Origin of the sequence: Mycolicibacterium boenickei (genome assembly GCF_010731295.1) — a bacterium.
Lineage (GTDB): Bacteria > Actinomycetota > Actinomycetes > Mycobacteriales > Mycobacteriaceae > Mycobacterium > Mycobacterium boenickei.
This window is the reverse complement of sequence record NZ_AP022579.1, coordinates 1,988,955-2,100,232: the sequence shown is the minus strand read 5'-3', so window position 1 is coordinate 2,100,232 and position 111,278 is coordinate 1,988,955. Positions and strand designations below refer to the sequence as shown.

Genomic DNA, 111,278 nt, shown 5'->3' with positions numbered 1-111,278 from the left:
ACAACCGATGCGTCGCCCGTCATCTGAGCCAACACCGCGACCAGAACACCAGGGTCCGCCTCCAGGAGATGGGCGCGCAGGACAGCGGGGTCTGGGGCACGATCCGCGAGTGACGAGGATTCAGTGGTAGCGGTCATGGCTTCGAGTATCGAAGGGCTTGGGCCCTGACCGCGCCTGTCCTGTCTACTGAGCGGGAGACGAACCACCGCAGCCGTCGGCCACATGCCTACCCTGCCGAGCATGCATTCCGACGACCTGGCCGCGATCATCGCCCGGACCCGCAGCCACAGCCTCGCCGATATCCCCCGCCGGTCGGCGCGCAGGCAACCAGACAAGGCAGCCATCATCGATGGCGACGTGGTCCTGAGCTTCGCCGAGTTCGATCGCCTGGTGGATCGTGCCGCTGCTGCGTTGCACGAGGAAGGGCTACATCCCGGCGACCGGGTCGCACTGCTGTCGCGCAACTGCTGGCAGTACGCGGTATTGGCGTTCGCCACTGCCCGCGCCGGGGTGGTGCTGGTGCCCATCAACTTCATGCTGAAGCCGGAGGAGATCTCCTACATCCTCGGGCACAGCCAGGCCGCGGGATTCATCGTCGAGGGTGACCTCGTGCCGGTGGCCGAACAGGCCCTGACCACCGGGACAGCGGTCCGCATTAAGGCAGCGATCGTCCCCGCCGGCCAATCCAGCCCCTCGGGCTGGACGGATTTCGCGGATTGGCTCGCCACCACCGCCGATGTTCCGGATTGCCGGATCGACGACGATCAACTGCTCCGCGTGATGTACACCAGCGGTACCGAATCGCGGCCCAAGGGCGTCATGCACAGCAGCCGCAGCTTGATGTGGCAGTACATCAGCACCATCGTGGCCGGCTCCATGTCGGGCGACGACGTGGAAATCCATTCACTGCCGCTGTATCACTGCGCGCAGTTGGACAACTTCCTCGCCACAGACATATACCTGGGCGCAACCAGCATCATCGTCCCACGGCCCGAGCCGGAACTGGTCCTGCGCACCATCGAGCGCTACGGCGTCACCAATTACTTTGCCCCGCCGACAGTATGGATCAGTCTGCTTCGGAGTCCGGTGTTCGACGAAGTGAACCTGTCGAGTCTGCGGAAGGGTTATTACGGCGCATCACCGATGCCGACCGAGGTTCTGCACGAGATGCGCCGGCGGCTGCCCGACCTCCGGCTCTGGAACTTCTACGGCCAGACCGAGATGGCCCCGCTGGCCTCTGCCCTCGGACCCGATGAGCAGGATGCTCACGCCGGGGCCGCGGGCCGACCCGTCGTCAATGTCGAAACCGTCATCCTCGACGACAACGATGTTCCGGTCGAGGCCGGCACGGTCGGTGAAATCGCCCATCGCAGCCCGCATTTGATGCTGGGCTACCTCGACGATGAAGACAAGACCGCGAAGGTCTTCGCCGGCGGCTGGTTCCATTCCGGCGATCTGGGCTTCTACGACGAGCACGGCCTGCTGCACGTGGTGGATCGCAAGAAGGACATGATCAAGACCGGCGGCGAGAACGTCGCAAGCCGTGAAGTCGAAGAAGTCCTGTACCGGCACAACGGCATCGAGGAAGTCGCCGTGTTCGGGGTCGCACACCCGGTCTGGGTGGAGGCGGTGGTCGCCGCTGTGGTGGCCCGGGCCGGAGCCACCCTCACCCAAGAGGACATCCTGCGTCACTGCCATGCGCATCTCGCCGGATTCAAGACCCCCAAACAGGTGTTCTTTGTCGAATCGCTCCCGAAGAACCCCAGCGGCAAACTGCTCAAACGCGACCTTCGCGAGCGGTTCGGCCTCGAATTCACCAGCAACTGAAGGGATCACTGTGTACACCGGCCGCATCGCGCGCTTCGACGAACCAGGCAAGCCATTTGAGATTCAGACGGTCTCCCTGCCCGAAGTCGGGCCAGGAGAGATACTGATCCGCGTCCTACGGGCGAACATCTGCGGGTCGGATGTGCACGCCTGGCACGGCACCTTCGCCACGCGCGGCCTGGGCGGGCAGCTGCCCACCGTGCTGGGCCACGAGATGGTCGGCGCCGTCGAAGTCCTTGGCGACGGAGTGTCCACCGATTCCAACGGCAAACCACTGACCGCGGGATCCCGAATAGTGTTCCCGTACTTCTACTCGTGCCACCGCTGTCGCAACTGCCTGGCGGGGCGGCGCAACGCCTGCCTGAACCTGAAGATGGCCATGCTGGGCCGCGCCGACGAACCTCCCTTTTTCGTCGGCGGCTACGGCGACTACTACCTGCTTCCGGCCGGTGCGGTGGTCTACACGGTGCCCGACACGGTGAGCGACGACATCGCCGCCGGCGCCAACTGCGCACTGTCACAGGTCATGTACGGCCTCGAACGGGTCGACCTGCAACTCGGCGAACATGTTGTGGTCCAGGGCGCAGGCGCCCTGGGTCTCTACGCGGTCGCGGTGGCCAAGGCGAGGGGTGCGGCCAACGTGATCGCCATCGACGGGGTTCCTGAACGGCTGGCGTTGGCAGAAGCTTTCGGTGCCGATTCGGTGATCGACCTCAACCAGATGTCCACCCCGAAAGATCGGGCGAAGGCCGTGCGCGCACTCACCGACGGCCACGGCGCCGACGTCGCGGTCGAGGTCGTCGGCCACCCGTCGGCGATCGACGAGGGGCTGCAGATGCTCGGGCAATTCGGCCGCTACGTCGAGATCGGAAACATCAACATCGGCAAGACGTTCGCATTCGACCCGTCACGGTTCGTCTTCACCAACAAGACGATGGTAGGCGTCTCGCTGTACGACCCCGTGGTGCTGTCCCGGGCGCTGGACTTCCTCGACCGACACCAACACCAGCTGCCATTCGATCGTCTTGCGACAGCGTCGTATTCGCTTGACGACATCAACGATGCCTTCGCCGCCGCCGACGGCAAACGCGATGTGCGCGCCAGCCTGATTCCCTGAACATTTCAACGAGAAACAAGGACGACCGTGCCCACTTTCGAACACGACAGACTGTTCATCGACGGCAGCTGGACCACTCCACGGGGGAACGACCGCGGTGACGTTGTCGAAGTCATCGACCCCGCTACCGAAGCCGTGATCGGCCACGTCCCCAACGGCGGCGCCGCCGATGTCGACGCTGCCGTCGCCGCGGCCCGGCGCGCGTTCGATCCGCTGATCTCCGTTGCCGAGCGCCGGGATCGAACGCAGCGCGTGATCGCCGCGATGGAGAAGCGGCTACCCGACATAGCCGAGCTCATCACAGCGGAGATGGGTGCCCCGGTACGCATTGCCCAGACGGTGCAAACCCAGGTGCCGCTCGCCGTGGCCAAGGGATTCGCCCAGGTGCTGGACACCTTCGAATTCGAGGAGCACATCGGCAATTCGCTGGTGCTCCGTGAACCCTACGGCGTCGTCGGGGCCATCACCCCGTGGAATTATCCGCTGTACCAGGTGGTCGCCAAGGTGCTGCCTGCCATCGCCGCCGGCTGCACCGTCGTGCTGAAACCCAGCAACGAAGCCCCGCTGTCGGTGTTCGCGTTCGTACAAGCCTGCGAGGATGCGGGCCTGCCGCCCGGAACGCTCAACCTGGTGTCCGGTCCCGGCCGGGTGATCGGCGAACACATCGCGGCACATCCGGACGTCGATTTCGTCTCGTTCACCGGATCGACCGGGGTCGGCGCCCGCGTCGGAGAACTGGCCGGGCGGTCGATCAAGAAGGTCGCCCTAGAACTCGGCGGCAAATCCGCCAACGTGATCCTCGATGGCGCCGACCTGGCCACCGCGGTCAAGGTGGGCGTCGGCAATGCGTTCCTCAACGGCGGACAGACGTGCATGGCCTGGACCAGGATGCTGGTGCCGCAGAGCCGCTACGGCGAAGCACTGGACCTGATCGAGTCCGCAGTGGCCCGTTACACCGTGGGAGATCCGCGCGACCCTGCGACCCGGATCGGACCGTCGGCTTCGCGGTCGCAGTTCGACACGGTTCGCGGATTCATCGAACGAGCCCGGCGTGACGGCGCCCGCTTGCTGACCGGAGGCGCCGAGCCGATCGCCGACGCCGGGTACTACGTGGCACCAACGGTTTTCGCGGACGTCGATCCAGACTCCGAACTCGGCCAGGAAGAGGTGTTCGGGCCGGTGCTCGCGGTCATCCCCTACGCCGATGCCGACGACGCGCTGCGCATCGCCAACGGCACGCCCTACGGACTTTCCGGCGCGGTCTGGGCCGCGACCGACGACGACGCGATCGCCTTCGCCCGGAAGGTGCAGACCGGACAGCTCGACATCAACGGCGGCGCCTACAACCCCACCGCGCCATTCGGTGGCTACAAGAAATCCGGGATCGGCCGCGAGCTGGGACGCTTCGGCTTCGAGGAATACCTGCAGACCAAATCCCTTCAACTCAAGGAGCAGGTGTGAGTTCACCGCTGGACATCCACACCGACGGATCGGTCCAGGTCTGGACGATCGATCTGCCCGACGTCGGTAACGCCATCACCGGCACAGACGTCATCGAGGCGTTCGAATCGGGTGTAGATACGGCTAACCGGGACAACACGATCCGCGCGGTCGTCCTGACCGGTGCCGGCAAGATCTTCTCTGCCGGCGGCAACGTCAAGGAAATGGCCGACCGCCAGGGAATGTTCGGACTGGATGCCATCGACCAGCGCCGGGCCTACATCGACGGCATCCAGCGAATCCCGCGTGTGCTGGGTCGCCTCGAGGTGCCGCTCATCGCCGCGGTCAACGGGGCGGCCATCGGCGCCGGCTGTGACCTCGCCATGATGTGCGACATCCGGATCGCCTCCGAACGTGCGTCTTTCGCCGAGAGCTTCGTTCAACTCGGGCTCATCCCGGGAGACGGTGGAACGTGGTTCCTGCCCCGCGCCATCGGGTATGCCCGCGCCGCCGAGCTGACGTTCACCGGTGAGCGCATCGATGCCACCACTGCCCTGGAGTGGGGACTCGTCAGCCGAGTGGTACCCCACGATGAGCTGTTGTCCGAGGCCCGCACACTCGCGGACCGGATCGCCGTCAACCCGCCACATGCGCTGCGGATGGCCAAGCGACTGCTTCAGGAATCGACCACAGGGACGCTGGAGTCCACGCTGTCGATGGCGGCGGCGATGCAGCCGCTGGCGCATCACGACACCGAGCACGAGCAGCGCATCTCGAAATGGCGGACGTCATGACGGCGTCGCTTCGCGGGGAGGTACGCGAATTCCTCTGCGAGCAAATGGCTTCAGGTGCGTTCACGCCGTCGGTGGATGCCTGGTTGTGTGGCTGGGATGAGAACTTCACCGCGGCACTGGCCGGACGTGGGTGGCTCGGCATGACCGTTCCGGTGCACTACGGCGGGCATGGCCGCTCCTTCCGCGAACGCTTCGTCGTCACAGAGGAACTGCTGGCCGCAGGCGCACCGGTAGCCGCCCACTGGATCGCCGACCGGCAGATCGTGCCCTCGCTGCTGAAGTACGGCACCGAGGCTCAGAAGTCGGAGTTCCTGCCCCGCATCGTGCGTGGCGAATGCTTCTTCGGAATCGGGATGAGCGAGCCGGATTCGGGCTCCGACCTCGCGAGCGTCCGGACCCGCGCCGTACGGGTCGACGGCGGCTGGTCGATCACCGGCACCAAGGTGTGGACCTCGGGGGCGCACCGCGCCCACGCGTTCATCGTGCTGGCCCGCAGCGAACCGATGGATCCCGCGCACCGGCACACCGGGCTGAGCCAGTTCATCGTCGACCTCCGCTCACCCGGCGTCGACGTCCGGCCCATCGTCTCGATGAACGGCGGCCACCATTTCAACGAGGTCGTACTCGACGAGGTGTTCGTCCCCGACACCATGGTCTTCGGCGAGATCGGCAACGGTTGGACCCAGGTGACCTCCGAGCTGGGCTTCGAGCGCAGTGGCCCGGAACGATTCCTGTCGACGTTTCCACTGCTCGCGGGATACGTCGATCACCCGGCCTGCGAGAACGATTCGCCCGACCCGGGTCTCGGCCGGTTGGTCGCGCGCATCGCCGCCCTGCATCACATGTCGACCGCGGTGGCCGACGCGCTGCAACGCGGCGAGAATCCCGACGTACCCGCGGCGGTCGTCAAGGTGCTCGGCACCACCGTCGAGGGTGACATCGCCGAATTCGCCGACCAGCGAACCGGAGACGACACCCTTGCGGACCCACGATGGACCGATCTGGTGGCCACCGCCATGGATCAGCGCCCCGGCTTCACGTTGCGCGGCGGAACCAACGAAGTGCTGCGCGGTGTCATCGCGCGGGGATTGGGCATGCGATGAACACGACCGAACTCGCCCCGGGGGCACCGGTCGCGGTAGACCCGGATCTGGCGGCCATGATGGACGGCGTCTTCTCCGACTACCGCGAGAACACGGTTCACACCCCGCCCGGTGGCCGCGTCGAGCACGACCGCGCGCTGTGGCAACGCCTCGACTCTCTCGGGCTCATCCGCCTGACGGGCGCGGAGGCCGCAGGCGGCAGCGGCGCGGGCTGGCCCGAGGCCGCTGAGTTGCTCACTGCCGCAGTGCGTCACGGCGTGCGTGCCCCCTTTGCCGAACACGACCTGCTGGCATGCTGGCTCTTGGAGGCCACCGGGCAGCCGCACGACGACGAGGTGCGGACGGTGTGTGTCCAGCCGCGCAATGGCAACACCGCCTCCGGGGTGCCCTGGGCCGGCGATGCCGACCGCATCGTCGTGCTGGCACCGGCCGGTGACGAATACCGGCTCACCGAGTTCGACCCGGCCGAACTCTCCCTCACAGCTGGGGTCAATCTGATCGGTGAACCACGGGACACTGTCACCCTCCAGCCCGCCACGGTGACCGGGCCCACGGTGCCTGCGGCGCTGGTGGACCAGCTGAGGCGCAAGTCGGCCATGGTGCGGGCGATCCAGGTGTGTGCCGCGCTCGACGGCGCCGTGACGATGTCCATCGAGCACGTGGCGTCGCGGGTGCAGTTCGGACGGCCGCTGGCCAAGTTTCAGGCCATCCAGAACCTGATCTCCGATGCTGCTGCTGAGGCTGCGTTGGCGCGCGCCGCGACCGAAGCCGCGCTCACCACGGCGATCGCAACCGGTTGGGAGTCAGCGCATCTGGACTTCCAGATCGCGACGGCACGATCGTGCGCGGGCCATGCCGCCTCTGTGGTGGTCCGCAATGCGCACCAGGTGCACGGCGCGATCGGCACGACCCGCGAGCACCGGCTGCACGAGTTCACCCGGGCCGCCCTGGCCTGGCGCTCGGAATTCGGCTCGGTGCGCTTCTGGGACACCCAGGTGGCCGCAGCCGCCGTTGCGGCTGGCGGACAACACCTCTGGGCGTTGATCACCGATGGTTGATGTGACGTTCCACTGAACGGTCATCGATGGTGTTACCGACGCCACATCCGAGTTGACTCCCAGACATGAGCAACGAGATCGCCCTGTCTGAGGTTCAGGAGTTCATCGCCGGGTTCTGGTACCACTACGACCAGGGCCACTTCGAGGAAGTGAACACCCGCATCGCCGAAGAGATGGAATACCTGAGCCGCTCAGATTCCGGCAGCTGCCCGTTCGAGCATCTGCTGGCCGCGGACCTGCACGGCGGCGCGCAGACCCGGGCCTGGCTCCGCGACCACCGCAACGAGAATCCTTATCCGTGCCGTCATCACGCCACCAACGTGTTCCGCACCGGTGTCGACGGTGATGTCACCAACGTCCGCTTCTACCTGTACGTCAACCAGATCACCAACAACGTTCCGTTCGCCGTTTCCAGCGGGGTCGTAGACGCCGGGATCCGGCGGTCCACTGATGGCCTGGTCTTCACCTCGATGACGGTGGTGCTCGACGCCGAGGACTCCGTCCCGTTCGCCGAGCACGCCGCCAAGACCACCGCCGGAGCCACTTCCGCGTGAGCGCCCGAGAGGTATTCGGTGGCGGTGTCGCAGTCATCACCGGGGCCGGCGCCGGAATCGGCGCCGGCCTGGCGCGGTACGCCAGCCGCCTGGGTATGACGGTGGTGCTGACCGACGTCAACGCCGGCGCCATCGCCGACTTACGCGACGAGATCCTGGCCGCGGGCGGGTCGGCGACGGACGTCGTCTGCGACGTACGCGACCCGGACGCCGTCCAAGCACTGGCCGATCAGGTCTACCGCGAGGTCGGCCCGGTGCGACTGTTGGTGAACAACGCCGGCATCGAGCAGTTCGGCTACCTGTGGGACACACCGGTGGCCAACTGGCAACGCGTCGTGGACATCAACATCAGCGGCGTCTTTCACGGGATCAGGGCGTTCCTGCCGAAGATGATGGCCACCGACGCACCGGCGTGGGTGTGGAACCTGTCCTCGATCGGCGGAGTGGCCGTGGTTCCCCTGCAGGCGCCTTACATCATGAGCAAACACGCCGTTCTCGCCCTGACCGAATGCCTGCATCTGGAGGTGCGGGCCGCCGGTCATGATCACCACCTGCACGTGCAGGCGGTGCTGCCCGGCGCCGTGGTGTCCGACATCTTCGAATCCGCCGGCGGCGTGGACGCCGGAGACACCGGCGCCGCCGAAGGGCAACGAGCCGCGATGCTCGACATCAAGGCCGAGGCGATGGATCCACTCGCCGCAGCCAAGGTGGTCTTCGACCAAGCCGCCGAAGGACGGTTCTATCTCCTCACCCAACCCGACTACGTCGGCTCGGCGATGGCGGAGCGCGCTCGTGTGCTGACCAACCAAGAGCCGCCTCACCTGCGTACCCAGCGCCGGTTCGACCCCGCCCAGAGTTGAAATGACCTATCCACCGCTAGATTCCGACGCCGCTGCGCGGGTGGCGGCATTCGGCGAGATCGCTCCCATGCGGGCTCGCGGTTTGGCCGCGGTACGCGCGGGCATCGAATCGGCCCCCCGTCCCGAGATGCGCCCGATGAAGAGCATCGAAGACCTGACGGCGCCGGGGCCGGCCGGGCCGATTCCGGTCCGGCTGTATCGCCCCACCGATCACGTGCGACCACCGGTGCTCGTCTATCTGCACGGCGGTGGCCTCGTAATGGGATCCAACCATTCGTTCGAGCCGCTGGCGCGCGAACTCGCCAGCGCCAGCGGTGCCGTCGTCGTGGCAGTCGAATATCGCTTGGCACCGGAATCGCCACCGCCCGCGCAATTCGATGATGCCTACGCGGTCACTGAATGGGTTGCCGCCCACGCGGACGACCTGGGCGTCGACGAGAACCGGCTGGCCGTGATCGGCGACAGTGCCGGCGGATCACTGGCCGCCGCAGTGGCATTGGCAGCCCGCGACCATGACGGCCCGCGCATCTGCGCTCAGGTTCTGTTGTATCCCGGCCTGGACCGCGACATGGGTGCCGCGTCGATCACCTCCATGCCGGACGCACCCCTGTTGCGCCACAACGACATCGTCTACATGCACGAACTGGTGGATCGCAGTGGCGGATCGCCGCGAGACCCGTACCAGGTGCCGGCCTACGCAAGCGATCTGAGCGGGTTGCCTGCGGCCATCGTCGTGACCGGCGAGTGCGACCCGATCCGAGATTGGGGCGAGCGCTACGCCGAAAGGCTGCGTGACGCAGGCGTGCAAACCACCGTAACGCGCTATCCCGGCATGTATCACGGCTTTCTGATGCGGTCAGATGCCACCGCACGTGGACGCTTGGCGCTGGCCGAAATCGGTGCGCTGCTTCGGGCCAAGTTCGCCCACCCCTTGGGCGACAACGAGTCTCCCGATCACCGGACGACGGCGGCTCCGCCGGGACGACCGCTGCCCACAATCGAGAACCACACCATCGAAGGAGATCACCATGCTGACCGATGAGCAGCGTCTTGAGTTGTCCGACATCCTGCGTCCCGTCGCTCCACCGCGCGAGCTGACTGACGTCTACACCGAAGATCAGAAGCGCAGGCTGCTCGACGTCGTGCACACGCAGGGTCCGTGGAAGCTCATCATCGCCCAGCACTTCGCCTCCGCCGATGAGTTGATGGCCACCATGAGCGGCGCTTTCCCCGAGGGATTCACTCCGTCGCTGGACCTGTTCCTCACCCCGACGTTCCGCGGTTACCTGGCCAACTATGGCACCGTCCTGTACCCCGAGCTACATGACTGCTTCTACAACGCCGGCTTCATCGATCAGGCCAAGAGTTACTGGAACGCCGAGTACGCCAAGCCGGAGATGATGCTGTTCAACATCAACGGCCCGTGCGCCAACCGCGACCCCGGTCACCTGGACTCCCCGAGCTTCCGCGGCGTCCGCCACGAGAACGCCCCGACCTGGCTGTGCAGCGTGATGGGTAAGTCCGGCCTGTTCACCGACTACTTGATCAAGATGGCTCAGGTGATCACCTGGTTCTCCCTTGACGAGGGTTCGGGCTTCACCTACTGGCCCGATGGCCCGCTCAAACCGCCCGCCCGCGTGCTGCCGCCGATCAACAACCGCGGTGTCGTGGTGCAGAACGAGATGATGGTGCACCGCGGGGAAGCCAATGGCCCATTGGAGCAACAGGTTCCGTCCGGTCTGGCCTTCGACACCGTGTTCACCGGGGACCCGGCGCACGGTGACCAGTGGCTGCTGAAGAATGGGGAGGACGTCATCGCTCGCCACCACACCGACGAATTGCGGTTCCTTGTGCACTGGTCCGCCGAGGTGTTCTCCGACTACGACGAACTCAAGAAGAACATGGACGGGTCCGACGACATCACGGTCGAACGGGCCATCGAAATGATGGTCGACGACCTCAAGGGCAAAGGCATCAAGCTCGACGTGCCAGGCGAACCGCTACACGACCCACAGTTCATCGGCGCTCTGAACGCCGCCTACGATCTCGGAGGTCCCAGCACCTACCCGGACGATGCTCCGATCTCCGCATTCCAATTCTCTTGAGTCCTAGGGGTAATCAATGGATCGCTTCTCAGATCGCCGCGTCATCGTCACCGGCGCGGGGTCGGGTATCGGCGCGGCCACGGTGGCCCGACTGCTCGACGAAGGTGCCACCGTTGTGGCGTACGACATCTCGGCCGACGGACTGACCGCAACAGCGGAGGCCGCCGAACTGGCCGGCAATGCCAAACGCCTCACCACCGGCGTCCTCGACATCTCCCGCGAAGAGGACGTGATCGCCGCGGTTGACGCGGCTGTGGCCGAGCTCGGCGGGCTTGAGGTTCTGGTCAATGTAGCTGCGATGCAGACCTGTTCGCACACGCACGAAACCACTCTGGACGAGTGGAACCGCACCCTGGCAGTGAATCTCACCGGTACGTTCCTGATGACCCGGCAGGCACTGCCTGCACTACTGCGGTCCGGCCGGGGCGTCGTCGTGAATTTCACGTCCACCGCCGCGACGTTCGCCCACCCGTACATGGCGGCATATGCAGCCAGCAAGGGCGGCATCCTCAGCTTCACCCACTCGCTGGCACTGGAGTACTCGAAACAGGGCCTGCGCGCGGTCAACATCCAGCCCGGCGGCGTGTCGACAGCGCTGGCCAACAGCACTCTGGACAAGATGCCCGAGGGATACGACCTCGGGCTCTGGGCCAAGCAGACCCCGCTGCTACATGGCACCGAAAGCGAAATCCTCGGCGACCCAGGCGCAGTAGCATCGGTCATTGCCATGGTCGCCTCCGATGATGGCGCGTTCATCACCGGCACCGAGATCCGTGTCGACGGCGGCGCACACGCCTGAGCACGGAAAGGAATGTCGGCATGGATTCAGCCGCCCTGAGAGTGATGCGCGATGAGCGGGACATCGAACGGGCGCTGAATCTCTTTGCCCGAGCCATGGACGCCAGAGACTGGGCGACGATGGCCGAGATCCTCTTTCCGGAAGCGGAAGGCGATTTCGGAACCGGACGCTTGGTGGGAGCCGCCGCGATCATCGACATGATTCGCGGTTTCCTCGACAACTGCGGGCCCACCCAGCATCTGCTGGGCAACATTGTCATCGACGTCGTCGACGACACCGCCACGAGCAAGGCCTACATCCGCGACGTTCATCTGAATTCAGCCGGCGACCCCTCGACGCGCTTCTACACGCTGGGCGACTACCACGACACCTGGCGACGGGACGTCGGCGGGCGGTGGCGGATCGCCGAACGAATCAAGGCCAACCGGGCGTACGTCGGAGCACTGGAGATCTTCGGCAGCTAGCCGATTCCGGCTCCTACTGCTGTGGGTCAGCCCTGCCGCGACACCACCGGCAGGGCTTCCACCACCATCTGCATCCCGACTCGCAGAGCGGAGCGCAGGCCGGCGAAGTCACCGTCGGCAACCCAGCGCAAGTACGCGTGCCGGCACACCTGAATCACCAGCTGTGCCGGCAGTTCTCGCGTATGCGGGTTGTTGCCGAGATCAAACCTGGCACCCAGGAACTCGGTAATCGGGCCGATGAGGTCCTGCCCCCAATCCAGCCAGCGCAGCCGGTACTGGGGATCGTTGACCACCAATGCCATGAACGTGCGGTCGAATTCGACGGTGCCGCGTTTCGGTACCTCGGTGCTGAACGCTTCGACAAGGATGTCGACGACATCACCGCCTGGACCGGCGTCCGCAAGCACCTCGACGCTCAGGGTGCCGAACCGGCGAAACAGCGGCAACACGACGTCCTCTTTCACCGGAAAATGGCGGTGAAAGGTGCGCGGCGCAATACCCGCGGCGGTACAGATCCGCTCTACGGTGACCGAAGTCGAACCCTCGGCAAGGAACAGATCGCGAGCGGCCACTGCGATTTCGAACCGAAGGTCTTCGGCGCGCCGCTCGGTCAGCGAGGTCGGCTTGTGCGCCACCTGCATGTGTTTCGTCCCCTCATCTGACCAGCATTTTCGATACTAGCGTTCGGCGACTGCCGGGCCGGTCCGCACGTTCACATTCCTCCCGGTCACCGGGAGACAACCCGTGACCTACGTCTCGCGCTGCTTACCATTCGTTGAGTTGGCAGATTCTGCCACATGTGCAGTTTCTGCCAACACTCCCTCACGCATTGACGCAACAACAGGAGGAACACATGGCAACGGACACCGAAGACCTCACCGCTGAAGGCGAGGAACTCAACTACGACGACTACACCCACGACTTCATGGGCAAAGTCGGTAATATCCAAGACTTCTCGCGCGATTTTCTTCTCGGCTTGGCCAAGGTGTTCGAAGACGTTCTGAACTTCGTCCCCTACGCCCATGTCCAGATCTACTCACAGAAGGTCGGCATCAACGCGGCCATGGACATTGCCGCCGAGGTCTCCCGGGCCGGCATGCGGCAGGTGATGCCGATGGGACGGTTCATCGCGCCTCCCGGTTGGGACTGGAAGAACGCCCAGTACCAAGCCATCCCGTTCGACGTGCAGACCGAAGACCTCACAAAGCCGGCGTTGATCCGCCTGATCAAGACCTATTGGGACCAGTACCTCAAGGGCCACAACTACTTCATCGACCAGTGGACAAAGATCATCCCTGAGGAAGAGGTCTGGCTCGGGCTACCCGACATGTACCAGCTCATCATCGACTACCAGTACCCGAAGCTGGCGAAGGTCTTCAAGATCGAACCCGTTCACGTCGTAGATTTCCTCAAGCTGGCGGTGCTGAGTATCGATGGGACTCTGGGATATGGCGGCGAGTACATCGTGTACAACCCCGATCACGTGGTGTTGAACATGCGCCGCTGCGAGGTGCTCCAGAAATACACTGATGAAGGCCTCTACCCACCTGCCCGCGCATGGATGAACTGCACCTTCGAGCAACGTATTTCGGCACCCTTCTTCCCGGGCTGCAAGCTTGCCATCAACCTGCCGCCCAAAGACTTCAAGTTCGCCGAAGGCGAGCCTTTCTGCGTGTGGACCTACACCAGAGGAGAAGAGAACCACGCGGCCGCGGCGGCCGCACCAGATCCTCGTGCCAGCGCGATGAAGAAGATTCCGATCATGCCCGTGTCATCCACGTAGGACGCCCTGCGCGACCCAGCCATCGGCGACCCGTTCGGTGGCTGGGTACACGACTGCCCGGTCAGCGAGAACGTCTGTGTCCACTGCGCCGAGCCCGGCTTAGCCTTCTCGTTGTCAGGTCCCGCGTAGTGAAGGAGTGGGCAGTGTTGCAGAGTCTCTCCCGTCCAGAGCCAGAGATGCGGACAACGAGAATCCAGGCTCGGCGAGGGGAACGGCGTGATCGGATCATCGCCTGTGCGACAGAGCTGGCCGTCCTGGGCTATGACGCCTGTCAGATCCGTTCAGTCACCGCCGCGGCGGGTGTGTCGGCCGGCACTGTGTACCAATACTTCCCGTCGAAGGATGAGCTGCTGCTCGCGTGCTTCTACGAATGGCTGTGGGATTTCGAGACGGAGTATGTCTGCGTCACCGATGAGCCGGATCCGTTTCGGCGACTGCTGCGGGTTGCCCTGACCCTCACCGACCGGCTGTGCTCATCGTCGCTGTTTGCCGAGGCCATGATCCGCCCCTATCTCTACGCCGACGGCACCGCCGCGACCCAGGCGGATCGGGTGCGACAGCAGGTGGTCCGAATCTTCGTCGGTTCCGCGTCAGAAGGTGAATCGCCCACCCGGGAGATCGGCGCCGCCGAAATACTGTCTGACGTCTGGATGTCCAACGTTGCCGCGTTCGCTCAGCGGCGCATCGCCGCGGCGGAGCTGTCAGAACGGCTCACCCGTACCGTCGGCCTGCTGAAGCGGTAGCCGGACGGATTCAGAAGTTCACGAAGTCTCGTCGACCACCTGCAGCGCACCCGAACGCACCGCGTCCACGATGGACCCGCCCAGGGTCGAGCAGGTCAGGAACAGGTCGCGGGCATCGGTACCGGCCAATCGCGCTGCGGTGCAACGCTCTTCACAACGATCCAGGGCAGCGCCGGTCCACTGGACGCTGGTCTGGCTCCAACTGCTCTTGCGCACCTCGACGCCGGCGCCGCATCGCGCGCACGTCACCGGCGCCATCGGCGCATCGTCGAGGCGGTTGTCCGGCCGGACAGCCATCGTCACCCCACCGGCCCAGAAGTAGCAGCGCGGGCAGCGAGATTGGCTTCCACTTCCCTCATCCAGGCCTCGTACGGTCTGGTTGTGTCCAGCTCGAATTCGAAGCGGTCCACCATGTCCGGAGTGACGTCGGCCGCGTCGACATAAAACTGCTCATACCAGCGCCTGAGTTGGTAGACCGGTCCGTCCTCCTCGACAAGCAGCGGGTTGTCGATCCGGGTCTTGTTACGCCAGATCTCGACATCTTGCTCGAATCCCATCTTGACGAACTCGCCGAGAGCGACAGCCGTCTCCATGGCGAGCTCCTCCGGCATGGCTGCGTTCTTCTCCACCACGATGCCGTACTGCAGCACAAACGAATTGGCGTCGATCGGGTAGTGGCAGTTGATCAGCACCGTGCGCTGGTCGAACTCCTCGTAGTGGTAGGTCAGATCATCGATCATGAACGAGGGTCCGTGGTAGGACGCCAATGAGGTGGTGCCGAGCAACTTGGCCCCTTCGGGGTCGCCGATGTCGGGCCGGCCGCCGCTCTTCATGTACTGGGTCGCGACATGACCTTCGAAGATGTTCTTGAAGTGGGTGGGAAGCGATCCGTGGATGTAGAAGAAGTGCGCCATGTCCACGACGTTGTCGATGATCTCGCGGCAGTTGGTATTGACGACGGTTGTGTACCAGTGCCAATCGGTCCACCCGTCGCTGGTGGCACCCTCGATGTGCGGAATGGTCACATCGGCGGGAGGGGCCTTGCGCTCGGGATCGTTCCAGACGAAGAGCATTCCGTCCTGCTGCAGAGTGGGCCAGGAAGCGGTACGGGCCAATCGCGGGGTGCGCTTGCTGTACGGCACCGATTTGCAGCGACCATCACCGCCCCACCGCCAATCGTGGAAAGGACAGGCGATCTCGTTGCCTTTCACCGTCCCTTGCGACAAGTCGCCGCCCATGTGCCGGCAATACCCGTCGAGCACGTTGAGTGCCCCGTCCTCGCTGCGGAACACCACCAGCTTCTGCCCGAACGCGTTGATCTGATGCGGCTTTCCATCACCGAAATCGCGGACCAACCCCAGGCAGTGCCAGCCGCGGGCGAACCTGGTCGGTACCGAACCGGCCTCGATCAACCGAATGTCATCGGTATCTGGGTGCGTCGTCATGGCCCCATTGAACTGCGCCGCAACAGAGGCGGGAAGGTCCGTGTTCCGCTCAACAGGAGGTTGGATTCTGGACTGTCGGCCGCGGCCATATCGTCGACGTCCGTGACCACCACCAGCCACAAGACGATCCCGGCCGGCCTCACCGTTGCCGACTCGGAAGTAGACCTCCTCGTCGTCGGATCCGGTACCGGACTCGCCGCCGCTCTGGCCGCACACGAGCTGGGCCTGTCGGTTCTCGTCGTCGAAAAGTCCTCCCATGTCGGCGGTTCGACGGCGAGGTCGGGTGGTGCGTTGTGGCTCCCGGCCAGCCAGGTGATCGAAGAATGCGGGGGTACCGACCCGTCGCGCCGAGCACACACGTATCTGGAAGCCGTCGTGGCGGACTCGGCACCTCAGCAGCGCTCCACCGCGTACCTCGACAACCTGCCCGCGACGGTCGACATGTTGCGTCGGACCACGCCGATGAAACTTTTCTGGGCCAAGGAATACTCCGACTACCACCCCGAGGCTCCCGGTGGATCCGCTGCCGGGCGCACCTGCGAATGCCGGCCGCTCGACACCTCGATTCTCGGTGAATACCTTCCTGACCTGCGCCCCGGAGTCATGGAAGTCAAGATTCCGATGCCGACCACCGGTGCCGATTACCGATGGCTGAACCTGATGAGTCGAGTGCCCCGCAAGGGATTGCCCACGGTGCTCAAACGGCTCGCGCAGGGTCTGGGCGGTCTGGCCCTCGGGAAGCGTTACGCCGCCGGCGGTCAGGCACTGGCGGCGGGTCTGTTCGCCGGGGCGATTCGTGCCAGGATCCCGATCTGGCTCGACACCTCGCTGACCGAACTGGTCACCGAGGGTGACCGCGTCACCGGAGCCATCGTGGAACACGGCGGAAAGCGGCTCGCCGTGACCGCCCGGCGCGGAGTCGTACTCGCCGCGGGCGGTTTCGATCACGACATGGACATGCGCCGCAAGTTCCAATCCGAATCTCTCGGAAGCAATCTCAGCCTCGGCGCCGAGTCGAACACCGGCGACGCCATCCGGTTGGGGCAGGATGCCGGAGCCGACATCGCCTTGATGGATCAGTCTTGGTGGTTCCCCGCAGTCGCCCCGCTGCCTGGGTCGGCTCCGGCGGTGATGCTCGCCGAGCGATCACTGCCCGGGTCGTTCATCGTCGACCACAACGGCCACCGGTTCGCCAATGAATCGGCCGACTACATGAGCTTCGGACAACGTGTTCTGGAACTGGAAGCCTCGGGTACGCCGGTGGAAAGCATGTGGATCGTCTTCGATCAGAAGTACCGCAACAGCTATGTCTTCGCCGCCGAGCTGTTTCCACGGATGCCGATTCCACAGACCTGGTACGACGCCGGAATCGCGGTCAAGGCGGACAGCTTCGACGACCTCGCGACCAAGATGCAGGTTCCGGTCGAGGATTTCGTGGCGACGGTGACGCGGTTCAACGAGAACGCCTTCGCTGGAGAGGATCCCGACTTCGAGCGGGGCCGCAGTGCCTACGACCGCTACTACGGCGACCCAACGGTCACGCCGAACCCGAACCTGCGGCCACTTGTGAAGGGCTCGTTCTACGCGGTGAAGATGGTGCTCAGCGACCTTGGTACGTGTGGCGGTCTACGCGCCGACGACCGTGCCCGGGTGCTTCGCGAAGACGGCACCGTCATCGACGGGCTGTATGCGATCGGCAACACGGCCGCCAACGCCTTCGGACACACCTATCCCGGCGCCGGGGCGACCATCGCACAGGGGCTGGTGTACGGCTACATCGCTGCTCGCGACGCGGCCGAAGAGTAAGCCGCGACGGGCGGAAGGTCAGTCTGAGCCTTCCATGTCCTCGGCGTGGGCCTTCCTCTCGATCTCGTACCAGTACGCCGGATCTGGCCACGGGATCTTGGCGCCTTCACCGACTTTCGGGAAGTTGGCCTCGGCCTCGTCGAGGTCCTTGATCAGCTGCAGGGTCAGTTCCCGCTCCGACGCGTAGTACCGTTCCGCCCAGCCCAACGCGACCTTGGCGTACGCCCATGACGGATCGACGCCGGCCCACCGGGCCTCTTTGGCTGCATCGCGTTGCATCTCGTCGACGTAGGCAAGATGCTCCTGGAGCATCTGCTTCAGCGTGGCCGGGTCGCTCAGGTGACCCATCGTGACCCGCATGAGCGCTGGATGCTTCAACGAGGGTGGGTCCGGCGGTGTCTCCCGCGCCCACCGGGTGACCGCGTCCAGTCCGGACTGGGTGATCTTGTAGAGACGGCGGTTTCGCGTGCCGGTGCCGTCCACCCGCGAGGTCAGGTAACCCATCTTTTCCAGCCTCTTCAGATCGGAGTAGATCTGGCTGTACGCCGGGCTTCCGTAGTAATAGCGCATGCTCCAGTGGAGCCACTTGCGGATGTCGTAGCCGGAGAGTTCCTGCTCGTAAGACAGCAACCCGAGCAGCGCCCAGCTGTTCGCGGCCAGCGCCGGCTTGGCTGTCGGCTCGGATTCTTCCATGGTGCAAGGGTAACAACCGAGGTCACGACACTTCTCCGGCCGAACCACTGACCGGGAGACGCCGTTGCCCACGGTGCATGTCTGGCCGACTCTTGGTGGACAGACCACACGAGGAACGGAGACCGATGAGCATCGAGTACGCCGCGACAGCTCACCCCACGCATCCGCGGCCAGGACCGCAGGACATGCGTGCGGTGCTCGGGCATTTCTGCACCGGTATCGCCGTCATCACCGGTCATGATGGGCAGCGACCACTCGGCTTCACCTGTCAATCACTCACCTCGGTGTCGCTGGATCCGCCGTATGTTTCGTTCTGCCCGTCCCGCTCCTCCTCGACATGGCCGCTGATCCGCGCTACCGGCCGAATGTGCATCAACATCCTTGCCGACCACCAGGCAGCGCTATGCGCGCAATTCGCCCGCAGCAGCGAGGACAAGTTCGCCGGAATCCCCTGGATCCCGGCGGCGAACGGAGCACCGCAACTGCACGACACGCTGGCCACCATCGAAGCCGACCTCGAACACGAGCACGACGCGGGCGACCACACCATCGTGGTTGCCCACGTCACAACGCTGCGAGCCCATGGCGGGCAACCTTTGCTGTTCTATCGCGGTGACTACGGTGGCTTCGCCGACCGGCGACTCGATCCCACAGCGGAGTGAAGGATTGTCTGTAAACAGCGAAACCCAGGTCCCACAAGCGTTGTACGAGTCGCTCACCGAATCTGTTCGTCGACTCGTCGATGCGACCATCCGCAGCCAGGCCCGGCTCGACGGCATCGCTTCTGCCAAGCAGAAGATCGACGCTGCGGCCGACGAACTGAGCCAGTCGTTGATGCCAGGTTCATTCGGCGTCCAACAGGCCGTCGACGGGCAGTCCCTCGCGTGGGGAAATGCCGTCATCGGGCTGCGCAACGCTCTGGCACCCCCATTGGTGGTCCACCACGACCCCGACGGGCGAGTCTGGGCCGATGTGACCCTCGGCGCGGCCTACGAGGGTCCCGCCGGTCATGTGCACGGTGGAATCTGTGCCCTTCTTCTCGACCACGTTCTCGGTGCCACCGCACATCAGCCAGGACGGCCCGCGGTGACCGGGACTCTCACCCTTCGCTACGAGGCCGGCACCCGGCTCGGTCCCGTTCACGCCGAGGCGTACATCGACCGGATAGAAGGAGTGAAGACCTTCGCCGTCGGCCACCTCTCCACCTCGGAAGGCGTCACGGTCCGCGCAGAAGGGGTCTTCATTCACCCTCGCCGACCTGCCCAATAGCCGGTGCGGCACTAGTATCGCCGGGGTGACCACGCCCGGCGGGCTGCAGCGCAGGCTCGGGACCACTGACGCCGTCGTGATCGGCCTGGGATCCATGGTGGGAGCGGGCATTTTCGCCGCCCTGGCCCCGGCCGCCGCCGCAGCGGGGGCGGGACTGCTGATCGGCCTCGCTCTCGCGGCCCTCGTCGCGTACTGCAACGCGACCTCGTCGGCGCGGCTGGCCGCTCGTTATCCGCAATCCGGCGGTACCTATGTATACGGCCGGGAACGGCTCGGCGAGTTCTGGGGATACACGGCCGGGTGGAGTTTCATCGTCGGCAAGACCGCGTCGTGTGCCGCGATGGCGCTGACGGTCGGGTTGTATGTGTGGCCGCAGGGAGCGCATGCCGTGGCGGTGGCCGCGGTGGTGGCTCTGACGGCGGTGAACTACGCCGGAATTCAGAAGTCGGCCTTGCTGACTCGCATCATCGTGGCGTGCGTGCTCGCGGTCCTGGCCGCGGTCGTGGTGATCATCGCCGGTTCCGGCGCGGCCGATCCCGCGCGCCTGGCGATCGGTGACGACGTCGGCGCCGGTGGGGTCCTGCAGGCCGCCGGCCTGTTGTTCTTCGCTTTCGCCGGGTACGCCCGGATCGCCACCCTGGGTGAGGAGGTCCGCGACCCGGCTCGCACCATCCCGCGAGCGATCCCGATTGCGCTGGGCATCGCGCTGGTGGTCTACGCGGTGGTCGCGGTCGCGGTGCTCTCGGTGCTCGGCGGTTCCGGATTGGCGTCGGCACCCGCGCCGCTGGCCGATGCGGTGGCGGCGGCCGGCGCGCCGGGGTGGCAACCGGTGGTGCGGGCCGGGGCCGCGGTGGCGGCGCTGGGCTCGCTGCTGGCCCTGATCCTCGGGGTGTCGCGCACCACGTTGGCGATGGCCCGCGACCACCATCTGCCGCACTGGCTGGCGGCAGTGCATCCCCGGTTCAACGTGCCGCACCGGGCCGAGGTGCTGGTAGGCGTCGTGGTGGCGGTATTGGCGGCGGTGGCCGATCTCCGTGGGGCCATAGGCTTTTCGTCGTTCGCGGTGCTGTTGTACTACGCCATCGCGAACGTCTCGGCATACACATTGGAGCCGCTCGTCCGTCGTCGCGTGATCCCGGCCGTCGGTCTCATCGGCTGCCTGGTGCTGGCGTTCTCGCTGCCCCTGACTTCGGTGCTCGCCGGACTGGCCGTCGTGGCGGTCGGCGCGGCGGTCTACGGGGTGAGGTCGTACACATAGCGGCTGGTCGGCACCGAGTCCAGATTCTGGTGGGCTCCGAAGCGCGTCACGCTCTCGATCATCAGGGTGAGACGCCGCCGCAGTTCGGCATCGTCACCTCCACTGCCGTAGAAGGCATGCATGTCGGTCATCGCCGCCATCGGAAAAAGTTCCTCGACCACCGCGTCGACCCGGTCCTGCCCGAAAACCGTTCGCAGGACCCGGTTCTGCACGTAGCCGAAGGTCGACTGGGTCTCGATCGCCACATCGGTGTGCAGCCCCTGCCAGATGCGCAACCACTCCGCGGCGTCCAGTTCCGCTGGGATACGCAGGAACCCGATCTGGGCGAGGGCCGCGGCGCGGACGCCGTCGGCGGTTTCCGGCGGTACGAGCGGTGTCCGCTCCTCGACTTCCCACCCCGCGCACCGCTCGGCCACCGCCGACAACAGCTCGGAGATGTCTGCAGGTTCCGTCTCGGTCCAGACGCTCACCACGGAGGTAACCGGGGCGGCGAACGTCGTGATGCGCAGCGTCGCCCGCGCGACGTCGTCGTCATCGACGTTGACCTGCAACCGGTTTGCGCCCGCAGCACGCATCGCCTCCCGGAACGCAGGCGTTCGCAGGGCGGCGCCGAGCCCGGGGCCCCACAGGGCATAGATGAATTTCATGCTGCTTCTCCCGATGCATTCAGGTCGAAATTAGAGTGAATTTCAGGGATGCTTCATGGCCGGCAGCTCGCCCTGCATGACTCCGCCCGCCTTCAGCCAGGCGCCGACGGTGCGCGGTGCATCCCGGTTGGGGTTGTAGACGTCTTCCTCACTGGAGAACAGGTTGTCCCCGGCGTAGACCAGGCGCGTGATGTTGGGGAATCCGAACTCCTTCCCCGGTTCGGTGGGGTGATCGAGGACGTTCAGGATCTCCATCACGATCGCGCCGTTTTCCTCGTCGAATGCCACCCAGGTGTGCGGGAAACGCATGTGTGGGAACGGCAGCATGGTGGCCGTGATCCACCGCCTGACCTCTTCGCGCCCTTCGAAGACGCCGTAGGCGTGCTCGATGTAGGTGACGTCCTCGGTGAACAGGTCGGCGAACGGAGCCCAGTCGCCTGTCTTCGAGCAGACCTCCACCGTCTTGGTGTAGTGGTCGAGTGCGCCGGACAACTCTTCGCGGGTGAATCTCGCCATGCCAAACCTCTCTCGCAGAACTAGAATGAATTTCAGTTTTTGGTCACGTTACAGCCCAACCTGACTGTGATCTAGGGTGAATTCGCCATCGAAAGGGAGAAGCAGCGTTGCCGAGGATCGGGGAACCACGCCCCGCCGCGGAGCCCAGTTCGGAGCTCCAGCAGGAGCGGCGTGAGGCGATCCTGCGCGCGGCGGGAGTGTTGGGCGCGCTGCGGCCGGCCGAGCAGGTTCAGATGCAGGAGGTCGCGAAATCGGCCGGGGTGGCGCTCGGCACGTTGTACCGGTATTTCCCATCCAAGACCCATCTCTTCCTCGCCGTGATGGCCGACCGGGTCGAAGGCATGCAGGAGGGCATCGATCGCCGGTCCACCCCGCCGGGGACGCCGGCCGACCGGGTTTTCGACGTCCTGACACGCGCCACCCGGACCATGTTGCGCCAACCGCATCTGAGCGCTGCCATGCTCAACGCCCTCAATGCCGCCGACGGGGCGGTGGTCGCCGAGGTGGGCCGGATCGATCGGTTGGTGCGCACGATGCTGCTGGACGCGTCAGGGGTGAAAGATCCAAGCCCCCAACAGGTCTCTCTGGTCCGCCTGGTTCAGCAGACCTGGCACGGCATCCTGCAGTCCAGTCTCAACGGGCGCATGTCCACCGCCGAGGCGCAACAAAGCCTCAAGACGGCGTGCACCCTGCTGCTGGCGCCGTTGTAATCGACATACCAGCTAGCCGGCGTCCTCAACCAAAACCGCTGCGGCAGTGCACATGTGCTCACGCACGGTGGCGGCGGCAGCAGCGGCGTCGCCGGATTCGATGGCATCGACGATGTCCAGATGCCGCTTGGCGTCCATGTTCTTGAGCGCCCGATCCACCCCGGCGTACATGATCGACATCCGGATACTGCCCTCCAGCGACGACCACACGTGCAGCAGGGTCTCGTTACCGCTCAGATGGCACATCGTGCGATGGAATTTGAGATCCGCCTCGATGCGATCCTCCAGATTCGAGGCCGCCCACCGCTCCATGTCGGCGACGGCGGCACGCAAGGCCGACACGGCGTCGCCGCGATCCTCCCGCGAGGCGAGTTCGCCGGCAGCCAAGGATTCCAGGGCACCCCGGACGTCGAACATGTCCTTGATTTCCTTGGCATCAAGATGCCGGACCGACAGGCGACCCCTGGCCCCCGCCGAGATCAACCCCTCCTGCTGCAGTTGCCGCATGGCCTCACGCAGCGTGCCTCGGCTGATCTGCAGAGCGTCGGACAGATCGGTCTCCACGAGGTGGGTGCCGGGCTGGAGCTGACCCGAGGTGATCGCACGGCGCAGCGCCGAGAGCGCCTGCTCGCGCAGGCTGGTTTTCTCAAGCCGCAGCAGCGACGGGGCCTCGACCGACATTGACTGCTCCTCGACTGTCAACATTTGTTTGTCAACACTGATCCTACAACCGCCCCAGGACCGATGCGACGATTCGCCGGGTGGACAGGCCGTAGCGGTCGTGCAAGGTCGGCAGTGCCCCTGCAGCCAGAAACTCGTCGGGCAACGCGATCGGCGTGACCTGCCGACTGACCCCTCGCCGGACCATCTCCGCGGCGACGGTTTCGAACAACCCCCCGACCACGGTGTGGTTCTCCAGCGTCAGCGCCAATCGATCCGAATCCAGTTCACGCAGCACCGTGTCGGCGTCGAACGGCTTGAGTGTCGGCGCGTGCACCACGGCGGCGTCGACCTTGTGACCGGCCAGTTCCTCGGCGGCCAGCAGGGCCCGCATCGTCATCAGTCCACTGGACACGAACACCACATCATTGCCGGGACGCACCACCTTGGCCTTGCCGAGTTCGAACGTGTAGCCGTACTCGTCGAGGACCGTCGGCACCTGCCCGCGCAACAGGCGCAGGTAGGTCGGCCCCGGATGCTCGGCAAGTTGCGGGACGGCCTGCTCGATGTCGACCGAATCGCACGGATCGACGATGGTCAGCCCCGGCATTCCCCGGAAGATCGCGACATCTTCAGTGGCCTGATGGGACGGACCGTAGCCCGTGGTCAGGCCGGGGAGCCCGCCGACGATATTGACGTTGAGACCCGGCTCGGCGATGTCGAGGCAGATGAAGTCGTAGGCCCGCCTCGCCGCGAACACCGAATACGTTGAGGCGAAAGGAATCAGGCCGGTCTCGGCCATCCCGGCCGCGGCGCCGAACAGCAGCTGCTCGGCCATGCCCATCTGGAAAAACCGTTCTGGGAAGGCTTGCGCGAAGATGTGCATGTCGGTGTACTTGCCGAGATCCGCCGTGAGCCCGACGATCCGGTCATCGGCTTGGGAGGCCTTCACGAGCGCGTGCCCGAAGGGAGCGGGCGTGGTCTTCTGTCCGGGATCGGCGAACGACGCGATCATCGCCGAGGTGCGCAGTTTGGTGCTCATGCTGAAGCCCCTTCAGTGAGTTGGTCGCGGCAGATCTGCCACTCATCGGCGTCGATGCGCATGAAGTGCGCCTTCTCGCGGGTTTCCAGTAGCGGCACTCCCCTGCCGACCTTGGTGTCACACAGGATGGCCGAGGGTCGGTCAGTGGCCGTGGAATCGAAGGCCCGCAACAGCGCATCGACGTCGTTGCCGTCAACCCGTTGCACGTGCCAGCCACACGCGGCCCACTTGTCGGCCACGGGTTCGGTGCGCAGCACACCCACGGTCGGGCCGTCGGCCTGCAGCGCGTTGATGTCGACCAACGCAATCAGGTTCCCGAGCCCGTGATGCGAGGCACCCATCGCGGCCTCCCACGTGGAACCCTCGTCGAGCTCGCCGTCGGAGAGGAAGTTGATCACCCGAGCCTGGTTGCCCTGGTGTCGCAAGCCGAGTGCCATCCCGACGGCCACCGTCAGACCGTGGCCCAGCGATCCGCCCGAGATCTCCATTCCCGGTGTGTAGCTGGCCATTCCGGACATCGGCAGTCGGGACTCGTCAGAGCCGTACGTGTCGAGTTCGGCGATATCGATGATGCCGGCCTCGGCCAGCGCCGCGTACAGGCCGATCGCATAGTGGCCCGTCGACAGCAGGAACCGGTCCCGACCGTCCCAGTGCGGATCGTCGGCGCGGTAGCGCAACTGGTCGGCATAGACGACGGCCAGCATGTCGGCCGCGCCGAGCGCCTGCCCGACGTAGCCCTGTCCCTGCGCCTCACCCATGTTCAGTACGTGGTGACGCATCCGGTAGGCAGCGTCACGCACCTTCGCCGCACGCATCAGGCGGCCAGGGCGTGGTCGGCGACGGCCTTCTCAGCGGCCTGACGTTCGGCTGGGCCCCAGGTCTCTCGGGTCACCAGGGCGGCCCACAGTCCGATCGCGGCGTACGCGGAGAAGAGCAGGGCAGGCCCCATCCAGCCCATCGCCTGGAACAGCAGCGTCGTGATGAACGGCGTGAAACCCGAGACCATGGCCGAAATCTGGTACGCCAGCGAGGCGCCCGATGCTCGCGTGTTGGCGGTGAACAGTTCTGGGAACCACGCGCCCTGCGCACCGGCGAGGGCGTTCTGACACACGCCGTAGGCGATCACGAATGTCGCGATGATCAGCAGCACCAGACCGGTGTTGACGAGCACGAACATCAGCACACCGAATGGGATGCCGAACGCGCACACCCACAGATAGACGGGCCGCCGGCCCACCCGGTCGGTCAGCCGAGCCCACGCCGCGGTCGCGAAGATCCCGAGTGCGGCAGCGATGCACAGCGCCACAAGGGTTTCGGTCGCGGTGGCCAGCTTCGCGGTCTTGAGGTAGGAGATCATGTAGGTGATCGAGACGGCATAGCCGGCGGTCTCGGCGATGCGAAGGCCGATGCCGCGCAGGATATTTCGCCAGTCGTTCTTGATCACCTCGACGATCGGCGCCTTGACGATCTTGCCCTCGCCCTTGACGTCTTCGAATACCGGCGACTCGGGCACCTTGGCCCGGATGATCAGCCCGACGGCGACCAGGACGATGCTGGCCAGGAACGGCAGCCGCCACGCCCAGTCACCCCCGATGTGCACGCTGCCCAGGAACACCAGGTTGGCCAGCAGCAGTCCCACCGGGAATCCGGCCTGCACGATGCCGGTATAGCGGCCCTTCTCCTTCCACGGTGCGTGTTCGTAGCTCATGAGGATGGCGCCGCCCCACTCCGCGCCGAAGGCCAGGCCCTGGATGATCCGCACCGTCACCAAGAGAACCGGGGCCAGGACGCCGACCGCGGCGTAGGTGGGCAGCAATCCGATGGCGAACGTGGCCAGACCCATGATGAGCAACGACGCCACCAGCACCGGCTTGCGGCCGAGCTTGTCACCGAGGTGGCCACCGATGATGCCGCCGAGCGGCCGGGCTGCGAAGCCCACGCCGAGGGTCGCGAACGCAGCCAGGGTGCCCGCGACGGGGCTGGAGTTCGGGAAGAACGCGTGGCCGAAGTAGAGCGCGGCGGCAGTCCCGAATCCGATGAAGTCATAGGTTTCGATCACCGCGCCGACGGCGGAGCCGACTGCGACCCGCTTGGCGTCCTTGGTGCCGAGTACGGGACCCCGCATTTTCAGAGCGTCATCGCTCATGGGCGTCATCCTTTCAAATCCCGTTCAAATCCGTGCCCACCTGGGGAAACCCAGTAACTGTTGACGGTCAACAGTGCGGTGGATGGTCTCAGTGTGAGCCCGAACACATGGCACTGTCAACAGTCAACAGAAATTTATTGCCGCCCGTTGACTGTTAACAGTCGACCAATGTACTGTGGGCACGGTCACAACGCCGTGAGGCTCAGGAGAAAGCAGCGCCGCATGCCAGATTCGTTCCACGCCCGGCTGGGCTGTTCGACGATCAGCTTCCGCCACCAACCGCTGCCCCAGGCCCTGGACACCATTGCCGGTCTGGGCTTCACCGAGATCGACCTGGGAGCGCTGCCCGGCGTCTGCGATCACGTGCCCTTCGTCCTCGACGAGGACGCCGTGCGCGAGGTAGCCGCCACCGTCACGGCATCAGGTATCCGGGTCCGCTCGATCAACGGCGACATCGGCGACCTGAACGTCGCGCTCGACGGCGCGGGCCGCGCCATCCGGAACCGGCACCTGGCCATGCTGGTCGAACTGACCGTGACCACCGGCGCCGAGGCCCTGGTGCTGCCGTGCGGCGCGCTCGACCACGAGCCGGTCGCCTCACTCGACGAGGATCTGACCACCGTGGCGAGCGAACTCGCGGTAGCCGCACAGGTTGCCGCCGCCCGCGGCGTCGAACTCTGGACCGAGTCCCTGCACTTCTTCCGCCTGTGCTCCGACATCGAACGTGCCCAGCTGCTGGCCGACCGCCTCGACGAAAACATCGGGATCGTCATGGATTTCAGCCACATCGTGGCCTCGGGCGGCGATCCCGCGGACTTCGTCGGCAGGTTCGGCCCACGTATCCGCCACGTACACATCCGGGACGCCGTCCCCGGCAACATCAATCTGTCGGTCGGCAACGGCGACGTCGATTTCGCGACCGGACTCAAAAACCTCGCCGATGCCGGCTATGCGGGCCATTTCTCGCTGGAACTCGAAACCCGCGACGTCACACACGACGAACGTCCCTCCGCCGCCGCCGCGGCCGGAAACCTCATCTCTTCTCTGATCTGACCCGAAAGGAACCACCACATGTCCGTCACCCGCACCGCGGTCGTCACCGGAGCCACGTCCGACAAGGGCATCGGCATGGCCGTCGCCCAGCGCTACGCCAAGGAAGGCTGGGCCATCGTCGTCCTCGACCTGGACGGCGAGAAGTCCGCCAAGGTCGCCGCCGAGATCGGCAACCAGTTCGGCATTCCCGCCTTCGGTCACGCCATCGACGTCACCTCCGAGGAGTCGGTCACCGCCGCCCACGACGCGGTCGCCGCCGAGGTCGCCTCAGGCAACCTGCCCGTCGTCGGCGCCCTGGCCAACATCGCCGGAATCACCTCACCGGTGCCGTTCCTCGACACCACGCTGGAGCTGTGGAACCGGGTCATGGCGGTCAACGCCACCGGAACCTACTTGGTCACAAAGGCTTTCCTGCCCGACATGATCGACGCCGGATGGGGCCGCATCGTCAACATGAGCTCGGTGTCCGCGCAGCGCGGCGGCGGAGTCTTCGGCAAGGTGCCTTACTCGTCGGCCAAGGCCGCGATCCTTGGCTTCACCAAGTCGCTGGCCCGCGAGATCGCCGACACCGGCGTCACGGTCAACGCCGTCACCCCGGGCGCGGTCGACACCAACATCCGCGTCGGCTCCACCGATGAGCAGGAAGCCAAGCTCGCCGCCGACATCCCGGTCGGGCGCACCGCCACCACCGACGAAATCGCCGCCGTCATGACGTTCCTGTCGAGCCAGGACGCCAGCTACCTCACCGGAACCACCGTTGACATCAACGGTGGTAGCCACATGCACTGACGGGACGCCGCCATGACACGTTTGTTCAACGATCCGGCCACCTTCACCGAAGACATGCTCGCCGGATTCCTCGATGCGAACGCGCAGTACGTCGCCGGGGTGCCCGGCGGTGTGGTGCGCGCCACCGAAACCCCTTCGGGGAAGGTCGCTGTGGTCGTCGGCGGCGGCTCGGGGCACTACCCCGCCTTCTGCGGTGTGGTCGGCCCCGGGTTCGCCGACGGAGCGGTCGTCGGCAACATCTTCACCTCACCTTCGACGCAGGAAGCCGCCTCTGTAGCGCGTGCCGCGCACGGGGATGCCGGCGTGCTGTTGATCACGGGCAATTACGCGGGTGACGTGATGAACTTCGGCCTGGCCGTGACGCAGTTGCAGTCCGAGGGCATCGACGCACGCTACCTCGCTGTGACCGACGACATCGCCAGCGCGTCGGTGGACGACATCGCGAAGAGGCGTGGCATCGCGGGCGACTTCACCGTATTCCGTTGCGCCAGTGCGGCCGCCGAAGAGGGCCGGGACATCGCCGACGTCGAGTCCGTGGCCCGCAAGTCCAACGACCGCACCCGCACGCTGGGCGTGGCATTCGACGGCTGCACCATGCCAGGAGCGGACCGGCCGCTGTTCACCGTCGACGCGGGCACGATGGACCTGGGTCTGGGCATCCACGGCGAGCCGGGCGTGTCCAGCCACATCATGCCCACCGCGGCCGAACTCGCCGAACTCCTCGTCACCGGCGTGCTCGCCGAGAAGCCCGCCGGTACCGGCAACCGAATCGCGGTGATCCTCAACGGACTCGGCCGCACCAAGTACGAAGAACTGTTCGTGGTGTGGAAAACCGTTGCGGCCCTCCTGACCGAGGCCGGCTACACCGTGGTGCAGCCCGAGGTCGGTGAACTCGTGACGAGCCTGGACATGGCCGGCTGCTCGCTGACGGTGATGTGGCTCGACGACGAACTCGAGCGGTTGTGGACCTCGCCCGCCGACACCCCGGCCTACCGCAAGGGCCGCATCACCACGACCGAGGCGAAGACTCGCGCTGTGGTGACGACACCGGCTACCACCCCGCAGATCGGCCAGGCCGATGCCGACGGAAAGACAGCGGCCCAACTCGTCGCCCAAGGTATTTCGGCCATTGCCGCGCAGATGGTCGCGGCCGAAGCCGAACTCGGCCGCATCGACGCGGTAGCCGGTGACGGCGACCACGGCCGCGGCATGGTCAAGGGCACGCGGGCCGCCGATACTGCGGCCGCTTCAGCGCTCGCCCAGGGCGGCGGCACCGAGACGGTGCTGACCGCGGCCGGCGACGCGTGGGCCGCCAAAGCGGGTGGAACCTCAGGCGTGCTGTGGGGTGCCGCACTGGCCGCGGCCGGTCGCCGGCTCGGCAATCTCGGTACCCCCGGCGACCGGGAGGTGACCGCCGCGCTCCGGGCCGGCCACGACGCGTTGACGTCGCTGGGCGGAGCCCAGCCCGGCGACAAGACCATGCTCGACGCGTTGGCACCCTTCGTGTCGGCGCTGTCATCCGCCGTCGAGAGCGGAACTGATTGGCGTACAGCCTGGTTGACAGCCACCGAAGTCGCCGAGAAGGCCGCCGCGGATACCGCCGAGCTTCGGCCCCGCGTGGGCCGGGCACGTCCGCTGGCCGAACGCAGCATCGGAACCCCCGACGCCGGAGCGATATCCCTGGCGATGTGTATCCACACCGTCGCCGACCTGATCGAGGAGCACACGAAATGACGTTGCGCATCGTCGTCGGAAGTGACGACGCCGGACTGCTGTATAAGGATGCCCTGCGCGCCGACCTGGAGGCCGACAATCGGGTCGAGTCCGTCGTCGACGTGGGAGTCCGTGCCGACGAGCACACCGCCTATCCGCACGTCGCCGTCGCCGCGGCCCGCATGGTCGCCGAGGGGAAGGCCGATCGGGCACTCCTGGTGTGCGGCACCGGACTCGGAGTGGCCATCAGCGCCAACAAGGTGCCCGGCATCCGTGCCGTCACCGCACACGACAGCTTCTCGGTGGAACGAGCCATCCTGTCCAACGACGCCCAGGTGCTGTGCTTCGGTCAGCGGGTCATCGGACTCGAGTTGGCCCGTCGGCTGGCCCGGGAATGGCTGGGCTACACGTTCGATCCGGCTTCGGCCTCCGCGGACAAAGTGGCCGCGATCTGTGGCTACGAGCCGCAGGATGCCTAGCGATTTCGGAACGCCTCGACCGCCGTCGGCAGGGTCGGAAAGATCCGGTCGGTGCCGACACGGTCGACAAAGCCCGCGGCCACCAGGTCGTCCCGCAGATCGGACTTGACCCGCGCCATCGCGAACACGATGCCCCGCGCGGTCAGCTCACGGCGCAGCTGCTCCATGGCGTCGACCGCGGTGAGATCCGGGTCTACCTGAGCCTCGGCATTGAGCACGAACCATTCGACCGGATAGTCGGCCTCCTCCACCGCGGCCAGCGCACGCTCCCGGAAATCCTCGGCGTTGGCGAAGAACAACGGGGCGTCGTAGCGGTAGACGACCAGCCCCGGGACCAGCTCCGCGTCGGGATAGTCGTCGACGTCGTGCATGCCCGCCACCCCGGGGACATAGCCGAGCACGCTGTCATGCGGCCGGGCGATCCGCCGCAGGGCGTCCACGAGTGAGAGGGCGATCGCCACCAGCACCCCGTAGAGCACTCCGAGGCCCAGCACCGCGACGGTGGTGGCCACCGCCAGGATCAGCTCACTGCGCCGGAAGCGGGCCAGCCGACGGAACTCCGCCACGTCGATCAGCCGCAGGGCGGCGTAGACCACGAGGGCCCCCAGGGCGGCCATCGGGAAATTCTCCAGCAGATCCCGCCCGGCCAGCATGACCACCAGGACCGTCGCCAGCATCACCAGCGAGTACAGCTGGGTGCGACTGCCCACGGTGTCGCCCAGCGCGGTGCGGCTGCCGCTGGAACTGACCGGAAAGCCCTGCGTGACACCGGTTGTCAGGTTGCACATACCCAACGCCCGCAGTTCGGCATTGGCGTCGATGGTCTCGCCCTTGCGCGCCGCGAAGGTGCGCGCCGTCAGGGCGTTGTCGGAGAACGCGACAACCGCGATGCCGACCGCCGGGATCACCAAACCCACCAGCTCCGTCATCGACACCGGCGGAAGGGCGGGTTTCGGCAATCCGGCCGGGATGCCGCCCACCACCCGAATCCCCTTGTCATCCAAGGAGAACAGCCACACCACCGCCGTGGCCGCCAGCACCGCGACCAGGGGCCCGGGGAACCGCGGGGAGAGCCGGTACAGCACCAGCAGCAGAACCAGCACCGTGAGCGACAACGCCAATGTCGGGACGTGCACCGATCCGATTCCGGAGACGAACGAGCGGATCTGGTCGATGAACTCGTCTCCGGTGACGTCGACGCCCGTGACCTTGCCGAGCTGGCCGCTGATCATGATGACGGCCACACCGGTCATGTAGCCGACCAGGACCGGGCGCGACAGCAGGTCGGCCAGGAAGCCCAGCCCACACAGCCCGGCCAGCAGACAGATCGCCCCCACCAGCAGGGCCAGCACCGCCGCCATCGTGGCGTAGCGGGCCGGGTCGCCGATGGCCAGCGGAGCCAGCGCCGTGGCCGTCATCAGCGCGGTGGTGGATTCGGGCCCGACCGACAGTTGCCGCGACGACCCCAGCAGCGCATACACGGCCATCGGGACCAGCGCGGCCCACAAGCCCGCGACCGGCGGCAGACCGGCCACCGTCGCGTAGGCCATCACCTGCGGCACCAAATACGCCGCGACCGTCACCCCGGCCAGGACATCGCCTCGCAACCAGGACCGCTGATAGCCGGTGAACTGCCCCAGCCCGGGGACCCATGTTTGGGGTGCGCGACCAACGCTCATGGTGTTCAGTCAACACTCGTGACCCTGCTCAGTTGGAAATATGTCGAGACCCGCACCGACGACGACTTCGTCGTCGCGCCCGGAGAACGGCTCAATTGGTCGAGCACCATCGGTATCGGGGCGCAGCACGTGGTGGCGATGTTCGGCGCCACGTTCCTGGTCCCGGTGCTCACCGGCTTTCCGCCCGCCACCACGCTGCTGTTCTCCGGCGTCGGCACGATCCTGTTCCTGATCATCACCGGGAACCGGCTGCCGAGTTACCTCGGGTCGAGTTTCTCGGTGATCGCGCCGGTGACTGCCGCGGTGGCCTCGCACGGAACCGGAAGTGCGCTCGGCGGTTTGATCGCCGTCGGGGTGCTGCTGATCCTCATCGGCGCCGTGGTGCACCTGGTCGGCACCCACTGGATCGACGTCGCGTTGCCGCCGATCGTGACCGGTGCGATCGTCGCCCTGATCGGCTTCAACCTCGCCCCGGCGGCCAAGTCCAACTTCGAGAAGGGGCCGCTGGTCGGTCTGGTGACCCTGGTGCTGCTGGTCACCACCCTGGCCTTCTTCAAGGGCCTGATCGGCAGGCTGGCGATCTTCGGCGCGGTGCTGATCGGCTACCTGCTGGCGCTCGTCCTCGGCGACGTCGACACCGCGGCGATCGCGGCAGCACCGTGGTTGGGACTCCCCGAGTTCCACACGCCGGAGTTCAATCTGGCTGTGCTGCCGCTGTTCCTGCCCGCGGTGATCGCACTGGTCGCCGAGAACATCGGGCACGTCAAGTCGGTGGGGCAGATGACCGGCACCGACCTCGACCCGATGATCGGCCGCGCTCTGGCAGCCGACGGGGTGGCCACCGTGCTGGCCGGTGCCGGCGGCGGTTCGGCCACCACCACCTACGCCGAGAACATCGGGGTGATGGCGGCCACCCGGGTCTACTCGACCGCGGCGTACTGGGTCGCCGCCGCGGTGGCGATCGCATTGTCGTTGTGCCCCAAGGTCGGAGCGGCGATCTCGGCGATTCCACCGGGCGTGCTGGGCGGAGCGACCATCGTGCTCTACGGCCTGGTCGGCATCCTGGGTGTGCGGATCTGGCTGACCAACCACGTGGACTTCTCCAGGCCGGTCAATCAGATGACGGCGGCGATCCCGCTGATCATCGGGATCGCCGACTTCACGTGGCAGCTCGGTTCTCTGACGTTCACCGGGATCGCGCTGGGCTCGATCGCCGCGCTGCTGGTCTTCCACGGTATGCGGTTGTTGGAGTACCTGGGGAACCTGGCGCAACCTACTCGCCGAGAGCGTTGACCACGCGGCCGAACACCGAGGGCAGCGCCGCCGACGCCGGGGTGATGCAGGCCCGGACGGGGCCGAAACCACTGCCGTGCAACAGGGCTGCGGTGAGCAACCGGTAGCGACGCGTCATCGCACGCCACTGGCGGTCGTAGTCGCCTGGCCGGTCGGCGCGCACACACCCGACGAGAAGTTCAGCCGCTCCGAACGCCAGACCCATCCCCTCCCCCGTCAGCGCATCGACGTAGCCGGCCGCGTCACCGACCAGCAACACCCGCCCCGCACTCCGGTTGCGCACCTTCTGCCGCAGCGGTCCTGCGGCCCGGTCATGGCCGTGCTCAAGGCCGTTGATCCGGTCGGCCAGCGTCGGGAACGCCGCCAGGTGCTCGTCGAATCCACCGCGCACCGAGGTCAGGATCGCCACGCCGACACAGTTCTCACCGACCGGCGTCACGTAGGCCTCGGCGTCGGGCCCCCAGTAAACCTCGACGCAATCGGACCACGGAGCGATCTGGACATGGCGCCGTATTCCCCAGCGGCGTCGCCTACCCTCGCCGCCGCTGAGGCCGAGTGAGCGCCGAATCGGCGAGTGCAGACCGTCGGCGGCAGCCAGGTAGCGGGCCCGAAAACCGGCCGCGCTCACCGATGTCGAGTCCTGGGACACCGGACCGACCTCACCGTGGACGACGCGGACCCCGGCCGAGGATGCCGCGTCGGACAGCGCGGCGTGCAGCACGGTACGACGCACCCCGCGGCCGGGCCCGTCGCGGAACCTGGCCTCGGCGGTGTGACTTCCGTCCAGGTAACGGATGCCGAAAAATGGCCGGTAGCCGCGCCCGTCTAGGTGCGCGCCCAGGCGCTGCAACTGCCGCACCGAGTGCGGCATCAGCCCCTCACCGCAGGCCTTGTCGATCGGGCCCTGCCGACGTTCCACCACCACGGTCTCCAGCCCGGCGCGCGCCGCGTGCACCGCGGTGGCCAGCCCGGCCGGGCCGCCACCTGCGACGAGCAGATCGATCACGTCAAGCCTTGCAGCGCTTCGTTTTCCACCCGGATCCGGGTCCGCAACAACGCCGCGTTGGCCACGGTGAACAGCACTGCGGTGACCCAGGCGCCGCCGGCCAACGGCAACGCGGCGCCCTCGGTGACCACCGCGACGTAGTTCGGGTGCGGCAGCACGCGGTACGGCCCGTCGGCCACGCGCGTGGCGCCGGGGACCACCACGACCCGGGTGTTCCACTGCTTGCCCAGCGTGGTGATGCACCACCAGCGCAGCGCCTGGGCGGCGAGTACGACGGCCACCATGATCCGGCCGAGGATCGGCGACGGCCTGCGCCGACGGGCCTCCAGCGCCGAGCCCACCAGCAGCGCGGTGTGCAACGCCACCATCACCGGATAGTGGCCGGCCCCGAACTCCTTGCCGCCCTGGGCGGTACTCCACCGCAGGTTGCGCTTGGACACCACCAGTTCGAGGACCCGCTCGGCGGCGACGAGGACGATCAGCGCGGTGAATCGCTTGGCCGTCATCAGCGCCAACGCAGCAGAACGAGTTCGGAGCAGAAGCCTGGGCCCATGGCCATCATCACCCCGGGGGTATCCGATTCCGGCCGCTTGCAGATGGTTTCGCGCAGCACGTGCAGCACCGAGGACGATGACAGGTTGCCGACGTCGGCCAGCGACTGCCAGGTCAGATCCAGTGCATCCTCAGGTAATCCGAGGGTTTCGATGATCGCCTCGATCACCTTCGGGCCGCCGGGATGGCTCACCCAGGCGGATACGTCGTCGACAGAAAGTCCGTGGTCGCCGAGGAACCCGGCGACGTCATCGCCGAGATAGCGGCCCACGAAGCTCGGGACTTCGGCGCTGAGCACGATCTCGAATCCATCGGAGCCGATGTCCCAGCCCATGGCGTGCAACGAGTCCGGGTAGAGGTGACTGCGCGAATCGAGCACATCGGGCCCGGTCGGGTCGAGCTGTCGGGCGCGTTGTTCGCCGACGGCCACCACCGCGGCGGCGCCGTCACCGAACAGCGCACCGGCCACCAGCGTCGGCATTGCAGGATTGTGTTTGCGGGTCAGCGAGCACAATTCGACCGACACCAGGACCGCCACCTTGTCGGGCGCGCCCCGCAGATAATCGTTGAGCCGCGCGATACCGGCGGCGCCGGCCACACAACCCAGCCCGAAGATCGGGATGCGGCGTACGTCGGGCCGCAGACCCAGGCGTCCGGCGATGCGGGCGTCCAGCGACGGGACCGCCGCGCCGGTGACCGTGGTCGTGACGATCAGATCGACGTCCTGGGGGCGCAGACCCGCCTCGTCCAGGGCCCCGGACAGTGCGGCACAGCCCAGTTCGGTTGCATGTTCGATGAACAGGCGGTTGCTCTCACCGAAGTCGTCGAGGCCGGCATATCGCTCGAGCGGCAGCACCAGATACCTGCTGTTTACTTTCGCGCTCTTGTGCAGGGCCCGCACCACGTCTTCGGCCTCGGCGTATCCCGGCAGGTCCAGCAGTGCACTGGTGACCTCGTCCTGGGTATACCGGTGTGGAGGCAGTACGGCATGAACGCCGGCAATCGTGCTGGGGCTGGGCATTCTGGCGACGTTAATTCCCATACCCGTAATACGGGGCCCTACCCTCGATGGTTCAACCGCGGTGGCGCTTGTCCCGGGCGGGCACACCGTTGGGCCCGTTGATCGAGTTGGCGTACGTGCCGACGGTGAACGCGATTGCCGATGCCATGATCCCGAGCGCACGCGGATCGACGTTGTCGATCGTGTCACGGCCGGTGTGATAGTTCGGATCGAAGGCCACCTTCGCCCGTCCGCCCCACAGCCGGGCCTGCACCTCTGTCTTGCGTTGCGACGACCCCGTGGTGGCGCCGCCGATCGGCACTCCGGCCTGCAAGAACGGGTGGTAATCGGTGTTCGCGCTGATCGGCAGGTCCGCGGGCCGGGCCCCGGCCAGGTTGAGGTAACCGGCCATGGTCCTCTCGATCCCGGCCGACCCCTCGGGCATGTGCTTGGGATCGGTGGCCTGGCCGGACTGGTCACCGTCATAGGTGAAGAAACCGGCGTTGGGCGAGCCGACCATGTCGAAGTTCAGATACAGCGCGAGATCGTCGAGCTGGTCCAGCGGCAGACCCTGCACATACTGTGTCGACCCGTCCAAACCCATTTCCTCGGCGCCCCAGAACGCGAACCGCACCGCGTTGTCGATCTTCGGCGAACTGCCCAGCTGCAGCGCGGTTTCCAGCACGGCGGCCACCCCGGAACCGTTGTCGTTGATGCCCGGGCCGCCCCCGATGCTGTCGAGGTGCGCGCCGACGAGCACCACGTCCGATGCCGAGCCGGTCTTGGTCTGCGCGGTGACGTTGCGGGATTTGACCATCTCGGCCTTCCCGTCCAGGGTCAGCCGGACCGGCGCGCTGGTGCGGCGCAGTGCGGCATCCGCGTTCTCGTCGATGACGCCGACGGGGACGGTGAGTTGCCGGTAATAGCCGGTGTTGAACAAGCCGCCCGGAGCCGGCTGCCTGCCGTTGTTGACCACCAGCAGGCCCACCGCGCCCTTGGCGAGCGCGGTGTTCTGTTTTGCGACAACCGAACACCCGGTGTCGTCGACGACGGCGATGGCGCCGGAGATGTCGACCGAACCGTAGTCGGTGGCCGCGCATCCGGACGGCTTGCCCGGGCGCAACGTCGGCGCGTTCAGCCCGCCGGGGGCCGTCGTCACCAGCATCGAGGCCTGGTCCACCTGGTAGGTGGTACCCGAAACCGTCAGCGCGGGGTTACCCCCGCGCATGGTGCCCATCCGCTCGAACTCGGGGGTCTGTACGTCGAAACCTTTGTCCCGCAGCACTTCTGCCACATAGTCGACGCTGGCGTCATACCCGGGGCTGCCGACCGCCCGGTTCCCGTCATGGCTGTCGGCGATCTCCTGGAGCTTGCGCAGGTGGGTGAACATGGCGTCGACGGTGATCCTGCCCGCCAGGTCCTGCGGATCGACGGCCTGGGGCGACGGCTGCGCCGAGCACCCCGCCAGCGCGGCTCCGAGCAATAGGACAGCGAGTCGACGCGCCGTCACTGCGCGGTGATCTGGTGGCGCGTGCGGTCTGAACGAACCGGTAAACCGTTGCGGCCCCGCTGATCTTGGGCGTACACCCCGACAGCAAATGCGACTCCCTCACCATGTATCTGCAACGCGTCCCGGTTCACGTGGTCAAGGGTATCGGTGTTCTTGTGATAGTTCGGGTCGAACGGCTGATCCGCCTCACCGGCCCACAGTTTGGCCTCCTCGGCGCTCATCTTGTCCTCGGCACCGGAGAACAGCCCACCGGCGGGAATGCCTGCCATGGTGAACCCGTCGTAGTCCGATCGGCCGTCAAAGCTGGTGTCGCGCGGCGTCTTTCCGGCATCTTCCAGGTATGCGGCCAGAGTGCGCTCGATTCCTGCCGAGCCCTCGGGGACCCGGGGACGGCCCTGCTCGTCCAGCGGCGCGGACTGGTCGCCGTCGTAGGTGAAGTACCCCGCGTTGGGCGAGCCGAGCATGTCGAAGTTCAGGTACATGGCAATGTCCTTGAGCGCTTCGGTGTCCAGGGATTCGACGTAGTTTGTCGATCCCAGCAAACCTTCTTCCTCGGCTCCCCAGAACCCGAACCGCACCGCGTTGGCCACCTGCGGTGAATCGCCCAGCTGCAAAGCGGTTTCCAGCACCGCGGCCACCCCGGAGCCGTTGTCGTTGATGCCGGGGCCTTCCGGGACGCTGTCGAGATGGGCTCCGACCATCACCACATCCGAGGTCGAGCCCGTCTTGGTCTGAGCGATGACATTGCGGGTGTGCTCGGTGCGCACGCCGGCGACGAGTTTGAGCGTGGTGGGCCCGGGTGCGTTGCGTAGCCGGGTGCCCTCGTCCTTGGTCACGCTGACCACCGGGATCTTGACGTCGGTGTCGCGGCCCAGGGTGCCGCCCATCTTCTCGTCGTTGTTGGTGTTGACGACGATCATCGCGACGGCCCCGCGTTCGGCGGCCACGGCCTGCTTGTCCGCGAACGGGCACGAACCGCGGTCGACCAGCACGACGGCGCCGGCAACCGGCAGGCCGTCGTAATCGGCGGCCTGGCACCCCGGGGTGTCCTCGACCTTGGCCGGCACCAGCGGTGCGGACAGCCCTTCCTGGGCGGTGCCGATGGTGAACTCCAGCGGCTTGGCGGTGACGGCCTGGCCGCCGACGGTGACCTGCGGGTCCTCGGCGAACGGCAGGCGCACCTCGAACTCCGGGGTTTCCACGTCAAATCCCTTATCGCGCAACGCGCCGGCCACGTAGTCCACACTCGCGTCGTACCCCGGGCTGCCCAGCGCCCGGGTGCCGTTGTTGGCGTTGGCGATGTCCTGGAGCTTGCTCAGATGACCCATCATCGCGTCGGCGGAGACCCGCTCACGTAACTCCTCGGCGAACTGCACCGCCGCCGGCGAGGATTCCCGGGACTGCTGCCCGTCGGTCTGTAGTTCGGTCTTTGCATCACAGCCGGCCAGCCCCACGGTCAGCGCCAGCGCGCCGAGTACCGCCCCCGTCGAAGTACGTCGCATTGCACCCACGGTAGCGGCTCGACCGAGGTGCCCGGCCATTAAATCGGTTGCCTGGGGATTTGCTGTGGTGGCATGGTGTTCCACGGCGCCGACAGGGAAGCAGGCCGAGCGGAGTACCGCAACGTTTCTGCGTGTTGCCGGCGGCGCCATGGCACAGGTAAAGGGCCTGAGGTTCGAATCCTCTCCTACAACCCCGATACCGTCGCCGGAATCGCGCATTCTGCGGCCTTGTGGCCCACATCCGCCGGTACGGGGGTGTGACGCCCCGCCACCGACTGCGTCCGGCGGCGGTATCCCTTTGCTGCACAGACACATACACCGGAAGGAGGACACGACATGGGTATCTTCACGTTCAACCGAATCACTGTTTCCGCAGGCCAGTGCGCACTGGAGTACCGGGACGGCACGCTGGGTCGTGTCCTGCCCCCGGGACGCCACCGCATTGATGTGGCGGCCTCGGTGGTGCGTGTCGAGATGCGCGAGCAGGTGCTGACGCTGGCGCCGCAGGAGGTGCTGACCTCGGATGCGGTGACGCTGCGCATCACCGTCGCCCTGCAGTTCAAGGTGAGCGACGCCGTGGCCTACGTCGAGGCAGCGGCCGACCCGATGGCATCGGTGTACCTTGCCGCGCAGATCGCCCTGCGCGACCTCGCCGCCGCGGTGACGGCCGGTGAGGTGATGCAGCGCGGCAACCGCATTGATGCCGACGCGATCGCCGCCGCGGCGCGAACCGCCGGGACCCGCACCGGCGTCGAGGTGATCGGGGCGTTCGTCAAGGACGTGATCGTCCCGGCCGAGATCCGCGCCGCGGCCCTGCAGCTGGCGACGGCGAAGGCCACCGGTGCGGCGAAGCTGGAAGCCGCCCGCGCCGAGACCGCAGCGCTGCGTGCGCTGGCCAACGCCGGCAAGCTGCTCGACGCCCACCCGGCGCTGGCTCAGCTGCAGCTGGTCCAGCGGGTGCCGTACGGGTCGAAGGTGGTCCTGGCCATGGGCGGTGTCGCGGATGTGGCGTCTGACCCGGAGTGATCCGGGTCAGGCGTCACGCCTGTTCAGCACCACCGCGGCGGCCACGAACGCCACCGCGACCCACACCAGGAAATAGAACAGCGAGCCCAGCTCGCCCCACGGCATGACATACGTCGGGAACAGCCAGTCCACGTGCAGGAACGTGAACATGTTGGCGAACGGCAACCAGGGCCCCGTCCGCGGGCCCGAGTTGGGCATGTTCCCCAGCAGTGGCTCGGCCACCAGCGGCCACAGCAGCAGCACCGCGACGGCACCGGCCGCGAAGCGCACGAGCGCACCGACGGCCACCCCGAGTACCGCGGCCAGCGCCGCGTACAACGCGAACCCGCCGGCCACCCGCCAGGTCGCCGGGTTGGCCATCGACAGCTGGGTTCCGACCACCGGGTCGGCCACCATCCGGGCCACCAGCACCGAGGCCAGCACCATCACCACCGCACACACCGAGGAGAAGGCCGCGCACACCACCGCTTTCGCGGTCAGCACCTGCGTGCGATTCGGCGTGGCCAGCAAGGTGGTGCGGATCAGCCCGCTGCGGTATTCGCCGGTCATCGTCATCGAAGACAGCACCATCAGCACCGGAACGCCGAACACCGCGACACCCAGGGCGGCCTTGGCCGGGGACAGCCCGCTGTAGTGATCCGCGGACATGCCCTGCAGCGCGGCCACGCCCAAGCTGAGCACCGCCACCCCGACCACCGACCACAGCGAGGAACGGGTCGTCGACAGTTTGATGCGCTCGGCGTCGAGCGCGGCCAGCGCGCTCATTTCTGGACCGCCCGGTAGTCGACCGCGTCGTCGGTGAGTTTCAGATATGCCTCCTCCAGCGAGCCCTGTCGCTGGCTCAGCTCATGCAAGGTGATGGCGTTGCGGGCGGCCAGGTCGCCGATCACCTCGATGGCCGCGCCGTGCACCGCTACCGCGTCACCATCGGCGGCGGCCTCCACCTCGAAACCGGCATCGGTGAGAACCTCGCGCAACGTCTCCAGTTGCGGGCTGCGCACCCGCACGGTGTCGGCGGAGGTACCGCTGACGAACTCGCTCACCGTGGTCGAGGTGATCAGCTTGCCCTGCCCGATCACCACCAAACGGTCTGCGGTGTTGGCCATCTCGGCCAGCAGGTGACTGGACACGAACACCGTGCGGCCCTCGGCAGCCAGGCTGCGCATGAGGGTGCGCACCCAATGGATGCCTTCGGGGTCCAGACCGTTGACCGGCTCGTCGAACAGCAGCACCGGCGGATCACCCAGCAGCGCGGCGGCGATCCCCAGCCGCTGGCTCATTCCGAGCGACAGCGTTCCGGCACTGCGCTCGGCGACCGACGTCAGCCCGACCATCTCGAGCACCTCGTCCACGCGGACCGACGGAATCCGGTTGGCCGCCGCGATCCAGCGCAGGTGGTTGCGGGCCGAGCGGTTCGGATGTGCCTGGCGCGCGTCGAGCAGGGCGCCGACGGTGCGTAGCGGATCGTGCAGTTCCCGGTATCGCTTGCCGTCGATGGTCGCGGTTCCGGTGGTGGGATGGTCCAGTCCGAGGATCAGCCGCATCGTGGTGGTCTTGCCCGCGCCGTTGGGTCCGAGAAATCCGGTCACCACGCCCGGTTCGACGGTGAACGTCAGATCGTCGACAGCTCGGTGCGATCCATAGAGTTTTGTCAGCCCGGTCAGTTCGATCATCACCGCCATCATTGCAGGCGGTGTTGTTCTGACTGCTCAGGTTCAGTTCAACTGAACATTCCCGTCACATCGGACTCGGTGCTGTAGAGCGTGTCGATGCCCGCGTGAACCGCGGCGCACAGCTTGTCCAACGCTGCCGCCTCTTCGTCGGCCTCCTTGTTCCACTCGCTGTACTGCTGACGGAACTGATCCGAGGCTGCGCCAGACCACGTACCGCCGATGTCGGCCATCAGCGCGGTCTCCTCTTCCAGGATCTGCTTGACCTTGGCGGCCTCGGCATCCAGCTCGGCGGCCAGCTGCCGCGTCCGCTCGAACTGGACGGCGATATCGCTGCTCATCCGGACCCTCCCGACTCAGATGTTCATCGACTGGGCCAGCGAGCCGGCCGCGTTACCGTCGGTCCCCTCGTACGCCGCGGTCGCTTGATCGAGAAGCTGCGACATCTCGACCTCTTCCCGACGCACGTCCGACGCTTGCGTGAGGTAGTTCGACAGGGCGGACTGAACAGCTGACCCCGACGTTCCCGTCCAGGTCGCGGCGAGCTCACCGGCGATCTCAGCCACGCGGCGCTCGTGCTGCGCGCGTTCCTGTGCGAGTTTCGACAGTTGGGCGGACTTCTTCCGAAGCTCGTCAGCGTTCAGCTCGAGGGCCATAGGCAGATTCTTACACGCCGCCATCAGCCCCGATGGCACGAATTCAGGCGCTCGGGCCCGCCTGCGCCACCACCAGATCGGCAACCGCCCGCATACCCGCGGCGTTGGGATGCAGCGGCGCGGGCCGGCCCGGCCAGGGCACACCGGGCCGCGTCGTCCACGGCCGGTCCGACCAGGCGTGATGGGTCAGGCTGGCCTGGGCGGCGCGCACCCAACCGCACTGCGTTCGAGCGGCGGCCTCGCCGGTGAGGCGTTCCAGCTCACCCGCGACGTGTCGTCCGAGCTCAGCGTCGTCCTCCGACAGCCCCGTGGCGGCGACGCCCGGCGGCGGCAGCAACGTCAGGTAGTCCACGAACAACACCTGGGCCCGCGGGGCGCGCTGCCGGATCTCCCGCCCCACGACCACCAGCGAGTCCGCCACCTCTGTCAGCGCCGCCTCCCGCGCATCGGGGTCCAGCAGGCCACGAAGGAACGGCCCCAGCAGCGGCACGCACCGGGTGAAGCGTGGCAGCGATGCCGCCATCAACTGGGGCACATAGCCGGCGTCGTTGCCGCCGATCGTGACCGTGACCAGCGCTTCAGAGCCGTCCAGCGCGTCGATCTGGGGTGGCGCACCGTTCTGGCGGTCACGCAACACATGTGCGGTGGTGGCCCCGGAGTACGTCACGTCGACCAGATCGAGCCCGAGACGGGCGGCCACCAGGTGCGGGTAGTTGCGGGCCGAGCGACCCGCCTGCCACGGTGCCCCCTCGGCCGACGGCTTGATACCCGGCCCGGCAGCCATCGAACTGCCCAGCGCGACATAGCGATTCATAACACCGCTCCCCCGCATCGAGCCTGCGCCCAGATCGTAATTTTGGTCATTTTCACGATCTCAGCGCAGACTCGGCACGCTCGCCACAGCCTCGGCGCGAAATCACAGCGCGGGGCTCGACGCCTGCGCCCAGAACCGCTTCGGGATACGCCCGGCCTGCCGGGCCAGATATCCGGCGGTGACGGCGGCCGACATCGCGGCGGCCATGGTCGGCGGGTCGGAAGCCCGGGTGACGGCGGTGGCGAGCAGCACTGCGTCACAACCCAGTTCCATCGCCATCGCGGCGTCAGAGGCCGTACCGATCCCGGCGTCCAGCACCACCGGCACGCCGGCCCGCTCGACGATCATCTCGATGTTGTGCGGGTTGGAAATGCCCAAACCCGTCCCGATCGGTGAACCCAGTGGCATGACCGCGGCACAGCCCGCATCCTCCAACCGGCGGGCCAGCACCGGGTCGTCGTTGGTGTAGGGCAGCACGATGAATCCGTCGTCGACCAATTGTTCTGCGGCCTTGACCAATTCGATGGCATCGGGCAACAGGGTGCGCTCGTCGGCGATGACTTCGAGCTTGATCATGTCGGTTCCCAGCGCCTCGCGGGCCAGCTGCGCGGTCAGCACGGCCTCGGCCGCGCCGCGACAGCCCGCGGTGTTGGGCAGGGCAGCGATGCCGAGCCGGTTGAGCAGGTCGAGCACCCCGGTGCCGGTCTCGGCGTCGACCCGTCGCATCGCCACCGTCGTCAGCTCTGTTCCCGAGGCCACCAAGGCTTCTTCCAGCACAGCCAGATTCGGTGCGCCGCCGGTCCCCATGATCAGCCGCGAGCCGAACTCCCGGCCGCCGATCTTCAAGACAGAATCAGCCACCCTGCACCGCCGTCACGACCTCCACCCGCGCGCCGTCGGACAGCGTGCGATCCCATTCCGAGCGGGGCAGCACCGTCCAGTCCAATGCCACGGCGATGCCCTTGTCCGGGAAGCCCCGGGTTTCCAGCAGCCCCTCGATGGTGGTCTGCTCGTCCACCTCGAGAGTCTCGTTGTTGACCGTGATGGTGATCATTTCGCTCCCACGCTCACCTCGAGTTCAGCCGCGATCCGCTCAGCGGTCCACGGTGCCAACAGAAATCCGTTCCGGCCGTGCCCGACGGCCACCAGCGTGCGCTCGTCGACGCGCTCGACGATCGGCAGCCCGTCGGGCGTCATCGGGCGCAGTCCCGCCGCGGTCTCGGCGAGCTCGTACTCACCCAGTGCCGGCATCACGGCGCAGGCGTCCTCCAGTAGGTCACGTACCCCGCTGACCACCGGCGCGGTGTCGCGGCCGTGCTCGTACTGGGTAGCGCCCACCACGACGCCGTCGGCGCGCGGCACCAGATACACCGGCCGGCCGTGCACGCGGGCCCGGATCACCCGCTGCGGCACCGGCATACAGCCCTTGCGCCAGCGCAGCCGCAGCACCTCGCCCTTGACCGGACGCACCGGCAGGCCGGGCAGGAGCTTCGGGGCGTCGATCCCGTTGGCGACGACGACGGCGGAAGCGTCGTTGATCTCGGCCAGATCCGCCACCGGCCGGGCCCACCGCACGGCCAGCTGTTCGCAGTGCGCGGCCAGCCCGTCGACCACGGCACGGTTGTCCACGGCGAGTTCGGTGGTGGCCCGGAACCCGTGCCGGATGCCTTGGGCCAGCAGGGGTTCCACGTCACGGGCGGCGGTGGTCAGCTCGACCGGCTGGCCCTGGGCGGACAACCATTCGGCGACGGTGTGCAGGTCGGCCACATCGGCCCGGTCGACAGCGACGACGAGCGACTCGCGCGCGGTGACCACCTCGGGCGCCAGTCCGTCGAGAAATCCCGAGTGCCACAGCTTCAGTGATTCCAGGCCGATCTGCAGTATCTGTTCCTCGCCCGGCCAGCCTTCGCTGTGCGGGGCCAGCATGCCGCCGGCCACCCACGACGCGCCGCGCTCGGGCGTGCAGTGCAGCCGCACGGTCCAGCCGTCGAGCGCCGCCCGCCGTGCGACGGACAGCCCGATGACACCGCCGCCGATGACGGCAAGTGTTCGCGCCATACCCGCTCCCTTCGCCGGCATGACCCGGATCAGGTGTGACGGTCAGGGCCGGTCCGGATGCCCACTCTCAGCCCCACGTCCCAGGGACTCCCGTATTGCCAGTCCAGGGTACTCGGGCGGCACCGGCTACCGTCGCGGTGTGGAATCACCCGTCGACCGTTTGCAGCGCGCCACCCTCTACCTGTGCACCGACGCCCGCCGCGAGCGTGGTGACCTGGCCGAATTCGCCGATGCCGCGCTGGCAGGCGGGGTGGATCTGATCCAGCTGCGGGACAAGGGCTCGGCCGGGGAGAAGCAGTTCGGCCCCATGGAGGCGCGCCAGGAGCTCGAGGCGCTGGAGATCCTGGCCGACGCGGCGCGGCGCCACGGTGCGTTGCTCGCGGTCAACGACCGGGCCGATATCGCCCTGGCGGCCGGGGCCGACGTGCTGCACCTCGGCCAGGACGATCTGCCGCTGGACGTCGCCCGCGGCATCATCGGCGAGCGTCCGGTGATCGGCCGCTCCACTCACGATGCCGGGCAGGCCGCGGCCGCCATCGACGAGCGGGTCGACTATTTCTGCGTCGGGCCGTGCTGGCCCACCCCCACCAAGCCCGGCCGGTCCGCCCCGGGTCTGGACCTGGTGCGCTCGACGGCCGCGCGGAATCCGGCCAAGCCGTGGTTCGCGATCGGCGGGATCGATCAGCAGCGGCTGCCCGAGGTACTGGCCGCCGGAGCCCGGCGCATCGTGGTGGTCCGCGCGATCACCGCCGCCGAGGATCCGCGGGCCGCGGCCGAAGCACTCAAGGCGACGGTCAGCGCGGCCTGAGCTCCAGCGGCAGCGTCGCCGTCACCGCGCGCAGCTGCTCCCAGCTCGCGGCGAACCCCGGATGCAGCGGCAACTCGGCCACCTCGTCCTCGGCCACCCAGCGCAATTCCGAACTCTCGCGGTTGGGGATGGTCTCCAGTGGTTCGGGCACGTCGGCGATCACGGTCGTGTAAGACCAGTGCGTGCCGCCGATCCCGGCCACCTCGGCCGTCACCACGGTGGTTCGCACGGTGAGCTGCTCGGCCGTCACTCCGGCTTCCTCGTGGGCTTCCCGGACCGCGGCCTGCTCGGCGGTTTCGTGACTGTCGCGGGCGCCGCCCGGCAACGCCCAGGTGCCGCCCTGATGACTCCACGGGGCGCGGTGTTGCAGCAGCACTGCGGCCGATCCGCCCGGCCACGGTGCCCGCAGCAGCAAGCCGGCCGCGCCGTGGCGACCCCAATAGCGGGCGCCGTTGTCGGAGAACACCCAGCCGTCACCGTCGCCACGCACCCGTACAGGATAAGGAACGTCGGCAGTTTCGGTGCGGCCCGATTTCTCCGCGAGCCTAAGCGCGGCGCTCTTAGAATTTTTTTATAGTGGTGGCACGCCCCGTTTTGCACCGAAACTAAATGAGGTCCGTGCGCAGGTGACTGTGGAGTTGGCACATCCCTCGACCGAACCGCTCGCGTCCCGGTCGCCGACCACTCCTGCCCATCCCCGCTGGTGGTTTCTGTGGACCACTCCCGGACGCATCCTGACCATCGGGCTGGTGTTGTCGACGCTCGTGCTCGCCAGTGCGTTCGCGACGTCCACCACGATCAACGACCGCCAGCAGGCGTTGACCACGGTGCTCGACCACACCGAACCGCTGGCGTTCGCGGCCGGCCAGCTCTACACCACGCTGTCGGTGGCCGACGCCGCCGCGGCCACGGCCTTCATCGCCGGTGCCGAACCCCGCGATGTGCGCCAGCGGTACGAGCAGGCCATCACCGACGCCTCGGTGGCGGTGACGCGGGCTTCGAGCGGGCTGACCGACGAGACCCTGGTGCAGCTGCTCGGCCGGATCAACGCGCGGCTCGCCGTCTACACCGGTCTGGTGGAAACCGCGCGCACCAACAACCGGGCGGGCAACCCCGTCGGTTCGTCATACCTGTCGGAGGCCTCGGCGCTGATGCAGTCGCAGATCCTGCCCGACGCACAACGCCTGTACGAGGAGACCTCCGCGCGGGTCGATGCCGAAACCACGGCCTCCACCCGGATCCCGGCCGCGGTGATGCTGGTGGTGCTGGCCACGTTGATGTTCGGCGCGTTCGCCAACCGCTGGCTGGCGCGGCGCACCCGGCGCCGGGTGAACATCGGGTTCGTGGCAGGCGGTATGGCCGTGCTGATCATGCTGATCTGGGTGACCACCGCGCTGGTGATCTCGACGTCGGACAGCCGCAGCGCCAAGGACACCGCGGCCGAGTCTCTCAAGACCGTGACGAACCTGGCCATCACCGCCCAGCAGGCCCGGGCCGACGAGACTCTGGCACTGATCCGGCGCGGCGACGAGAACCTGCGCAAGCAGTCCTACTACCAGCGCATCGAGGCCATGCAGCAGCAGCTCGCGCAGTATCTGGCCCGCGACACCGGCATCGACAAGAGCGACCTGACCGGTGCCGAAGACCTGCTCACCAAGTGGCGCACGGCCGACGACCGGATCAACGCCTACATCGCGGTGGGCAATTACCAGGCCGCGACGCAGGTGGCGCTGGGCACCGGCGAGGACGATTCCACGTCGGCATTCGACAAGCTCGACAGCGCCCTGTCCAAGGGCATCGAACAGAGCCGCAGCCAGTTGCGCAACGACATCGCCAACGCCCGCCGGGTGCTGTCCGGGGCGACCGTGGGTGCCGCGCTGCTCAGCGTGGCCGCGGCCCTGGCGGTGGCCCTCGGACTGTGGCCTCGACTCAGCGAGTACAGATGATGGGAACGATGAAGAAGGCGTTGGCAGTCGTGACCGCGGCCCTGGCGGTGGCCGGCTGCAGTCAGAGCGCACCGGCCCTGACGTTGCCGACGATGACGCTGGCGCCGCCCAGCCCGGCCGGCATGCAGGAACTCGCGCCGCAGCCGGTGCGGGTGCCGGAACCGGAGACCGACGAGTGCAACCGCACCGCGAGTCTGCGGCCGTTCAGCAATCAGGCCGACGCCGACGCCGCGGTGGCCAAGATCCGCGACCGCGGACGTCTGGTGGTGGGGCTGGACATCGGCAGCAATCTGTTCTCGTTCCGGGATCCGATCACCGGTCAGATCAACGGATTCGACGTGGACATCGCCGGGGAGGTCGCCCGCGACATCTTCGGCACGCCGTCACAGGTCGAGTACCGCATCCTGTCCTCGGCCGACCGCATCACCGCGCTGCAGAACAACCAGGTCGACATCGTGGTCAAGACCATGACGATCACGTGTGAGCGCCGCAAAGAGGTGAATTTCTCCACGGTGTATTTCATGGCCCACCAGCGCATCCTGGCCGCGCGTGACTCCAACATCTCGCAGGCCTCCGATCTCTCGGGCAAGCGGGTGTGCGTGGTGGACGGCACCACGTCGCTCAAACGGATCCAGCAGATCAGTCCGTCGCCGATCATCGTGTCGGTGGTGACGTGGGCCGACTGCCTGGTGGCACTGCAGCAGCGCCAGGCCGACGCGGTCAGCACCGACGATTCGATCCTGGCCGGGCTGGTGGCCCAGGATCCGTATCTGCACATCGTCGGCCCCAGCCTCAACGAGGAGCCCTACGGCATCGGGCTGAACCTGCAGAACACGCCGCTGGTCCGCGTCGTCAACGCGACGCTGGAACGCATCCGCCGCGACGGCACCTGGAACACGTTGTACCGCAAGTGGTTGACGGTCCTCGGCCCGGCTCCGTCGCCCCCGGTCGCGAGGTATGTCGACTGATGAAGAAACCCGACGACACCGATCTGCCGGAAACCCCGGACACCGCGGGCGGTCCCGGCACGCAGCCGGCGAGCCTGGAAGACCTCGACATGGACTCGCAGTCGACCATGCGGCCGATGGCGACCCAGGCGGTGTTCCGTCCGGAGTTCGACGATTCCGATGCCGGGCCGTTCGGCGGCGCGGACACCGAACCGCAGAACCTTGCCACGATCGCCACCCGGATGTTGTCTCCGATCCGCAGGCTGGGCGGCGGGCTGGTCGAGATCCCGCGGGTGCCCGAGCGGGATCCGTTGGCGGCGTTGATGACCAACCCGGTCGTGGCCGAGCAGAAGCGGTTCTGCTGGAACTGCGGCAAGCCGGTCGGCAGATCGTCCTCCGACGGGCACGCCCTGTCGGAGGGCTGGTGCCCGCACTGTGGCAGCGCGTACTCGTTCCTGCCGCAGCTGTCCCCGGGCGAGATCGTGGCCGACCAGTACGAGATCAAGGGCTGTATCGCCCACGGCGGATTGGGCTGGGTGTACCTGGCTTTCGATCACAACGTGAACGAGCGTCCCGTCGTGCTCAAAGGCCTGGTGCATTCCGGTGACGCGGAGGCCCAGGCGATCGCCATGGCCGAACGCCAGTTCCTGGCCGAGGTGACGCACCCGGGAATCGTCAAGATCTACAACTTCGTCGAGCACGATGACAAGCACGGCAATCCGGTCGGCTACATCGTGATGGAGTACGTCGGCGGGACATCGCTGAAACAGGCCAGGGGCACCAGGCTTCCGGTGGCCGAGGCGATCGGCTACATGCTCGAGATCCTGCCCGCACTCGGCTATCTGCATTCGATCGGGCTGGCCTACAACGACCTCAAGCCCGAGAACATCATGATCACCGAGGAACAGCTCAAGCTGATCGACCTCGGTGCGGTGTCACGGCTAAACTCGTACGGATACCTCTACGGCACACCGGGATTCCAGGCGCCCGAGATCGTGCGGACCGGGCCGACGGTGGCCACCGACATCTACACCGTGGGGCGCACGCTGGCCGCGCTGACCTTGAACCTGCGCACCCGCCGGGGCCGCTACGTCGACGGTCTGCCGTCGGAGGATCCGGTGCTCGACACCTACGACTCGTTCGGCCGGTTCCTGCGCCGCGCCATCGACCCCGACCCTCGGCGCCGGTTCACCAGCGCCGAGGAGATGTCCTCGCAGCTGCTCGGTGTGCTGCGTGAGGTGGTGGCCGCCGACACCGGGATCCCCCGCCCTGGTCTGTCGACCGTGTTCAGCCCGTCCCGGTCGACGTTCGGTGTCGATCTGTTGGTTGCGCACACCGACGTTTACGTTGACGGGCAGGTGCATTCGGAAAAGCTGACGGCGCAGGAGATCGTGCGGGCGCTGCCCGTGCCGCTGGTGGATCGCACCGATGTCGGGGCCCCGATGCTGGTCGCCAGTGTGCTCAGCCAGCCCGTGCACACCCTGGACCAGTTGCGCGCCGCGCGCCACGGGGCGATCGATTCCGAAGGCGTGGACCTTGCCGAGTCGGTGGAGTTGCCGTTGATGGAGGCGCGCGCACTGCTCGATCTGGGCGACGTCGCCAAGGCCACCCGCAAGCTCGACGACCTGGCCACCTGGGCCGGCTGGCGCTGGCAGATCGTCTGGTTCCGTGCCGTGGCCGAGATGCTCTCCGCTGACTACGACTCGGCGACAAAGCATTTCACCGAAGTACTGGATACCCTGCCCGGCGAGTTGGCACCCAAGCTGGCGCTGGCCGCGACGGCGGAGTTGGCCGGCACAGCCGACGAGCTGAAGTTCTACAACACGGTGTGGAGCACCGACAACGGCGTGATCTCGGCCGGTTTCGGATTGGCCCGTGCCGAGTCGGTCGCCGGCACCCGCGACAAAGCCGTCGAGACCCTCGACGAAGTTCCGGCCACCTCACGGCATTTCACCACCGCCCGGTTGACCAGCGCGGTCACGCTGCTGTCGGGCCGGTCCACCGGCGAGATCACCGAACAGAACATCCGCGATGCGGCGCGGCGGGTGGAGGCGCTGCCCGATTCGGAGCCACGGGTGCTGCAGATCAGGGCGCTGGTGCTGGGCACCGCGATGGACTGGCTGGCCGACAACTCGGCGAGCAGCAATCACATCCTTGGGTTCCCGTTCACCGAGCACGGCCTCAAGCTGGGCGTCGAGGCGTCACTGCGGGCACTGGCCCGCGTCGCCCCCACGCAGTCGCACCGCTACGCACTGATCGACCTGGCCAACAGTGTGCGGCCGATGAGCACCTTCTGATTCCCTTTCCTCGACTCGCTACCGAGTGTGCGATCAAGGCGTCGAATGTGTATGAACGGCGGCTTGTGGATAACCTCGAAACCACAATGACATTCGTCGACGCCGGCTCCCAGTCACCCAGGGAGAGTTGGCTGCGACTGCTGCTGGTCCGCGACGGGCTGCCCAGGCCCACCACTCAGATTCCCGTCATGGTCGACGGACTGCCTGTCGCGTACCTCGACATGGGGTGGGACGAGTGGATGGTCGCTGTCGAGTACGACGGAGACCAGCATCGGACCGACCGTTGGCAGTACGTCAAGGACATTCGCCGCCTGGAGATGCTCAAGGATCTCGGCTGGATCGTGATCCGCGTGGTAGCGGAAGACAGTTCGGCCGCCGTTCTTCGCCGGGTGCGGTCCGCCCTCGCCCAAAGACAATCCAGCGTGCGTCAGCGGCGACACATCAGCTGAATCTTCGCCACACGCGCACACTCTGCGCCCCACGCGCACAGTCAAAGGCTTCTGATTCAGACCAGGGCTGCGGCGGCCCGCGCGATCGCCAACTCCTCGTTGGTCGGCACCACCAGCACCGTGACCGCCGAGTCCGGTGTCGAGATCCGCCGGGTGTCACGCGACGGTGACGCGTTGAGCTCCTCGTCGATCGCGATCCCCAGCCCGGTCAACCCGGCCAGCGCATCGCGGCGCACCGCGGCATCGTTCTTCCCCACTCCCGCGGTGAAGCTGATGACATCGGCGCGGCCCAGCACCGCGAGGTAGGCCCCGACATACTTGCGCAGCCGGTGGATGTAGACGTCGTATGCCAATTGCGCGTTCGCATCACCGGATTCGATCCGGGCGTGCAACTTGCGGAAGTCGTTCTCGCCGCCGAGGCCACGCACACCGGACTGCCGGTTGAGCATGGTGTCGATGTCCTCGACCGCCATGCCTGCGGTGCGGGACAGGTACATGATGATGCCCGGGTCGACGTCGCCGCTGCGGGTGCCCATCACCAGGCCCTCCATCGGCGTCAGGCCCATCGAGGTGTCCACCGGGCGGCCTCCGGCGATCGCCGACGCCGACGCGCCGTTACCCAGGTGCAGCACAATCTGATTCAACGATTCGTAGGGCTGATCCAGGAAAGCCGCGGCCTGCTGGCTGACGTACTGGTGCGACGTGCCGTGGAATCCGTAGCGCCGGATGCCCCACCGCTCGGCCACCTCACGATCGATGGCGTAGGTCGCCGCGGCCTCGGGCAGATTGTGGAAGAAAGCGGTGTCGAACACCGCCACGTGCGGCAGATCCGGCAGCAGTTTGCGCGCCACTTCGATGCCGAGCAGCGCGGGTGGATTGTGCAGCGGGGCAAGCGGGGCCAGCTCTTGCACCTTGGCGATCAGCTCGCCGTCGATCAGGGTGGGCTGGTAGAAGGTCTTGCCGCCGTGCACCACCCGGTGCCCGACCGCCACCAGGCCCAGCGTGTCCAGGTGCAGACCCTGATCGGCCAGTTCGTCGAACGCCGCCCGCAGCGCGGCGTCATGGTCGGGCACCTGCGCCGAGCCGATCTGCTCGATGATGCCGTCGGCCAGGAACTCACCCGAATCCGGTTTGACCACCGCATATTTCAGTGACGAGGAGCCGGAGTTGACCACCAGGACCGTCATTTACACCCCTGCGCCTGAATCGCCGTGATCGCCACGGTGTTCACGATGTCCTCCACCAGCGCCCCTCTGGACAGATCGTTGACCGGCTTGTTGAGGCCCTGCAGCACCGGACCTATCGCGATCGCGCCTGCGCTCCGTTGCACGGCCTTGTAGGTGTTGTTGCCGGTGTTGAGATCGGGAAAGATCAGCACCGTGGCCCGCCCGGCCACGGCCGAATCGGGCATCTTGGTGGCGGCCACGGACGGCTCCACCGCGGCGTCGTACTGGATCGGCCCCTCGACCAACAGTTCGGGTTCCCGCTGCCGCACCAATTCGGTTGCGGCCCGGACCTTGTCGACGTCGGCGCCGGTGCCCGAGGTGCCCGTGGAGTAGGACAGCATGGCCACCCGCGGGTCGATACCGAACTGCGCGGCGGTGCGCGCCGAGGAGATCGCGATGTCGGCGAGTTGCTCCGAGGTCGGATCGGGCACGATCGCGCAGTCGCCGTACGCCAGCACCCGGTCGGCCAGACACATCAGGAAGATGCTCGACACCGTCGAGATCCCCGGCGCGGTGCGGATGATCTCGAAGGCCGGGCGCACGGTGTGCGCCGTGGTGTGGGCGGCGCCCGACACCATGCCGTCGACCATCTCGTTGTGCACCAGCATGGTGCCGAAGTACGAGACGTCGTGGATGATCTCGCGGGCCTGCTCGACCGTCACGCCCTTCTTGCGGCGCAACTCGGCATACTGCTCGGCGAACTGGTCGCACAATGCGCTGGTGCGCGGATCGAGAACCACGGCCGCGTCGATGTTCACCCCGAGTTCTGCTGCCCGGGAACGAATCTGGTTTTCCTCGCCGAGGATGGTCAGCTCGGCCACCTCGTGTTGCAGCAGCCGGCCCGCGGCCTTGAGGATGCGGTCATCGGTACCTTCCGGCAGCACGATGCGCTTGCGGTCGGAGCGGGCCTGGTCGAGCAGTTGGTAGGTGAACATCTGCGGCGTGGTGACCGCGGGAATCGGGATGCTCAGCTGTGCGAGCAGATCGTTGACGTCGACGTGTTTGTCCATCAGCGCGAGCGCGGTGTCGATCTTGCGCTGCGATTTCGCGGTGACCCTGCCTCGGGCGCCGGCGACCCGGCTCGCGGTCTCGAAGGTTCCGTACTCGGTGGCAACGATGGGCAGCCGCAGCCCCAACCCCTCCACGAGCGATGCGATGGCCGGATGCAGCTCGAGCCCGCCGTTGAGGATGATGCAGGACAGCGACGGAAATCCTTCCGCGGCATGGGCGCTCACCACGGCCAGCACCACGTCCGACCGGTCGCCCGGGGTCACCACGGCGACGCCCTCGGTCAGCCGTTCCAGCACGTGCTCGGCGGTCATGCCCGCCACCAGCACCCCCATCGCCTCGCGCGACATCAGCTCCGGGTCTCCGGCGATCAGGTTGCCGTCCACCGCCACCTGCAGTTCGGCCACCGACGGCGCCACCAGCAGCGGCTCTTCGGGCAGCACGTAGGCGGGCGGACCGAGCGGTTTGAGCGCCGCAGCCACGGCGGTCAGCTGCGCGGGGTCGCACCGGTTGGCCACCACCGCAGCGGCGTGCGCATGTTGGTGGTTCAACTCGGCCAGACACACCTCGACCACATGGGCGACCTCGTCGGGTGTGCGGTCGGCGGCTTTGACCGCGAGCACCACGGGTGCACCCAGGTTGACCGCGATCCGCGCATTCATACTCAGCTCGCTGGGGGTGGCGACATCGGTGTAGTCGCTGCCCACGATCAGCACGGCGTCGCACTGCTCGGCCACCCGGTGGAACCGGTCGACGATGTCGGCGATGGCGACGTCGGGGTCCTCGTGCACCTGCTGGTAGCTGACTCCGACGCAGTCGTCGTAGCTGAGTCCCGCGGTGGTGCCGGCCAGCAGCAGTTCGAGGATGTAGTCGCGATCCTCACCGAGGCGGGTGATGGGGCGGAACACCCCCACCCTGGGCACGGTCGCGGCAAGCCGATGCAGGATGCCCAGTGCAATCGTCGACTTGCCGGTGTCACCTTCGGGTGAGGCTATGTAGATCGCGGTCGCGATGTTTCCATCCGGCACCGCTCCAGCATTCCCTAGATCAACCCAGCGCCGCCACCGCCCCCGCAAATTCCGTGCAGAACCAGTCCACGTCACTGTCCGAGAACACCAACGGCGGGCGCACCTTGAGGACGTTGCCGTCGGACCCGCAGACCGAGATCAGCACCTTGCGGTCGCGCATCGCGTTGACCAGGTCGTGGGCCCCCGCGCGGTCGGGAGTCTTGAGCTCGGGGTCGGTCACCAGCTCGACACCGACGTAGAGCCCGGCGCCACGGACGTCGCCGATGCGTGGGTTCTCGGCGGCGATCCGGCTGATCTCGTCACGTAAGGCGGCGCCCACCCGAGCCGCGTTGTCCATCAGCTTCTCGTCCTCGATGACGTCGAGCACCGCGCCCGCGGCGGCCATCGACACCGGGTTACCGCCGAACGTGTTGAAGTACGGCACCTCGCGGGCGAACGCCCCGAGCACCTCACTGCGGGCGGCCATCGCGGCCACCGGCAACCCGTTGGCCATCGGCTTGCCCATGGTGACCAGGTCGGGCACGACGCCGTGGCGGGTGAAGCCCCACATCGCCTCCCCGGTGCGGCCGAACCCGGGCTGCACCTCGTCGGCGATGAACACCCCGCCCGCCGCGCGCACCGCCGCCACCGCGGGCGCCAGCACCGAGGGGTCGGGATAGATGCCGTCGGAGGAGAAGAAGGTGTCGACGACCAGGCAGCTCAGCCCGTGCCCGGCCGCCTTCAGGTCGTCGATCGCGGCGGCCACGTCGGCCAGGAACCGCTCCGCCACCTCGCCGTCCGCGCGGTAGCTGTCCGGCGCGGCCACGGTGCGCACATGTGGACCGATGATGGTGGCGCCGCCGATCGACGGTGAAATGGCCGTCACTGCTTCGGTATTGCCGTGGTAGGCGTCGCGGGTGACGATCACGCCGCGGGCCCCGGTGTGCATCTGGGCGACCCGCAGGGCCAGATCGTTGGCCTCCGAGCCGGTGCAGGCATACATCACCTGGTCCACTTCGCCGCCGAGCGTGGCCAACAACCGCTCCGAGTACGCCACGATGCCGTCGTGCAGGTACCGGGTGTGGGTGTTGAGCGTCTCGGCCTGGCGGGTGAGGGCGGCGACCACGCGTGGGTGGCAGTGCCCGACACTGACCACGTTGTTGTAGGCGTCGAGATAGCGTTCGCCGTCGGCGTCGAACAGGTGGCTGCCGCTGCCCCGGACCAGGTGCACCGGCCGTTCGTAGAACAGCCGGTACGCCGGGCCCAGCATGCGTTCACGGGCTGAGATCAACTCCGCGCTGTCGGGATCGGTCGGCACACCGCCCGAATAGCTGTTGGAGTCCATGATGTTGGAAAAACTCATACCCGCGGCCCCCGTTCAGCGTTCGTGCGCTTCCTCCAACACTGTGCGCCCCAGATCGGAATAGCGTTGCGGATCCCTGAATTTCAGGAACAGCGCCCACAGCACGCCACCGAGTCCGGCGATGCCGACAACATACGGGATCGAGGTGAAGATCCAGTCCGACGCGGCCGAACCCGCAGCAAACGATGCGTTCTTGGCGAGCAGGTAGATGACGTAGAGCATGCCCACCCCACCCAGCAGCGGCGCCAGGAACGTGGTGAACCAGTTCGCGGTCTCGGGATGGCGCTTCTGCACGTGGAAGAACGAGATCACCGAGAACGCCGCCAGGGCCTGAACGATCATGATGGCCGTGGTGCCCAGCAACGCCATGAGGCCGTAGAGCCCGGTGTAGGGGTCGCGCCCGGTGATGTCGAAGAACATCACCACCGCGGTCGCGAAACCGGTCTGCACGAATCCGGCGATGTGCGGTGAGCCGTGCACCGGGTGGGTGGCACCGATGGTCTTGCGCATGCCGGGGATGACGTTCTCCCGGCCGATGGCGTAGAGGTAGCGTGCGGCGCAGTTGTGGAAGGCCATGCCGCAGGCGAACGAGCCTGTCATCAACAGGATCTTGAACATGTCGACCGCCCACTCACCCAGATGCTGCTGCACCGGGGTGAAGAAGATGTCACCCGCCGTGGACGAATCCTGCGCCAGCGCAATCGCATTCTGCGGACCAGTACCGACGATCGCCAGCCAGGACACCAGAACGTAGAACGCGCCGATGCCGACGACCGACGAGATCACCGCAATCGGGATGATCTTCTTGGGGTTTCGCGACTCTTCGCCGTACATCGCGCTGGACTCGAAACCCACCCACGACCAGAACGCGAAGAACAGGCCGACGCCGGCCGATCCGGCGACGGTGATCATGCTGCCGTCGACACCGGCCACCTCACCGGAGAGGCTCTGGAAACCGTTGAGCGGGTTGAGCGATCCCAGCGACCAGCCCTGCGGGCCGCCACCGGTGAACACCACCGACAGCGCCATCATGGCCAGCATGATGATCTCGGTGATCAGGAACACCCCGAGCACCTTGGCCGCCAGATTGATGTCGAAATAGGTCAGCACGGCGTTCACCGCCAGCATCACGACCGCGAAGATCACCCACGGCACGTCGACGTTGAAGAACGACTTGAACAGGTCGTTGCCGAAGAACGAGAAGATGCCGATTAGGGAGGCCTCGAACACCATGTAGGCCAGCGCGGTGAGGAACCCCGCACCCAGGCCGACGACGCGCCCCAGGCCGTGCGAGATGTAGCCGTAGAAGGCACCGGTGGCGGTGATGTGCTTGCTCATCGCCGCATAGCCGATGGCGAACAGGGTCAGCACGATGGTGGCGACGAAGTATCCGGCGGGCGCGTAGGCACCGTTGCCGAAGCCGACCGCGATCGGCACGTTGCCGACCATGGCGGTGATGGGAGCGGCCGTGGCGACCGCCATGAACAGCACGCCGACCAGTCCCACGGCGTTGGGTTTGAGGCGTTGGATGGAGGCGCCGGACGGTGCCGGCGGATCGATGATCTCGCTCATTGCGGGTCCTCACTGACGGACGGTTTTCGGACCACTATTTGGTCTGATTGGTGGCGTCGACGACGGCTTTGTAGTGCGACGCAGCACATTGTTATCCCGCCCAGATCATCGGGCAACTCGAAAATCGTTGCGGCTCAGGACCTTTGTTGCCAACATGTTTCGAACCTGGGAATCGTGCAACGGCCAGGTTAATCGGTGGCTTTTGGTCTGCTCCGCGTGCTCGATTTGGTTCACACTCGGGATATGTCCCAGACCCCGGGCGGCCCTGTCGCCGAGGACGTGCGCAGGCGCATCCTGTCCATGCTGGCCGTGGGCACCCTGCGGCCGGGCTCGCGGCTGGGCACCGAGCGCGAGATGGCGGAGAGTTTCGCGGTGTCGCGGTCCACGCTGCGCAGCGCGCTGTTGCCGCTGAGCCAGGCCGGCGTGCTGGAGCGCCGGACCGGGCGCAACGGCGGCACGTTCGTTCGTGCCGACGTGGTGGAACGCAACGCTGCCGAGCTGGCCGGGCTTCCCGCCCGGTTACACAGCGGCGGTCACAGCAGCGCCACCCGGGTCCTGGCCACCGACCGCAGGCCGGCGACGCAGGTCGAGGCGCGGGCACTCGAAATCGATGATGGGACGGAGATTTTCACGGTCCGGCGGTTGCGCTTCGCCGACGGGGTGCCGCTGTCGGTGGATCTGGCCTGCTTCGTGGCCGAGCACATGGAGGACCTGCTGGAACAACCGCTCGGCGGTTCACTCTATGAGCTGGTGCGGGTGCGGTACGGGCTGACGCCAGCGGTCACCACCGAGACCATCGAAGTGGTGAGCGCCAGCCCCCGCGAGGCGCAATGGCTCGACATCGCCCACCGCAAACCGCTTTTGGCGATCACGCGCATCACCCGCGACACCGGTGGCGTGCCGTTCGAGTACGCCTACGACCTGTTCCGCGCCGACCGGGTCCGGCTCACCGCCACCAGCCACGGCAGTGTCGGGGCGGTGCAGCGGTCAGTGAGCAGTGCCTGACCGTGCCTTGCCCCGCGAGGGTGCGTGTCTGCTGGTCAACACGCCCATAATTGCCGGCATCACGCGCACCCTCGCAGAGCACGAGCGTGCGCACGGTGTCGGATAAATGCGGCGTGGCGAGGTGCAGACACGCACACTCGCGGTGCAGGAAAACGCGTCGCTAACCCAGCTTGCGGAGCCGGGGCTCCAGGTCCTTCTTGAACAGGTCGAGGAACCGGCGCTGGTCGTGCCCGGGTGCGTGGAACACCAGGTGGTTCAGGCCCCACTTGACGTACTGGCCGACCTTCTCGACCGCCTCGTCGGGATCCGACGCGACGATCCAGCGCTTGGCGACCTGCTCGATGGGCAGGGCGTCGGCGGCCTTCTCCATCTCGATCGGGTCGTCGATCGAGTGCTTCTGCTCCGGGGTCAGCGACAGCGGCGCCCAGAAGCGGGTGTTCTCCAAGGCCAGCTTGGGGTCGGGATCGTAGGAGATCTTGATCTCGATCATCCGATCGATGTCGTCGGCATTGCGCCCGGCGGCCTCCGCACCTTCCTTCACGGCGGGGATGAGCTTGTCCTTGTACAGCTCCTCGCCCTTGCCCGAGGTGCAGATGAACCCGTCACCCGCCCGGCCGGCGTACTTGGCCACCACCGGCCCACCGGCGGCGATGTAGACCGGGATGCCGCCCTCGGGCACGTCGTAGATCGAGGCGCCCTTGAGCTTGTAGTACTCCCCGTCGAAATCGACGCGGTCGCCCACCCACAGCTCGCGCATGAGCTTGACCGACTCGCGCAGCCGGGCGAAGCGCTCCTTGAACTCCGGCCACTCGCCGATGTACCCGGTGGCGATCTCGTTGAGCGCCTCACCGGTGCCCACCCCGAGGAAGATCCGGCCCGGGTACAGACACCCCATGGTCGCGAACGCCTGCGCGATCACCGCCGGGTTGTACCGGAACGTCGGCGTCAGCACCGACGTACCCAACACCAACCGCTCGGTGCGCTCGCCCACCGCCGTCATCCAGGCCAGCGAGAACGGCGCATGCCCGCCCTCGTGCCGCCAGGGCTGGAAATGGTCGCTGACCGTCGCGCTGTCCATCCCTGCCGCTTCGGCCAGCACCGCCAGCTCGACGAGTTCCCGGGGCGCGAACTGCTCCGCCGATGCCTTATATCCCAGTTTCAGTTCAGCCACGGGTTCGTTTCTACTCCTCCCCATAAACTCGCGACATGGCAGCAGCCCTGAGCGCGATCACCGAGCATGTGCACTTCGCCCAAACCGACTTGGTCAACTGGACGCTGGTGACCGACGGGGACCGGGTGATGCTGATCGACGCCGGGTTCCCGGGACAGCGCGAGGACGTCATCGGTTCGGTCCGCCAGCTCGGCTTCACCATCGACGACATCGCCGCCGTGCTTCTGACCCACGCCCACATCGACCACTTCGGAACCGCCATCTGGCTGGCGAAAACCCATGGCACACCGGTCTTTTGCCACGCCACCGAACTCGGGCACACCAAGCGTGAGTACCTCGAGCAGGCCGCTCCCGCCGATGTCGTGCGCAACATCTGGCAGCCCCGCTGGCTGAAGTGGGCGGCCACCATCACCGCCAAGGGCGGGATGAACCACGCCGGCATCCCGACCGCTCAGGCCCTGACCGGCACCGACGACCTCCCGGGCAAGCCCATCCCGGTGCCCACCCCCGGGCACACCGGCGGGCACTGCTCGTTCATCGTCGACGGGGTTCTGGTCAGCGGTGACGCCCTGGTCACCGGGCATCCGCTGCTGCGGACCACCGGGCCGACACTGCTCCCGGCGCTGTTCAACCACGACGAGGCAGGCTGCCTGTCCAGCCTGAAGACGCTGGCCGCCGTCGAGGCCGAGGTGATGCTGCCCGGGCACGGGCCTGTGTGGCGCGGCTCGATCACCGATGCCGCCTCCGCCGCGGCCGCCCGGCACGCTTAGTGCTGCAGGATCCGGTAGCCCAGTAGGAAGAACCCGGTCAGGCACAGGCCGCAGGCCAGCACGATCGTCGGCATCAGGACCATCTGGTCGAGTTCGTCGGGGTCGAACACTTCCTCGTCGTACACCGAGCCGAACAGCACCCGGGCAAACTTGGTCCGGCGAAATGCGTGCATCCGTCGTCGCGATTCCGCCGAATCCGCCCGGCGACCGATGAACAGCCGCAAAGCCACCCCGGCCGCGAACACCACCGCAGCCGCGGCCAGCAGCAACGATCCCACGATTACCTGCAGACTCGGCAAATACACCCCCAGCGGCGACGACAGCTCCGGGGGCCAGCCTAGCCGCTAACTGCCCCACCGCTGCGCGATCAGCTGGTGCGAGCGCAGCCGGTCCTCGTGCCGGTGCGTCACCGAGGTGATGACGAGTTCGTCGGCCCCGCTGACCCGCGCCAGGGCCTCCAGCCGCGCGGCCACCTGGTCGGGGTCACCGACGAATTGTGTTGCGGTACGGTCGCGGACCACGTCCAGCTGTTCGTCGGACAGCGGTTGGCAGTCGGCGGGATCGGGGTAGGGCGCGGCGCCGCCGCCGGCCCGGATCGAATACACCCAATGGCCATAGCTGGACGCCAGGTATCGCGCGGTGGCCTCATCGTCGGCCACCACCACGTCGGCCGATACCGCCACGTAGGGCTCGGACAGGTGCTCCGACGGGGTGAATCCGTTGCGGTACACCTCGATTGCCTCGAGCGCGGTGGCCGGGGTGATGTGGTAGCTCGCCACGAACGGCAGACCGCGGGCCGCGGCCACCCTGGCGCTCTGCCCCTTGCTGCTGCCGAACACCCACGGGGTCAGACCCGCGCCCGCGCCGGGAACGGCCGTGCCGACCGGGTACCGGCCGGTCAGCATGGCCAGGATGTCGTCGACCTGTTCGGCGAAATCCGGTGTGACGGCTTCGGGTTGCTGCAGCACCGCCATGCGGGACCGCAACCGCGGATCGCGCATCAGCGCGCTGATGTCATAGGGCGCCGGGATCACCACTCCGTCGACCTCGTGCCATTCCCGCGGCGGCCTGGGCTCACGGGGCTTGTCCCGCACCGCTTCCGCGCGCTTCTGCCCCGAGCGGCCCACGCCGAGATCGATCCGGTCGGGGTGGAACGCGGCCAGCGTGCCGAAGCTCTCCACCACGGCGACAGCGGTCGTGTGGCCGAGTTGCACCGCCGCGGTGCCCACCCTGATCCGTTCGGTGGCCGCGGCGATCTGCCCAACCAGCACCGCGGGCGACGAGCTGGCCACGGATACGAAGTGGTGCTCGGCGACCCAATACCGTTGGAAGCCCCATTGTTCGGCGTGCCGAGCCAGGTCGACGGTGTTGCGCAGTGCGGTCTGTGCGTCACTGCCCGCGCTGATCGGCGCCAGGTCGAGAATTGAGAGCGGAACGCTCATCTCAGCTCCTTCTCGAACGCGATCGGGAACACCGCCCCGCCTCCCTCAGGCGGCAGCGGCACGGTCAGCCGGGTGTATCCGGCAGAGTCATAGAGCGCCTCGGCCTCCGGCTGCAGGTGACCCGTCGTGAGGTAGACCCTCCGATACCCGCGGGCGGCGATCTCGGATTCGAGGTGGGCCAGCAGCACCCTGCCGTATCCACGTTTCCGGAAGCGACTGTCGGTCCAGATGCGCTTGAGTTCGGCGGTCTCGGCGTCGAACCGGGTGAAGGCGCCGCCGGTGACCGGCACACCGTCGAGCACACCGATGTATAGCCCGCCGGACGGCGGGGCGAACTCGTCGGCGGACTTTCCCCGCAGCCAGCCCATCATCTGGTCGACCGTTCCGCCGTAGCGGCCCGAGTACTCCACGGACAGCTCGGCCAGCAGCGGCTCGGCCAGCGGATCGTCGAGGTCGACAGAGACAAACTGCACACCACTCACGGAGGCTGACTTAACCACCGTTTGCATACCCACGGCGGGTTCAACGCACGGCCGTGGGCGGGATATGCCCACAGACTCAGCCTGATCGGAAACCTGCCGCGCCGGTCATTTTCTGGCGAGGTAGTAGTAATTCGACGGGTCCTGGTCGACCTCGGCGACCTCCACATCGGCGAATCCGGCATCGGCCAGCATCGACACGGCCAACTGCCTGCCCCACATCGTCCCAAGCCCGGCGCCACCCAGGCCCAGCGAGACCGACATGCAGTGCGTCAGCGACACGGCGTAGCGGTACGTGCTCATCGCCACCCCGATGTTGTCCTCCAGCCGGCTGGAGGCCTTGATGTCGGCCATCAGCAGCACCCCACCCGGCCGCAGCGCGCGATAGATGTTCGCCAGCACCCGAGCCGGCTGCGCCTGGTCATGGATCGCATCGAACGCCGTGATGAGGTCGTAGGCCGCGGTCACGTCGAGCTCCGCCAAGTCGGCGGGCAGGAATGCGACATTGGTCAGCCCGTGCCGGGCCGCCTCGGCGGCCCCGGTGGCAGTCGCCTCTTCGGAGAAGTCGACACCGGTGAACCGGCTGGCCGGATAGGCCCGGGCCATGAGGCCGATGGCGTATCCGCTGCCACAACCGAAGTCTGCGACGTCGATCCCGGCCTCGAGCCGCCGCGGGAGGTCCTCGACCAACGGCAGCACATCGCTGATCAGGGCGGCGTCGAATACCTCACCGCTGCGCTCGGCCATCACGGTGTGAAAGCGCGGATAGTCGCCGTAGCTCAAGCCGCCGCCGTCGCGGAAGCAGCCGAGGATCTTCTGTTCGACCTCGCACATCAGCGGGACGTACTGGGCCAGCCGCGCCAGGTTGCCCAGGCCGGACTCGCGCGTCAACGCGGCGGCGCGGTGGGCGGGCAACCGGTATGTCGAGGCATCCGCGTCGTAATCGACCACCCGCCCCGCAGCCATTCCGCCCAGCCATTCCCGGACATACCGCTCATCGAGACGGGCCGCCTCGGCGATCTCGGTGCTGGTGGCCGACGGCAGCTTCGCCATCGCATCGAACAGCCCGGTCTGGTGACCGATACTCAACAGAAGGGTCAACCCGGCGCTGTCGATCGCCGCGGTGATCCGGTCGAAGAAATCTTCTGCGGTTTCGGTAATTGCCTGCTGATCGGTGCCATTCGCCATCACGCCCGCCCAGACTACGCCGCTTCGCCGACCCCCTTCCGCCTAAAACTTGACACGTGTAAAGTTCGCCGCCATGGACAACATCAGGGGCAAGACCATCGCGATCACCGGCGCCGCGCGCGGCATCGGTTACGCCACCGCCAAGGCCCTGCTGGCCCGCGGCGCCCGGGTCGTGATCGGCGACCGTGACGTGGCACTGCAGGAATCGGCGGTCGTCGAGCTGACCAAGCTCGGCCCGGTGTCCGGCTACCCGCTCGACGTCACCGACCGCGAGTCGTTCGCGACGTTCCTGGACAAGGCCCGCACCGACGGCGGCGGCCACATCGACGTGCTGATCAACAACGCCGGCGTCATGCCCATCGGCCCGTTCCTGGAGCAGTCCGAGCAGTCCATCCGGTCGTCCATCGAGGTCAACGTGTACGGCGTGCTGACCGGTTGCCAGCTGGCACTGCCCGAGATGGTGAAGCGCCGCAGCGGGCACGTCATCAACATCGCGTCGCTGTCGGGACTGATCCCACTGCCTGGCCAGGTGGTCTACGTCGGCGCCAAGTACGCCGTGGTCGGCCTGACCACCGCGCTGGCCGACGAGATGGCCCCGCACGGGGTGGACGTCTCCGTGGTCATGCCGCCGTTCACCAACACCGACCTGATCGCAGGCACCAAGTCCAGCGGGGCGATCAAGCCGGTCGAGCCCGAGGACATTGCCGCGGCGATCATCAAGACGCTCAACAAGCCCAAGACCCATGTGTCGGTCCCGCCGCCGCTGCGCTTCACCGCGCAGGCCGCACAGATGCTGCCACCCAAGGGCCGTCGCTGGATGAACAAGAAGCTCGGCCTGGACAGCGTGTTCCTGGAGTTCGACGCCGCCAAGCGCAAGAGCTACGAGGACCGAGCCCAGTCAGCCCAGGGAGTCATCGACTCCGGCGGGACGCGCTAATCGCCCACAGTTCGGTCCGCGTTCGCATGGATCGCGTCGCGGCAGTAGGCCGCGAGGCCGGGGAGCCCGAATGATTCGTCGTACGTGGCGACGTACTTCGGGTCGCTCACGTACATGTCGCCGAGCTTGCGATGGACGGTCGGCGGGCAGTCGTAGAACCAGCGATGCACGTGGAGCCGGTGCTGCTCGGCTGCGTCCATCGCCGTTTCGGAGTCGGGCGCGAGCCCAGCGCGGAAAGCATCCGACAAGGCCTTCTCCACCGCCTCGCCTTCGCCCTTGATCTGGACCCAGTCGTCCTTGCCGTAGGACTTCGCCCGCCGCTGCGATTCCTTCCACTCTTCGGTGTCGCCCCACTTTTGCGCAGCCTCCGCCTGGTAGTCGTCGAAGCCGTCGCCGAAGAGTTCGCGCATGTCGTCGTCGGTCATGGGGGTATCGGTCATTACCTTCTCCAATGCCTGGTCGATTGCCTCGACGAGGTCCTTCAACTCGTCGAGCCGGGCCATGACGCGTTCGCGCTGACGAACCAGGTGGCTGATCTCGTCGCCCTCGTCCAGCAGGCTCGCGATCTCGTCGAGCGACAGCTCGAGCCGGCGGTAAACGATGATCTGGGACAGGCGTGTCAGGTCCGCCGACGTGTACACCCGATATCCCGAGGCGGCACGCCGACTCGGGTTCAACAACCCGATTGCGTCGTAGTGGTGAAGCGTCCGGACCGTGATACCGAAGCGCTCCGCGACTTCGCCCACGGTGAGTTCGTCCACCTGCATCTCCCGCGTCACATAGATCAGGCTGGTGCCTCACGTCGCGTGAGGGTCAAGTTTGTCGGGCGAGCTAGCCGAACTCGGGCAGTGGCCGACCGGCGCGGTAGCCCTCGATGACGTCGAGGGCGCCGGTCAATTCGTCATGGGTGAACTCGTAGCGTTCGACGCTGCCGACGAACACCACCCGCACGATCTCGCCGTCCTCGGCCGCATCCAGCCACATCGAGGTCACGGGCAGCCCGTCCTCCACGTGGGCTCCGGACGGCTCGTAAAACCACACCGCGTAATCGTCGTTGGACTGTTCCTCGTCGAACTCCCAGCCGCGCTGGGTGATTCGCTCGTCGAACTCGGCCAGGTCGGCCACTACGGCATCGGGGATGTCCGCCAACTGGTCGACGGATTCCGCCGACACCCGGTTCACACTCCGGACGGCCTGCCGCTTGCGGCGGCGGGCCTTCTTCGCGTCGGATCCCCGTGACACGCGCTAGCCCAGCGCCTGGTCCAGGTCGGCGATCAGGTCCTCGGTACCTTCCAGGCCGACCGAGATGCGGACCACGCCGTCGCCGAGGCCGATGGCCGCCCGGCCCTCCGGACCCATGGCCCGGTGGGTGGTGGTGGCCGGATGGGTGATCAGGGTCTTGGCATCGCCGAGGTTGTTGGAGATGTCGATGACCCGCAGCTTGTCGAGCACCTCGAAGGCGCGGTCCTTGCCGCCGTCGAGCTCGAAGGTGACCACGGTGCCGCCGCCGCGCATCTGATGCTTGGCCAGGTCGTACTGCGGATGAGATTCCAGGAACGGGTATTTCACCCAGTTCACCCCGGGCTTGGCCTCCAGGAACTCGGCCACCGAGTGTGCCGAGCGGTTCGAGTAGTCCACCCGAACCGCAAGCGTCTCAAGGCCTTTCAGCAACGTCCAGGCGTTGAAGGCACTGATCGCCGGACCGGTGTGGCGCATGAGCTTCTGCACCGGACCGTCGATGTACTCCTTGTCGCCGAGGATCGCCCCGCCCAGCACCCGGCCCTGGCCGTCGATGTGCTTGGTACCGGAGTACACCACCACGTCCGCTCCCAGCGGCATGCCCTGCTGAAGCAGCGGAGTGGCAAAGACGTTGTCCAGCACCACCTTCGCCCCGGCAGCATGCGCCAGCTCGGACACCGCGGCGATGTCCACCAGCGACTGCATCGGGTTGGACGGCGTCTCGAAGAACACCGCCTGGGTCGGAACCGACAGCGCCTCCTCCCACTGCGAGAGGTCGTCCCCGTCGACGAAGACCGTCTCCACGCCCCACCGCGGCAGGATCTCGCTACACACCACGAAGCACGACCCGAACAGGCTGCGGGCCGCCACCAAGCGGTCGCCTGCCCCCAACAGCGCACCCAACGCGGTGAACACGGCCGCCATACCGGTGGCGGTGGCGAAGCACGCGGGTGCGCCCTCGATCAGGCGCAGCCGCTCCTCGAACATCGAGATGGTCGGGTTGCCGTAGCGGGAGTAGACGAAGCGGTCGATCTCGCCGGTGAAGGCCTTCTCGGCCGCGGACGCGGACTCGTAGACGTACCCGGAGGTCAGGTACATCGCCTCGGCGGTTTCCTCGAACTCCGAGCGCAGCAGGCCGCCGCGCACACCGATGGTGGCCTGGCTGACGCCCTCGGGCAGCGCAGCCGGGATCCGGACAGATGGGATGTCGGTCATATCGTCTTCGGCCCTGCTACTCAACTCTGTGTCCAAGGCAGACCGACGGCTTTCCAGCCGGTACCGCCGCGGTGGCGGTTCTCGTCGAGATTGCCCTCGAATCCGTCGAGGATGTTGTACGACGGCCCGATGCCTGCCGCGGTGGCGGCCTCGGCAGCGCCGATCGAACGGTTACCGGAGCGACACAGGAAGACCACCGGCCGCTCACCAGGCGTCACTCCGGACGCCTGGAGATCTTCGACGAACCCATCGTTGTGGCTGCCGTCGTTCCGGTTCCATTCCACGTACACCACGTCACGCTCGAGGCTGGACAGGTCCGGCACACCGACGAAGCGCCATTCGGCGTCGGTCCGGCAGTCCACCAGCACGGCCTCAGAGTTCTCACTCAGAAGTTTCCAGGCTTCCTCGGGCGTGATGTCTCCCGCATAGCTCACGGGCGTGAGTCTCCCACACTCGAGCAGACACGCCACTCGCCGTCCTCACGCACGAATGCCGTCTCGGTGTCCACCTTGGTGTCAGGGGTATTGCCGAAGTGGTAGACCACCGTCGCGCTGGCCCGATCCCCCTCGACCTTGATCTCCTTCACGTCGTCCACGTATCTGGCGCCTTGCTTTGCCACCGAATCACGCTGGCGGGCAATGAAATCTGCCTCGGTTCCGCGCCGGGCGGTACAGGTGTAGCCGGAGAATTCACCGAAATTCTCCCGCTGCAGCGCATCGTTCTGGCCGACCGCGGCGAGGCTCACCTTCTGCTCCTCGCTGCGCCCGTCACTGCCGAAGACGTTGAGCAGGATGACAACGATCACCACGAGCACAATGACGGCCAACGCGCCCAGGAAGGGCGCCATCGTCGGCCGATCTTCGGTTTCGCCTGGTTCCTCAGCCATCCCGGCCTACCACAGCTTGCGCAGCGCGGTGCCGACCCGACGGGCGCGGTCCCGGGCGATGATCACGTCAGGAGCGGTGGCCAGCGCCACTCCGAGACGGCGCGGCGGTTCGGATTCACCGGGGCTGCCGAACAGCCGTACATCGCTTTCGGAGGTGGCCAGTGCCTCGGCCAGCACAGCGCTGATGTCGGCCGGCGGCTCGACGGCGTCGGCGCCGCCGTAGCTGACCTCGGCTGCCGCCGGGGAGATCATGATCGTGTCCACCGCCAGGCCCAGGATCGCCCGTGCGTGCATCTCGAATTCCGACAGCCGCTGCGACCGCAGTGTCACCAGCCCACTGTCGTGGGGCCGGATGCGCACGTCGGAGAAGTACACGTCATCGCCCTGAACCAGCAGCTCAACCCCGAAAACCCCGCGGCCGCCCAGCGAGTTGACGATCCGCGCGGAGATCGACTTCGCGGCGTCCAGCGCCGCAGGCGACAGCGCCTGCGGCTGCCAGGCCTCCAGCACGTCGGTCCCCACCTGACGGTGTCCGATCGGCTCACAGAACTGCACACCGGGGCCGCTGGGTCCGGCGGTGCGCACGGTCAGCATCGTGATCTCGTATTCGACCTCGACGACAGACTCGGCCAGCACCCGGTTGTGGGCGATGTGACCGGCCGTCGTCGCCCGCTGCCAGGCCGGCTCGACGTCATCGGCACGCAGCAGCACCGACTCTCCGTCACGCTGGGCCCCGACCACCGGCTTGACCAGCAACGGGAACCCGGCATGCTCGGCCACCGCTGTCAGCTCCTCGGCCGACCCGGCGAACCAGAACGGCACCGTAGGCAGGCCCAGCTCGTCCGACGCCAGCCGACGCAGGCCCTCGCGGTCCTGACTCAGCCGGATGCTGCGCGGAGCCGGCAGGACCTCGATGTCGCCGCGCTCGGCCACCGCGATCAACGCGTCGGCGGCGATGACACCGGATTCGGCCACCACGTAACGGGGCTTTTCCCGCTCGATCAGGGCGGCGAGCTCCTCGGCGTCGTTCATCTTGATCACCGCCGAGCGGTCCGCGACACCGTGCGCGGGCGCGTAGTACCGGTCGGCGGCCACGACGACGCCGCCCAGCCGCTGGAACGCCAGCGCCAGCTCACGGCTCAGATCACCCGAACCCAGCAGCAGGACCGTCGCTGCGGGTTCGGTGGGTTTGGCTTCGGCGGTTTTGACTTCGGCGGGCTGGACTGCTTCCTGCCCGTTGTCGGCCGGCTTGGCCTCGGCCGGAGCATCTTCGGCGCCGTCGACCTGATCGTCGGTCAGGTCATCGGTCTGCGCGTCCTCAATCGATTCACTCATCGCACGCACCAGCCTGCCAGATCGTCACCCGACTCGATGGTCGATATAGCACCAACGCCAACTCTCACCGGGTTCAGCCGATCGCATGACGGGATGACCCGACTGGTGAAAGTGCTTGGTGGCATGCTGATGCGGACTCGAGTCACAGCAACCGACGTGGCCGCACGTCAGGCACATCCGCAGATGCGCCCAGTTGTGCTCGCCGAGTTCTTCGCATTCCTGGCATTGCCCGGGGGTCAACGGCTGCGGATCGTCGACCGCCGCATCGAGGTGTTCGCAGGTACGAGGCGCCGGATTGTGCTCTCGCCGGCGTGTTCTCCTCAACATGTTGATCAAGGATAGGCACGGCACACGAAGGAGGAACGACAACGTGGGTGCCTCACTCCTGGCGGCGCTGGTCGCCGCGGTTCTGCTGGCCGCTGTGGCCCGCCGCTTCGACGTCTCGGCTCCGCTGGCGCTGGTGGTGGCCGGGCTGGCCGGCAGCGCGTTACCCGGCTTCCACGACGTACACCTGGATCCCGACCTGGTGCTCTTCGTGATCCTGCCGCCGCTGCTGTGGTCGGCGGGGTTGGAGAGCAGCTACGTGGCGCTGCGCCGCAACATCCGCCCCATCGGGTTCCTGGCCGTCGGGCTTCCGCTGGCCACGACGTTCGTCGTCGGCGTCGTCGCGTTCCACACCGTGCCCGAACTCACGATCGCCGCGGCGCTGACCCTGGGCGCGATCGTGGCCCCGCCCGACGCGGTGTCGGCCACCGCGGTCGGCCGCAGACTCGGCCTGCCCCGGCGCACCATGACGCTGCTCGGCGGGGAAAGCCTGCTCAACGACGCCACCGCCCTGACCGCCTACAAGGTGGCTCTCGGCGCCGCGATCGGCACCGCCGCCACCTGGAGCAGCGGGTTGGGCACGTTCGCCCTGGCCGCGGTCGGCGGCGTGGTGGTGGGCTGGGTGATCGGCATGGTCGTGCACTTCATCCGCACGCGGCTGGACGATCCACTGGTCGAGAGCGCGATCGGGCTGGTGGCACCGTTCTTCATCTACCTGCTGGCCGAGGAGATCCACGGCTCGGGCGTGATCGCCGTGGTCGTGGCCGCGCTGCTGCTGGGCCAGCGAGATGCCCAGGCCAGCTACGCCACGCGGCTGCAGGACAAGGCCGTGTGGAAGGCACTGCAGCTGATCCTGGAATCGTTCGCGTTCCTGTTGATCGGGCTGCAGCTGCCGAAGGTGATCAGCGAGCTGGCGGGGATCTCGGCGGCCACTCTGGCCATCTCGTCGGCCGCCGTGTTCACGACGGTGATCGCGGTCCGGATGGTGTGGGTATATGCCACCACGTATCTGCCGCGACTGTTGTCCAAACGGATCCGCGAACACGAACCCGAACCGTCACGGGCCCAGGTGTTCGTCGTCGCCTGGGCCGGCATGCGCGGCGTCGTGTCGCTGGCCGCGGCATTCGGTGTCCCGGCCACCACGCTGGCCGGCGATCCCTTCCCCGGCCGCCCGCAGTTGGTGTTCCTGACCTTCGTCGTCGTGGTGGGGACCCTGCTGCTGCACGGGCTCACGCTGCCGTGGTTCATCCGGGTCCTCGGGGCGCAGGGCGACGAGGCGCACAGCGACGCGATCGCCACGGCCGCCGCCCAGGACAAGGCCGCCCGGGCCGCCGCCGAGCGGCTCGACGAGTTGCTGGCCGAGCAATCGGCCACCACCGACGTGCCTCAGCGCGCCGCCGACGTGTTGCGGGCGTGGAACACCCGGCGGCGCAACGCCGCCTGGGAACGGCTGGGCCGCGGCGAGGACGACATCGGTGAGAGCCCGACGGCAGCCTTCCGCCGGCTGCGACTGGAAATGCTTGCCGCCGAACGAGACACGTTCATCGCCGAACGCGATGCCGGACACATCGACGACGAAGTGCTGCGTACTGTGCTGCATGGGCTCGATCTGGAAGAGGCGACACTGAACCGTGATTAGGCGTTTGACGTGGCTGGCCGTGCTGGTCGTGGTCGTCTCCGGTGGACTGCTGGGCCTGCTGAGCGGAAGCGACGCCGCCTCGCAATCGCCGGTGTCCGTTCCGGCCGATGCCGAATCGGCGCGGGCCGACGCCCTGCGGACCGAGTTCCCCGGCGGGGATCAGGTGCCGGCCATCCTGGTGGTGACCCGTACCGACGGCGGCGAGCTCACCATGACCGACGTCGACGCCACCGCCGATGCGCGCAACCGGATGACCGACGCGCCCGGCCCGCCGTTGGTGGTTTCCGACGACGGCAAGGCCGCGGTGGCCACCGTGCCGCTGAAGGCCGACCTGTCCGGTTTCGGGCTCAACGACGCCGTGAAGGAACTGCGCGCGACCGCGGCCGACGGCCTGCCCGCCGAACTGCGGGCCGAGATCACCGGTGGCCCGGCGTTCGGTGCCGACATCGCCAATTCCTTTGCCGGAGCTAACATCACACTGCTGGCGGTGACCGCGGCGGTGGTGGCGCTCCTGCTCATCATCACCTATCGCTCGCCGGTGCTATGGCTGGTGCCGCTGCTGGTGATCGCCTTTGCCGACCGCGTGGGCTCGGTCGTCGGGACCGCCGTGGCCTCCGGATCAGGCCTCAGCCCGGACGGCTCGACATCCGGCATCACGAGCGTGCTGGTTTTCGGCGCAGGCACCAACTACGCACTGCTGTTGATCTCGCGGTACCGCGAGGAGCTCGGACGGTACGAGCAGCACCGCGAAGCCCTGGTGGTTGCGGTGCGCGCCGCAGCACCGGCGATCGTGGCCAGTAATGCCACCGTCGTATTGGCCCTGCTGACACTGTTGTTCGCGTCCGCGCCCAGCAACCGCAGCCTCGGCGTGCAGGCCGCGTCCGGTCTGGTGGTCGCCGCGATCTTCGTCCTGGTCGTGTTGCCGCCACTGCTCGCCCTGTGCGGCAAGCGGCTGTTCTGGCCGTTCATCCCCAAGCTCGGCGCCACACCGTTGACCGAAACCGGTGTTTGGCACCGGATTGCGGACTCGGTGGCGCGCAAACCCGCCCGCGTCGCGGTGGCCTCGCTGGCCGGCCTGGCCGTGCTGTGCACCGCCCTGCTGGCCACACCGATCGGACTGACCCAGACTGAGCAGTTCCGGGTCAAGGCCGAATCGGTGACCGGCTACCAGACCTTGGCCGCTCATTTCCCGAGTGGCCTGACCGACCCCACCCGCGTCATCGCCTCCACCGCCAAGGCCGGCGCGGTACAGCGGGCGATCACCGACACACCCGGCGTCGTCTCCGCCGCTCCGGCGGGTCAGTCACCGACCGGCCTGACGCAGTGGTCGGTGGTGCTCAAGGCCGAACCTGCCTCCGGCGAAGCATTCGAAACCATTGACGCCCTCCGCGATTCGGTCCGATCCGCGGACTCGACCGCAGTCGTGGGCGGGGCCGACGCGCAGGCCAGGGATACCGCGGCGGCGGCCCAGCGCGACCGGCTCGTGGTGATCCCCGCGATCCTGGCGGTGGTACTTGCCGTGCTCTACCTGCTGCTGCGCTCAGTGCTCGCACCGCTGGTGCTCGTCGGCGTTACGGTGCTCAGCGCGCTGGCCGCGCTCGGCCTGGGCGGCTGGGCCAGTGTGCACGTATTCGGTTTCCCGGCGCTGGACAACAGCACCCCGCTGTTCGCGTTCCTGTTCCTGGTGGCCCTCGGCGTGGATTACACGATCTTCCTGGTGACGCGGGCCCGCGAGGAGACCCCGGAACACGGCACCCGGCAAGGCGTCGTGCGCGCGGTGTCGGCCACCGGAGCGGTGATCACGAGTGCCGGTGTGCTGCTGGCGGCGGTGTTCTGTGTGCTGGGCGTGCTGCCGCTGATCGTGCTGACCCAGCTCGGGATCATCGTCGGGCTGGGCATCCTGCTGGACACCTTCGTGGTGCGCACGGTGATCATCCCGGCACTGTTCACATTGATCGGCCCACGGATCTGGTGGCCGGGTTTGCGGGCTGAGCGCTAGCTTGGCAGCTGTGCAGGAATTGCGACTGCCCACGAAACTCGGCCGGATCCGCGTCGAGGTCCGGGGTGACGGCGAAACCATCTTGTTCTGGCCCAGCCTGCTGATGACCGGCCGAATGTGGACCGCACAGGCGCAGGAGTTCGAGCCCGATCATCGGGTGATCCTGGTCGACCCGCCTGGCCATGGAGACAGCGAAAAGCTCACCGCACCATTCAGTTTCGCCGACTGCGCCGATACCGTCGCCGACATACTCGACGGTGTGGGCGTCGAACGCGCCCACTTCGTCGGCAACTCGTGGGGCGGAATGATCGGCGGGACGTTCGCGGCCTCGTATCCGGACCGCATCGGCCGGGCCGTGCTGATGAACTGCACGGCGTCGGCAGCCGGGATGCGGCAGAAGGTCGAGTACGGCCTCCTGTTGCAGATGGCCAGAGCGCTCGGCGGCATCCGCGGCCCACTCACCAGGTCGGTGCTGTCGGCTTTTCTGGGCCCGACCACGTTTCGCACACGTCCAGAGGTGGTCGCCTTCGTGCGGGACGCGACGCACCGGGTCGACGTTGATTCCGCCGCGTGGGCGGTGAAGAGCGTGGTGCCGCGCCGCCCGGACCAGCGGGCGTTGCTCGCGCGGGTGAGCGCACCGGCACTCGTGGTCGCCGGCGACGAAGACGCGACGTTTCCGATCGAGGAGACCATCGCGATGGCCGACGCCATCCCCGCGGCCGAGGTGACCGTGCTCGACGGAGTCGCCCACCTGGCGGCGCTGGAGAACCCACGCCTTGTCAACACGTTGATCAGGGAGTTCTTCGCCCGCGGGTAGCGTCGTGGCATGAGTGCGCCGATTACGCTGCCGCCAGTACACATGCGGCGCAACGCCTTCGACCCGACACCCGAACTGGGTGCGATCCGCGCGGACGACGGCGTGCGCACCGTGATCAGCGCGCTCGGCAACCCGGTGTACCTGATCACCCGACACGAGGACGTCAAGGCGGTGTTGGGTGACCACGAGCGGTTTTCCAACAGCAGGCCGCCGGGTTTCACCCTGCCCGGGGCTCCTGAGATGTCCGACGAAGAGCTGGCCAGCGCTCGCGCAGGCAATCTGTTGGGCCTCGACCCGCCTGAACACCAGCGACTACGCCGCATGCTCACCGCGGAGTTCACCATCCGCCGGATGAAACGGCTCGAACCACGCATCGTCGAGATCATCGAAGCCCGACTCGATGCGATGGCCGCGGCCGGCCCGCCATCGGACCTGGTGGCCGATTTCGCGCTCCCCATTCCCTCATTGGTGATCTGTGAACTCCTCGGGGTGCCCTACGAGGACCGCGACGACTTCCAGCACCGCTCGACACTCCAGCTCGACCTGTCCCTGCCCATTGCGGAACGCCTTGCGCTGCAACGGCAGAGCCGTGACTACATGCGCGGCCTGGTCGGGCGGGCCCGCCAGAATCCGGGCGAGGACATCCTCGGGATGCTGATCCGCGACCACGGCGCGGAACTGAGCGACGACGAACTCGTCGGCATCGCCGGATTGCTGCTGCTCGCCGGACACGAGACCACGTCGAACATGCTGGGCCTCGGTGTCCTGGCGCTGCTGCGCCACCCCGAACAGTTGGCCGCGGTACGCGACGACCCGGACGCCGTCGGCCCGGCCGTCGAGGAACTCCTGCGCTGGCTGTCCATCGTGCAGAACGCCATCCCGCGCTTCACCACCACCGACGTCGAGGTGGCCGGCGTGCGGATTCCCGCGGGCGAGTTGGTCTTTGCCTCACTGCCCGCCGGCAACCGCGACCCCGCTTTCATCGACAGCCCTGACACGCTCGACGTCCGCCGAGGCGCACCCGGTCATCTGGCCTTCGGCCACGGCGTGCACCACTGCCTCGGCGCCCCACTGGCCCGCATGGAGATGCGGATCGCCTTCCCGGCGCTGCTGCGGCGGTTCCCTGCCCTGGCCCTCGCGGAACCGTTCGAAGCCGTGCAGTACCGGTCTTTTCACTTCATCTACGGGCTCAAATCGTTGGCGGTAACGTGGTGAGTGCCATGAAAGTAGAAGCAGATCAGGACGCCTGCATCGCATCGGGCAACTGCGTGATGATCTCCGACGTCATCTTCGACCAAGACGAGGACGGCGTGGTCGAAGTCCTCGTCGACGAGGTGCCCGACGATCAGATCGATCAAGCGCGCCAGGCCGTCAAGCTATGCCCCGCGTCGGCATTGAAACTCACCGGGGAGTGACGCGGGCGGTACCACCGCCCAGAAGCCGAACATACATTCGTTTCTGCCATGGGCTACCGACGCACCGAGATGAATCCGACGGGACTACTCGGAAGGCTCCCGCTCCCCGTGCAGGTCGATCACCCCAGCCCGGATCAGGATCAGGACACTGACGGCAAGCACCCACAGCGGGAAGGCCAGCACGATCCACATGCTGACATTGCCTGCGATCAGAAGCCCCACTGCGACAAGGTAGGTCGTGTACACGAGCGGGCGCGGCATCAAGCCCGTCTTCAGCCAGATCGTCGCCAGCGACATCATGAACACGGCGGCCATCCGGACGCCGTAAGTCTTGCTCAGCGCCATCAGCACCATCTGCCCGAATGTCGCGACGTGGCTGTAGGCGTCGGCGTCGGAAATCCCGGCCCGGCTGGCGATCAGCCCGGCACCGACGGCTGATGAAACGAACATCATCGCCAAGAACAGGATTCCGCTGCCGAGGAACACCGACGAGAAGAACCGGTCCTCGTAGCGGCCGAAGCCGTCACGCACCACCCCGATGAACCACAGGAACGCGATACCGGCGAACGGCATCAACACCGATGCCACGCGCAATCGCGTGGTCGCGCCGTCGATCCATTGCGAACCGGGCTCGGCCCCCTCGGGCAGCGCCGTGCGGATCAGGACCAGGGCCACCCCGAACAGCACGGCGAACAGTACGCCCGCCAAGGCAGCCGCCCGTGGCGTCGACAGACGGTGCAGGTGTTGTTGAACCACCGCGCCATCGTGACACGACTCAGGGTTGACCGGGCAGCAATCTGAGCATCAGGCCGTTGGCCTCGGCGAGCAGGTTCTCGTCGGGGTCACGCAGTTCGGCGTTCACAAATGCCTTGCGGCCCTCGGCCTCACGTACCCAGCCACGCGCGGTCAGCTCGGTGTCGATGGGCGTGACCTTGCGGTAGTCCACATGTAGGAACGCGGTGCGACTGATCGGCCGGCCGGCGGCATGGATCACCATGCCGAACACCGAATCGAACAGCAGCGGCAGCACACCACCGTGCACCGCATAGTTGCCGCCGACGTGGAACCGGCTGAACTCGACCTTCAATTCGACGCCGTCGGGCTCGAACTTCGCCACGGTGAACGGCGGCATCAGCAGACTGCCGACACCCGGCAGGGACGGCACCCGGTTGGCCGGGCCGACGCCCTCGGCCGCCTCATAGGGTCCGAGCAGCTTGACGAGCTCTTCGACTCGGTCAGCCGCGTCGTCCCAGGTGTCGCTGTCCGGGTTGGCCGACACGGCCAGATCCTGCGCCCGGCGCATCGCGGTCAGGAAACGCGCGAAACCCGGTCCGGGATCGGCCGATTCGAATACCGGGAATCCGCCGTGCTGTTCGAAGACCGATGGCCGCTCGTCCGTCACTTGGCGGCCAGGATGTCACGACGCACGATCGTCTGCTCGCGGCCCGGACCCACACCGATGCACGAAACATGCGCGCCGGCAAGCTCTTCCAGTCGCAGCACATAGTCCTGAGCCTTGGCGGGCAGATCCGAGAACTCACGGGCGGCGGAGATGTCCTCCCACCAACCGGGCAGCTCCTCGTAGATCGGCTCGGCGCGGGCGATGTCGGACTGCGTCATCGGCATCTCGTTGGTGCGCTTGCCGTCCACCTTGTAGCCGACGCACACCGGCACGGTCTCCAGGCTGGACAGGACGTCGAGCTTGGTCAGGAAGTAGTCGGTGATGCCGTTGACCCGCGTGGCGTACCGCGCGATCACCGCGTCGAACCAGCCACAGCGCCGGGCCCGGCCGGTGGTCACTCCGACCTCACCGCCGGTCTTGGCCAGATAGGCACCGTGCTCGTCGAACAGCTCGGTCGGGAACGGACCGGACCCGACACGAGTGGTGTAGGCCTTGAGGATTCCCAGCACCGTGGTGATCCGCGTCGGGCCGATCCCGGAGCCGACGGCGGCGCCGCCCGCGGTCGGGTTCGACGAGGTGACGAACGGATAGGTGCCGTGGTCGACGTCGAGCAGGGTGCCCTGCGACCCTTCCAGCAGCACGGTCTCGCCCTTTTCCAGCGCCTGGTTGAGCAGCAGCCGGGCATCGGCGATGCGGTGCTTGAAGCCTTCGGCCTGAGTCAGCAGGTTCTCAAGAACCTCGGCCGGTTCGAGCGCCTTGCGGTTGTAGATCTTGACCAGCACCTGGTTCTTGAATTCCAGTGCGCCCTCGATCTTTTCGGCCAGCAACTGCTCGTCGAGCACGTCGGCGACCCGGATGCCGATGCGGGCAATCTTGTCCTGGTAGCAGGGACCGATGCCGCGGCCGGTGGTGCCGATCTTCTTGCTGCCGGCGTATCGCTCGACCACCTTGTCGATGGCGACGTGATACGGCATGAGCAGGTGGGCGTCGGCGGAGATCAGCAGGCCCGAGGTGTCGACGCCGCGGTCTTCCAGGCCCTGGAGCTCGGTGAGCAGCACACCCGGATCGACCACCACGCCGTTGCCGATGACGTTGGTGACCCCTGGTGTCAGGATGCCCGAAGGGATCAGGTGCAGTGCGAAGTTCTCTCCGGTGGGCAGTACGACGGTATGACCGGCGTTGTTACCCCCCTGGTAGCGAACCACCCACTGCACGCGTCCACCGAGCAGATCGGTGGCTTTACCTTTGCCCTCGTCACCCCATTGGGCGCCGATGAGGACGATTGCCGGCATGGCGTAATCTCCCGCCTAATCTTCCGCACTAGTGTGATGCAGCCGGTAGGTCACCTTATCCCAGCTCACGCCAGGAACACATTTGTCTGACCGCAAGGAGCAGTTTTGACCACCTCAGACGGGGTTGCGGTGGTCGGCACTACGCCCGTTCCGCGCCCGCTCCGCAACCTGCCGAGGGTTGATGTCGAGGACCTCGGCACACCCCGCAGACTGGTCGTGACCGGCGGTGAAGCCGAGCTGGCAGCCGTGCTCAGCGCGTTGCTGCGCGCCGACCGGCTCGACATCGAGGTCGCTGCGGCCACCGGCAGCTGGTCGGCTCGCCGCGCCCTCAGGGCCCCCGCCCGGCGTGTCCCGCTGATCCGCGACGAGACGGGAACAGTGCTGGTCAGCGCGGCGCAATGGCGTGGACCCGAGGGGGGACCTCTCGAGGGTGAAGCCATCGTCGACGACATCGTGCTGTTCGACGGCGAGGCGCCGGGTGTCCGGGTCGAGCCGACGCTGAGCATGCCGGGACTGCGCGCGAGCGTGCTGTCGGACCGGGGCCGACCGCGCCGGTGGGTGGCCGGACGCGCCGCACAACTGGGCACTCCGGGTGCGCAGGTGATCCGCGACGGCGTGCCCGCGCCGCGGACCGTCCGGCGCTCGACGTTCTACCGGCACACCGAGGGTTGGCTGCGCGTCGGCTGAGCTGCGCCCAAGGGGCGGCTGAGCCCCGCCGGATTGCCGTAGCGTCGAATCGTGAACATCCGCCCGCTGCATCAGTCGGTCCGGCCGAGCCCGGTATTCCTGGCCGTCGTCGCGCTCGCCGCCGCGGGTGGGGTGGTGGCCTGGCTCGCGGCCGACAACGTCAAGCCGCTGTCCTACGTCGGCGTTTTCATCCTGGTCATCGCAGGCTGGCTGGTGTCGCTGTGCCTGCATGAATTCGGCCATGCCTTCACCGCGTGGCGGTTCGGGGACCACGACGTCGCGGTCCGCGGGTATCTGACGCTGAACCCGTTCAAGTACTCCCATCCGCTGCTGTCGCTGGGATTTCCGGTGCTCGTCATCGCCCTCGGCGGCATCGGGCTGCCCGGTGGGGCGGTCTATGTCCGCACGTCCTGGATGACGGCTCGGCAAAAAACCCTGGTCAGTCTGGCCGGCCCGGCGGCCAACCTGGTGCTGGCGGTCCTGCTGCTCGGCGTCACCCGAATCTTCTTCGACCCGACCCACAGCGTGTTCTGGTCCGGCTTGGCTTTCCTGGGGTTCCTGCAGGTCACCGCGGTAGTGCTGAACCTGCTTCCGGTCCCCGGGCTGGACGGCTACGGCGCACTGGAACCGCACCTGAGCCCCGACACCCAACGGGCGCTCGCGCCGGCCAAACAATGGGGCCTGTTCATCCTGCTGATCCTGCTGTTCACGCCGACGCTCAACCGCTGGTTCTTCTCGGTGGTGTTCTGGTTCGTCGACCTCTCCGGCGTGCCCAGCCAGCTGGTGTCGATCGGCAGCCAGCTGACCCGGTTCTGGTCCGCCTGGCTCTGACGCTTGCCACATATGCGTATTTCCGCATATATTTCGAGACATGGGTGCCGGCCACGATCACAGCCACAGCAGCGATACCCGCGTCAGCAGGATGATCATCGCCGCGGCGATCCTCAGTGCGTTCTTCGTCCTCGAGTTGGTCACCGCACTGCTGATCAACTCGATCGCCCTGCTCGCCGACGCCGGCCACATGCTCACCGACCTGGTCGCGATGTTCATGGGGTTGACCGCGGTACTGCTGGCCAAGCGCGGTAGCTCGTCGCCGGCCCGCACCTACGGTTGGCACCGCGCGGAGGTGTTCACCGCCGTGGCCAATGCCGCCCTCCTGCTGGGTGTGGCGGCCTTCATCCTGTACGAGGCGTTCGAACGGCTCGGCAACGCGCCTGAGGTTCCTGGCGTGCCGATGATCGTCGTCGCGCTTGCCGGATTGGCCGCCAACGCCGTCGTGGTGATGCTGCTGCGCTCGCAGTCCAAGGACAGCCTGGCGGTCAAGGGCGCGTACATGGAGGTCATGGCCGACACCGTCGGCAGCATCGGCGTCCTGATCGCCGGCATCGTCACCGTCACCACCGGCTGGCCCTACGCCGACGTGGTGGTCGCGGTCCTGGTCGCCCTGTGGGTGCTGCCCCGGGCCATCGCGCTGGCCCGCGCCGCGCTGCGGATCCTCAGCGAATCGTCGCCGCAGCACATCGACGTGAACGAGTTGCGGGCTGCGCTCGAATCGGTGGACGACGTGACCGAGGTGCACGACCTGCACGTGTGGACGCTCGTGCCCGGCAAGGACATGGTCACCGCGCACCTGACCAGCAGCGCCGACACCGCCCGGGTGCTCGACGACGCCCGCGCGGTGTTGAACGCGCGCGGGCTGGCACACGCCACCGTGCAGGTGGAGCCGCCCACCTCCGCCGAAGACTGCTCCTGCGAGGCGAAGGACTGAGTGAGGCTCAGGCCAGGCCGAGCTCGCCGCGCGCGGACGGATCGCAGTCGTCGAGCAGATCGAGGCACCGCTGGAACTCGTCGGTCTCGCCGATGTCGTCGGCGGCCCGGGCCAGCGCGGCCACACACCGCAGGAAGCCCTGATTCGGCTCATGAGCGAACGGCACCGGGCCGAAACCCTTCCAGCCGTTGCGGCGCAACTGATCGAGCCCGCGGTGATATCCGGTGCGGGCGTAGGCATATGCGGTGACGGCCTTGTCGTCCGCGAGCGCCTTCTCCGCCAGCACCGCCCAGGCGATCGACGCCGACGGGTGGGCAGCGGCCACCACGGCAGCCTTCTCCCCCGCAGCCAATTCGTCCTCGGCCTCAGGGTCCCCGGGAAGGAGCACCGGATCCGGCCCCAACAAATCACCCATCCGTGTCATGGGCCTATTGTGCACCGACCGATAAGCTCCACCGGTACCGACGTACGGGAGGACCGCAGCAGGGATGTCGAACCCAACGGGACCTGACGAGCAGGCTGGACCACCCACCGATCACAGTGATACGCCGACCGAGCAGGTCAAGCTACCGCGGATGTCAGACGTGACCGAGCCGGCGACCGAGATCATCGGCTCGGCCGACGAGGTCACCGAGGCGGTGGCGCGCAGCGAAGAGCGGCGTTTCACCGCGCCCTCCGGATTCGACGCCGGGTCGACCCAGAAGATCGACACCCCTCCCGACCCCGAGACCGAGGTCTTCGCACCGCCCGCCGAGGGTGACACCGTCGCCGCCGAGGTCCCGAAAGGTGCAGCCCCACAAGTCATCCCGCCGCGCGAGGAACAGGAACAGAAGCCTCAGCCCGCTGCCCGCCGGAGCTGGGGGTGGGTGGTCGCGGTCGTGCTGGTGATCGCGGCACTGGTGGCGATCGCGGTGCTCGGCACCGTCCTGCTGACCCGCAAGTCGTCGTCGGCCGCCTCCCAGGAGGACGACGTCCGCGAGACCATCCAGAACTTCGACTCGGCCATCCAGCGCGGCGACCTGTCCGCCCTGCGGTCGATGACCTGCGGCACCACCAGCGACAACTATGTCAAGTACGACCAGAAGGCCTGGGATGAGACCCACGCCCGGGTGGCCGCCGCCAAGCAGTACCCCGTGGTGGCGAGCATTGACCAGGTGGTCGTCAACGGCGACCACGCCGAAGCCAACGTCACCAGCTTCATGGCGTTCGCCCCGCAAACCCGCTCGACCCGCAGCTTCGACCTCCAGTTCCGCGACAATCAGTGGAAGATCTGCCAGGCGCCCACCGGTTAACCTGATCGGGTGACGCTGCGCGGACCCAGGCTCTGGTTGGCATTGTGTGCGCTCGGCGCGGTCGTCGTCGTCGGCCTGGCCGCCCTGCTGGTCCGGGATCCGGACTCCGTGCTCGACGTCCTACCCGGCAAACGCGTGGCCTTTCCCGAGCTCAACCGCGCCACACTCGATCCGGCCCAGGCACGCATCGTCGACGTGCTGCAGGCGCAGTACCGGGACCAGCCCGGTGGCAGCCATTTCTCCGAGGGCATCGAGGAGCCGTGGTGCGCCGACTTCGTCAGCTGGGTGCTCAACGAGGCGGGGCAGCCGCTGACCAACCCGAATTCGGGGAGCTGGCGGATCCCGGGCGTCTACACGTTGCAGGAGTACTACCAGTCCGCAGGCCGTTTCGCCGAAGCGAACGGTTTACCGGCCGCACACCGGTGACGTGGTGATGTACGCCGACGGCAGCCCACTCGGGTTGCACACGAATTTCGTTGTGGCCGCGGATGACAACGCGATCACCACGGTCGGCGGCAACGAGGAGGGCGGCATCCGCGTGCACACCCTCGACGACGCCGAGATCGCGGGCATCCTCGGGTACGGCCGGCTGCCCGGCTGAACCGCTAGGCGCCGGTGACGCTGCGCCCGGCGCTGTGCAGGTCGTTGCAGGCCTCGATGACGCGCTCTGACATCGACGCCTCGGCCTTCTTCAGGTAGCTGCGCGGGTCGTAGACCTTCTTGTTCCCGACCTCGCCGTCGATCTTGAGCACCCCGTCGTAGTTGGTGAACATGTGCGCGGCGAGCGGGCGCGTGAAGGCGTACTGGGTGTCGGTGTCGACGTTCATCTTCACCACGCCGTACTTGAGGGAATCCTCGATCTCGGACTTCAGCGAACCCGAGCCGCCGTGGAACACGAAGTCGAAAGGCTTTGCGTCACTGCCCAATCCGAGCTTGGCGGCGGCAACGCGCTGCCCCTCGGCCAGTACCTCGGGCTTGAGCACCACATTGCCGGGCTTGTACACGCCGTGCACGTTGCCGAACGTCGCGGCCAGCAGGTATGCCCCCTGCTCGCCGGCGCCCAGCGCGTCGATCGTCTTCTCGAAATCCTCCGAGGAGGTGTAGAGCTTCTCGTTGATCTCGGCCTCGACCCCGTCCTCTTCACCGCCGACGACACCGATCTCCACCTCGAGGACGATCTTGGCCGCTGCCGCGAGCTTCAGCAGTTCCTGGGCGATGGTCAGGTTCTCGTCGATCGGGACCGCCGAGCCGTCCCACATGTGCGACTGGAACAGCGGGTTGCGGCCCGCGGCGACCCGCTCGGCCGAGATGGCCAGCAGCGGCCGCACGTAGGTGTCCAGCTTGTCCTTCGGACAGTGGTCGGTGTGCAGGGCCACCGTGATCGGGTACTTGTCGGCGATCACATGGGCGAACTCGGCCAGCGCGACGGCGCCGGTCACCATTTCCTTGACCCCCAGCCCGGAGGCGAACTCGGCACCACCGGTCGAGAACTGGATGATCCCGTCACTACCTGCATCGGCAAAACCTTTGATGGCGGCATTGATCGTCTCCGACGACGTGCAGTTGATGGCCGGGAACGCGAACGAATGCTCCTTGGCCCGGCCCAGCATCTCGGCGTAGACCTCAGGCGTGGCGATCGGCATGGCTTGTCCTTCCATCTGGACGCGGGTTATCGCAGGTGAAGACCGGTGGTGGGGCCCAGGTACCCTAGGGAGTCGTGATCGACATCGCCCTCCCTGAGGCTACGACCAATCTGGCACTCATGCCGGATTTCATGGATCCGCTCCATCTCATCGGATCTTTCGGCACCTGGGCCCTGGTGGGCATCCTGGTCGTCGTCTTCGTCGAGTCCGGGGTGCTGTTCCCCGTCCTGCCGGGCGACTCGCTGCTGTTCGTCGCCGGCATGCTCGCGGCGGGCACCGCCGCTCAGGGAACCGCCGTGAACGCCAACTTCGCGCTCTGGCAGCTGCTGGTGTTCATCCCGCTCGCAGCGATCCTCGGCGGCCAGGTCGGCTACTTCATCGGCCGGTTCATCGGCGTCGAGATGTTCAAGCCCGACGCCCGGGTGCTGAAGCAGAAGTACCTCGACGAGGCCCACGCATTCTTCGAGCAGCGCGGCCCGTTCGCGATCGTCATCGCCCGCTTCGTGCCGATCGTGCGCACCCTGGCACCGATCGTCGCCGGCGCCGCCAAGATGCGCTATTCGGTGTTCACCACGTTCAACGTCCTTGGCGCGATCGTGTGGGGCGTCGGCCTCGTCCTGCTCGGCTATTGGCTGGGTCAGTTCGAGATCATCCAGAAGCTCCTCGAGCCGATCTTCATCCTGATCGTCGTGGCCTCGGTGGCCCCGATGTTCTTCGAGTGGCTCAAGCGCCGCCGCGCCGCCAAGAAGGCCGCTGCCGAGCAGGTGTAGCCGCGAGCTACCCGAGACCCAGCGCGGCGGCGAGTTCGCGTAGCGCCGGACACGGGTCGGCCGTGGGGTTCTCCCCGAGTGCCTGCACGACGACATGATCGGCGCCGGCATCCAGGTGCGCGGTGACCACCGCGGCTGCCTGCTCAACCGAACCCAGCCCGACGAGACGACGCGCCAGCCGGTCCGAGCCGCCGCGAACCAGGTCGGATTCGTCGAAACCCTGGCGCAGCCACGAGTTCCGGTAGTTGGGCAGCCCGCTGTAGACCTCGAGGTGCTGGTGCGCCCGGGCCAGTTGATCGGCGTCGTCACCGCCGATGGCGACGGCCTGCTCGGACACCACCCAGCGGTCCGGCCCCAGGATCTCGCGCGTCGTCGCGGTGTGCTCGGGCGTGACCAGATAAGGGTGTGCACCGTCGGCGTGTGTGCCGGACAGTTCGATCATCTTCGGTCCGAGTGCGGCCACCAGCCGGGGCGGGCGTCCGACCCCGGGTTCGATCTGCTCGGGCACCGCGGCCATGCGCTCCAGGTAGGTGCGCATCGTGGCCAGCGGCTTGGCGTACGTGCCGCCCAGGCCGCGCTCCACCAGAGGCCCGTGGCTGACACCCAACCCGAGTACGAACCGTCCCGGGTGGAGCGCGGTCAAGGTCCGGGCTCCGGATTCGGCCGCCGACGGCACCCGGACGTGGATGTTGGCGATGCCGGTACCCACCACGAGCCGCTCCGTGGCGGCCAGGAACGCCGCCGACTGGGTCAGCGCCTCTTTGCCGACCACCTCGGGCAGGAACAGCGAACCGAAGCCGAGCGCCTCGATCTCCCGCGCCACCTGCTGCGCGTCCGGCATCGACCAGGTGTCGCTGGCCCACCACACGCCGATTCGGCTCGGGAAATCGATCCTGGCTCGTGTCACTGACCGCTCCTCAATTCACTCGGTTCGTTGTGTTCGTGATGGATGCGTCCGCCGGTTTCGGTCAGCGGCTTGCCGCTGCCGCCCCAGCGTTGGGCGATGATCTCCGCTGCGATCGACACCGCCGTCTCCTCCGGTGTCCTGGCGCCCAGGTCCAACCCTATGGGGCTGGACAATCTGGCGAGTTCTGCCTCGGTCAGGCCGATCTCGCGCAGTCGGGCCATCCGGTCTTCATGTGTGCGCCGTGACCCCATGGCGCCGATGTAGCCGATCGCGGGCAGTCGCAACGCCACCTCGAGCAGTGGCACGTCGAACTTCGGGTCGTGCGTGAGCAGGCAGACGACGGTACGGCCGTCGATCGCACCTTCGGCGGCCTGCGCGGCCAGGTAGCGGTTGGGCCAGTCGACGACGACCTCGTCGGCGGTCGGGAACCGGGCAGCGGTGGCGAACACCGGGCGCGCGTCGCACACCGTGACCCGGTAGCCGAGCAGGGACCCCTGCCGCGCCACGGCGGCCGCGAAGTCGATCGCGCCGAACACCAGCATCCGGGGCCGCGGCGCGAAGCTCGCGACGAAGACGTCCATGCCCTCACCGCGCCGCTCGCCGTCCGGTCCGAACGTCAATACCCCGCTGCGGCCGGCGTCGAGCAGACCCCGGGCGTCGTCGGTGACCGCGCCGTCCGCGCGAGCGGAGCCGAGGGTGCCGGTCACCTCGTCGGGCCGGATCACCAGGCGCCGGCCGATCCAGGTGGGATCGGGATGCGCGATGACGGTCGCGGTCGCGGCGGGTTGATGGGCCTCGATGTCGCCGACGAGTGCTTCCAGCTCCGGGAAGGTCTGCCGCGACACGGGCTCTACGTACACGTCGAGCACACCGCCGCAGGTCAGTCCCACGGCGAAGGCGTCGTCGTCGCTGACTCCGTAACGCTGCAGCGCCGGTTTGCCCGCGGCGACCACCTCGCCGGCCAGTTCGTATACCGCGCCTTCGACGCAACCGCCCGAGACCGACCCGGTCACCGTGCCGTCGGGGGCCACCACCATCGAGGCCCCGGCGGGCCGCGGCGCGGAGCGGAACGTGCGCACCACGGTCGCCATGCCCGCCGTGCCACCGGCACGCCAGACCGCCAGCAGCTCGGCGAGCACATCTCTCACGATGCTTAACCTAGCCCTCGCTGAGCACCCGCTCAGTGCGGGGCCGCCGCCGGACTCACTCGGCCAGTGTGTGCGCGGCTTCCATCAACATCCAGCCCGAAATCTGGACCGACAGGTCACGTTCGGGGATCGCCGACGCGTTGACCGCGCCGTCGACGAACTGCGCTTGCTGCCCTTCTGCCCCCGGCACCTCGGCGGTCTGGTCCCAGAACGCCCCGAACAGCGGCAGCCCGTCGACCGACTGACGGTTGTCCCAGGCCGCCTGCGCGGATTTGAGCACGAGCGAGCGCGCCGTATCGCGCGCGGCATCGTCGTCGGCACTGTCCCCCGGAAGCGTGTTCGCCACCAGCGCCAGGTACCGCGCCGTGACCCCGTTGAACAGGCCGCCGTCGCCGCCACCTGCGCCCTTGATGACCCCGTCGGTGGACATTTCCTTGGCGACCGCAGCCACCAGGCGACGCACCCGTTCGGCGTGCCGGGTGTCCTCGGTACGCACCGCCAGTTCGACCTCCAGCCCCAGCACCACGCCCTGGCAGTAGGTGTACTGCGCGCGCACCATCGAGCCGGCCTTGATGCCGTCGAACACCAGGTGGGTTTCCGGATCGATCAGGGTGTCGTCGATCCAGTCGGCCATCTGCTGGGCGCGGCGCAACCGGTCGTCATACCGGGCCAGGAAGATCCCGGCCGGACCGTTGGCCGGGGCGTTGAAGAACTGGTCTTGCTTGCGCCACGGGATCCCGCCGCCGTCCTCGGGCACCCACGCATCGACGAACTGCGCGCAAAGCTTCTTGAGCGCACCGGATTTCTCGACGCCGACCAGCCGCCCGGCCCGTTCGAGGGCCAGCGCCAGCCAGGCCATGTCGTCGTAGTAGCTGTTGGTCCACGACAGGTTGTTGCGGATGTGGTGCGCCCGGATCTGCCGTTCGATACGGGTTTTCCGCTCGGGCCGCGGGTCACGCACCTGCGCGTCGACCAGGGTGTCCAGAAGGTGTGCCTGCCACCAGTAATGCCAGGTTCCGAACTGTCGGTACTTCTTGGTCGCCGGCCAGGCCACCACGCCGAGCTGGGTGCCCGGCAGACCCCAGAGCTTTTTCAGGTGCCGTTGGGTGATCGCAGCTTCGGCGCTGGCCGCACGGTTAGCCCATAGCTGATCCATGCAGACGATCCTGCCTTACCAGGCCTTCGAATTGTCGGCATGTCGAACAGTTTTCCGGCTCACCACCCGGCCGTCGTGCAAGACCAGTAGCCGTTCCGGATGGCCGGCCACCGCTTCTGCGGGGTTCGCCGCGGCGATCACCACCAGGTCAGCTCGGTTGCGGGGAGCCAAGCCGTAATCGGCGAGCCCGAGGGCGGCGGCTGCCGAATCGGTAACCAGTGACGCCGCATACCCGAGTTCCTCATCGGACATCAGGCCGCCTTCCAGGCCGATGATCGTGGCGCGTTCGAGCATGTCGCCGGTGCCGTATGACCACCAGGCGTCGCGGATGTTGTCCGAGCCGGCGAACACCAGCACGCCGTTGTCACGCAGCCGCAGAACCGGCGGCATGGTTCCGGCCGGGCCGTTGGTCATCACCGAAACCCCGGCAGTGGCCAGCGCCGTCGCCGTCCGGTCGACCGCGGCCTCGTCGACCTGCCCGAGGCAATACGCGTGACTGACGGTCACTTTGCCGCGCAGCCCAAGGGTTTTCGTCCGCTCGGCGATCGCATGGAGTTGCCGGACGCCGAGGTCGCCGCCGTCGTGCAGGTGGATGTCGATACCCGCCCCGTGCCGTTCGGCCAAACCGAACACCACGTCGAGCTGACCGTCGACATCCCCGTCGAACCCGGCGGGGTCGAGTCCGCCGATCAGATCGGCCCCTTCGGTCAGGGCCGCGTCGAGCAGATCGGGCACACCGGGGGCGGTGACGACGCCGCTCTGCGGGAATGCCACCAATTGGATACTCAGCTTGTCCCGCAGGGATTCCCGCACCTCCAGCAGCTGATGCAGGCCGTCGAGCTTCACATCGGGGTCGATGTCGACGTGCGACCGGACGTGCCCCGTGCCCAGCGACACCATGTGCTCGGCCAACGCGGTCGCGCGGGTCGTGACGGGAACCCCGATCCGGGCGCGCAATTCGCGTTCGTCGGCGATGCGGTCCCGCAGCGACCCTGAGGCGCGGTGCGGCCGCCACGGTGTCCCCCAGAAGGTCTTGTCCAAATGGCAGTGGCCGTCGACGAATGCGGGCAACACCAGGGCACCACCGCAGTCGACGACGTGCGGGCCGGGTGGTGTCGAAACCGCCTGCCGGTGATCGGTTATCGCGCTGACCTGTCCTTCGCGCAGCGTGACATCGTCCCGACGCCCGTCGGGCAGCACCACGTCGATGAGCGCGTCGATCTCCTGGCCGGTCATGACAGCTCCGAGGTGAGCGGTTGCGGTGGGTTCGCGAAAATGCCTCGGTTCCAGGGTAACCGGGCACCGAGCAGGCCGTCGACGCTGAACCGGCCCGCGCCGGTGACGATCAGCAGCAGCATCGGCGCCGCCAGGGCGAGCACCAGCTCGAATCCGCCCTTGGCGACGAACAACCCGTGCCCCGTGTGGGCGATCAGGAACGCGCCGACCATGGTGGCGAACAACAGAGCCGCCCAGACCGGTGTGGCCAGGCCGATGATCAACCCGATGCCGCCGACGAACTCGATGGTGGCCGCAAGCACTGCCGACGCCTCGGGGGCCGGGGCACCCATGGTCGCGAATCCCTGCTGGGTTGCGGCGATCCCGTTGGTGACGAACTTCTGCCAGCCGTGGGCCACGAAGATCACGCCCAGCCCTACGCGGGCCAACAGGATCAGGATGTTTCGGACGGTCATGCTAAAAGTGCTCCCTTTCTTGGGTTTTCATCGTGAGCGCAGGATGGCTGCCACCTGAACCTGGCCGAGTCGCTCGGCGTTGTCCAGCGCGGTGCGCCCGGACCCGTCGCGAATCGACTGATCCGCCCCCGCGTCAAGCAGCGCGCGCACCACGTGCTGGTACCTGACGGATCCGTCGCCGTACACGATGGCTTCGTGCAACGCCGTCCATTGCGGCTTGTTGACGTGGTTCACGTCGACGCCGGCGGCGATAAGTCTGCGCACCGTGCTGACATGTCCGTGCTCGCTCGCGGGAATCAGTGCGGTCCCGCCGTAGCGGTTGACGCTGCGCACGTCGGCCCCGTGCGACAGCGTCAGCTCGAGGATGTCATCGAGACCCTCGGCGCCGGCGTAGAGATAGGCAGAGTCCTGCAGGTCGTCCTTGGCATTGACGTCGGCACCGGCCTCGATCAACGCCCGCGCGGCGTCGGTGGCACCGTTCTTGGTGGCCGCGACAAGCGGCGTGCGTCCGCGTTCGTCGCGCACCTCGAGGTCGGCGCCGCGCCCGATCAGGTCGCGCACCTGGGCTACATCGTTGTTCGAGGCCGCCGTCAGCAGATCCGGACCAGGTACGGGCGCCACGGTGGTGGCGACAGTCGCGACGTCCGGGGACGTGCAACCTGCAGCGGTCGCCGCCATCACGGACAGCGCGGCAGCAGCGCAGCTGAGGACACGAAGGGAACCAGGCATGTTTCCAACCTGCCGGGCTTGATCCATAGTGTCCAAGACGCAGTTCTCATCACCGCGATAGGCAATGCCTATAGATTGAGCCGATGGAGCTGCGACACCTGCGCTACCTGCTGGCCGTCGCCGATCACGGCAACTTCACCAGGGCGGCCGAGGCCCTGCATGTGTCACAACCCACCCTGTCGCAGCAGATCAAACAGCTGGAACGGGAGGTCGGCACCACCCTCCTCGATCGCTCCGGGCGCTCGGTACGGCTGACCGACGCCGGCGAGGCCTACGCCCAGCACGGACGTCTGGCGTTGCAAGACCTCGATGCCGCCGAGCGGGCAGTCCATGACGTGCACGACCTGAGCCGCGGCCACCTTCGGATCGCGATGACGCCGACCATCACCGCCTACCTGATCGGCCCACTGGTGCGGCAGTTCCATGCCGCGCATCCCGGTGTCACCCTCACGGTCATCGAGACCACCCAGGATCTGCTCGAAGCGGACCTGCTCGCCGACCGCATCGACCTGGGCATCGCCTTCGCGGGCCACCACGCTGCGGGGGTGACTGCATCGGCGCTCTTCACCGAGACCCTCAGCCTCGTCGTGGGCGCCGCCCATCCCCTCCATCCGCGCGCCACCGCGTTCGCGATCGCGGATCTGCCCTCCCAACCCTTGGCCTTGCTCAGCCGAGATTTCGCGACGCGCAACTACATCGACGAGTTCTTCGCCGCCCAGAACGTCACGCCCCACATCGCGATCGAGGCGAACTCCATCAGCGCATTGATCGAATTCGTGCGCCTCGGCACGCTCGCCACGGTGTTGCCGGACGCGATCACGCAGGCACAGGCCGACCTTCACCCGATCCGGCCCGATCCCCCGCTGCCGTCACGCGACGTCGTGCTCCTGCACCGTTCGGCGGGGTATCAGTCCGCGGCCGCGCGAGCTTTCAGCGCGATCGCGGATCGCTACTCCAATCATCGGGAACCATAGACACCACCTATCGGTCCGATGGAAACTAAGTATTGGACGCTATAGCGATTCGCGCGCAAGGTAGTTGGCATGTACGACCTTGCCGAGGGCATCGCCCTGTTCCAGCGCGACACGTTTCCCGCGAAGGCCGACCTGTTCGCCCACCTCGCCACCACGCACCGCCCGCACACGCTGTTCATCGGTTGCTCCGATGCCCGCGTGGTCCCGGAGTTGATCACCGGCAGTGAACCGGGCGAGCTGTTCGTCATACGTACCGCGGGCAACCTGGTGCCGGCCTACCACCCAGCCGCGGACGGCATCGCCGCCAGCGTCGAATACGCCGTGTCGGCGCTGGGTGTGTCCCGCATCGTGGTGTGCGGTCATTCCGGCTGCGGCGCGATGACCGCGCTGGCCGAGAACCACGACCTGAGCGCCATGCCGACCACAGCCCAATGGCTGCGCCAAGCCGGCAACGATCGGCCGAATTCAACTCAACCCGTTGATACAGACAAGGTTTCACACCTTGTGCACGAGAACGTACGTGCACAGGTGGCGAACCTCGCCACCCATCCCGCCGTGGCCCGGGCCCTTGCCGCCCACGCCGTCACGCTGCACGGCTGGGTCTTCGACATCGCCAGCGGCGTGGTGTCCGCTGTCGACAACCCCTGATCCCTCCCAAAAACCCCACAAGGAAAGGACACCGAAAATGGTGCACGCCCAATTTGATCCGACCGCTCGACAGGCCCTGGCCACCGCAGCCGTGGAGGCCAAGACCCGCAAGGACCTCACCTGGCAGCAGATCGCGGATGCCGCCGAGCTCTCACCTGCCTTCGTGACCGCCGCTGTCCTCGGGCAGCACGCGCTGCCGGCCCAGTCAGCCATCGCGGTGGCCGCGCTGCTCGGCCTCGACGACGATGCCGCAATGCTGCTGCAGACCATTCCGACCCGTGGCTCGATCCCCGGCGGTGTCCCCACCGACCCGACGATCTACCGCTTCTACGAGATGCTCCAGGTCTATGGCACGACGCTGAAGGCATTGGTCCACGAACAGTTCGGTGACGGCATCATCAGCGCCATCAACTTCAAGCTCGATGTGCGCAAGGTCGCCGATCCCGAAGGCGGGGAGCGCGCCGTCATCACACTGGACGGCAAATACCTTCCCACCAAACCCTTTTGATCGATTCCGATAACCGAGGAGGCCCCATGGACTTCGCACAACGCACCATCGACATCGCACGCCAGAACGTCGCCGAGGGCGGCCGTCCGTTCGCGACGGTCATCGTCAAAGACGGCGAGATCCTGGCCGAGAGCCCGAACCTGGTTGCCCAGACCCACGATCCCACCGCACACGCGGAGATCCTCGCGATCCGCAAGGCATGCACCGAGCTCGGCACCGAACACCTGACCGGGGCCACGATCTATGTCCTGGCCCAGCCCTGCCCGATGTGCCTGGGCTCGCTCTACTACTGCTCGCCGGACGAAGTCGTGTTCCTGACCACCCGGGACGCCTACAAACCGCACTACGTCGACGATCGAAAGTACTTCGAGCTGAACACCTTCTACGACGAGTTCGCCAAGCCGTGGAATGAACGCCGGCTACCGATGCGCTACGAACCTCGCGACGCCGCGGTCGATGTCTACAAACTCTGGCAGGAGCGCAACGGCGGCGAACGCCGGGTGCCCGGAGCCCCGACCTCTACCAGGCCTGCGAAAAGTCCGCGTGACGAGTGATCCACGCATGCATGGCAATTCCCGCCGCGACTCCTGCGTTGATGCTGCGGGTCGACCCGAACTGAGCGATGGAGACCGTCACCGCCGCGCCGGCCTGTGCCTCCGGCGTGATGCCCGGGCCCTCCTGCCCGAAGATCAGCAGGCAGTCGCGCGGTAGTTCGGTCTGTTCCAGCCGCACGGCGCCGGGCACGTTGTCCACCGCGACGACGGTCAACCCGGCGTCGGCGGCGAACGCCAGCAGTTCGGCGGTGGTGTCGTGGTGACACAACCGCTGATAGCGGTCGGTGACCATGGCACCCCGCCGGTTCCACCTGCGCTTCCCCACGATGTGCACGGTGTCGACGGCGAAGGCATTGGCGGTGCGTACCACCGCACCGATGTTGGCGTCGTTGCCGAAGTTCTCGATCGCGATGTGCAGCCGATGCCGGCGCCGGTCGATATCGGCGATGATCGCTTCCCGGGTCCAATACCGGTAGGCGTCAACGACATTGCGGGTATCTCCGTCGCGCAGGAGCTCGGGGTCATACCGTGCGGCGTCGGCACCGGTGGGTAATGGCCCCTCCCACGGTCCCACGCCCGGGGACTCTCCCCACTCAGTGGGGCCGACGGCCTCAACCACGGGTGGTCCACAGGGCAGCGTGGGTGCCGATCACGGAAACCGAGGCATACAGCAAGGCCGCGGTCATCTCCCCCTGCGTACACAGCGAGGCCCGCACGTTGACGGCCTCACGCGAGGCCTCGGGCAGGATCAGCACCGACGAGCCGTACGCCGAGCAGGCACGGCTGAGCCCCGGCGGCGGCAGCGATGGGCCGGCCACCACCATCAGCGGACCGCCACGTGCCGCCGCATCGTCGGCATAACGCTTTGCCGCGCCATCGATTTCGAGACCCATCAGCATGTAGCCCTTGCCGTTGAAGGCGGTGGGGTCGCCCATCGCGGTCGGTGCCAGTTGTCCGCCGTCGGCGCTGAACGCGTCCACGCTGGTGGACTTGAGGGTGACCCCGGCATCGTCGACGCTGGTGGGCAGCACCCCGACCGGGAAGGCTGCCGGATAGGCGATCGTGGTGCCCGCGATCCGCTCGCGCGGCGAGTACACGTACACCCCGCGTACCTGACTCTGGTCCCGCTGCGGCCCCAAGCAGACTGTGCCGCTGAGCTTGTCGGGTGCCGACGCGGCCAGTGGCCGCAGGCCCAGGTTGGTGAGGCCGTCGCAGCCGTGCAGCGCGTCGGCCTCGATCGGATGCGCCAGGGCGCCGTACAGGCCGAACCGGATGTCCTCGGGTTTGGCGTGCGCATCGCCGGAAGCCGAGCCCTCGACGTCGATGAGTACGTGTTCGGAGTCGAACCGCAGATCCGACACCTTCAGGTTCCAGCCGAGGATGTCCAGCGATTCGCCGAGCTGGGCGGTCGACGCTTCAAAGGTGCGCGCCGGTTGATCGGATGAGCATCCCGCGGTGACGACGAGAAGTACCGCCATCACCGCCGCGATCAGCGCCCGCACTGCCACGTCAGTTCTGTTCTAAGTTCTCCCACGACCTTTTCCCACTGCTTTTGTCATGGCGCGCACCAGGTTTCGCGGAACCAGCCGGCCCCCGGTGGTGAGCACCTTGTACTGCAGGCCGGGCACGATGACCACCTTGCCTGCGGCCACGTCGGCCAGGCAGTCACGCACCACGTCCTCGACCTGCAGCCACAGGAACGACGGTGTGCCCGCCATGTCGATGCCCGCGCGGGCATGAAACTCGGTGTGGACGAAACCCGGGCACAGCGCGTGCACGCCGACCCCGGTGCCGCCCAGTCCATTGGCCAGCCCCTCGCTGAACGAGACGACCCAGGCCTTGGACGCCGAGTAGGTCGATCCGCGTCCGGGCACCAGCCCGGCGACGCTGGCCACGTTGATGATCGTGCCGGTGCCCGCGTCGATCATCGACGGCAACACGGCGTGCGTCAGCTCCATCACCGCGGTGACGTTGACATCCAATTGGGCCTGCAACTGGGCCAGCTCGGCGGTCCAGAATTCACCCGACGTGCCGAACCCGGCATTGTTCACCAGCACCTGCACGCCGGCCCGCAACCGATCGGCCACCTTCGCCCGGTCCGGAGCGCATGCCAGGTCGGCGGGAAGCACCTCGACGTCCACGCCTGCCTCGTCATGCAGTTCGGCAGCGAGTTGTTCCAACCGGGCGCCGTCGCGCGCCACGAGGACGAGGTCATAGCCGTCACGCGCGTACCGGCGGGCGAACCCTGCGCCCAGACCCGAGGTCGGTCCAGTGATCAGCGCAACGGGACGAGGCATGCCGACAGGTTACTGAACTGTTCCGTTGCGCCGGCTAGCGCTGGTAGTGCGGTGCGTGGCGCCCGTTGCGTGCCGGCGGCGGGGTCCGACGGACCGCGTCCGGGCGGCCCGGCTCCTGGCGCGGTTGCGTATAGCGGCTGATGTCACCACGTCCGGGTGCCGAGTCGGCCCGGCCCGGCGGCAACTCCCGGCGGCCGGCGGGGGTAGGCGCCAAGGGGCGGCTGGGCGAGCCCGCGCGACGCGCCAACGCCGCCTGGCTGCCCTGACCCGACTGCGGCGCCACACCGTTCTGCGGAACCGGCGGCAGCACCCGCAACAGGTCGTTGAACTGGCGCACGGTGCGCAGCCCCTCGTCCCATTGAGCACGGGTGCTCGTGACCGGCATGCTGACGAGCGTCCAGTTCTGCTCGTTCCACATGATCTCGGCGCAATCGGGCGCGGTGTGGGCGAATGTGACCATCCGGCGGTCGCAGGCACGGCGAGCGGCGTCGAGGTTGGTGGAGTACACCATCCGCGGGCCGATCGCGCCGAGGAGCCAGATATCGCTCTCCCGGGGTTCCTTGATGCCCTTGAGCCGCAGATCGACGACCACGTTCGTGCCGACCTTGCGGTGAAGTGCGATCACCGTCGCCACTTCTTCGATGTCAAAGATGAACACCGCCTCGCCACGGATCTGGCCGAGTACGACGTTCTTGGCCGTGACGTCACCGACGGTCGACATCACCCCGCGCTTCCAGCGCTTGAGGATCTCGTGCGACTCGTGCTCGTAATCGAAGCCATGCGACTTCGCCCACGACTTGCGGCGCCGTCCCAACCCACGTCGACGGTCGATGTCGACGTACAGCAGCACCGCCGCACCCACGAAACAGAGTGCGGACAGCGTGAACCAGAGCGGGACCATCGGGCATAGCCTACTTGTTGACAGCGGGAAAGCCCCAGCCTTGTGAGGTCACAACCCGGTTACTGGTGATCAGAGCGCTGTGACCGAGACTCTTCTAGGTACGTGACGATCGCGTTGGTCAGTCCCCGCCGGGCCACGTCGAGGTCGATGAAGCTGCCGAGTTGACGCTCGGAGGTGATGCCACGCATGGCGCCGGGGATGAACGCGGCGACCTCACGGACCCGCTCGGGGTCGACACCGAGGTCGGCGAAGGCCTGCTGACAGGTTTGTAGCCAGCCCCGCCCCCAGGACGACAGCTCCGCGGCGGTCTTCGGATAGAGCCGTTCGAGTTCGGCGGGATCCCGCGGCAGGGACGCACGCAGATTCTCGATCGCGCGTGAATCGCCTGCGGTCAGTCCGTCATAGAGCAGGTCGATGATGGCGGCGACGCGCTGGCGCAACGATGCAGCGCTGTCGTGGTGACTGAACATCCCGGCGCGACGCTCGGCGGTGCGCTGCAGCACGGCGGCCCAGAACCCGTCGATGTCGCCGAACTGGTACTTCACCGCACCCCAGGTGACGCCGATGTCCTTGGCGATCCGGTTGGCCGAGACCGCGCCAGGATCGCCGGTGGCCAGGGTCTTGCGGGCGGCTTCCAGCATGTTCTCGCGCGTGGCCTCACCGCGCCGGTTGGTGCGGCGCGCAACAACGTCGGCGTCGGTCATCTCCCAGAGGCTACCCCCTTTTTCACAGAACCCTCTTCCAAAGTTTCACAGAAGCTCCTACGATTCCCGTCATGGCCAAACCGCCGTTGTCGATGAAGCCGACAGGATGGTTCCAAGTCGCCTGGTCGGACCAGATCGACGTCGGAGCTGTCCATGCCATGAAGTACTTCGGCGAGGAGATGGTCGCCTGGCGCTCGGAGTCCGGGCAGGTAACCGTGATGAACGCCTTCTGCGAGCACCTGGGCGCCCACCTGGGGTTCGGCGGCCAGGTGGTCGGCGAGGTCATCCAGTGCCCGTTCCACGGCTGGCAGTGGAACGCCGAGGGCCGCAACGTGTGCATCCCGTACCAGGACCGGCCCAACCGCGGCCGCCGCATGCGCACCTACCCCGTCGCGGAACTCAACGAGGCCGTCTACATCTGGCACGACATCGAGGGGCGGGAGCCGTTCTTCGACGCACCGGACGTGTTCGCGTCGTTCGCCGACGGCAGCAGCGCCGCCGACTACTACCCCCAGCAGCGACTGTTCCGCGAAGGGCTCGAGCTGCATCCGCAATACGTCCTGGAGAACGGCGTCGATTTCGCGCACTTCAAGTTCGTGCACCAGACCCCGATCGTTCCGGTGTTCACCCGCCACGACTTCGCCGCACCGATCTCCTATGTCGACTTCACCATCACCTTCGAGGGCGACGATCAGCAGTCGATCGACGACGTGCGCAGCGGCGTCGAGGCGATCAACGGCGGCCTTGGCATCGCGGTGACCAAGAGCTGGGGAATGATCGACAACCGCACCATCTCCGCGGTGACCCCGGTCGACGAGTCCACCTCCGACGTGCGGTTCATGGTCTACATCGGCCGGACCCCAGGCAAGGACAGCCCCCGAGCAGCCCAGCGCGCCAACGAGTTCGGCGACGAGGTGATCCGCCAATTCACCCAGGACATCCACATCTGGTCACACCAGCGCTATTCCGACCCTCCGGCGCTGGCCACCGCCGAGTACGAGGGCTTCACCGCAATCCGCAAGTGGGCCATGCAGTTCTATCCGGACGGGCTGGGCGGCAGCGCAGCCGACCTGGCTTCCGGTGGCGGAGCCGCCAATCCAACATCAGGGAGAAAGGCCGATTTCATATGACCGAGAAGATCCGCGTATTTCAGGTCGCCACCGGCAATGTCGGCACCGAGATGATCAAGCGCATCGGCAAGCGGCCCGATCTCGAGCTCATCGGATTGCATTGCTATACACCGGAAAAGGTCGGCCGCGATGCCGGTGAGATCGCCGGCATCGATCCGATCGGAGTGACGGCCACCGGGTCGATCGACGAGATCATCGCGGCCAAGCCCGACGTGTTGACCTTCCACGGCGTGTTCCCCGACGAGGACCTCTACGTGAAAGTCCTCGAAGCCGGGATCAACATCGTCACCACGGCCGACTGGATCACCGGCTGGCACCGCGACACCAATCACCCGCATCCATCCGGAAAGCCGGTGTCACAGCTGTTGGCCGAGGCGTGCGAGAAGGGTGGGTCGACGTTCTACGGCACGGGCATGAACCCCGGGGTCAATCAGATCCTGGGTGTGGTGTGTTCGGCCGATGTGGCCGAGATCGAGAACGTCACCACCATCGAATCCGTCGACGTCTCATGCCATCACAGCAAGGACACCTGGATCGAGGTCGGCTACGGCATGCCCGTCGACGACCCGTCGATCCCGGGCAAGCTGCGCAAGTACACCGAGGTCTTCGCCGACAGCGTGCTGATGATGGCCGACTGTTTCGGACTGGAACTCGACGAGGTCAAGTTCAGCTACGAGCTCGGCGCCTGCACCAAGGACGTCGACCTCGGCTGGTACACGCTGCCCAAGGGATCGCTGGGCGGCAACTACATCAAGTACCAGGGCATGGTCGACGGTGTGCCGCGCGTCGAAACCCATCTGGAATGGCAGATGACCCCGCACACCGATCCGAGCTGGGATATCAAGGGCTGCTACATCACTCAGATCAAGGGCGATCCGTGCGTCTACAACAAGCACATGATCTTCCCGAAACCCGGTGTGGACCTATCCGATCCGGACTCGTTCGCCTCCATCGGCATGACCGTGACCGGGCTGCCCGCGCTCAACGCCATCGCCTCGGTCGTCAAGGCTCCGCCCGGGTTGCTGACGAGCGCCGACGTGCCGTTGCGCGGCTTCGCCGGCCGGTTTGCCCTCTGAACCGGGCCCGAATCCCTCAAAAATGGACAGCGGGTGCCGAGTGTGCGCTCAGGGCGGTCGATCGACTGTGCGGCCGCCCCTGACGCACAGTCACCGCCGTGCGTGCACACTCGCCTGCGCAATGACACAAAAAGTCCCGCCACACGTGTTGTGTGGCGGGACTTTTCGCTTGTGAATCAGCCCAGCACGAGGCTTTCGCCGTCCGCGCTGACGTTGACCGGCACCACGTCTCCGTCGTGCACCTCACCGGCCAGCAGCTTCTTGGCGAGTTGATCGCCGATGGCCTGCTGCACCAGGCGGCGCAGCGGGCGGGCACCGTACAGCGGGTCGAACCCACGGTCGCCCAGCCACTTCTTGGCCTCCAACGACACGTCCAGCGACAGCCTGCGCTGCGCCAGCCGCTTGTCGAGCTGCTGCAACTGGATGTCGACGATCGACACCAGCTCATCGGGCTTGAGTGCCTCGAAGATCAGCACGTCGTCGAGCCGGTTGATGAACTCCGGCTTGAACGCGGCCCGCACCGCCGCCATCACCTGCTCCGGAGTGCCGCCGGCACCCAGGTTGGAGGTCAGGATCAGGATCGTGTTGCGGAAGTCGACCGTGCGGCCCTGACCGTCGGTCAACCTGCCCTCGTCGAGCACCTGCAGCAGCACGTCGAACACGTCCGGGTGGGCCTTCTCGATCTCGTCGAACAGCACCACCGTGTACGGACGCCGACGCACGGCCTCAGTCAGCTGACCACCCTGGTCGTAGCCGATGTATCCCGGAGGCGCACCGACCAGGCGGGCCACCGAGTGCTTCTCGCCGTACTCGCTCATGTCGATGCGGACCATCGCCCGCTCATCGTCGAACAGGAACTCCGCCAACGCTTTTGCGAGCTCGGTCTTACCGACGCCGGTCGGGCCGAGGAACATGAACGAACCCGTCGGCCGGTTGGGATCGGCGACACCGGCGCGCGACCGGCGCACCGCGTCGGACACCGCGACCACGGCCTCGGTCTGGCCGATGACGCGCTTGCCCAGCTCCTCCTCCATGCGGAGCAGCTTGGCCGTCTCGCCTTCGAGCATGCGCCCGGCCGGGATGCCGGTCCACGCCTCGACCACATCGGCGATGTCGTCAGGGCCGACCTCCTCCTTGAGCATCACGTTCTCGCGAGCCTCGGCTACCGGCAGCGCGGCGTCGAGCTTCTTCTCGACCTCGGGGATCCGCCCGTAGCGCAGCTCGGCGGCCTTGGCCAGGTCGCCATCGCGTTCGGCCCGGTCGGCCTCACCGCGCAGTGTGTCGAGCTGCTCCTTGTACTCGCGGACGACGTCGATGGCGCTCTTTTCGTTCTGCCAACGAGTCGTCAGCTCCGCCAGCTTCTCCTTGTAGTCGGCCAGCTCACCGCGCAGCTTCTCCAACCGCTCCTTCGACGCGTCGTCCTCTTCTTTGGACAGCGCCATCTCCTCGATCTCGAGGCGACGGACCAACCGCTCGACCTCGTCGATCTCGACGGGCCGCGAGTCGATCTCCATGCGCAGCCGGGACGCGGCCTCGTCGACCAGGTCGATGGCCTTGTCCGGCAGGAACCGGCTGGTGATGTAGCGGTCACTCAACGTGGCCGCCGCGACCAGAGCGGAGTCCGTGATCCGCACACCGTGGTGCACCTCGTAGCGGTCCTTCAGGCCGCGGAGGATGCCGACGGTGTCTTCGACCGACGGCTCGCCGACCAGCACCTGCTGGAAACGACGCTCCAGGGCGGCGTCCTTCTCGATGTACTTGCGGTACTCCTCGAGGGTGGTCGCGCCGACCAGTCGCAGCTCACCGCGGGCCAGCATGGGCTTGATCATGTTGCCCGCGTCCATCGCGGACTCACCGGTGGCGCCGGCGCCGACGATGGTGTGCAACTCGTCGATGAACGTGATGACCTGGCCGGCCGAGTTCTTGATGTCGTCGAGGACGGCCTTGAGCCGTTCCTCGAATTCACCGCGGTACTTGGCACCCGCCACCATCGAGCCGAGGTCCAGGCTGATGACGGTCTTGTCCCGCAGGCTTTCCGGCACGTCGCCTTCGACGATGCGCTGGGCCAAGCCCTCGACGATCGCCGTCTTGCCGACGCCGGGCTCGCCGATGAGCACCGGGTTGTTCTTGGTGCGGCGGCTCAGCACCTGTACGACGCGGCGAATCTCGGTGTCGCGACCGATAACCGGGTCGAGCTTGCCTTCGCGGGCGCGGGCGGTCAGGTCGGTGGAGTACTTCTCCAGCGCCTGGTAGCTGCCCTCGGGATCCGGGCTGGTGACGCGGGCGCTGCCGCGCACCTTGACGAATGCCTCACGCAGCGCCTGCGGAGACGCGCCGTGATTGGTCAGCAGCTTGGCGACGTCCGAACTTCCGGTGGCCAGGCCGACCATCAGGTGCTCGGTGGAGACGTATTCGTCGTCCATCTCGGTCGCGAGGTTCTGCGCGGTGGTGATCGCGGTGATCGATTCCGGCGACAGCTGCGGCTGTGAACTGGAGCCACTCGCGCTCGGCAGGCGGCCGATGAGGCGCTCGGCCTCGGTGCGGATGGTTGCGGGCTCGACTCCGACCGCTTCCAGCAATGGTGCGGCGATGCCGTCGTTCTGCGTCAGCAACGCCATCAACAAATGGGCGGGGGTGATCTGTGGATTGCCTGCGGCGGTCGCCGCCTGCAACGCCGAGGTCAGCGCCGCCTGGGTCTTCGTGGTCGGGTTGAACGAGTCCACGACACCTCCCCTTCTATGTCTATCCACGGCCTTTTCGACTACGTGGAAAATGCTTGTCGCGTTGTACAACGTAGTCAAGGTTGAGTCTGTTCCGCTCAACTTTAAAAATTTTCGGCAGGCAGACTCGACCACGTGCACATCGCCGTCGTCGCCGCCTCCGCCCCCAGCCACATGTACCCACATCTGGCGGTGGTCCACGAACTGGTGCGACGCGGACATCGGGTGAGCTACCTGGTCGGCGGCCATCTGGCAGGCCTGGCGGCACCGACCGGAGCCGACGTCATCGCCTGCACCTCGGTGCTGGCGGGGGCACCCGGGGCGCCCGAGTCCTTCGACGAAGCCGACCCGGTGGCCGGCATGCGGATGTTCTTCGACGAGGCCGTACACGTCCTGCCCCAGGTGCACGGCGCCCTCGACACCGACCGGCCCGACCTGGTGCTCTACGACATCGGCGGCATGGCCGGACCCGTGGCCGCCGACTCCTGGGGCGTGCCCGCGGCGCAGTTGTCACCCAGCGAGGTGGCCTGGGAGGGCTATCACGACGACATGGCCGAGATCCTTGATCCGATCTTCAACAGTCCGGCCGGACGGGCCTATCGAGAAGCATTCGAGGCGTGGCTCGGCGATTCCCGGTCGGGATTGACCTTCGACGAGGTGACCGGCGCACCGCGCCGCTGCCTGGTGTTGATCCCCCGAGTGATGCAACGCAACGCCGAGCGCGTCGGCGACCGCTACCGGTTCGTCGGGCCGTGCATCGACCCTCGACGGGTCGATCCGGGCGACTGGACACCCCCGCCCGGCGACGGCCCGCTGGCACTGCTGGCCTTCGGCACCGCCTATACCGAACGAGCTGACGTGTACCGCAACGTGATCGAGGCTCTCGACGGGCAGGGTTGGCGCCTGGTGTTGGCGAAGGGCCGCGCCGACGTCGGTCCGGTCCCGTCGTGGGTTCAGGTACACCAGTCCGTTCCCCAGCCGGCCGTGCTGCAGCGGGCCGACTGCTTCATCACCCACGCCGGAATGGGCTCGTGCACCGAAGGTCTGTGGTTCGGCGTGCCGATGGTGGCGATGCCGCAGTCCGTCGACCAGCCGGCCAATGCCGCGCGTTTGGAGGCCATCGGAGCGGGCGGACACCTACCGGACCACCTGCCCGGCGTGACGGAAATTCGCGACGCGGTGCTCGGTGTCACCGCCGATCAACAGATCCGGCGCAACCTCGACGCCATCCGCGCGGACATCCGCGCGCACGGCGGACCGGAATATGCCGCCGACGCCGTCGAAGACATCGCCGCGGGTTGCTAGGTTTTTGCTCATGACGGAGAGCTGGGGTTCGGTTTTCGCCGAACTCATCCCGCTGGCCATGGTGGTGGCGCTGTCGCCGCTGTCGATCATCCCGGCGGTACTCGTGCTGCACACCCCCCGCCCGCGGCCGACGGGCCTGTCCTTCCTCGCCGGATGGTTCCTCGGCCTGGCCGCGCTCACCGCCATCTTCGTCGGCGTCTCCGGACTGTTCGGCCGGCTCGACGAGCCCCCGACGTGGGCGTCGTGGCTGCGCATCGTGGTCGGCGCCGCGTTGATCGCCTTCGGTGTGTACCGCTATCTGACCCGGGCCAAGTCAGAGCACAGCCCCAAGTGGATGGCCAGCCTGAGCAAGCTCACGCCGGTCCGGGCAGGTGCCGCGGGCCTGGCGCTGACCGTGGTGAACCCCAAAGTGCTGTTCATCTGCGTGGCAGCAGGTTTGGCGATCGGCAGCGCCGGGCTCGGTCAGCCAGGGGTTTGGGCGGCGGGGCTGTACTTCGTCGTGGCCGCCGGATCGACCGTGGCCTTGCCGATCCTGGCGTATGCGGTGTCCGGTGAGCGCTTGGACCCGGCGCTGGGCCGGCTGAAAGAATGGATGGAACGCAACCACGCGGTGTTGGTTGCGGCGATTCTCGTGGTGATCGGCCTCCTCGTGCTCTACAAGGGAATTCACGCCCTATAGGCGACGCATTCGGCGCAGATCGGGCTACGGTGTGCGCATGTCCGAATCCGGTTTCGGTGATTTCGAATTCGAGCGGAAGTTTTTTGTCCGCGAATTGCCCGCGGCGGCAGCGTCAGATCCCGCGCCTGCCCTCATCGTGCAGGCATATCTGTTCGCATCCGATGGATACGCGGTGCGCGTCCGGGTACAAGGCCCCGCACCCGCGGAATTGAATGCCACTCCCGCCCAGCTCGTAGCGACATTGGGCGAGGATTCGCTCGGGACCATGACCGCCAAAGGACCCGCCGTCGGCGGCACCCGCTACGAGGCCGAACGCGAGCTCGATCCATTGATCGCTGCGCAGATCGTGGGCCGATCCGAACATGTCATCGCGAAGGTTCGCTATTCGATGTGGCTGGGCGAAGACGGCTGGATCATCGACCAGTTCCTCGGCAGAAACGCACCGCTACTGCTCGCCGAAGTCGAGCGCGGCGGCCCCGTGGTCGACCTCGCCATTCCCGCATTCTGCGTTTCCGAGGTGTCCGAAGACGACCGGTTCCGCAATGAGCATCTGGCGCATCACCCATTCAGCGCCTGGGCCGACGAATACCGGGGTGAACTAGAGCGCCGCGGCCCCACCTTCGTGAATACGTTGGGGCGGAATCAATTCGAAGGCAGCTGAGGGCCGCGGCCCTGTGCGATCGCGTAGTGCATCGCGTTGTGAACCGAGTTGAGCATCGCCTGGTAAGCAGCGATCTGGCTGTTGGCTTTGTCGTAGATCTTGCGAGCGTGCCCCGTTGCCGGGCGGACATTCGTGCCCCGCTGCCGTTGATAGATCTCGATGACCCGCTCGCAGCGGATCGCCTCGTCGGCCAATTCGTCATAGGGCGCCTCGAACACACGATTGTTCGGCCATCGCGCCCAGAACGCTTCGGAGTGGGTGAACAGCCGCGCCCGTTCGGCATCCAGTCGTTCGCCTGCCTCTGACGGAATCATGGCCACGCCAATCGCTCCGGCGGCAAAGAGGGCAGACAGCACCAAACCGATTGTCAGAAAGGTGAGGAAGCTCTTGGGTTCATGAGAACCCGCAGCAAGCACATTGTCGAACATCGACTTACCGTCCACGGGAAGCAACGACATTCATCGCATTGACAACTGTGGTGATCCAGCTGCGGACGGCAGCAATTTGGGTATCAAAATCGCCGCCTCGGCCTCGCCGCGCAAGATCGCGCCGCTGCCCCAGGACAAAGACGATCCGCCAAGAACGCTCGGCCTCAGCTTCCAGCTCCGCGTACGGCGCCTGCCACAGCAACTGCGCGGGCCACCGGTTTCTGAACTGGGATGATTCGGCTACTAGCCGCGCTTCCAGCGCATCCAACTCCTTGGCTACGCTGCGGCCGGCCCAAATCTGCACCAGCACATAGGTTGCGCCCATCACACCAATGGCCGCCAACAGCCCGAGCCATTCCTCTGGTGTGCTCGGCAGCCGTCCACGGGCGACAAACTCCATTGCCGCTTCGTCCCCTCGCACGGCCACAGCCTAAACCGGGTCCGGCCACCTGGACTCACGCGTTGTATGGCCGGGCCTGCGGGCCCCTACCCTGAGCGATCGCGTAGTTCATGGCGCTACGGACGGTTGCGAGCATCTGCTGATACATGGCTTCCTCGCGTTCGAGCTGCTGACGGAACTCAGCGCGTAATTCCTTGGCCCGCTTCTTCTCCGTCAGCGCCGTTTTCACACTGAGCTTCAGCCTTTTGCCGCCGACACTTCTGATCAGCTCGTCGCACCTATCAGCTTCAGCTGCCAACTCACCGTACGGTGCCACCCAAAGCCGATCTCCCGGCCAGCGCGCCCAGAACGCTGAGGAGTGCGTATACAGGCGGGCGAGCTCGCGATACGAGGCCTTTCTGCTGTACCAATCGATCCCAAAGAAGAAGGCAGCACCGCCGATGATGGTTGCCAGTCCGATAAGCGCAAAAGGCACGGACCCCTCGATGAAGGAACCTACGTCGAAGGTAGCGCTCGACGTCACCACGAATCCCCCGCACCGGCAGCCTGCCGATCTCGCGCGGCGGCTGCGTTCAATGCCGCCACCACGCTGTCCAGCCACTGACGCACAGCGGCAACGTCTGTAGATGACTCCTCAGCACCGGATGCCTCCAACTGACGCTCCTCGAGCAGAAGAATCAACAGCCAACACCGTTGCGCCTCCTCGTCCAACTGGTCATAGGGCGCGCAGTTGAGTTGGCCAGCCGACCAGCGGGCACGGAACTCAGCCGACGCCTTCGCCAATTGCCGCTGGTAGGCCATCGGCCGATTCGTAGTGAACCACCAGCAAATCCAATACACGGCCGGGATGACCACTGCCGCCAAGAGGATTAAGAAGATCGCACGAGCCAATGCTTCTTGCGGAGTGTCCGGCCAACTTCGTCCCGACAGCGGGACAAACCCTCCCCCCAGAACCAGCATGTTCGCAGTCTAACCAGGCCACGTCGGCCCAGTACCCCATAGCCGCACCCCTAGCCGGCGGGCCCGATGCTCACCGCTCAAATTGCCGCGCTGAGGTCAGTGATCACGCTGTTAAGGTTGCGAAGCAATAGGGGAAGGGGGCCAATGAGCAAGCTGGAGCACGTCCAGAAGGTTGTCGAGATCGGCTTCGCAGGCAAGGGCTTTTGGGAGCATCTGGACGCCAAGGATTCGGAGGATCCGGCAAAAGCGAGCCTCGCCAAACTCGGCTTTGTGGCAGACGGCATAGGCGCAGCGCAGATGGTCGGCGAGTTTGGCGCGGACAAACTCTTCGGGGTGACCCCTACCAGCTTCAGCTCATACAGCTCGTCGGCAAAAAGGATTCAGGGCTTCGGTACACCCATCATCGGCGCGGCCCTTCTCGCCATCAATGGCATGCAGTTGATGTGCGGCGTCGGCGATCCGGAGACCGGTGATCGGTTCGCTAAGGGAGCAAACGGTTTCAAGGCGATCTCAGACACCTTGGAGCGTGCAATGCCCACCGAGCAGTGGCATGGCAGTGGATCGCAGGCCTACGCCGGTGAGAACGAACGGCAGCAGGAACGTGCAGTCGCGATGGGCAAAATCGATACGGAAGTAAAAGGCATCATTGCCGACGAGGCGCAGCAGATTGACAACACACGTACCGCCCTCGAAATCGTCGCGACGTCGCTGACCATCTGTATCCCGATTGCGATTGTCATTGGAAAAATCCCGCCGACGGGGCCGGCGCAACAGATGGCGTTCGAGCTCGGTGCAGTCGCGGGAGCGATGCCCATCGCTCTAGGGGCATTTGGGACCATGGAGGCGCTGACTCTGGCGAATGCACAGAAGTTCCAGCAAGCAGCCAACGCCTATCAACAAGTTGCTGCCGGCGCCAAGCCCAAGGGAGCTCCGCCAGCGTTCGTATCACCGCCAGGTGGAAATACGACTTCAACACCGTGGTCTCCGTCGGCCGGCTCGTCGACAGGGACTGGGGAAGGATCGATCAATGTCTGACGGCACGCTGGGCGTTACTACCGCCCATATTCAGGAACTGTCTGACGGTCAAGGCATAGCAAAGAAGTACATCGAGCTGACAGCCGAAGTCACCGACGGTGTCTGCGCCTCCATGTTGGTAAATCACGGTCCGGTCTGCGCTGTCAGCATCACCGCACTCGCGATGGCCGACAATGCACGCGCCGCCGCATGCGCAGCGATGGCTGCCGTATCGCAGGATATGTCGGAGAAACTGAAGGTCTCCGCAACACAGTACGACCAGACCGACACCCAAGCCGGAGCAGACATCGGCAAGGAGATGCACCCGAGGTGAGCTTGACCGACCAATTGTGGGCCTGTGGACCACGATGGGATATGACTAACACATGACGCCTCATGGTCCGGACGACTGGGACGACACCGACGCCGACGACAACGGCCTCGACGCGCTCGACTTCGACACCCCGGTGTTCGACGACGACGCCTCCGGACTCGACGCCCTGGACGACTACGGCACCGCCGAGGCCGTCGATCACGGAGTGGGTCTCGACGCGGTCCACGACTACACCAACCACGACGTCGAGGACGAGGACGACGGGTTCGGTGCCATCGACGCCGAGACACCCGCTGAAGACGAAGAACAGATCCCGGTCGTCCAGGCCGTCAATCCGCCTGGCACCGTCACCGTCACCGCCTATCTCAACGGCTCCGTCGCCCAGGTGGACTTGGACCCCAAGGTGACCACCCTGACCGAGGCCCAACTGGCCGACGAGATCCGCTTCGTGGCCGGCGTGGCCGCCAAACGTGCGACGGCGGTGGTGCACGTCGGAGTGGTGAACATGCTCGTCGAGCAGGGCATGGATTTCCGTGAGGCCCGGGATTTCGTGGGCACGAACATGCCGTTCGCCACCCCAGAACAGGCCGGTGAGGCCGAACTCGCGCTCATCGCACGGCATTCCGACCCGCAGCACTGAGCACCTACAGCTCAGGCAGTCCCAGCTCATCCGCGTCGGCAGTGAGGTAGCGGGTCACCGTCGGCGCGAGTAGGCGCACGACGTCCTCGCCGTCGAGTGTCGCCATCGGCGGCACGGCCATCACGTAGCGCAGCATCGCGGTACCGACCAGGCTCGACGCGGCGAGCATCGCCCGCAATCGGGCCTGCTCGCCACCACCGCCGAGCACTCCGGAAACCGCAGTGAGCACGTAGTCCTGCATGAACGATCGAAATGCCACGTGCGCATCGGAATTCGATGTTGCCGATTGGAGCATGACCCGCATGCTGGCCGCGGTGTCGGGTGACTCCCACATCTTCAGATAGACGCGGACCATGCGTTCGCCGATCCCCTCGGGCGGCCCTTCCAGCGCAGCCACGAGCACGTCCGGATCCAGGATCAGGCGCAGCGATTCCCGGAACAGGTCAGCCTTCGAGCCGAACAGATACAGCACCATCGACGCGTCGACGTGCGCGTCCGCAGCGATGGCCCGGAGCGTCGTCTTCTCGTACCCCTCGGCCGCAAAACGCGCCTTGGCGGCCGCCAGCACAGCGTCGCGGGACACCGGGTCACCCTGGCGTCGCCCGCGCCGGCTAGGTGTTTTACCTGGTGAAGCCATACACCGACACTATCATTTCAATGACTGTTGAAAACATTCGAACCGAGCGTTACCCTCACATCAACCGATTAATTCAACATTGGATGAAAAGAGGGAACGATGCTCTCGCCCCAGGCCACGACACCCGTCCACCACGCGGCACCCGAACACGAACCGCCGGCCGCCCTGCGCGCCGTGGGCGTAGTCGCCGTGCTGACCATCGCGATCGCGATCGTCGCCATCGCGTTCGCCCTGCCCGCCTCGCGTTCCAAGCCCAACGACATTCCGATCGGTGCCGCAGGACCCCAGGCCGCCACCAGCCAGGTGGCCGAGCGCCTGGAACAGCAGGCCCCGGGCGCCTTCGCGGTGACCTACTACCCCGGCGAGGCAGCCCTGCGTGAGGCGATCCTCAATCGAAACGTCTACGGCGGCATCGCTTTCGGACCAGAGGGCCCGACCTTGCTGACCGCCACCGGGGGCAGCCCCGCCGTCGCGCAACTGCTCACCCAGATCGGCACCGGCATCGCCGCGCACTCCGGCATGACCTTGCACACCGAAGACCTGGCCCCGCCGACCAGCCAGGATCCGCGCGGCACCGGCCTGGCCGCCTCCGCCCTGCCGATCACCCTGGCCGGGATCCTGCCCGCCGTCGCGCTCGTGCTGGTGTTGCGGCGTGAGGTGTGGACCCGGCTGGTCACCGCGATCGTGTTCTCCGCGGTGGCCGGGATCACCGTCGCGGCCCTGCTCCAGTACGTATTCGGTTCGATCGACTCGAACTTCTGGGGAGTGGCCGCCGGCCTGACATTGGGGATCGCCGCGGCCGGACTGACCGTTCTCGGACTGGGCTCACTCTTCGGCAAGGTGGGCCTCGGGCTGGGCGCCGCGCTGGCGCTGCTGCTGGGCAACCCGCTGTCGGGGTTGACGGCCGCGCCCGAGATGCTGCCCGCCGGCTGGGGCCAGCTCGGCCAATTGTTGCCACAGGGTGCCACCGCGACGCTGCTGCGATCCACCGCATACTTCGGCGGCGCGGGCGCGGACCTGGCGATCATCGTGCTCAGTTGCTGGGTGCTGGCCGGGCTGACGTTGGTGATCATCGCCGCTTTGCGGCGGCCGGGAAGTTCCGCGCCTATGATGCGACGTCGTGGGACTCGATGACCGTCAAGCACTGGAGACGCTCCAGAACGCTGTCGACCCCAAGCAGGGCTCCGCGACGCTGATCCGCGATTTCTACACCCAGTGGTTCGCCACCGACCTCTCGGCCCGCGATCTGTTCCCTCCCGACATGGACAGCCAGCGCGACGTCTTCGCCCGAGCCCTCACCTGGCTGTTCGGTGAGCTGATCGCGCAGCGCGCCGAGGAGCCGGTGGCGTTCCTGGCTCAGCTCGGGCGCGACCACCGCAAATACGGTGTGACGCAGAGCCATTACGACTCCATGCAGGAGGCGCTGTACAACGCGCTGCATCGCCATCTCGAGCCCGAATGGGATGACCGGCTGGCCGAGGCCACCCGCGATGCCGTGGCACTGATCATCGGGGTGATGCGCGGAGCGGCCGACGCCGAGGACTCCCCCGCCTACTGCGACGGCACAGTGATCGAGCACCACCGGGTCACCCGCGACGTCTCGGTGATCCGGCTGCAGCTCGACCAGGCGCTGTTCTACCACCCCGGCCAGTACGTGACCGTCCAGGTACCGCAGTGGCCGCGCCGGTGGCGGTACCTGAGCCCGGCGGTCCCCTCCGACCGGTCCGGGGGCATCGAGTTCCACATCCGATCTGTGCCCGGTGGCATGGTGAGCACCGCGATCGTCGCCGAGACCAAGATCGGGGACCGCTGGCGCATGTCCAGCCCGCACGGCGGGTTGCATGTCGACCGCGACGGCGAAGATGTGCTGATGGTCGCGGGCAGCACCGGCTTGGCGCCGCTGCGCAACATCATCATGGACATGACGTTGCACGGCGAGAATCCGCGCGTGCACCTGTTCTTCGGTGGCCGCTATCCGTGCGATCTGTACGACCTGAAAACGCTGTGGCACATCGCTTCGACGAATCCGTGGCTGTCGGTGACGCCGGTGTCGGAGTACAGCACGGACCCGCCTTGGGCCGGCCAGTATCCGAGCGTCCA

At 66.9% G+C, this 111,278-nt stretch carries 120 protein-coding genes and 2 pseudogenes (2 of these 122 cut by a window edge); 58 read left to right on the top strand and 64 right to left on the bottom strand.

Going from position 1 to position 111,278, the window contains the following annotated elements:
• Positions 1-137 carry the 5' portion of a flavin-containing monooxygenase gene (locus G6N57_RS09845; RefSeq protein WP_077740280.1) on the bottom strand. It extends 1,789 nt beyond the left edge of the window, so only the first 137 of its 1,926 coding nucleotides appear in the window; it begins with the start codon at positions 135-137; its stop codon lies off the left edge, out of view.
• Between the two features lie 103 nt (positions 138-240).
• Between G6N57_RS09845 and G6N57_RS09840 the strand changes: the two genes are divergently transcribed.
• From G6N57_RS09840 to G6N57_RS09785, 12 genes are all read left to right on the top strand, one after another.
• Entirely contained in the window at positions 241-1,827 is a 1,587-nt protein-coding gene (locus G6N57_RS09840; RefSeq protein ID WP_077740279.1) for an acyl-CoA synthetase, read from the top strand.
• A 10-nt stretch (positions 1,828-1,837) separates the two neighbouring features.
• On the top strand, positions 1,838-2,944 hold the full coding sequence (locus G6N57_RS09835; RefSeq protein WP_077740278.1) for a zinc-binding dehydrogenase: 1,107 nt from the start codon (positions 1,838-1,840) through the stop codon (positions 2,942-2,944).
• 27 nt (positions 2,945-2,971) lie between these two features.
• Entirely contained in the window at positions 2,972-4,405 is a 1,434-nt protein-coding gene (locus G6N57_RS09830; protein WP_077740277.1) for an aldehyde dehydrogenase family protein, read from the top strand.
• Positions 4,402-5,178 (top strand): crotonase/enoyl-CoA hydratase family protein, encoded by a 777-nt coding sequence (locus tag G6N57_RS09825; protein WP_077740276.1) that lies wholly within the window; start codon positions 4,402-4,404, stop codon positions 5,176-5,178. Before G6N57_RS09830 ends, G6N57_RS09825 begins: the two co-directional genes overlap by 4 nt.
• Positions 5,163-6,281, top strand: a complete 1,119-nt coding sequence (locus tag G6N57_RS09820) for an acyl-CoA dehydrogenase family protein (RefSeq protein ID WP_077740275.1) — start codon at positions 5,163-5,165, stop codon at positions 6,279-6,281. The genes G6N57_RS09825 and G6N57_RS09820 overlap by 16 nt, the downstream gene beginning before the upstream one ends.
• Complete coding sequence (locus tag G6N57_RS09815) at positions 6,278-7,339, top strand: acyl-CoA dehydrogenase family protein (protein ID WP_077740274.1); 1,062 nt, start codon at positions 6,278-6,280, stop codon at positions 7,337-7,339. The genes G6N57_RS09820 and G6N57_RS09815 overlap by 4 nt, the downstream gene beginning before the upstream one ends.
• A 65-nt stretch (positions 7,340-7,404) precedes the next feature.
• A complete protein-coding gene (locus G6N57_RS09810; protein WP_077740273.1) occupies positions 7,405-7,893 on the top strand; it encodes a nuclear transport factor 2 family protein in 489 nt (162 codons plus the stop codon).
• Positions 7,890-8,753, top strand: coding sequence for an SDR family oxidoreductase (locus G6N57_RS09805; RefSeq protein WP_077740272.1), 864 nt, complete (start codon positions 7,890-7,892; stop codon positions 8,751-8,753). Before G6N57_RS09810 ends, G6N57_RS09805 begins: the two co-directional genes overlap by 4 nt.
• Before the next feature lies 1 nt (position 8,754).
• On the top strand, positions 8,755-9,795 hold the full coding sequence (locus G6N57_RS09800) for an alpha/beta hydrolase (RefSeq protein ID WP_077740271.1): 1,041 nt from the start codon (positions 8,755-8,757) through the stop codon (positions 9,793-9,795).
• Positions 9,782-10,858: a hypothetical protein gene (locus tag G6N57_RS09795; RefSeq protein WP_077740270.1), complete on the top strand. Its 1,077-nt coding sequence runs from the start codon at positions 9,782-9,784 to the stop codon at positions 10,856-10,858. Before G6N57_RS09800 ends, G6N57_RS09795 begins: the two co-directional genes overlap by 14 nt.
• A gap of 16 nt (positions 10,859-10,874) precedes the next feature.
• A complete protein-coding gene (locus G6N57_RS09790; protein WP_077740269.1) occupies positions 10,875-11,657 on the top strand; it encodes an SDR family NAD(P)-dependent oxidoreductase in 783 nt (260 codons plus the stop codon).
• Positions 11,658-11,677: 20 nt separating this feature from the next.
• Entirely contained in the window at positions 11,678-12,121 is a 444-nt protein-coding gene (locus tag G6N57_RS09785; RefSeq protein ID WP_174814472.1) for a nuclear transport factor 2 family protein, read from the top strand.
• Between the two features lie 26 nt (positions 12,122-12,147).
• Here the strand turns inward: G6N57_RS09785 and G6N57_RS09780 are convergent, their stop codons facing one another.
• The gene (locus tag G6N57_RS09780) at positions 12,148-12,762 is read right to left on the bottom strand and encodes a TetR/AcrR family transcriptional regulator (protein WP_077740268.1); all 615 of its coding nucleotides are present in this window, start codon (positions 12,760-12,762) and stop codon (positions 12,148-12,150) included.
• Between the two features lie 212 nt (positions 12,763-12,974).
• On the opposite strand from G6N57_RS09780, the gene G6N57_RS09775 reads away from it, so the two are divergent.
• Together G6N57_RS09775 and G6N57_RS09770 are read left to right on the top strand one after the other, a co-directional pair.
• The gene (locus G6N57_RS09775) at positions 12,975-13,904 is read left to right on the top strand and encodes a hypothetical protein (RefSeq protein WP_036447374.1); all 930 of its coding nucleotides are present in this window, start codon (positions 12,975-12,977) and stop codon (positions 13,902-13,904) included.
• A gap of 176 nt (positions 13,905-14,080) precedes the next feature.
• Positions 14,081-14,647, top strand: a complete 567-nt coding sequence (locus tag G6N57_RS09770; protein ID WP_065457617.1) for a TetR/AcrR family transcriptional regulator — start codon at positions 14,081-14,083, stop codon at positions 14,645-14,647.
• An 18-nt stretch (positions 14,648-14,665) separates the two neighbouring features.
• Here the strand turns inward: G6N57_RS09770 and G6N57_RS09765 are convergent, their stop codons facing one another.
• Positions 14,666-14,944 carry a ferredoxin gene (locus G6N57_RS09765; RefSeq protein WP_077740267.1) on the bottom strand — a complete coding sequence of 93 codons (279 nt, stop codon included), beginning with the start codon at positions 14,942-14,944 and terminating at the stop codon, positions 14,666-14,668.
• Between the two features lie 2 nt (positions 14,945-14,946).
• Positions 14,947-16,092 (bottom strand): 3-ketosteroid-9-alpha-monooxygenase, oxygenase component, encoded by a 1,146-nt coding sequence (locus G6N57_RS09760; RefSeq protein WP_077740266.1) that lies wholly within the window; start codon positions 16,090-16,092, stop codon positions 14,947-14,949.
• A 102-nt stretch (positions 16,093-16,194) separates the two neighbouring features.
• Between G6N57_RS09760 and G6N57_RS09755 the strand changes: the two genes are divergently transcribed.
• Positions 16,195-17,898, top strand: coding sequence for a 3-ketosteroid-delta-1-dehydrogenase (locus G6N57_RS09755; protein WP_077740265.1), 1,704 nt, complete (start codon positions 16,195-16,197; stop codon positions 17,896-17,898).
• Between the two features lie 18 nt (positions 17,899-17,916).
• Here the strand turns inward: G6N57_RS09755 and G6N57_RS09750 are convergent, their stop codons facing one another.
• Positions 17,917-18,591 carry a PadR family transcriptional regulator gene (locus G6N57_RS09750; RefSeq protein WP_077740264.1) on the bottom strand — a complete coding sequence of 225 codons (675 nt, stop codon included), beginning with the start codon at positions 18,589-18,591 and terminating at the stop codon, positions 17,917-17,919.
• Positions 18,592-18,716: 125 nt separating this feature from the next.
• Between G6N57_RS09750 and G6N57_RS09745 the strand changes: the two genes are divergently transcribed.
• From G6N57_RS09745 to G6N57_RS09735, 3 genes are all read left to right on the top strand, one after another.
• The gene (locus G6N57_RS09745; RefSeq protein WP_077740263.1) at positions 18,717-19,253 is read left to right on the top strand and encodes a flavin reductase family protein; all 537 of its coding nucleotides are present in this window, start codon (positions 18,717-18,719) and stop codon (positions 19,251-19,253) included.
• Positions 19,254-19,257: 4 nt separating this feature from the next.
• Positions 19,258-19,860 (top strand): PaaI family thioesterase, encoded by a 603-nt coding sequence (locus G6N57_RS09740; protein WP_234815596.1) that lies wholly within the window; start codon positions 19,258-19,260, stop codon positions 19,858-19,860.
• Between the two features lie 94 nt (positions 19,861-19,954).
• On the top strand, positions 19,955-21,118 hold the full coding sequence (locus tag G6N57_RS09735) for an APC family permease (protein WP_234815601.1): 1,164 nt from the start codon (positions 19,955-19,957) through the stop codon (positions 21,116-21,118).
• Here the strand turns inward: G6N57_RS09735 and G6N57_RS09730 are convergent.
• Positions 21,094-21,765: a hypothetical protein gene (locus G6N57_RS09730; RefSeq protein WP_077740260.1), complete on the bottom strand. Its 672-nt coding sequence runs from the start codon at positions 21,763-21,765 to the stop codon at positions 21,094-21,096. The genes G6N57_RS09735 and G6N57_RS09730 overlap by 25 nt on opposite strands.
• A gap of 42 nt (positions 21,766-21,807) precedes the next feature.
• A complete protein-coding gene (locus G6N57_RS09725; protein WP_077740259.1) occupies positions 21,808-22,281 on the bottom strand; it encodes a nuclear transport factor 2 family protein in 474 nt (157 codons plus the stop codon).
• Positions 22,282-22,388: 107 nt separating this feature from the next.
• On the opposite strand from G6N57_RS09725, the gene G6N57_RS09720 reads away from it, so the two are divergent.
• Complete coding sequence (locus tag G6N57_RS09720; protein WP_174814471.1) at positions 22,389-22,991, top strand: TetR/AcrR family transcriptional regulator; 603 nt, start codon at positions 22,389-22,391, stop codon at positions 22,989-22,991.
• Between the two features lie 12 nt (positions 22,992-23,003).
• Here G6N57_RS09720 and G6N57_RS09715 read toward each other — a convergent pair whose 3' ends face one another.
• From G6N57_RS09715 to G6N57_RS09700, 4 genes are read right to left on the bottom strand one after another with little or no spacing between them, the layout of a single operon-like run.
• Positions 23,004-23,672, bottom strand: coding sequence for a GntR family transcriptional regulator (locus G6N57_RS09715; protein WP_065457611.1), 669 nt, complete (start codon positions 23,670-23,672; stop codon positions 23,004-23,006).
• Between the two features lie 43 nt (positions 23,673-23,715).
• Positions 23,716-24,693: a transketolase family protein gene (locus G6N57_RS09710; protein ID WP_036447363.1), complete on the bottom strand. Its 978-nt coding sequence runs from the start codon at positions 24,691-24,693 to the stop codon at positions 23,716-23,718.
• Positions 24,690-25,508, bottom strand: a complete 819-nt coding sequence (locus G6N57_RS09705; protein ID WP_077740258.1) for a transketolase — start codon at positions 25,506-25,508, stop codon at positions 24,690-24,692. The genes G6N57_RS09710 and G6N57_RS09705 overlap by 4 nt, the downstream gene beginning before the upstream one ends.
• Entirely contained in the window at positions 25,508-26,839 is a 1,332-nt protein-coding gene (locus tag G6N57_RS09700) for an MFS transporter (protein ID WP_077740257.1), read from the bottom strand. The genes G6N57_RS09705 and G6N57_RS09700 overlap by 1 nt, the downstream gene beginning before the upstream one ends.
• 222 nt (positions 26,840-27,061) lie before the next feature.
• On the opposite strand from G6N57_RS09700, the gene G6N57_RS09695 reads away from it, so the two are divergent.
• From G6N57_RS09695 to G6N57_RS09680, 4 genes are read left to right on the top strand one after another with little or no spacing between them, the layout of a single operon-like run.
• Complete coding sequence (locus G6N57_RS09695; RefSeq protein ID WP_077740256.1) at positions 27,062-27,892, top strand: sugar phosphate isomerase/epimerase family protein; 831 nt, start codon at positions 27,062-27,064, stop codon at positions 27,890-27,892.
• Positions 27,893-27,910: 18 nt separating this feature from the next.
• Positions 27,911-28,681, top strand: a complete 771-nt coding sequence (locus G6N57_RS09690) for an SDR family NAD(P)-dependent oxidoreductase (RefSeq protein ID WP_077740255.1) — start codon at positions 27,911-27,913, stop codon at positions 28,679-28,681.
• Between the two features lie 12 nt (positions 28,682-28,693).
• Positions 28,694-30,415, top strand: a complete 1,722-nt coding sequence (locus G6N57_RS09685; protein ID WP_077740254.1) for a dihydroxyacetone kinase family protein — start codon at positions 28,694-28,696, stop codon at positions 30,413-30,415.
• A complete protein-coding gene (locus G6N57_RS09680) occupies positions 30,412-30,873 on the top strand; it encodes a ribose-5-phosphate isomerase (protein WP_077740253.1) in 462 nt (153 codons plus the stop codon). Before G6N57_RS09685 ends, G6N57_RS09680 begins: the two co-directional genes overlap by 4 nt.
• Here G6N57_RS09680 and G6N57_RS09675 read toward each other — a convergent pair.
• Positions 30,870-32,552 (bottom strand): SulP family inorganic anion transporter, encoded by a 1,683-nt coding sequence (locus tag G6N57_RS09675; protein WP_077740252.1) that lies wholly within the window; start codon positions 32,550-32,552, stop codon positions 30,870-30,872. The genes G6N57_RS09680 and G6N57_RS09675 overlap by 4 nt on opposite strands.
• Positions 32,553-32,570: 18 nt before the next feature.
• Between G6N57_RS09675 and G6N57_RS09670 the strand changes: the two genes are divergently transcribed.
• Entirely contained in the window at positions 32,571-33,845 is a 1,275-nt protein-coding gene (locus tag G6N57_RS09670) for a uracil-xanthine permease family protein (RefSeq protein ID WP_077740251.1), read from the top strand.
• Here G6N57_RS09670 and G6N57_RS09665 read toward each other — a convergent pair.
• The 5 genes from G6N57_RS09665 to G6N57_RS09645 are packed head-to-tail and all read right to left on the bottom strand — an operon-like array spanning position 33,826 to position 39,415.
• Positions 33,826-34,851, bottom strand: coding sequence for an NAD(P)/FAD-dependent oxidoreductase (locus G6N57_RS09665; RefSeq protein ID WP_077740250.1), 1,026 nt, complete (start codon positions 34,849-34,851; stop codon positions 33,826-33,828). The two genes, G6N57_RS09670 and G6N57_RS09665, sit on opposite strands and share 20 nt — an antisense overlap.
• Positions 34,848-35,357, bottom strand: coding sequence for an isoprenylcysteine carboxyl methyltransferase family protein (locus tag G6N57_RS09660; RefSeq protein ID WP_077740249.1), 510 nt, complete (start codon positions 35,355-35,357; stop codon positions 34,848-34,850). The genes G6N57_RS09665 and G6N57_RS09660 overlap by 4 nt, the downstream gene beginning before the upstream one ends.
• A complete protein-coding gene (locus G6N57_RS09655) occupies positions 35,357-36,424 on the bottom strand; it encodes a type III polyketide synthase (RefSeq protein WP_234815595.1) in 1,068 nt (355 codons plus the stop codon). Before G6N57_RS09655 ends, G6N57_RS09660 begins: the two co-directional genes overlap by 1 nt.
• Positions 36,425-36,476: 52 nt before the next feature.
• Entirely contained in the window at positions 36,477-37,913 is a 1,437-nt protein-coding gene (locus G6N57_RS09650) for a M28 family peptidase (protein ID WP_077740247.1), read from the bottom strand.
• Positions 37,910-39,415: a M28 family metallopeptidase gene (locus G6N57_RS09645; protein WP_077740246.1), complete on the bottom strand. Its 1,506-nt coding sequence runs from the start codon at positions 39,413-39,415 to the stop codon at positions 37,910-37,912. Before G6N57_RS09645 ends, G6N57_RS09650 begins: the two co-directional genes overlap by 4 nt.
• A gap of 336 nt (positions 39,416-39,751) precedes the next feature.
• On the opposite strand from G6N57_RS09645, the gene G6N57_RS09640 reads away from it, so the two are divergent.
• Positions 39,752-40,441 (top strand): slipin family protein, encoded by a 690-nt coding sequence (locus G6N57_RS09640; RefSeq protein WP_077740245.1) that lies wholly within the window; start codon positions 39,752-39,754, stop codon positions 40,439-40,441.
• Positions 40,442-40,447: 6 nt separating this feature from the next.
• On the opposite strand, the gene G6N57_RS09635 is transcribed toward G6N57_RS09640, so the two are convergent.
• The 8 genes from G6N57_RS09635 to thiO all read right to left on the bottom strand — a co-directional run bounded on the left by G6N57_RS09635 (position 40,448) and on the right by thiO (position 45,639).
• Positions 40,448-41,206 (bottom strand): ABC transporter permease, encoded by a 759-nt coding sequence (locus tag G6N57_RS09635; protein WP_077740244.1) that lies wholly within the window; start codon positions 41,204-41,206, stop codon positions 40,448-40,450.
• Complete coding sequence (locus G6N57_RS09630; protein WP_077741872.1) at positions 41,203-42,114, bottom strand: ABC transporter ATP-binding protein; 912 nt, start codon at positions 42,112-42,114, stop codon at positions 41,203-41,205. The genes G6N57_RS09635 and G6N57_RS09630 overlap by 4 nt, the downstream gene beginning before the upstream one ends.
• A gap of 47 nt (positions 42,115-42,161) precedes the next feature.
• Entirely contained in the window at positions 42,162-42,452 is a 291-nt protein-coding gene (locus tag G6N57_RS09625) for a WXG100 family type VII secretion target (RefSeq protein ID WP_077740243.1), read from the bottom strand.
• Between the two features lie 15 nt (positions 42,453-42,467).
• Positions 42,468-42,767, bottom strand: a complete 300-nt coding sequence (locus G6N57_RS09620; protein ID WP_162563940.1) for a WXG100 family type VII secretion target — start codon at positions 42,765-42,767, stop codon at positions 42,468-42,470.
• Positions 42,768-42,810: 43 nt separating this feature from the next.
• A complete protein-coding gene (locus tag G6N57_RS09615) occupies positions 42,811-43,581 on the bottom strand; it encodes an SGNH/GDSL hydrolase family protein (protein WP_077740241.1) in 771 nt (256 codons plus the stop codon).
• 102 nt (positions 43,582-43,683) lie between these two features.
• Entirely contained in the window at positions 43,684-44,442 is a 759-nt protein-coding gene (gene thiG, locus G6N57_RS09610; RefSeq protein ID WP_075920483.1) for a thiazole synthase, read from the bottom strand.
• Positions 44,435-44,635, bottom strand: a complete 201-nt coding sequence (gene thiS / locus G6N57_RS09605; RefSeq protein ID WP_077740240.1) for a sulfur carrier protein ThiS — start codon at positions 44,633-44,635, stop codon at positions 44,435-44,437. The genes thiG and thiS overlap by 8 nt, the downstream gene beginning before the upstream one ends.
• A complete protein-coding gene (thiO, locus tag G6N57_RS09600; protein ID WP_077740239.1) occupies positions 44,632-45,639 on the bottom strand; it encodes a glycine oxidase ThiO in 1,008 nt (335 codons plus the stop codon). The genes thiS and thiO overlap by 4 nt, the downstream gene beginning before the upstream one ends.
• A gap of 139 nt (positions 45,640-45,778) precedes the next feature.
• Here thiO and thiE point away from each other — a divergent pair, with 139 nt between their 5' ends.
• A complete protein-coding gene (gene thiE / locus G6N57_RS09595) occupies positions 45,779-46,447 on the top strand; it encodes a thiamine phosphate synthase (RefSeq protein ID WP_077741871.1) in 669 nt (222 codons plus the stop codon).
• Here the strand turns inward: thiE and G6N57_RS09590 are convergent.
• Positions 46,434-46,937, bottom strand: coding sequence for an NUDIX hydrolase (locus G6N57_RS09590; protein WP_077740238.1), 504 nt, complete (start codon positions 46,935-46,937; stop codon positions 46,434-46,436). The two genes, thiE and G6N57_RS09590, sit on opposite strands and share 14 nt — an antisense overlap.
• A gap of 136 nt (positions 46,938-47,073) precedes the next feature.
• On the opposite strand from G6N57_RS09590, the gene glnX reads away from it, so the two are divergent.
• The 4 genes and pseudogenes from glnX to G6N57_RS09570 all read left to right on the top strand — a co-directional run.
• A complete protein-coding gene (gene glnX / locus G6N57_RS09585; protein WP_077740237.1) occupies positions 47,074-48,393 on the top strand; it encodes a protein kinase G-activating protein GlnX in 1,320 nt (439 codons plus the stop codon).
• Entirely contained in the window at positions 48,393-49,361 is a 969-nt protein-coding gene (locus G6N57_RS09580; protein ID WP_407665981.1) for a glutamate ABC transporter substrate-binding protein, read from the top strand. Before glnX ends, G6N57_RS09580 begins: the two co-directional genes overlap by 1 nt.
• Positions 49,361-51,637, top strand: coding sequence for a serine/threonine-protein kinase PknG (locus G6N57_RS09575; RefSeq protein WP_077740236.1), 2,277 nt, complete (start codon positions 49,361-49,363; stop codon positions 51,635-51,637). The genes G6N57_RS09580 and G6N57_RS09575 overlap by 1 nt, the downstream gene beginning before the upstream one ends.
• A gap of 95 nt (positions 51,638-51,732) precedes the next feature.
• Positions 51,733-52,086: pseudogene (locus G6N57_RS09570) on the top strand (DUF559 domain-containing protein); the annotation flags it as partial.
• A 56-nt stretch (positions 52,087-52,142) separates the two neighbouring features.
• Here the strand turns inward: G6N57_RS09570 and G6N57_RS09565 are convergent.
• From G6N57_RS09565 to G6N57_RS09550, 4 genes are read right to left on the bottom strand one after another with little or no spacing between them, the layout of a single operon-like run.
• Entirely contained in the window at positions 52,143-53,273 is a 1,131-nt protein-coding gene (locus tag G6N57_RS09565) for an acetate kinase (RefSeq protein ID WP_077740235.1), read from the bottom strand.
• Positions 53,270-55,348, bottom strand: coding sequence for a phosphate acetyltransferase (pta, locus tag G6N57_RS09560; RefSeq protein WP_077740234.1), 2,079 nt, complete (start codon positions 55,346-55,348; stop codon positions 53,270-53,272). The genes G6N57_RS09565 and pta overlap by 4 nt, the downstream gene beginning before the upstream one ends.
• A 19-nt stretch (positions 55,349-55,367) precedes the next feature.
• Positions 55,368-56,690 carry an aspartate aminotransferase family protein gene (locus G6N57_RS09555; RefSeq protein WP_077740233.1) on the bottom strand — a complete coding sequence of 441 codons (1,323 nt, stop codon included), beginning with the start codon at positions 56,688-56,690 and terminating at the stop codon, positions 55,368-55,370.
• Positions 56,691-56,705: 15 nt separating this feature from the next.
• Positions 56,706-58,262, bottom strand: a complete 1,557-nt coding sequence (locus tag G6N57_RS09550) for an APC family permease (RefSeq protein ID WP_077740232.1) — start codon at positions 58,260-58,262, stop codon at positions 56,706-56,708.
• 243 nt (positions 58,263-58,505) lie between these two features.
• On the opposite strand from G6N57_RS09550, the gene G6N57_RS09545 reads away from it, so the two are divergent.
• A complete protein-coding gene (locus tag G6N57_RS09545; protein WP_077740231.1) occupies positions 58,506-59,267 on the top strand; it encodes a GntR family transcriptional regulator in 762 nt (253 codons plus the stop codon).
• Positions 59,268-59,427: 160 nt separating this feature from the next.
• On the opposite strand, the gene fgd is transcribed toward G6N57_RS09545, so the two are convergent.
• On the bottom strand, positions 59,428-60,438 hold the full coding sequence (fgd, locus tag G6N57_RS09540; protein ID WP_077740230.1) for a glucose-6-phosphate dehydrogenase (coenzyme-F420): 1,011 nt from the start codon (positions 60,436-60,438) through the stop codon (positions 59,428-59,430).
• Positions 60,439-60,473: 35 nt separating this feature from the next.
• Between fgd and G6N57_RS09535 the strand changes: the two genes are divergently transcribed.
• On the top strand, positions 60,474-61,208 hold the full coding sequence (locus tag G6N57_RS09535) for an MBL fold metallo-hydrolase (protein WP_077740229.1): 735 nt from the start codon (positions 60,474-60,476) through the stop codon (positions 61,206-61,208).
• Here G6N57_RS09535 and G6N57_RS09530 read toward each other — a convergent pair.
• From G6N57_RS09530 to G6N57_RS09515, 4 genes are all read right to left on the bottom strand, one after another.
• Entirely contained in the window at positions 61,205-61,486 is a 282-nt protein-coding gene (locus tag G6N57_RS09530) for a hypothetical protein (protein WP_234815594.1), read from the bottom strand. The two genes, G6N57_RS09535 and G6N57_RS09530, sit on opposite strands and share 4 nt — an antisense overlap.
• A gap of 66 nt (positions 61,487-61,552) precedes the next feature.
• A complete protein-coding gene (locus G6N57_RS09525) occupies positions 61,553-62,650 on the bottom strand; it encodes an LLM class flavin-dependent oxidoreductase (protein WP_077740227.1) in 1,098 nt (365 codons plus the stop codon).
• Positions 62,647-63,159 carry a GNAT family N-acetyltransferase gene (locus G6N57_RS09520; RefSeq protein WP_077740226.1) on the bottom strand — a complete coding sequence of 171 codons (513 nt, stop codon included), beginning with the start codon at positions 63,157-63,159 and terminating at the stop codon, positions 62,647-62,649. The genes G6N57_RS09525 and G6N57_RS09520 overlap by 4 nt, the downstream gene beginning before the upstream one ends.
• A gap of 78 nt (positions 63,160-63,237) precedes the next feature.
• Positions 63,238-64,317, bottom strand: a complete 1,080-nt coding sequence (locus G6N57_RS09515) for a class I SAM-dependent methyltransferase (protein WP_077740225.1) — start codon at positions 64,315-64,317, stop codon at positions 63,238-63,240.
• A gap of 73 nt (positions 64,318-64,390) precedes the next feature.
• Between G6N57_RS09515 and G6N57_RS09510 the strand changes: the two genes are divergently transcribed.
• Positions 64,391-65,254 carry an SDR family oxidoreductase gene (locus G6N57_RS09510; protein ID WP_077740224.1) on the top strand — a complete coding sequence of 288 codons (864 nt, stop codon included), beginning with the start codon at positions 64,391-64,393 and terminating at the stop codon, positions 65,252-65,254.
• Here the strand turns inward: G6N57_RS09510 and G6N57_RS09505 are convergent.
• The 7 genes from G6N57_RS09505 to G6N57_RS09475 form a co-directional block, all read right to left on the bottom strand.
• On the bottom strand, positions 65,251-66,015 hold the full coding sequence (locus tag G6N57_RS09505; protein WP_077741869.1) for a MerR family transcriptional regulator: 765 nt from the start codon (positions 66,013-66,015) through the stop codon (positions 65,251-65,253). The two genes, G6N57_RS09510 and G6N57_RS09505, sit on opposite strands and share 4 nt — an antisense overlap.
• 70 nt (positions 66,016-66,085) lie before the next feature.
• On the bottom strand, positions 66,086-66,496 hold the full coding sequence (locus tag G6N57_RS09500) for a hypothetical protein (RefSeq protein WP_077740223.1): 411 nt from the start codon (positions 66,494-66,496) through the stop codon (positions 66,086-66,088).
• A gap of 3 nt (positions 66,497-66,499) precedes the next feature.
• Positions 66,500-67,708, bottom strand: coding sequence for an O-succinylhomoserine sulfhydrylase (locus tag G6N57_RS09495; protein ID WP_077740222.1), 1,209 nt, complete (start codon positions 67,706-67,708; stop codon positions 66,500-66,502).
• A 20-nt stretch (positions 67,709-67,728) separates the two neighbouring features.
• Positions 67,729-68,142: a rhodanese-like domain-containing protein gene (locus G6N57_RS09490; RefSeq protein WP_077740221.1), complete on the bottom strand. Its 414-nt coding sequence runs from the start codon at positions 68,140-68,142 to the stop codon at positions 67,729-67,731.
• Positions 68,139-68,594: an Rv0361 family membrane protein gene (locus G6N57_RS09485; RefSeq protein ID WP_077740220.1), complete on the bottom strand. Its 456-nt coding sequence runs from the start codon at positions 68,592-68,594 to the stop codon at positions 68,139-68,141. Before G6N57_RS09485 ends, G6N57_RS09490 begins: the two co-directional genes overlap by 4 nt.
• 6 nt (positions 68,595-68,600) lie before the next feature.
• Complete coding sequence (purT, locus tag G6N57_RS09480; protein WP_077741867.1) at positions 68,601-69,929, bottom strand: formate-dependent phosphoribosylglycinamide formyltransferase; 1,329 nt, start codon at positions 69,927-69,929, stop codon at positions 68,601-68,603.
• A 24-nt stretch (positions 69,930-69,953) separates the two neighbouring features.
• On the bottom strand, positions 69,954-70,256 hold the full coding sequence (locus G6N57_RS09475) for a UBP-type zinc finger domain-containing protein (RefSeq protein WP_077741868.1): 303 nt from the start codon (positions 70,254-70,256) through the stop codon (positions 69,954-69,956).
• A 43-nt stretch (positions 70,257-70,299) separates the two neighbouring features.
• On the opposite strand from G6N57_RS09475, the gene G6N57_RS09470 reads away from it, so the two are divergent.
• Genes G6N57_RS09470 through G6N57_RS09450 form a run of 5 tightly spaced genes read left to right on the top strand, consistent with a single transcriptional unit; the run spans position 70,300 to position 76,123 of the window.
• A complete protein-coding gene (locus G6N57_RS09470; RefSeq protein WP_097925800.1) occupies positions 70,300-71,892 on the top strand; it encodes a Na+/H+ antiporter in 1,593 nt (530 codons plus the stop codon).
• Positions 71,885-73,891 carry an MMPL family transporter gene (locus G6N57_RS09465; protein WP_077740219.1) on the top strand — a complete coding sequence of 669 codons (2,007 nt, stop codon included), beginning with the start codon at positions 71,885-71,887 and terminating at the stop codon, positions 73,889-73,891. Before G6N57_RS09470 ends, G6N57_RS09465 begins: the two co-directional genes overlap by 8 nt.
• A 10-nt stretch (positions 73,892-73,901) precedes the next feature.
• Positions 73,902-74,708, top strand: coding sequence for an alpha/beta fold hydrolase (locus G6N57_RS09460; RefSeq protein ID WP_097925815.1), 807 nt, complete (start codon positions 73,902-73,904; stop codon positions 74,706-74,708).
• A 9-nt stretch (positions 74,709-74,717) separates the two neighbouring features.
• The gene (locus G6N57_RS09455) at positions 74,718-75,923 is read left to right on the top strand and encodes a cytochrome P450 (protein WP_077740217.1); all 1,206 of its coding nucleotides are present in this window, start codon (positions 74,718-74,720) and stop codon (positions 75,921-75,923) included.
• Positions 75,924-75,928: 5 nt separating this feature from the next.
• Positions 75,929-76,123: a ferredoxin gene (locus G6N57_RS09450; protein WP_077740216.1), complete on the top strand. Its 195-nt coding sequence runs from the start codon at positions 75,929-75,931 to the stop codon at positions 76,121-76,123.
• A gap of 84 nt (positions 76,124-76,207) precedes the next feature.
• On the opposite strand, the gene G6N57_RS09445 is transcribed toward G6N57_RS09450, so the two are convergent.
• Genes G6N57_RS09445 through G6N57_RS09435 form a run of 3 tightly spaced genes read right to left on the bottom strand, consistent with a single transcriptional unit; the run spans position 76,208 to position 78,817 of the window.
• Entirely contained in the window at positions 76,208-76,855 is a 648-nt protein-coding gene (locus G6N57_RS09445; RefSeq protein WP_077741866.1) for a hypothetical protein, read from the bottom strand.
• Between the two features lie 43 nt (positions 76,856-76,898).
• Positions 76,899-77,525, bottom strand: a complete 627-nt coding sequence (locus G6N57_RS09440) for a PaaI family thioesterase (protein ID WP_077740215.1) — start codon at positions 77,523-77,525, stop codon at positions 76,899-76,901.
• Positions 77,522-78,817 carry an adenylosuccinate synthase gene (locus tag G6N57_RS09435; RefSeq protein WP_077740214.1) on the bottom strand — a complete coding sequence of 432 codons (1,296 nt, stop codon included), beginning with the start codon at positions 78,815-78,817 and terminating at the stop codon, positions 77,522-77,524. Before G6N57_RS09435 ends, G6N57_RS09440 begins: the two co-directional genes overlap by 4 nt.
• Before the next feature lie 105 nt (positions 78,818-78,922).
• Between G6N57_RS09435 and G6N57_RS09430 the strand changes: the two genes are divergently transcribed.
• From G6N57_RS09430 to G6N57_RS09420, 3 genes are read left to right on the top strand one after another with little or no spacing between them, the layout of a single operon-like run.
• Positions 78,923-79,504 carry a hypothetical protein gene (locus tag G6N57_RS09430; RefSeq protein ID WP_077740213.1) on the top strand — a complete coding sequence of 194 codons (582 nt, stop codon included), beginning with the start codon at positions 78,923-78,925 and terminating at the stop codon, positions 79,502-79,504.
• Positions 79,505-79,555: 51 nt separating this feature from the next.
• Entirely contained in the window at positions 79,556-80,335 is a 780-nt protein-coding gene (locus G6N57_RS09425; RefSeq protein WP_077740212.1) for a site-2 protease family protein, read from the top strand.
• 40 nt (positions 80,336-80,375) lie between these two features.
• On the top strand, positions 80,376-81,272 hold the full coding sequence (locus G6N57_RS09420; RefSeq protein ID WP_077740211.1) for a cation diffusion facilitator family transporter: 897 nt from the start codon (positions 80,376-80,378) through the stop codon (positions 81,270-81,272).
• A gap of 7 nt (positions 81,273-81,279) precedes the next feature.
• On the opposite strand, the gene G6N57_RS09415 is transcribed toward G6N57_RS09420, so the two are convergent.
• Complete coding sequence (locus tag G6N57_RS09415; RefSeq protein WP_043368170.1) at positions 81,280-81,696, bottom strand: DUF3151 domain-containing protein; 417 nt, start codon at positions 81,694-81,696, stop codon at positions 81,280-81,282.
• A gap of 64 nt (positions 81,697-81,760) precedes the next feature.
• On the opposite strand from G6N57_RS09415, the gene G6N57_RS09410 reads away from it, so the two are divergent.
• Together G6N57_RS09410 and G6N57_RS09405 are read left to right on the top strand one after the other, a co-directional pair.
• Positions 81,761-82,564: an Rv0361 family membrane protein gene (locus tag G6N57_RS09410; protein ID WP_077740210.1), complete on the top strand. Its 804-nt coding sequence runs from the start codon at positions 81,761-81,763 to the stop codon at positions 82,562-82,564.
• A gap of 9 nt (positions 82,565-82,573) precedes the next feature.
• Positions 82,574-83,165 (top strand): annotated as a pseudogene (locus tag G6N57_RS09405) (CHAP domain-containing protein).
• A 4-nt stretch (positions 83,166-83,169) separates the two neighbouring features.
• Here G6N57_RS09405 and fbaA read toward each other — a convergent pair.
• Positions 83,170-84,207, bottom strand: coding sequence for a class II fructose-bisphosphate aldolase (gene fbaA / locus G6N57_RS09400; protein ID WP_077741865.1), 1,038 nt, complete (start codon positions 84,205-84,207; stop codon positions 83,170-83,172).
• Between the two features lie 119 nt (positions 84,208-84,326).
• On the opposite strand from fbaA, the gene G6N57_RS09395 reads away from it, so the two are divergent.
• Complete coding sequence (locus G6N57_RS09395; protein ID WP_407665980.1) at positions 84,327-84,977, top strand: DedA family protein; 651 nt, start codon at positions 84,327-84,329, stop codon at positions 84,975-84,977.
• Positions 84,978-84,984: 7 nt separating this feature from the next.
• Here the strand turns inward: G6N57_RS09395 and G6N57_RS09390 are convergent, their stop codons facing one another.
• The 6 genes from G6N57_RS09390 to G6N57_RS09365 are packed head-to-tail and all read right to left on the bottom strand — an operon-like array spanning position 84,985 to position 90,608.
• A complete protein-coding gene (locus G6N57_RS09390) occupies positions 84,985-85,884 on the bottom strand; it encodes an LLM class F420-dependent oxidoreductase (RefSeq protein ID WP_097925797.1) in 900 nt (299 codons plus the stop codon).
• The gene (locus G6N57_RS09385) at positions 85,881-87,032 is read right to left on the bottom strand and encodes an XdhC family protein (protein ID WP_077740207.1); all 1,152 of its coding nucleotides are present in this window, start codon (positions 87,030-87,032) and stop codon (positions 85,881-85,883) included. Before G6N57_RS09385 ends, G6N57_RS09390 begins: the two co-directional genes overlap by 4 nt.
• A 55-nt stretch (positions 87,033-87,087) precedes the next feature.
• Positions 87,088-88,188: a glycoside hydrolase family 76 protein gene (locus G6N57_RS09380; protein ID WP_077740206.1), complete on the bottom strand. Its 1,101-nt coding sequence runs from the start codon at positions 88,186-88,188 to the stop codon at positions 87,088-87,090.
• 15 nt (positions 88,189-88,203) lie between these two features.
• Positions 88,204-89,424, bottom strand: a complete 1,221-nt coding sequence (locus G6N57_RS09375; RefSeq protein ID WP_077740205.1) for an amidohydrolase family protein — start codon at positions 89,422-89,424, stop codon at positions 88,204-88,206.
• On the bottom strand, positions 89,421-89,879 hold the full coding sequence (locus G6N57_RS09370; protein ID WP_077740204.1) for a DoxX family protein: 459 nt from the start codon (positions 89,877-89,879) through the stop codon (positions 89,421-89,423). Before G6N57_RS09370 ends, G6N57_RS09375 begins: the two co-directional genes overlap by 4 nt.
• Positions 89,880-89,906: 27 nt before the next feature.
• Positions 89,907-90,608: an ankyrin repeat domain-containing protein gene (locus tag G6N57_RS09365; RefSeq protein ID WP_097925814.1), complete on the bottom strand. Its 702-nt coding sequence runs from the start codon at positions 90,606-90,608 to the stop codon at positions 89,907-89,909.
• A gap of 83 nt (positions 90,609-90,691) precedes the next feature.
• On the opposite strand from G6N57_RS09365, the gene cynR reads away from it, so the two are divergent.
• From cynR to G6N57_RS09345, 4 genes are all read left to right on the top strand, one after another.
• Positions 90,692-91,582: a transcriptional regulator CynR gene (gene cynR, locus G6N57_RS09360; protein WP_077740202.1), complete on the top strand. Its 891-nt coding sequence runs from the start codon at positions 90,692-90,694 to the stop codon at positions 91,580-91,582.
• Positions 91,583-91,651: 69 nt separating this feature from the next.
• The gene (locus tag G6N57_RS09355) at positions 91,652-92,230 is read left to right on the top strand and encodes a carbonic anhydrase (RefSeq protein ID WP_077740201.1); all 579 of its coding nucleotides are present in this window, start codon (positions 91,652-91,654) and stop codon (positions 92,228-92,230) included.
• A 37-nt stretch (positions 92,231-92,267) separates the two neighbouring features.
• On the top strand, positions 92,268-92,738 hold the full coding sequence (gene cynS, locus G6N57_RS09350; protein ID WP_077740200.1) for a cyanase: 471 nt from the start codon (positions 92,268-92,270) through the stop codon (positions 92,736-92,738).
• Positions 92,739-92,764: 26 nt separating this feature from the next.
• Complete coding sequence (locus G6N57_RS09345) at positions 92,765-93,292, top strand: nucleoside deaminase (RefSeq protein ID WP_077740199.1); 528 nt, start codon at positions 92,765-92,767, stop codon at positions 93,290-93,292.
• Here G6N57_RS09345 and G6N57_RS09340 read toward each other — a convergent pair.
• Genes G6N57_RS09340 through G6N57_RS09320 form a run of 5 tightly spaced genes read right to left on the bottom strand, consistent with a single transcriptional unit; the run spans position 93,258 to position 97,194 of the window.
• A complete protein-coding gene (locus tag G6N57_RS09340; RefSeq protein WP_077740198.1) occupies positions 93,258-93,911 on the bottom strand; it encodes a TrmH family RNA methyltransferase in 654 nt (217 codons plus the stop codon). The genes G6N57_RS09345 and G6N57_RS09340 overlap by 35 nt on opposite strands.
• A complete protein-coding gene (locus G6N57_RS09335) occupies positions 93,904-94,794 on the bottom strand; it encodes a hypothetical protein (RefSeq protein WP_077741864.1) in 891 nt (296 codons plus the stop codon). Before G6N57_RS09335 ends, G6N57_RS09340 begins: the two co-directional genes overlap by 8 nt.
• Positions 94,795-94,812: 18 nt before the next feature.
• On the bottom strand, positions 94,813-95,589 hold the full coding sequence (locus G6N57_RS09330) for an SDR family NAD(P)-dependent oxidoreductase (RefSeq protein WP_077740197.1): 777 nt from the start codon (positions 95,587-95,589) through the stop codon (positions 94,813-94,815).
• Positions 95,590-95,623: 34 nt separating this feature from the next.
• Positions 95,624-96,490 (bottom strand): trehalose monomycolate transport factor TtfA, encoded by an 867-nt coding sequence (ttfA, locus tag G6N57_RS09325; RefSeq protein WP_065462403.1) that lies wholly within the window; start codon positions 96,488-96,490, stop codon positions 95,624-95,626.
• A gap of 59 nt (positions 96,491-96,549) precedes the next feature.
• On the bottom strand, positions 96,550-97,194 hold the full coding sequence (locus G6N57_RS09320) for a TetR/AcrR family transcriptional regulator (RefSeq protein WP_077740196.1): 645 nt from the start codon (positions 97,192-97,194) through the stop codon (positions 96,550-96,552).
• Positions 97,195-97,265: 71 nt separating this feature from the next.
• Between G6N57_RS09320 and G6N57_RS09315 the strand changes: the two genes are divergently transcribed.
• Both G6N57_RS09315 and G6N57_RS09310 read left to right on the top strand, forming a co-directional pair.
• Entirely contained in the window at positions 97,266-98,324 is a 1,059-nt protein-coding gene (locus tag G6N57_RS09315) for an aromatic ring-hydroxylating dioxygenase subunit alpha (protein ID WP_077740195.1), read from the top strand.
• Complete coding sequence (locus G6N57_RS09310) at positions 98,321-99,400, top strand: NAD(P)H-dependent amine dehydrogenase family protein (protein ID WP_077740194.1); 1,080 nt, start codon at positions 98,321-98,323, stop codon at positions 99,398-99,400. Before G6N57_RS09315 ends, G6N57_RS09310 begins: the two co-directional genes overlap by 4 nt.
• 176 nt (positions 99,401-99,576) lie before the next feature.
• Here G6N57_RS09310 and clpB read toward each other — a convergent pair whose 3' ends face one another.
• On the bottom strand, positions 99,577-102,123 hold the full coding sequence (gene clpB, locus G6N57_RS09305; RefSeq protein ID WP_077740193.1) for an ATP-dependent chaperone ClpB: 2,547 nt from the start codon (positions 102,121-102,123) through the stop codon (positions 99,577-99,579).
• A gap of 132 nt (positions 102,124-102,255) precedes the next feature.
• On the opposite strand from clpB, the gene G6N57_RS09300 reads away from it, so the two are divergent.
• From G6N57_RS09300 to G6N57_RS09290, 3 genes are read left to right on the top strand one after another with little or no spacing between them, the layout of a single operon-like run.
• Positions 102,256-103,425: a macrolide family glycosyltransferase gene (locus G6N57_RS09300; protein ID WP_234815591.1), complete on the top strand. Its 1,170-nt coding sequence runs from the start codon at positions 102,256-102,258 to the stop codon at positions 103,423-103,425.
• Positions 103,426-103,435: 10 nt separating this feature from the next.
• A complete protein-coding gene (locus G6N57_RS09295) occupies positions 103,436-104,104 on the top strand; it encodes a GAP family protein (protein ID WP_077740192.1) in 669 nt (222 codons plus the stop codon).
• 37 nt (positions 104,105-104,141) lie between these two features.
• Positions 104,142-104,765: a CYTH domain-containing protein gene (locus G6N57_RS09290; RefSeq protein WP_077740191.1), complete on the top strand. Its 624-nt coding sequence runs from the start codon at positions 104,142-104,144 to the stop codon at positions 104,763-104,765.
• On the opposite strand, the gene G6N57_RS09285 is transcribed toward G6N57_RS09290, so the two are convergent.
• The 4 genes from G6N57_RS09285 to G6N57_RS09270 are packed head-to-tail and all read right to left on the bottom strand — an operon-like array spanning position 104,747 to position 106,553.
• Positions 104,747-105,193 carry a hypothetical protein gene (locus G6N57_RS09285; RefSeq protein ID WP_133118298.1) on the bottom strand — a complete coding sequence of 149 codons (447 nt, stop codon included), beginning with the start codon at positions 105,191-105,193 and terminating at the stop codon, positions 104,747-104,749. The genes G6N57_RS09290 and G6N57_RS09285 overlap by 19 nt on opposite strands.
• 4 nt (positions 105,194-105,197) lie before the next feature.
• Positions 105,198-105,614 (bottom strand): hypothetical protein, encoded by a 417-nt coding sequence (locus tag G6N57_RS09280; protein ID WP_133118297.1) that lies wholly within the window; start codon positions 105,612-105,614, stop codon positions 105,198-105,200.
• 34 nt (positions 105,615-105,648) lie between these two features.
• A complete protein-coding gene (locus tag G6N57_RS09275; protein ID WP_133118296.1) occupies positions 105,649-106,116 on the bottom strand; it encodes a hypothetical protein in 468 nt (155 codons plus the stop codon).
• Entirely contained in the window at positions 106,113-106,553 is a 441-nt protein-coding gene (locus tag G6N57_RS09270) for a hypothetical protein (RefSeq protein ID WP_133118295.1), read from the bottom strand. Before G6N57_RS09270 ends, G6N57_RS09275 begins: the two co-directional genes overlap by 4 nt.
• A gap of 144 nt (positions 106,554-106,697) precedes the next feature.
• Here G6N57_RS09270 and G6N57_RS09265 point away from each other — a divergent pair, with 144 nt between their 5' ends.
• The 3 genes from G6N57_RS09265 to G6N57_RS09255 are packed head-to-tail and all read left to right on the top strand — an operon-like array spanning position 106,698 to position 108,541.
• Positions 106,698-107,588 (top strand): EspA/EspE family type VII secretion system effector, encoded by an 891-nt coding sequence (locus G6N57_RS09265; protein WP_162563939.1) that lies wholly within the window; start codon positions 106,698-106,700, stop codon positions 107,586-107,588.
• Positions 107,581-107,901 carry a type VII secretion target gene (locus tag G6N57_RS09260; RefSeq protein ID WP_162563938.1) on the top strand — a complete coding sequence of 107 codons (321 nt, stop codon included), beginning with the start codon at positions 107,581-107,583 and terminating at the stop codon, positions 107,899-107,901. The genes G6N57_RS09265 and G6N57_RS09260 overlap by 8 nt, the downstream gene beginning before the upstream one ends.
• A gap of 52 nt (positions 107,902-107,953) precedes the next feature.
• Positions 107,954-108,541 (top strand): hypothetical protein, encoded by a 588-nt coding sequence (locus tag G6N57_RS09255; protein WP_097925795.1) that lies wholly within the window; start codon positions 107,954-107,956, stop codon positions 108,539-108,541.
• A gap of 4 nt (positions 108,542-108,545) precedes the next feature.
• Here the strand turns inward: G6N57_RS09255 and G6N57_RS09250 are convergent, their stop codons facing one another.
• Positions 108,546-109,178, bottom strand: a complete 633-nt coding sequence (locus G6N57_RS09250; protein WP_077740185.1) for a TetR/AcrR family transcriptional regulator — start codon at positions 109,176-109,178, stop codon at positions 108,546-108,548.
• Positions 109,179-109,277: 99 nt separating this feature from the next.
• Here G6N57_RS09250 and G6N57_RS09245 point away from each other — a divergent pair, with 99 nt between their 5' ends.
• Positions 109,278-110,312 carry an ABC transporter permease gene (locus G6N57_RS09245; protein WP_077740184.1) on the top strand — a complete coding sequence of 345 codons (1,035 nt, stop codon included), beginning with the start codon at positions 109,278-109,280 and terminating at the stop codon, positions 110,310-110,312.
• A protein-coding gene (locus tag G6N57_RS09240) for an FAD-binding oxidoreductase (RefSeq protein ID WP_077740183.1) crosses the window boundary here: on the top strand, positions 110,299-111,278 show its 5' portion. 187 nt of this gene lie beyond the right edge of the window; the window shows 980 of its 1,167 coding nt (coding positions 1-980); it begins with the start codon at positions 110,299-110,301; the stop codon falls past the right edge of the window. The genes G6N57_RS09245 and G6N57_RS09240 overlap by 14 nt, the downstream gene beginning before the upstream one ends.

Excerpts from the sequence above, each read along its gene's own strand:
- fbaA (WP_077741865.1), bottom strand. The coding sequence starts at position 84,207 with ATGCCGATCGCCACGCCTGAGGTCTACGCCGAGATGCTGGGCCGGGCC.
- G6N57_RS09270 (WP_133118295.1), bottom strand. The coding sequence starts at position 106,553 with ATGCTGGTTCTGGGGGGAGGGTTTGTCCCGCTGTCGGGACGAAGTTGG.
- G6N57_RS09495 (WP_077740222.1), bottom strand. The coding sequence starts at position 67,708 with ATGACCGACATCCCATCTGTCCGGATCCCGGCTGCGCTGCCCGAGGGC.
- G6N57_RS09635 (WP_077740244.1), bottom strand. The coding sequence starts at position 41,206 with ATGAGCGCGCTGGCCGCGCTCGACGCCGAGCGCATCAAACTGTCGACG.
- G6N57_RS09535 (WP_077740229.1), top strand. The coding sequence starts at position 60,474 with ATGGCAGCAGCCCTGAGCGCGATCACCGAGCATGTGCACTTCGCCCAA.
- G6N57_RS09760 (WP_077740266.1), bottom strand. The coding sequence starts at position 16,092 with ATGACGACGCACCCAGATACCGATGACATTCGGTTGATCGAGGCCGGT.
- G6N57_RS09765 (WP_077740267.1), bottom strand. The coding sequence starts at position 14,944 with ATGGCTGTCCGGCCGGACAACCGCCTCGACGATGCGCCGATGGCGCCG.
- G6N57_RS09710 (WP_036447363.1), bottom strand. The coding sequence starts at position 24,693 with ATGAGCACCAAACTGCGCACCTCGGCGATGATCGCGTCGTTCGCCGAT.
- G6N57_RS09310 (WP_077740194.1), top strand. The coding sequence starts at position 98,321 with ATGACCGAGAAGATCCGCGTATTTCAGGTCGCCACCGGCAATGTCGGC.
- G6N57_RS09680 (WP_077740253.1), top strand. The coding sequence starts at position 30,412 with ATGACGTTGCGCATCGTCGTCGGAAGTGACGACGCCGGACTGCTGTAT.
- G6N57_RS09550 (WP_077740232.1), bottom strand. The coding sequence starts at position 58,262 with ATGAGCGAGATCATCGATCCGCCGGCACCGTCCGGCGCCTCCATCCAA.
- G6N57_RS09245 (WP_077740184.1), top strand. The coding sequence starts at position 109,278 with ATGCTCTCGCCCCAGGCCACGACACCCGTCCACCACGCGGCACCCGAA.
- G6N57_RS09420 (WP_077740211.1), top strand. The coding sequence starts at position 80,376 with ATGGGTGCCGGCCACGATCACAGCCACAGCAGCGATACCCGCGTCAGC.
- G6N57_RS09795 (WP_077740270.1), top strand. The coding sequence starts at position 9,782 with ATGCTGACCGATGAGCAGCGTCTTGAGTTGTCCGACATCCTGCGTCCC.
- G6N57_RS09655 (WP_234815595.1), bottom strand. The coding sequence starts at position 36,424 with ATGCCCAGCCCCAGCACGATTGCCGGCGTTCATGCCGTACTGCCTCCA.
- G6N57_RS09675 (WP_077740252.1), bottom strand. The coding sequence starts at position 32,552 with ATGAGCGTTGGTCGCGCACCCCAAACATGGGTCCCCGGGCTGGGGCAG.
- G6N57_RS09695 (WP_077740256.1), top strand. The coding sequence starts at position 27,062 with ATGCCAGATTCGTTCCACGCCCGGCTGGGCTGTTCGACGATCAGCTTC.
- G6N57_RS09375 (WP_077740205.1), bottom strand. The coding sequence starts at position 89,424 with ATGACCGGCCAGGAGATCGACGCGCTCATCGACGTGGTGCTGCCCGAC.
- G6N57_RS09415 (WP_043368170.1), bottom strand. The coding sequence starts at position 81,696 with ATGACACGGATGGGTGATTTGTTGGGGCCGGATCCGGTGCTCCTTCCC.
- G6N57_RS09545 (WP_077740231.1), top strand. The coding sequence starts at position 58,506 with ATGTCCCAGACCCCGGGCGGCCCTGTCGCCGAGGACGTGCGCAGGCGC.
- G6N57_RS09715 (WP_065457611.1), bottom strand. The coding sequence starts at position 23,672 with ATGTCGGTCGAGGCCCCGTCGCTGCTGCGGCTTGAGAAAACCAGCCTG.
- thiS (WP_077740240.1), bottom strand. The coding sequence starts at position 44,635 with ATGATCACCATCACGGTCAACAACGAGACTCTCGAGGTGGACGAGCAG.
- cynR (WP_077740202.1), top strand. The coding sequence starts at position 90,692 with ATGGAGCTGCGACACCTGCGCTACCTGCTGGCCGTCGCCGATCACGGC.
- cynS (WP_077740200.1), top strand. The coding sequence starts at position 92,268 with ATGGTGCACGCCCAATTTGATCCGACCGCTCGACAGGCCCTGGCCACC.
- G6N57_RS09780 (WP_077740268.1), bottom strand. The coding sequence starts at position 12,762 with ATGCAGGTGGCGCACAAGCCGACCTCGCTGACCGAGCGGCGCGCCGAA.
- G6N57_RS09330 (WP_077740197.1), bottom strand. The coding sequence starts at position 95,589 with ATGCCTCGTCCCGTTGCGCTGATCACTGGACCGACCTCGGGTCTGGGC.
- G6N57_RS09355 (WP_077740201.1), top strand. The coding sequence starts at position 91,652 with ATGTACGACCTTGCCGAGGGCATCGCCCTGTTCCAGCGCGACACGTTT.
- G6N57_RS09315 (WP_077740195.1), top strand. The coding sequence starts at position 97,266 with ATGGCCAAACCGCCGTTGTCGATGAAGCCGACAGGATGGTTCCAAGTC.
- G6N57_RS09785 (WP_174814472.1), top strand. The coding sequence starts at position 11,678 with ATGGATTCAGCCGCCCTGAGAGTGATGCGCGATGAGCGGGACATCGAA.
- G6N57_RS09290 (WP_077740191.1), top strand. The coding sequence starts at position 104,142 with ATGTCCGAATCCGGTTTCGGTGATTTCGAATTCGAGCGGAAGTTTTTT.
- G6N57_RS09640 (WP_077740245.1), top strand. The coding sequence starts at position 39,752 with ATGGGTATCTTCACGTTCAACCGAATCACTGTTTCCGCAGGCCAGTGC.
- G6N57_RS09380 (WP_077740206.1), bottom strand. The coding sequence starts at position 88,188 with ATGGATCAGCTATGGGCTAACCGTGCGGCCAGCGCCGAAGCTGCGATC.
- G6N57_RS09790 (WP_077740269.1), top strand. The coding sequence starts at position 10,875 with ATGGATCGCTTCTCAGATCGCCGCGTCATCGTCACCGGCGCGGGGTCG.
- G6N57_RS09265 (WP_162563939.1), top strand. The coding sequence starts at position 106,698 with ATGAGCAAGCTGGAGCACGTCCAGAAGGTTGTCGAGATCGGCTTCGCA.
- G6N57_RS09700 (WP_077740257.1), bottom strand. The coding sequence starts at position 26,839 with ATGAGCGATGACGCTCTGAAAATGCGGGGTCCCGTACTCGGCACCAAG.
- G6N57_RS09625 (WP_077740243.1), bottom strand. The coding sequence starts at position 42,452 with ATGAGCAGCGATATCGCCGTCCAGTTCGAGCGGACGCGGCAGCTGGCC.
- ttfA (WP_065462403.1), bottom strand. The coding sequence starts at position 96,490 with ATGGTCCCGCTCTGGTTCACGCTGTCCGCACTCTGTTTCGTGGGTGCG.
- G6N57_RS09615 (WP_077740241.1), bottom strand. The coding sequence starts at position 43,581 with ATGAATCGCTATGTCGCGCTGGGCAGTTCGATGGCTGCCGGGCCGGGT.
- G6N57_RS09435 (WP_077740214.1), bottom strand. The coding sequence starts at position 78,817 with ATGCCGGCAATCGTCCTCATCGGCGCCCAATGGGGTGACGAGGGCAAA.
- G6N57_RS09250 (WP_077740185.1), bottom strand. The coding sequence starts at position 109,178 with ATGGCTTCACCAGGTAAAACACCTAGCCGGCGCGGGCGACGCCAGGGT.
- G6N57_RS09255 (WP_097925795.1), top strand. The coding sequence starts at position 107,954 with ATGACGCCTCATGGTCCGGACGACTGGGACGACACCGACGCCGACGAC.
- G6N57_RS09260 (WP_162563938.1), top strand. The coding sequence starts at position 107,581 with ATGTCTGACGGCACGCTGGGCGTTACTACCGCCCATATTCAGGAACTG.
- G6N57_RS09645 (WP_077740246.1), bottom strand. The coding sequence starts at position 39,415 with ATGCGACGTACTTCGACGGGGGCGGTACTCGGCGCGCTGGCGCTGACC.
- G6N57_RS09285 (WP_133118298.1), bottom strand. The coding sequence starts at position 105,193 with ATGTTCGACAATGTGCTTGCTGCGGGTTCTCATGAACCCAAGAGCTTC.
- G6N57_RS09565 (WP_077740235.1), bottom strand. The coding sequence starts at position 53,273 with ATGACGGTCCTGGTGGTCAACTCCGGCTCCTCGTCACTGAAATATGCG.
- G6N57_RS09520 (WP_077740226.1), bottom strand. The coding sequence starts at position 63,159 with ATGCAAACGGTGGTTAAGTCAGCCTCCGTGAGTGGTGTGCAGTTTGTC.
- G6N57_RS09815 (WP_077740274.1), top strand. The coding sequence starts at position 6,278 with ATGAACACGACCGAACTCGCCCCGGGGGCACCGGTCGCGGTAGACCCG.
- G6N57_RS09810 (WP_077740273.1), top strand. The coding sequence starts at position 7,405 with ATGAGCAACGAGATCGCCCTGTCTGAGGTTCAGGAGTTCATCGCCGGG.
- G6N57_RS09705 (WP_077740258.1), bottom strand. The coding sequence starts at position 25,508 with ATGCGTGCGGCGAAGGTGCGTGACGCTGCCTACCGGATGCGTCACCAC.
- G6N57_RS09515 (WP_077740225.1), bottom strand. The coding sequence starts at position 64,317 with ATGGCGAATGGCACCGATCAGCAGGCAATTACCGAAACCGCAGAAGAT.
- G6N57_RS09555 (WP_077740233.1), bottom strand. The coding sequence starts at position 56,690 with ATGAGTTTTTCCAACATCATGGACTCCAACAGCTATTCGGGCGGTGTG.
- G6N57_RS09775 (WP_036447374.1), top strand. The coding sequence starts at position 12,975 with ATGGCAACGGACACCGAAGACCTCACCGCTGAAGGCGAGGAACTCAAC.
- G6N57_RS09580 (WP_407665981.1), top strand. The coding sequence starts at position 48,393 with ATGGGAACGATGAAGAAGGCGTTGGCAGTCGTGACCGCGGCCCTGGCG.
- G6N57_RS09685 (WP_077740254.1), top strand. The coding sequence starts at position 28,694 with ATGACACGTTTGTTCAACGATCCGGCCACCTTCACCGAAGACATGCTC.
- G6N57_RS09745 (WP_077740263.1), top strand. The coding sequence starts at position 18,717 with ATGAGCATCGAGTACGCCGCGACAGCTCACCCCACGCATCCGCGGCCA.
- G6N57_RS09370 (WP_077740204.1), bottom strand. The coding sequence starts at position 89,879 with ATGACCGTCCGAAACATCCTGATCCTGTTGGCCCGCGTAGGGCTGGGC.
- G6N57_RS09620 (WP_162563940.1), bottom strand. The coding sequence starts at position 42,767 with ATGGCCCTCGAGCTGAACGCTGACGAGCTTCGGAAGAAGTCCGCCCAA.
- G6N57_RS09660 (WP_077740249.1), bottom strand. The coding sequence starts at position 35,357 with ATGACGGCCAAGCGATTCACCGCGCTGATCGTCCTCGTCGCCGCCGAG.
- G6N57_RS09485 (WP_077740220.1), bottom strand. The coding sequence starts at position 68,594 with ATGGCTGAGGAACCAGGCGAAACCGAAGATCGGCCGACGATGGCGCCC.
- G6N57_RS09295 (WP_077740192.1), top strand. The coding sequence starts at position 103,436 with ATGACGGAGAGCTGGGGTTCGGTTTTCGCCGAACTCATCCCGCTGGCC.
- G6N57_RS09575 (WP_077740236.1), top strand. The coding sequence starts at position 49,361 with ATGAAGAAACCCGACGACACCGATCTGCCGGAAACCCCGGACACCGCG.
- G6N57_RS09750 (WP_077740264.1), bottom strand. The coding sequence starts at position 18,591 with ATGGAAGAATCCGAGCCGACAGCCAAGCCGGCGCTGGCCGCGAACAGC.
- G6N57_RS09525 (WP_077740227.1), bottom strand. The coding sequence starts at position 62,650 with ATGAGCGTTCCGCTCTCAATTCTCGACCTGGCGCCGATCAGCGCGGGC.
- G6N57_RS09455 (WP_077740217.1), top strand. The coding sequence starts at position 74,718 with ATGAGTGCGCCGATTACGCTGCCGCCAGTACACATGCGGCGCAACGCC.
- thiO (WP_077740239.1), bottom strand. The coding sequence starts at position 45,639 with ATGGCGCGAACACTTGCCGTCATCGGCGGCGGTGTCATCGGGCTGTCC.
- G6N57_RS09840 (WP_077740279.1), top strand. The coding sequence starts at position 241 with ATGCATTCCGACGACCTGGCCGCGATCATCGCCCGGACCCGCAGCCAC.
- G6N57_RS09730 (WP_077740260.1), bottom strand. The coding sequence starts at position 21,765 with ATGAAATTCATCTATGCCCTGTGGGGCCCCGGGCTCGGCGCCGCCCTG.
- G6N57_RS09395 (WP_407665980.1), top strand. The coding sequence starts at position 84,327 with ATGCCGGATTTCATGGATCCGCTCCATCTCATCGGATCTTTCGGCACC.
- G6N57_RS09770 (WP_065457617.1), top strand. The coding sequence starts at position 14,081 with ATGCGGACAACGAGAATCCAGGCTCGGCGAGGGGAACGGCGTGATCGG.
- G6N57_RS09690 (WP_077740255.1), top strand. The coding sequence starts at position 27,911 with ATGTCCGTCACCCGCACCGCGGTCGTCACCGGAGCCACGTCCGACAAG.
- G6N57_RS09630 (WP_077741872.1), bottom strand. The coding sequence starts at position 42,114 with ATGATCGAACTGACCGGGCTGACAAAACTCTATGGATCGCACCGAGCT.
- G6N57_RS09365 (WP_097925814.1), bottom strand. The coding sequence starts at position 90,608 with ATGCCTGGTTCCCTTCGTGTCCTCAGCTGCGCTGCTGCCGCGCTGTCC.
- G6N57_RS09450 (WP_077740216.1), top strand. The coding sequence starts at position 75,929 with ATGAAAGTAGAAGCAGATCAGGACGCCTGCATCGCATCGGGCAACTGC.
- G6N57_RS09410 (WP_077740210.1), top strand. The coding sequence starts at position 81,761 with ATGTCGAACCCAACGGGACCTGACGAGCAGGCTGGACCACCCACCGAT.
- G6N57_RS09345 (WP_077740199.1), top strand. The coding sequence starts at position 92,765 with ATGGACTTCGCACAACGCACCATCGACATCGCACGCCAGAACGTCGCC.
- G6N57_RS09820 (WP_077740275.1), top strand. The coding sequence starts at position 5,163 with ATGGCGGACGTCATGACGGCGTCGCTTCGCGGGGAGGTACGCGAATTC.
- G6N57_RS09475 (WP_077741868.1), bottom strand. The coding sequence starts at position 70,256 with ATGTTGAGGAGAACACGCCGGCGAGAGCACAATCCGGCGCCTCGTACC.
- G6N57_RS09735 (WP_234815601.1), top strand. The coding sequence starts at position 19,955 with ATGGTGGGAGCGGGCATTTTCGCCGCCCTGGCCCCGGCCGCCGCCGCA.
- G6N57_RS09725 (WP_077740259.1), bottom strand. The coding sequence starts at position 22,281 with ATGGCGAGATTCACCCGCGAAGAGTTGTCCGGCGCACTCGACCACTAC.
- G6N57_RS09320 (WP_077740196.1), bottom strand. The coding sequence starts at position 97,194 with ATGACCGACGCCGACGTTGTTGCGCGCCGCACCAACCGGCGCGGTGAG.
- G6N57_RS09510 (WP_077740224.1), top strand. The coding sequence starts at position 64,391 with ATGGACAACATCAGGGGCAAGACCATCGCGATCACCGGCGCCGCGCGC.
- G6N57_RS09800 (WP_077740271.1), top strand. The coding sequence starts at position 8,755 with ATGACCTATCCACCGCTAGATTCCGACGCCGCTGCGCGGGTGGCGGCA.
- purT (WP_077741867.1), bottom strand. The coding sequence starts at position 69,929 with ATGAGTGAATCGATTGAGGACGCGCAGACCGATGACCTGACCGACGAT.